Annotated in this window: 86 protein-coding genes and 1 tRNA gene (1 of these 87 cut by a window edge); 52 read left to right on the forward strand and 35 right to left on the reverse strand. The window is 71.9% G+C overall.

Translation table 11 applies throughout. The annotated features are described in order from the left end of the window. On the forward strand, nucleotides 1-440 hold the 3' end of the coding sequence (locus IE258_RS22780; protein WP_189746277.1) for an NAD(P)/FAD-dependent oxidoreductase. Its footprint begins 985 nt before the window's first position; the window shows 440 of its 1,425 coding nt (coding positions 986-1,425); its start codon lies off the left edge, out of view; it ends in the stop codon at nucleotides 438-440. 271 nt (nucleotides 441-711) lie between these two features. Then, entirely contained in the window at nucleotides 712-2,028 is a 1,317-nt protein-coding gene (locus IE258_RS22785) for an SAM-dependent methyltransferase (RefSeq protein WP_189746279.1), read from the forward strand. Between the two features lie 71 nt (nucleotides 2,029-2,099). On the opposite strand, the gene IE258_RS22790 is transcribed toward IE258_RS22785, so the two are convergent. Together IE258_RS22790 and IE258_RS22795 are read right to left on the reverse strand one after the other, a co-directional pair. Continuing rightward, the gene (locus IE258_RS22790; RefSeq protein WP_189746281.1) at nucleotides 2,100-4,631 is read right to left on the reverse strand and encodes an ABC transporter permease; all 2,532 of its coding nucleotides are present in this window, start codon (nucleotides 4,629-4,631) and stop codon (nucleotides 2,100-2,102) included. Nucleotides 4,632-4,725: 94 nt separating this feature from the next. Continuing rightward, on the reverse strand, nucleotides 4,726-5,496 hold the full coding sequence (locus IE258_RS22795; RefSeq protein ID WP_127892937.1) for an ABC transporter ATP-binding protein: 771 nt from the start codon (nucleotides 5,494-5,496) through the stop codon (nucleotides 4,726-4,728). 475 nt (nucleotides 5,497-5,971) lie between these two features. Here IE258_RS22795 and IE258_RS22800 point away from each other — a divergent pair. After that, nucleotides 5,972-6,058 (forward strand) — tRNA-Leu (locus IE258_RS22800). A 250-nt stretch (nucleotides 6,059-6,308) separates the two neighbouring features. On the opposite strand, the gene IE258_RS22805 is transcribed toward IE258_RS22800, so the two are convergent. The 4 genes from IE258_RS22805 to crcB form a co-directional block, all read right to left on the reverse strand. Further along, complete coding sequence (locus IE258_RS22805; protein ID WP_189746283.1) at nucleotides 6,309-7,076, reverse strand: hypothetical protein; 768 nt, start codon at nucleotides 7,074-7,076, stop codon at nucleotides 6,309-6,311. Nucleotides 7,077-7,259: 183 nt separating this feature from the next. Beyond that, on the reverse strand, nucleotides 7,260-9,224 hold the full coding sequence (locus IE258_RS41740; RefSeq protein ID WP_268256336.1) for an FUSC family protein: 1,965 nt from the start codon (nucleotides 9,222-9,224) through the stop codon (nucleotides 7,260-7,262). Then, nucleotides 9,221-9,595 (reverse strand): fluoride efflux transporter FluC, encoded by a 375-nt coding sequence (locus tag IE258_RS22815; protein ID WP_189746424.1) that lies wholly within the window; start codon nucleotides 9,593-9,595, stop codon nucleotides 9,221-9,223. The genes IE258_RS41740 and IE258_RS22815 overlap by 4 nt, the downstream gene beginning before the upstream one ends. After that, nucleotides 9,592-10,083, reverse strand: coding sequence for a fluoride efflux transporter CrcB (crcB, locus tag IE258_RS22820; protein ID WP_189746287.1), 492 nt, complete (start codon nucleotides 10,081-10,083; stop codon nucleotides 9,592-9,594). Before crcB ends, IE258_RS22815 begins: the two co-directional genes overlap by 4 nt. 126 nt (nucleotides 10,084-10,209) lie before the next feature. Between crcB and IE258_RS22825 the strand changes: the two genes are divergently transcribed. The 11 genes from IE258_RS22825 to IE258_RS22875 all read left to right on the forward strand — a co-directional run bounded on the left by IE258_RS22825 (nucleotide 10,210) and on the right by IE258_RS22875 (nucleotide 20,845). Continuing rightward, on the forward strand, nucleotides 10,210-11,199 hold the full coding sequence (locus IE258_RS22825) for an urea transporter (RefSeq protein WP_229892352.1): 990 nt from the start codon (nucleotides 10,210-10,212) through the stop codon (nucleotides 11,197-11,199). Between the two features lie 57 nt (nucleotides 11,200-11,256). Then, nucleotides 11,257-11,562, forward strand: coding sequence for an urease subunit gamma (locus tag IE258_RS22830; RefSeq protein WP_153179504.1), 306 nt, complete (start codon nucleotides 11,257-11,259; stop codon nucleotides 11,560-11,562). 2 nt (nucleotides 11,563-11,564) lie between these two features. Next, the gene (locus IE258_RS22835; protein WP_189746292.1) at nucleotides 11,565-12,440 is read left to right on the forward strand and encodes a sirohydrochlorin chelatase; all 876 of its coding nucleotides are present in this window, start codon (nucleotides 11,565-11,567) and stop codon (nucleotides 12,438-12,440) included. Further along, on the forward strand, nucleotides 12,437-12,859 hold the full coding sequence (locus IE258_RS22840) for an urease subunit beta (RefSeq protein ID WP_189746294.1): 423 nt from the start codon (nucleotides 12,437-12,439) through the stop codon (nucleotides 12,857-12,859). The genes IE258_RS22835 and IE258_RS22840 overlap by 4 nt, the downstream gene beginning before the upstream one ends. A gap of 1 nt (nucleotide 12,860) precedes the next feature. Further along, on the forward strand, nucleotides 12,861-14,585 hold the full coding sequence (gene ureC / locus IE258_RS22845; RefSeq protein ID WP_189746296.1) for an urease subunit alpha: 1,725 nt from the start codon (nucleotides 12,861-12,863) through the stop codon (nucleotides 14,583-14,585). A gap of 5 nt (nucleotides 14,586-14,590) precedes the next feature. Next, nucleotides 14,591-15,379 (forward strand): urease accessory protein UreF, encoded by a 789-nt coding sequence (locus IE258_RS22850; RefSeq protein WP_189746299.1) that lies wholly within the window; start codon nucleotides 14,591-14,593, stop codon nucleotides 15,377-15,379. Nucleotides 15,380-15,445: 66 nt separating this feature from the next. Next, a complete protein-coding gene (ureG, locus tag IE258_RS22855; RefSeq protein ID WP_189746301.1) occupies nucleotides 15,446-16,066 on the forward strand; it encodes an urease accessory protein UreG in 621 nt (206 codons plus the stop codon). Nucleotide 16,067: 1 nt separating this feature from the next. Continuing rightward, nucleotides 16,068-17,009, forward strand: a complete 942-nt coding sequence (locus IE258_RS22860; protein WP_189746303.1) for an urease accessory protein UreD — start codon at nucleotides 16,068-16,070, stop codon at nucleotides 17,007-17,009. Between the two features lie 31 nt (nucleotides 17,010-17,040). Continuing rightward, nucleotides 17,041-18,390: an ammonium transporter gene (locus IE258_RS22865; RefSeq protein ID WP_189746305.1), complete on the forward strand. Its 1,350-nt coding sequence runs from the start codon at nucleotides 17,041-17,043 to the stop codon at nucleotides 18,388-18,390. Between the two features lie 185 nt (nucleotides 18,391-18,575). Further along, a complete protein-coding gene (locus IE258_RS22870) occupies nucleotides 18,576-19,754 on the forward strand; it encodes a 4-hydroxybenzoate 3-monooxygenase (RefSeq protein WP_189746307.1) in 1,179 nt (392 codons plus the stop codon). A gap of 167 nt (nucleotides 19,755-19,921) precedes the next feature. Then, the gene (locus IE258_RS22875; RefSeq protein ID WP_189746309.1) at nucleotides 19,922-20,845 is read left to right on the forward strand and encodes a Bax inhibitor-1/YccA family protein; all 924 of its coding nucleotides are present in this window, start codon (nucleotides 19,922-19,924) and stop codon (nucleotides 20,843-20,845) included. A 73-nt stretch (nucleotides 20,846-20,918) separates the two neighbouring features. Here IE258_RS22875 and IE258_RS22880 read toward each other — a convergent pair whose 3' ends face one another. Beyond that, nucleotides 20,919-21,149, reverse strand: a complete 231-nt coding sequence (locus IE258_RS22880) for a DUF4287 domain-containing protein (protein ID WP_052842169.1) — start codon at nucleotides 21,147-21,149, stop codon at nucleotides 20,919-20,921. Between the two features lie 103 nt (nucleotides 21,150-21,252). Here IE258_RS22880 and IE258_RS22885 point away from each other — a divergent pair, with 103 nt between their 5' ends. After that, entirely contained in the window at nucleotides 21,253-21,564 is a 312-nt protein-coding gene (locus tag IE258_RS22885) for a hypothetical protein (protein ID WP_229892354.1), read from the forward strand. A 50-nt stretch (nucleotides 21,565-21,614) separates the two neighbouring features. Here the strand turns inward: IE258_RS22885 and IE258_RS22890 are convergent, their stop codons facing one another. From IE258_RS22890 to IE258_RS22900, 3 genes are all read right to left on the reverse strand, one after another. Further along, the gene (locus IE258_RS22890) at nucleotides 21,615-22,424 is read right to left on the reverse strand and encodes a hypothetical protein (RefSeq protein WP_189746311.1); all 810 of its coding nucleotides are present in this window, start codon (nucleotides 22,422-22,424) and stop codon (nucleotides 21,615-21,617) included. A gap of 305 nt (nucleotides 22,425-22,729) precedes the next feature. Then, nucleotides 22,730-23,950 (reverse strand): acetyl-CoA C-acetyltransferase, encoded by a 1,221-nt coding sequence (locus IE258_RS22895; protein WP_189746313.1) that lies wholly within the window; start codon nucleotides 23,948-23,950, stop codon nucleotides 22,730-22,732. Nucleotides 23,951-24,162: 212 nt separating this feature from the next. Continuing rightward, nucleotides 24,163-25,194, reverse strand: coding sequence for an SGNH/GDSL hydrolase family protein (locus IE258_RS22900; RefSeq protein ID WP_189746315.1), 1,032 nt, complete (start codon nucleotides 25,192-25,194; stop codon nucleotides 24,163-24,165). Nucleotides 25,195-25,359: 165 nt separating this feature from the next. On the opposite strand from IE258_RS22900, the gene IE258_RS22905 reads away from it, so the two are divergent. Further along, complete coding sequence (locus IE258_RS22905) at nucleotides 25,360-26,745, forward strand: cystathionine beta-synthase (protein WP_189746317.1); 1,386 nt, start codon at nucleotides 25,360-25,362, stop codon at nucleotides 26,743-26,745. A 352-nt stretch (nucleotides 26,746-27,097) separates the two neighbouring features. Here the strand turns inward: IE258_RS22905 and IE258_RS22910 are convergent, their stop codons facing one another. The 3 genes from IE258_RS22910 to IE258_RS41320 form a co-directional block, all read right to left on the reverse strand. Next, entirely contained in the window at nucleotides 27,098-27,523 is a 426-nt protein-coding gene (locus IE258_RS22910) for a hypothetical protein (protein WP_189746426.1), read from the reverse strand. A gap of 107 nt (nucleotides 27,524-27,630) precedes the next feature. Continuing rightward, nucleotides 27,631-28,089: a protein-tyrosine phosphatase family protein gene (locus IE258_RS22915; protein ID WP_102930541.1), complete on the reverse strand. Its 459-nt coding sequence runs from the start codon at nucleotides 28,087-28,089 to the stop codon at nucleotides 27,631-27,633. After that, complete coding sequence (locus tag IE258_RS41320) at nucleotides 28,086-28,505, reverse strand: Rieske (2Fe-2S) protein (protein WP_229892355.1); 420 nt, start codon at nucleotides 28,503-28,505, stop codon at nucleotides 28,086-28,088. The genes IE258_RS22915 and IE258_RS41320 overlap by 4 nt, the downstream gene beginning before the upstream one ends. An 84-nt stretch (nucleotides 28,506-28,589) precedes the next feature. On the opposite strand from IE258_RS41320, the gene IE258_RS22925 reads away from it, so the two are divergent. The 7 genes from IE258_RS22925 (at nucleotide 28,590) to IE258_RS22955 (ending at nucleotide 36,194) form a co-directional block, all read left to right on the forward strand. Beyond that, nucleotides 28,590-29,468 carry a MurR/RpiR family transcriptional regulator gene (locus IE258_RS22925; protein WP_189746319.1) on the forward strand — a complete coding sequence of 293 codons (879 nt, stop codon included), beginning with the start codon at nucleotides 28,590-28,592 and terminating at the stop codon, nucleotides 29,466-29,468. Nucleotides 29,469-29,594: 126 nt separating this feature from the next. Further along, entirely contained in the window at nucleotides 29,595-30,182 is a 588-nt protein-coding gene (locus IE258_RS22930) for a hypothetical protein (protein ID WP_189746321.1), read from the forward strand. 160 nt (nucleotides 30,183-30,342) lie between these two features. Continuing rightward, on the forward strand, nucleotides 30,343-32,025 hold the full coding sequence (hutU, locus tag IE258_RS22935; RefSeq protein WP_189746323.1) for a urocanate hydratase: 1,683 nt from the start codon (nucleotides 30,343-30,345) through the stop codon (nucleotides 32,023-32,025). Then, nucleotides 32,022-33,239, forward strand: a complete 1,218-nt coding sequence (locus tag IE258_RS22940; RefSeq protein ID WP_189746325.1) for an allantoate amidohydrolase — start codon at nucleotides 32,022-32,024, stop codon at nucleotides 33,237-33,239. Before hutU ends, IE258_RS22940 begins: the two co-directional genes overlap by 4 nt. Continuing rightward, nucleotides 33,236-34,585: a formimidoylglutamate deiminase gene (locus IE258_RS22945; RefSeq protein ID WP_189746327.1), complete on the forward strand. Its 1,350-nt coding sequence runs from the start codon at nucleotides 33,236-33,238 to the stop codon at nucleotides 34,583-34,585. Before IE258_RS22940 ends, IE258_RS22945 begins: the two co-directional genes overlap by 4 nt. A gap of 62 nt (nucleotides 34,586-34,647) precedes the next feature. Continuing rightward, the gene (gene hutI, locus IE258_RS22950; protein WP_189746329.1) at nucleotides 34,648-35,823 is read left to right on the forward strand and encodes an imidazolonepropionase; all 1,176 of its coding nucleotides are present in this window, start codon (nucleotides 34,648-34,650) and stop codon (nucleotides 35,821-35,823) included. A 38-nt stretch (nucleotides 35,824-35,861) separates the two neighbouring features. After that, the gene (locus IE258_RS22955) at nucleotides 35,862-36,194 is read left to right on the forward strand and encodes a hypothetical protein (RefSeq protein ID WP_189746331.1); all 333 of its coding nucleotides are present in this window, start codon (nucleotides 35,862-35,864) and stop codon (nucleotides 36,192-36,194) included. A gap of 85 nt (nucleotides 36,195-36,279) precedes the next feature. Here IE258_RS22955 and IE258_RS22960 read toward each other — a convergent pair whose 3' ends face one another. Continuing rightward, nucleotides 36,280-37,206, reverse strand: a complete 927-nt coding sequence (locus IE258_RS22960) for an RNA polymerase sigma factor SigF (RefSeq protein ID WP_189746333.1) — start codon at nucleotides 37,204-37,206, stop codon at nucleotides 36,280-36,282. A gap of 240 nt (nucleotides 37,207-37,446) precedes the next feature. Here IE258_RS22960 and IE258_RS22965 point away from each other — a divergent pair, with 240 nt between their 5' ends. Continuing rightward, entirely contained in the window at nucleotides 37,447-37,824 is a 378-nt protein-coding gene (locus IE258_RS22965; RefSeq protein ID WP_059302090.1) for an STAS domain-containing protein, read from the forward strand. A 196-nt stretch (nucleotides 37,825-38,020) separates the two neighbouring features. After that, nucleotides 38,021-38,536, forward strand: coding sequence for an ATP-binding protein (locus IE258_RS22970; RefSeq protein WP_189746335.1), 516 nt, complete (start codon nucleotides 38,021-38,023; stop codon nucleotides 38,534-38,536). Between the two features lie 631 nt (nucleotides 38,537-39,167). Here the strand turns inward: IE258_RS22970 and IE258_RS22975 are convergent. Further along, a complete protein-coding gene (locus IE258_RS22975) occupies nucleotides 39,168-40,664 on the reverse strand; it encodes an MFS transporter (protein ID WP_189746337.1) in 1,497 nt (498 codons plus the stop codon). Nucleotides 40,665-41,160: 496 nt separating this feature from the next. Here IE258_RS22975 and IE258_RS22980 point away from each other — a divergent pair, with 496 nt between their 5' ends. Together IE258_RS22980 and draK are read left to right on the forward strand one after the other, a co-directional pair. Beyond that, nucleotides 41,161-41,838: a response regulator transcription factor gene (locus IE258_RS22980; protein WP_030191398.1), complete on the forward strand. Its 678-nt coding sequence runs from the start codon at nucleotides 41,161-41,163 to the stop codon at nucleotides 41,836-41,838. Between the two features lie 35 nt (nucleotides 41,839-41,873). Next, nucleotides 41,874-43,148 (forward strand): two-component system sensor histidine kinase DraK, encoded by a 1,275-nt coding sequence (gene draK / locus IE258_RS22985; protein ID WP_159326970.1) that lies wholly within the window; start codon nucleotides 41,874-41,876, stop codon nucleotides 43,146-43,148. A 22-nt stretch (nucleotides 43,149-43,170) separates the two neighbouring features. On the opposite strand, the gene IE258_RS22990 is transcribed toward draK, so the two are convergent. Continuing rightward, nucleotides 43,171-43,743: a GtrA family protein gene (locus IE258_RS22990; protein ID WP_189746340.1), complete on the reverse strand. Its 573-nt coding sequence runs from the start codon at nucleotides 43,741-43,743 to the stop codon at nucleotides 43,171-43,173. A gap of 164 nt (nucleotides 43,744-43,907) precedes the next feature. Between IE258_RS22990 and IE258_RS22995 the strand changes: the two genes are divergently transcribed. Genes IE258_RS22995 through IE258_RS23005 form a run of 3 tightly spaced genes read left to right on the forward strand, consistent with a single transcriptional unit; the run spans nucleotide 43,908 to nucleotide 46,788 of the window. Further along, nucleotides 43,908-45,047: a 5-(carboxyamino)imidazole ribonucleotide synthase gene (locus IE258_RS22995; protein WP_189746342.1), complete on the forward strand. Its 1,140-nt coding sequence runs from the start codon at nucleotides 43,908-43,910 to the stop codon at nucleotides 45,045-45,047. Beyond that, nucleotides 45,044-45,595 carry a 5-(carboxyamino)imidazole ribonucleotide mutase gene (gene purE, locus IE258_RS23000; RefSeq protein WP_161381555.1) on the forward strand — a complete coding sequence of 184 codons (552 nt, stop codon included), beginning with the start codon at nucleotides 45,044-45,046 and terminating at the stop codon, nucleotides 45,593-45,595. Before IE258_RS22995 ends, purE begins: the two co-directional genes overlap by 4 nt. A gap of 14 nt (nucleotides 45,596-45,609) precedes the next feature. Next, the gene (locus IE258_RS23005; protein WP_189746343.1) at nucleotides 45,610-46,788 is read left to right on the forward strand and encodes a dipeptidase; all 1,179 of its coding nucleotides are present in this window, start codon (nucleotides 45,610-45,612) and stop codon (nucleotides 46,786-46,788) included. A 4-nt stretch (nucleotides 46,789-46,792) separates the two neighbouring features. On the opposite strand, the gene IE258_RS23010 is transcribed toward IE258_RS23005, so the two are convergent. Beyond that, nucleotides 46,793-47,884: an alkene reductase gene (locus IE258_RS23010; protein ID WP_189746345.1), complete on the reverse strand. Its 1,092-nt coding sequence runs from the start codon at nucleotides 47,882-47,884 to the stop codon at nucleotides 46,793-46,795. 62 nt (nucleotides 47,885-47,946) lie between these two features. Between IE258_RS23010 and IE258_RS23015 the strand changes: the two genes are divergently transcribed. After that, the gene (locus tag IE258_RS23015) at nucleotides 47,947-48,303 is read left to right on the forward strand and encodes a MerR family transcriptional regulator (RefSeq protein ID WP_159326965.1); all 357 of its coding nucleotides are present in this window, start codon (nucleotides 47,947-47,949) and stop codon (nucleotides 48,301-48,303) included. 92 nt (nucleotides 48,304-48,395) lie between these two features. Next, nucleotides 48,396-49,526, forward strand: a complete 1,131-nt coding sequence (locus IE258_RS23020) for a dipeptidase (protein WP_189746347.1) — start codon at nucleotides 48,396-48,398, stop codon at nucleotides 49,524-49,526. 12 nt (nucleotides 49,527-49,538) lie between these two features. Here IE258_RS23020 and IE258_RS23025 read toward each other — a convergent pair whose 3' ends face one another. Both IE258_RS23025 and IE258_RS23030 read right to left on the reverse strand, forming a co-directional pair. Next, nucleotides 49,539-49,931: a VOC family protein gene (locus IE258_RS23025; protein ID WP_189746350.1), complete on the reverse strand. Its 393-nt coding sequence runs from the start codon at nucleotides 49,929-49,931 to the stop codon at nucleotides 49,539-49,541. A gap of 30 nt (nucleotides 49,932-49,961) precedes the next feature. Beyond that, complete coding sequence (locus tag IE258_RS23030) at nucleotides 49,962-50,321, reverse strand: VOC family protein (RefSeq protein WP_189746352.1); 360 nt, start codon at nucleotides 50,319-50,321, stop codon at nucleotides 49,962-49,964. Between the two features lie 111 nt (nucleotides 50,322-50,432). Between IE258_RS23030 and IE258_RS23035 the strand changes: the two genes are divergently transcribed. Then, nucleotides 50,433-50,939 (forward strand): CGNR zinc finger domain-containing protein, encoded by a 507-nt coding sequence (locus tag IE258_RS23035; protein ID WP_189746354.1) that lies wholly within the window; start codon nucleotides 50,433-50,435, stop codon nucleotides 50,937-50,939. A 105-nt stretch (nucleotides 50,940-51,044) separates the two neighbouring features. On the opposite strand, the gene IE258_RS23040 is transcribed toward IE258_RS23035, so the two are convergent. Continuing rightward, nucleotides 51,045-52,388 carry a UDP-glucose dehydrogenase family protein gene (locus IE258_RS23040; RefSeq protein WP_127896623.1) on the reverse strand — a complete coding sequence of 448 codons (1,344 nt, stop codon included), beginning with the start codon at nucleotides 52,386-52,388 and terminating at the stop codon, nucleotides 51,045-51,047. Between the two features lie 181 nt (nucleotides 52,389-52,569). Here IE258_RS23040 and IE258_RS23045 point away from each other — a divergent pair, with 181 nt between their 5' ends. After that, nucleotides 52,570-53,727 (forward strand): acyl-CoA dehydrogenase, encoded by a 1,158-nt coding sequence (locus tag IE258_RS23045; protein WP_189746356.1) that lies wholly within the window; start codon nucleotides 52,570-52,572, stop codon nucleotides 53,725-53,727. A gap of 295 nt (nucleotides 53,728-54,022) precedes the next feature. Here the strand turns inward: IE258_RS23045 and IE258_RS23050 are convergent, their stop codons facing one another. Next, entirely contained in the window at nucleotides 54,023-54,232 is a 210-nt protein-coding gene (locus tag IE258_RS23050; protein WP_229892357.1) for a tyrosine-type recombinase/integrase, read from the reverse strand. A gap of 221 nt (nucleotides 54,233-54,453) precedes the next feature. Between IE258_RS23050 and IE258_RS23055 the strand changes: the two genes are divergently transcribed. After that, the gene (locus tag IE258_RS23055; protein ID WP_189746359.1) at nucleotides 54,454-55,494 is read left to right on the forward strand and encodes a vWA domain-containing protein; all 1,041 of its coding nucleotides are present in this window, start codon (nucleotides 54,454-54,456) and stop codon (nucleotides 55,492-55,494) included. A gap of 45 nt (nucleotides 55,495-55,539) precedes the next feature. Here the strand turns inward: IE258_RS23055 and IE258_RS23060 are convergent, their stop codons facing one another. Continuing rightward, complete coding sequence (locus tag IE258_RS23060; RefSeq protein ID WP_127894822.1) at nucleotides 55,540-56,097, reverse strand: acyl-CoA thioesterase; 558 nt, start codon at nucleotides 56,095-56,097, stop codon at nucleotides 55,540-55,542. Between the two features lie 120 nt (nucleotides 56,098-56,217). Between IE258_RS23060 and IE258_RS23065 the strand changes: the two genes are divergently transcribed. Next, the gene (locus IE258_RS23065) at nucleotides 56,218-57,492 is read left to right on the forward strand and encodes an LCP family protein (protein WP_189746361.1); all 1,275 of its coding nucleotides are present in this window, start codon (nucleotides 56,218-56,220) and stop codon (nucleotides 57,490-57,492) included. 18 nt (nucleotides 57,493-57,510) lie between these two features. Here the strand turns inward: IE258_RS23065 and IE258_RS23070 are convergent, their stop codons facing one another. Further along, entirely contained in the window at nucleotides 57,511-59,022 is a 1,512-nt protein-coding gene (locus IE258_RS23070; protein WP_444545803.1) for an LCP family protein, read from the reverse strand. A 151-nt stretch (nucleotides 59,023-59,173) separates the two neighbouring features. Between IE258_RS23070 and IE258_RS23075 the strand changes: the two genes are divergently transcribed. After that, nucleotides 59,174-60,229, forward strand: a complete 1,056-nt coding sequence (locus IE258_RS23075; RefSeq protein ID WP_159326957.1) for a glycosyltransferase family 2 protein — start codon at nucleotides 59,174-59,176, stop codon at nucleotides 60,227-60,229. A gap of 24 nt (nucleotides 60,230-60,253) precedes the next feature. On the opposite strand, the gene IE258_RS23080 is transcribed toward IE258_RS23075, so the two are convergent. The 6 genes from IE258_RS23080 to IE258_RS23105 all read right to left on the reverse strand — a co-directional run bounded on the left by IE258_RS23080 (nucleotide 60,254) and on the right by IE258_RS23105 (nucleotide 70,273). After that, entirely contained in the window at nucleotides 60,254-61,942 is a 1,689-nt protein-coding gene (locus IE258_RS23080) for an LCP family protein (RefSeq protein ID WP_189746365.1), read from the reverse strand. A gap of 77 nt (nucleotides 61,943-62,019) precedes the next feature. Continuing rightward, the gene (locus IE258_RS23085) at nucleotides 62,020-63,726 is read right to left on the reverse strand and encodes an LCP family protein (RefSeq protein WP_189746367.1); all 1,707 of its coding nucleotides are present in this window, start codon (nucleotides 63,724-63,726) and stop codon (nucleotides 62,020-62,022) included. A gap of 206 nt (nucleotides 63,727-63,932) precedes the next feature. Further along, entirely contained in the window at nucleotides 63,933-65,657 is a 1,725-nt protein-coding gene (locus IE258_RS23090) for an LCP family protein (protein ID WP_229892364.1), read from the reverse strand. A gap of 167 nt (nucleotides 65,658-65,824) precedes the next feature. Next, a complete protein-coding gene (locus tag IE258_RS23095) occupies nucleotides 65,825-67,525 on the reverse strand; it encodes an LCP family protein (RefSeq protein ID WP_189746369.1) in 1,701 nt (566 codons plus the stop codon). A 266-nt stretch (nucleotides 67,526-67,791) separates the two neighbouring features. After that, on the reverse strand, nucleotides 67,792-68,982 hold the full coding sequence (locus IE258_RS23100) for an LCP family protein (protein ID WP_189746371.1): 1,191 nt from the start codon (nucleotides 68,980-68,982) through the stop codon (nucleotides 67,792-67,794). Between the two features lie 526 nt (nucleotides 68,983-69,508). Then, nucleotides 69,509-70,273, reverse strand: coding sequence for a TIGR03089 family protein (locus IE258_RS23105; RefSeq protein ID WP_189746373.1), 765 nt, complete (start codon nucleotides 70,271-70,273; stop codon nucleotides 69,509-69,511). 139 nt (nucleotides 70,274-70,412) lie between these two features. On the opposite strand from IE258_RS23105, the gene IE258_RS23110 reads away from it, so the two are divergent. Then, on the forward strand, nucleotides 70,413-71,663 hold the full coding sequence (locus IE258_RS23110) for a peptidoglycan recognition protein family protein (RefSeq protein WP_189746375.1): 1,251 nt from the start codon (nucleotides 70,413-70,415) through the stop codon (nucleotides 71,661-71,663). A 103-nt stretch (nucleotides 71,664-71,766) separates the two neighbouring features. Beyond that, on the forward strand, nucleotides 71,767-72,852 hold the full coding sequence (manB, locus tag IE258_RS23115; RefSeq protein ID WP_189746377.1) for a mannose-1-phosphate guanylyltransferase: 1,086 nt from the start codon (nucleotides 71,767-71,769) through the stop codon (nucleotides 72,850-72,852). Nucleotides 72,853-72,992: 140 nt separating this feature from the next. Here the strand turns inward: manB and IE258_RS23120 are convergent, their stop codons facing one another. The 4 genes from IE258_RS23120 to IE258_RS23135 all read right to left on the reverse strand — a co-directional run bounded on the left by IE258_RS23120 (nucleotide 72,993) and on the right by IE258_RS23135 (nucleotide 76,943). After that, nucleotides 72,993-73,973 (reverse strand): DNA-3-methyladenine glycosylase family protein, encoded by a 981-nt coding sequence (locus IE258_RS23120; RefSeq protein ID WP_189746378.1) that lies wholly within the window; start codon nucleotides 73,971-73,973, stop codon nucleotides 72,993-72,995. Between the two features lie 110 nt (nucleotides 73,974-74,083). Next, nucleotides 74,084-75,415 (reverse strand): coenzyme F420-0:L-glutamate ligase, encoded by a 1,332-nt coding sequence (locus IE258_RS23125; protein WP_189746380.1) that lies wholly within the window; start codon nucleotides 75,413-75,415, stop codon nucleotides 74,084-74,086. Beyond that, nucleotides 75,412-76,371, reverse strand: a complete 960-nt coding sequence (cofD, locus tag IE258_RS23130) for a 2-phospho-L-lactate transferase (protein ID WP_189746382.1) — start codon at nucleotides 76,369-76,371, stop codon at nucleotides 75,412-75,414. Before cofD ends, IE258_RS23125 begins: the two co-directional genes overlap by 4 nt. Nucleotides 76,372-76,415: 44 nt before the next feature. After that, complete coding sequence (locus IE258_RS23135) at nucleotides 76,416-76,943, reverse strand: cysteine dioxygenase (protein ID WP_189746383.1); 528 nt, start codon at nucleotides 76,941-76,943, stop codon at nucleotides 76,416-76,418. Nucleotides 76,944-77,631: 688 nt separating this feature from the next. On the opposite strand from IE258_RS23135, the gene IE258_RS23140 reads away from it, so the two are divergent. The 3 genes from IE258_RS23140 to IE258_RS23150 all read left to right on the forward strand — a co-directional run bounded on the left by IE258_RS23140 (nucleotide 77,632) and on the right by IE258_RS23150 (nucleotide 83,441). Beyond that, complete coding sequence (locus IE258_RS23140; protein WP_003975777.1) at nucleotides 77,632-77,895, forward strand: WhiB family transcriptional regulator; 264 nt, start codon at nucleotides 77,632-77,634, stop codon at nucleotides 77,893-77,895. Nucleotides 77,896-78,120: 225 nt separating this feature from the next. Beyond that, the gene (locus tag IE258_RS23145; protein ID WP_189746384.1) at nucleotides 78,121-81,936 is read left to right on the forward strand and encodes a glycosyltransferase family 2 protein; all 3,816 of its coding nucleotides are present in this window, start codon (nucleotides 78,121-78,123) and stop codon (nucleotides 81,934-81,936) included. Next, nucleotides 81,933-83,441 carry a DUF5719 family protein gene (locus IE258_RS23150; protein ID WP_189746385.1) on the forward strand — a complete coding sequence of 503 codons (1,509 nt, stop codon included), beginning with the start codon at nucleotides 81,933-81,935 and terminating at the stop codon, nucleotides 83,439-83,441. The genes IE258_RS23145 and IE258_RS23150 overlap by 4 nt, the downstream gene beginning before the upstream one ends. A 47-nt stretch (nucleotides 83,442-83,488) precedes the next feature. Here the strand turns inward: IE258_RS23150 and IE258_RS23155 are convergent, their stop codons facing one another. Further along, entirely contained in the window at nucleotides 83,489-83,941 is a 453-nt protein-coding gene (locus IE258_RS23155; protein WP_161377492.1) for a metallopeptidase family protein, read from the reverse strand. 294 nt (nucleotides 83,942-84,235) lie between these two features. On the opposite strand from IE258_RS23155, the gene IE258_RS23160 reads away from it, so the two are divergent. The 9 genes from IE258_RS23160 to IE258_RS23200 all read left to right on the forward strand — a co-directional run bounded on the left by IE258_RS23160 (nucleotide 84,236) and on the right by IE258_RS23200 (nucleotide 94,328). Continuing rightward, nucleotides 84,236-84,655 carry a DUF3499 domain-containing protein gene (locus IE258_RS23160; protein ID WP_052843574.1) on the forward strand — a complete coding sequence of 140 codons (420 nt, stop codon included), beginning with the start codon at nucleotides 84,236-84,238 and terminating at the stop codon, nucleotides 84,653-84,655. A 149-nt stretch (nucleotides 84,656-84,804) separates the two neighbouring features. Further along, nucleotides 84,805-86,421 carry an L-lactate permease gene (locus IE258_RS23165; protein WP_189746430.1) on the forward strand — a complete coding sequence of 539 codons (1,617 nt, stop codon included), beginning with the start codon at nucleotides 84,805-84,807 and terminating at the stop codon, nucleotides 86,419-86,421. Nucleotides 86,422-86,501: 80 nt separating this feature from the next. Next, nucleotides 86,502-87,866: a phosphomannomutase/phosphoglucomutase gene (locus tag IE258_RS23170; protein WP_189746386.1), complete on the forward strand. Its 1,365-nt coding sequence runs from the start codon at nucleotides 86,502-86,504 to the stop codon at nucleotides 87,864-87,866. Nucleotides 87,867-88,171: 305 nt separating this feature from the next. Further along, a complete protein-coding gene (locus tag IE258_RS23175) occupies nucleotides 88,172-88,342 on the forward strand; it encodes a Trm112 family protein (RefSeq protein ID WP_007450268.1) in 171 nt (56 codons plus the stop codon). 87 nt (nucleotides 88,343-88,429) lie between these two features. Next, nucleotides 88,430-89,557 (forward strand): SIS domain-containing protein, encoded by a 1,128-nt coding sequence (locus tag IE258_RS23180; protein ID WP_159326943.1) that lies wholly within the window; start codon nucleotides 88,430-88,432, stop codon nucleotides 89,555-89,557. A gap of 50 nt (nucleotides 89,558-89,607) precedes the next feature. Continuing rightward, nucleotides 89,608-90,759 carry a mannose-6-phosphate isomerase, class I gene (gene manA / locus IE258_RS23185; RefSeq protein WP_189746387.1) on the forward strand — a complete coding sequence of 384 codons (1,152 nt, stop codon included), beginning with the start codon at nucleotides 89,608-89,610 and terminating at the stop codon, nucleotides 90,757-90,759. 125 nt (nucleotides 90,760-90,884) lie between these two features. After that, a complete protein-coding gene (locus IE258_RS23190; RefSeq protein WP_189746388.1) occupies nucleotides 90,885-91,865 on the forward strand; it encodes a cation diffusion facilitator family transporter in 981 nt (326 codons plus the stop codon). Nucleotides 91,866-92,145: 280 nt separating this feature from the next. Then, nucleotides 92,146-93,603: an adenosylhomocysteinase gene (gene ahcY, locus IE258_RS23195; protein ID WP_189746389.1), complete on the forward strand. Its 1,458-nt coding sequence runs from the start codon at nucleotides 92,146-92,148 to the stop codon at nucleotides 93,601-93,603. 110 nt (nucleotides 93,604-93,713) lie between these two features. Then, nucleotides 93,714-94,328, forward strand: coding sequence for a hypothetical protein (locus IE258_RS23200; protein ID WP_189746390.1), 615 nt, complete (start codon nucleotides 93,714-93,716; stop codon nucleotides 94,326-94,328). A 20-nt stretch (nucleotides 94,329-94,348) separates the two neighbouring features. On the opposite strand, the gene IE258_RS23205 is transcribed toward IE258_RS23200, so the two are convergent. Continuing rightward, entirely contained in the window at nucleotides 94,349-95,290 is a 942-nt protein-coding gene (locus IE258_RS23205; protein WP_189746391.1) for an RDD family protein, read from the reverse strand. Nucleotides 95,291-95,416: 126 nt separating this feature from the next. On the opposite strand from IE258_RS23205, the gene IE258_RS23210 reads away from it, so the two are divergent. Further along, entirely contained in the window at nucleotides 95,417-96,424 is a 1,008-nt protein-coding gene (locus tag IE258_RS23210) for a stage II sporulation protein M (protein WP_127896858.1), read from the forward strand. Nucleotides 96,425-96,747 lie beyond the last annotated feature (323 nt).

Consider the following 96,747-nt stretch of genomic DNA (forward strand, 5'->3'; position numbering starts at 1 on the left):
ACGCCCAGCACGCGCTGCGCCAGGCCAAGGTCCTCGGCGACAACGTGATCTCCGGCATGCGGGGCTTCCCGCAGAAGGAGTACAGCCACGCCAACAAGGGCGCGGTGGCGGGCCTCGGCCTGCACAAGGGCGTCGCGATGATCGTCATGGGCAAGATGAAGATCAAGCTCAAGGGCCGTCTCGCCTGGTACATGCACCGCGGCTACCACGGCATGGCGATGCCGACCTTCAACCGCAAGATCCGCGTCTTCGCGGACTGGACGCTCGGCATGTTCCTCAAGCGCGAGGTCGTCTCCCTCGGCGCGATGGAGACCCCGCGCGAGGAGTTCTACGAGGCCGCCAAGCCGGCCCCGAAGCCCGCCGCGGCGAAGGCCGCCGACCAGGGTGGCCAGAAGGAGAAGGCCGCGAAGCAGGAGAAGACCGAGGCCAAGGCTTCCTGACGCCCGGTCGTCCCCAGCCGTAGCAGTTCCAGCAGTACCTGTAGTTCCAGCAGTACCTGCAGTACCCAGCAGTCCCCGAAGGGGCCGTCCGCCATCCGTGGTGCGGGCGGCCCCTTCGCGTTGCGTGCGTGCTGCGCCGTTGGGGCGACAGTTCCGTTGGTGTGTACAGCTATTTTGCCGAGTCGTAACGCGCGCCGGGGACTGTACCGCGGGCTCCCAGGTGTTTACGTGGTGTTGGACATTCCGGGATCGCTCGTCACGGAGGTACGCCATGGCTGACGCCGCGCTGCGGCTGCAGAACCTCTTCGAACAGTTGCTGGGAGCACCACTCCCGGTGCGCATCCGCGCCTGGGACGGTTCGCAGGCGGGTCCGCCGGGCGCGCCGACCCTCGTCGTCCGCAACCGCAGGGCCCTGCGCCGTCTGCTGTTCAAACCGGGTGAACTGGGCCTGGCCCGCGCCTGGGTGGCCGGCGACATCGACGTCGACGGGGACCTCTACACCGCCCTCGGCCTGATGGCCGGTCTCATCTGGGAGCGCGGCGAGGACGCCCGCGGTCTGGTCGAGGCGCTGCGCGACCCGGAGGTCCGGGCCGCCGTACGCGGTCTGGTGAAGCTCGCCGGGCCGCCGCTGCCGCCCGCCCCGCCGCCCGAGGAGGTCCGCCGGGCCCGCGGCCACCTGCACACCAAGCGCAGCGACAAGCGGGCCATCAGCCACCACTACGACGTCGGCAACGACTTCTACGAACTCGTCCTCGGCCCCTCCATGGTGTACTCCTGCGCCTACTGGCCCGCCCCGCCGGCCGAGGGCGGCACGCTGGAGGACGCCCAGCGCGACAAGCTCGAACTCGTCAGCCGCAAGCTCGACCTGAGCCCCGGTCAGCGCCTCCTCGACGTCGGCTGCGGCTGGGGCTCCATGGCGATCCACGCGGCCCGCGAGCACGGTGTGAGCGTCGTCGGCGTGACCCTCTCCCAGGAGCAGGCCGCCTACGCCCGCAAGCGCGTCGCCGACGAGGGCCTCACCGACCGGGTGGAGATCCGCGTCCAGGACTACCGGGACGTCGCGGACGGGCCGTACGACGCCATCTCCTCCATCGGCATGGCCGAACACGTCGGCGCCGAGCGCTACCTGGAGTACGCCACCGACCTGCACCGGCTCCTCAAGCCCGGCGGCCGGCTGCTGAACCACCAGATCGCCCGCCGCCCCCAGCGGGACGAGTCCGCCTACAGCGTCGACGAGTTCATCGACGCCTACGTCTTCCCCGACGGCGAACTGGCCCCCGTCGGCACCACCGTCACCCAGCTGGAACGCGCCGGGTTCGAGGTGCGCGACGTGGAGTCGATCCGCGAGCACTACGCGCTCACGCTGCGCCGCTGGGTCGCCAACCTGGAGTCCGACTGGGCGACGGCCACCCGCCTCGTCAGCCCCGGCCGGGCCCGCGTCTGGCAGCTGTACATGGCCGCCTCCGCGCTGTCCTTCGAGCGCAACCGGATCGGCGTCAACCAGGTCCTCGCCGTGAGGACGCCCGACTCGGGTGCCTCCGGGATGCCGTTGCGGGCCCGCGTGTGGGGAGCGCCCGACCGGGCCTGACCCGCACGGACCCGAAGGGCCGGGCCCCCGTGCGGGGAGCCCGGCCCTCGGTGCGTCGCGTCGGGGCGAGGTCACTCGGCCTTGATCGCGTTCAGCATGTTCAGGCGGGCGGCGTTGCGGGCCGGCCACATCGCGGCCAGGACGCCCACCAGAGCGGCCAGCACCACGAAGATCCCGATCCGGTCCCAGGGCAGGACCAGCGCGTACCCGGGGATCTCCTCGGCGACGGTCTCGCCGATCGCCCAGCCGAGGAACGTGCCGAGACCGATGCCGACCACCGCGCCGAACACCGAGATGACGACGGCCTCCAGCCGCACCATCCGCTTCACCCGGCGCCGGTCCAGACCGATCGCGCGCAGCATGCCGATCTCCTGCTGCCGTTCGAAGACGGACATCGCGAGGGTGTTGACGACGCCGAGCACCGCGATGATCAGGGCCATCGCCAGCAGGCCGTACATGACGTTCAGCAGGGTGTTGATGGCGCCGCCGAACTCGTCGCGGATGTCCTGCCGGTCCATCACGGTGATCGCGGGGTTGTCGCCGAGCGCGTCGACGAGGACCTTCTCGTTCGCCGCGGACTGGCCGCCGTCGACCTTCACGAAGATCTGCCGGATGGACGGCTTCGCCTCGTGCCGGTCCACGACCTTGCGGTCGACGAGGACGGGGGAGAGGAACTCGCTGTCCTTGTAGACGGCACCGACCGTCAGCGTGGCCTTCTCGTCGTCGTCGAAGGTGACGGGGACGGTGTCGCCGGGCTTCCAGCCCCTGTTCTCGGCGGTCTTCTCGGCGACCGCGATCCGGCCCTGGGCCAGGGAGCCCGCGTCGCCGTTGACGACGTCGACGGTCAGGACCTTCTCGATGTCTCCGGGGGTGACCGCCGAGGCGGACACGTAGTCGCCGTCGACCTGGAAGTAGGCGTCCTGCTGCGGCGACACCGCGGACACGCCGTCGGCCTTCTCCAGCGCGGTCAGCGCGGAACGGTCGAGGTCGCCCCCGTTGGCCATCGAGACCATGTAGTCGGCCTTGATGTTGTCCGTGGTCATCTTGTCGATGGCCGTGCCGACCGTGACACCGAGCACCGACAGGCCGGTCACCAGCGTCAGTCCGATCGCCAGTGCCGAGGCGGTGGCGCCGGTGCGGCGCGGGTTGCGGACCGCGTTCTGGCCGGCCAGCTTGCCGGCCACCCCGAAGGGCCCGACGAGCAGCGGACGCACGAGTGCGATCACGGGCCGGGACAGCAGCGGGATCAGGACGATCACGCCGATCAGGGCGAAGAACGCGCCCGCGCCGATGTACATCCGGCCGTCGTCGCCGCCGGCCGAGGCGCCCGCCACGATGCCGGCCGCACCGAGGGCGGTGATGGCCGCACCGATGGAGTTGCGCACCACCAGCGACTTGGTGGTGGCCACCGCGTGGACGCTGTTCATGGCCGCCACCGGCGGGATCTTCGCGGCCCGGCGGCCGGGCAGCCAGGCGGCGAACACCGTGATCAGCACGCCCACCGCGAACGCCGCGACCACCGGCGTGGCGGACAGGACCAGCGGACCGTCCGGCATCTTCATGTCGGCCGCGGCCATGCCGGAGCGCAGTCCGACGGCCAGACCGACGCCGAGGGCGAAGCCGACGGCCGAGGCCACCAGACCCACCAGCGCGGCCTCGGCCAGCACCGAGCGGGTGATCTGCCTGCGGGACGCGCCGACGGCGCGCATCAGGGCGATCTCCTTGGTGCGCTGGGCGACCAGCATCGTGAACGTGTTGGAGATCAGGAAGATGCCGACGAACAGCGCGATGCCGGCGAAGCCGAGCAGGACCTGCTTGAGGTTGCCCAGGCCCTGTTCGATCTGGTCGGCCTGCTCGTCGGCGAGTGCCCGGCCGGTCTGGGCCTCGGCGGTGTCCGGCAGCAGCGGCTCGACCGCGGCCAGGATTTCGGCGTCGTCGGCGCCGGGGGCCGCGGTGACGGTGGCGTCCTCGAAGTAGCCCTGTGCGAGGTACTGCTTCTGGGCGACGGCGGTGTCGAAGAGGACGAGGCTGCCGCCGGCGTTGACGGCGCCGTCCTCGGTGGTGAACACACCGCTGAGGGTGTACTCCCGCACCGGCCCGTTGGTCGCGACGCGCACCCGGTCGCCGACCTCGTACTCGCCCTTGGCGGCGGACTCCTCGTCCAGCGCGATCTGGCCGTCCTTCACCGGGCCCGAGCCGTCGGTGAAGGTGTAGGCGGCGTCCTTGCCGTCCTTGCCGGGGGCGAAGTTGGAGCCCTTGTTGGACCAGCCGACGCCGATGAGCTTCCCGTCGGGGTCGGCGACGCCGGCGAAGCCCTCCACGCGGCCGTACACCCCGGCGACGCCGTCCACGGCGGAGATCTTGTCGAGGACCTCGCCGGACAGGCCGGGCTCCTCCTTGGGGTTGTCCGGGTCGGCGTGCGAGGTGACGGCGACGGCGACGTCGTCGTAGCTCTTCGCCGACTGGTTGCGGAAGGCGTTGGAGAGGGTGTCGGCGAAGACCAGGGTGCCCGACACGAACGCCACGCCGAGCATCACGGCGAGCACGGTCATCAACAGCCTGGCCTTGTGCGCGAAGACGTTGCGCAAGGCGGTACGGAACATGGGGGTCTTCTCTGTCCAGACGTACGGGCGTACGGGGTACGGGGTGGGGGCGGCCGGGGGGCGGCCGGGGTCGGACGGGAGCGGACGCGGAACGTCAGCTGGTGCGGCCCTTGGCGTCGAACCGCTTCATGCGGTCGAGCACCGAGTCGGCCGTCGGCCCGTACACCTCGTCGACGATGCGTCCGTCCGCGAGGAAGACCACCCGGTCCGCGTAGGCGGCGGCCACCGGGTCGTGGGTCACCATCACCACGGTCTGGCCCAGCTCCCGCACCGAGTTGCGCAGGAAGCCCAGCACCTCGGCGCCGGAGCGGGAGTCGAGGTTGCCGGTCGGCTCGTCACCGAAGATGATCTCCGGCCGGGAGGCCAGCGCCCGCGCCACGGCGACCCGCTGCTGCTGCCCGCCGGAGAGCTGGGCGGGCCGGTGCCCGAGCCGCCCGGACAGCCCGACCATCTGGATCACGGAGTCCACCCACTGCTTGTCGGGCTTGCGGCCCGCGATGTCCATCGGAAGGGTGATGTTCTCCAGCGCCGTCAGCGTCGGCAGCAGGTTGAACGCCTGGAAGATGAAGCCGATCTTGTCCCGGCGCAACTTGGTGAGCTGCTTGTCCTTGAGCGAGCCCAGCTCGGTCTCGCCGATGCGCACCGAGCCGGACGAGAAGGTGTCCAGGCCCGCGACGCAGTGCATCAACGTGGACTTGCCGGAGCCGGAGGGGCCCATGATCGCGGTGAGCTCGGCCTGCCGGAAGTCGATGGAGACCCGGTCCAGGGCGACCACCTGGGTCTCGCCCTGGCCGTAGATCTTGGAAAGCTCCGTGGCGCGCGCGGCCACGAGGGTGGACCGGTCGGCGATGGGTGCGGTGGTCACGGGAAGGGCGCTCCTGTCGGTACGGCATGTGCGGTGGGCACGGTGCGCGTGCGGTCGGCACGGTGTGTGCTCGGGGACGTCATCCATCGTCCAGGCCGTACGGCGCCGTGTAGTCAGCCGCTGTTCCGGTTCAGGGGGCGACTTCGGTCGGACGGGACGGGCCGGTGTCATACCTGCGGATGACGGCCGACCCCGACGGAACCGACGACGCTCCCGGCGAGCAGGAGGTGGCGCGGGGTGGTGCGGTGGTGGCGCGAGAACGGGGCGGGCGCCCTCGTCGTGACGGTGAAATCCCGTCATTCCGCATACGGCGCGCAGCGTCGCACGCAAGGCTGTTGGCATGTGCTGATGGCCTGACCCGGTATCTGATGGACCCTCAGCCATCAATAAAATAAGACAACATCGATCGTCCCGCCCGAGGTCCGGGAGGGGCGTCCCGATAGGCTCAAGGCGCGCGAAGCGGAGCCCATGGCCTGCCCGGATGGTGGAATGCAGACACGGCGAGCTTAAACCTCGCTGCCCCTTCGAGGGCGTGCCGGTTCAAGTCCGGCTCCGGGCACCATCACTGTCACGCTGCGTGACCATCGGCGAGGTTCCACGGGGTGAGCCATCGCTCCTGACCGTGACTGGTTGCGACTCCGTGGTCCGTGTCTCCATGTCCGGATGAACATCGACGGCCCCGGGGAGCCCGATGGGCGACCGAGCCCCTGGGTCCGGCAGAGGGCCGACGGCGATGCCGAGGAGTGCGTGCGGGTCCTCGCGGAGGAGGACCGTCATGACCGGGTGCGGGGAGATCCGGGGCGGTTCCGCGATCAGTTGTGCTCTTCGTCGATGGTGACGGCGACACCGTCCTCGACCTGGACGGCGACGGCGACGCTGCCCTTCTTGGCCGCGGCTTCGAGGTCTTCCTCGGTGCAGGGCGTGACGGTCTGCGCGTCACCGCAGATCCAGCCGGCACCGTTGATGACGGTGTCGGTGGCGGTGAAGAAGGCACGCTCGGCACCGTCGCGGCTGAGGGAGTACTTGCCCGGGGCCATGTACCCGAGCGTGCCCGAGAAGAGCCCTGACCTCTCGCCCTCTCCCATGCCGTTGCCGCTGTCGGTGTGGTCCTCGATGATGCTGACGGCCACTCCGTCCTTGACGTCCACCGTCGCTCCGAACCCCTGCTTGGCCGCGGCCTCGAGCTCTTCCTCGGTGCACGGCGTGGCGGCCTGGCCGTCCGCGTCACCGCAGATCCTGCCCGCGCCCTCGATGTCGGTGTCCTCGGCGGTGAAGAACGCCTGCTCCGCGCCGTTGGCGTCCGTGACTGTGTACTTGCCGGGGGCGAGGTAGGCGACCGTGCCGGCCCACTTGCCCGACACCATCCCGCTCTTCGAGCCCTTCGAGACCGACTGGGCCTTGCCGCCGGTACCGGTAGCACCGTCGTCGGACTTCCCCTTGGCGGCCGAGTCCGAGGCCGTGGCCCCGGTCGACTTGCCGTCGTCCTCGCTGGCCTCTCCCTGACAGGCGGTCAGCAGCATCGTCGTGGCCACCAGCGCTGCGGCGGCGAGGACGGACTTGCGGCGGTGAGTGCGAAGCATGGTGGGTCTCCCCCTGGTGTGATGGTGATGGCCGGATTGGTCGTTCCGGCCGGCTCTCTGCCTTGCCGATCACCATCCTGAACGACGCGGTGACCTGCGGGAAGCGCGGTTACCGTGCCATGACACTCCTGTCGTGATCGCAGGACGAGCAGTTACGGGACGCGTGCCGCCCCCGGCCGGCGTTCACCCCCTCGTCGCCGGCGGTCCCCCTCGTGGGGGGTCGGGGAGTACCAGTGCGCCCTCCAGCGCGACCAGCCTGCGGCCCAGCTCGGGAGCGTGAGCCGGAGCCGGAGCCGACGGCAGGGGCGCGGGAAGGGCCTCGCGGAGTTCGGGTGAGCCGGGCAGGCCCGCGGCCGCCGCGCGGGCGAGGGCGTCCAGGTGACGTCCGACGCGGGCCGCGTCGTCGGGAGCGGGGGGCACCTGGGCGCCGAGCACGGTCCAGGTCAGCAGGCGTCGCACCGCCAGTACGGCCGGCCACAGCCGGTCCGCCGTACCGGTGGGGCGGACCTCCTCCGTCGGCACGGCCGCGTGCATGTCCCACAGTTCCGCCATCCGCAGCCAGGCCGCTCCCTCGCGGGCGGGCAGGACCGCCCCTGTCCGCAGGCGCTCCCGCACGGCCGTACCCGTCGCCGTCACGGCGTTCGACACCGCCGCGCGCACCCGGCGTCCGGGCACACCGGTCAACAGCAGTGTGGCGGCCAGACCGAGCACGAGACCGAGGGTCAGGTCGAGGAGTCGGAAGGCGGCCAGTCGGCCCAGGCCGACCGGGACGGCGGTGGCCACCAGCAGCAGGGCCACCGGGGTGTTCAGCATGGTGCGTACGAAGAGGGCGCTGCGCGGTACGCCCCGCGAGACCGCGTGGGCGACGGTGACCACGGCGACGGTCACCCAGGTGCCCGGTTCGTAGAAGTGGAAGACCAGAGCCGTGACCCCCACCCCGGTGAGGGTTGCGGTGAACCGGGCCCGGGCCCGCCGGGCGGGCTGCTGACCCGGGCCGCCCTCCAGCGCCGCGGCCGCTCCCACGGCCACCCACGCCGGGTGCAGGAGGGGGAGTGTGGCGCCCAGCGCGGTGCCGACCGCCACCGCGAGCCCGATCCGGAGGGCGACCGGGAGGTCGGGTGAGGAGCGGGACAGCAGGCCGCGCAGTTCCGACAGCATGCTTTTGCGGGGTGGCATCGGCACGGGCCACAGGTCGCGGGCCTCCGCCACTGCTTCCGGCGGGGATTGCGGACCGCCGGGAAGGGGCCCGGGGTCGCGGCCCGCCGCGATCTTCGTGGCGGCGGCCCGCAGCCACGCGACCCGGTCGGGCGACACCGGGGGCCCACCCCGTCCCGTCGCGTCCTGCGCCGTGTCGAGCAGCACCTCGAGCCGGATCATGAGGGTGTAGAGCGTCATCCGCCGGGGCGCCGGCTCGTGCGCGCCTCCTTCGCCGTGTCCACTGCGAGCGTTGTCGAGGGCGACCCAGGCACCGTGCACGGCCACGTAGGCGTTCCGGCCGGCGACGGGAGAAGCGCCCCGGGCGGCCGTCGCGGTGCCACCGGTCCCGGGTCCGGAGCGCCCCGCCGCGGCGGAGTCGACCCGCGTCCGCGTGAATTCCGCGACCGAACGGAAGGCGGCCGCCACCGCCCGTTCCTCCGGTGCGTACGGCCGCGACAGCCACCCCGACATGGCGGACGCCCAGGACAGTGCCGCCCCGACGGCGAGGCACCCGACGCGCACCGCCGTGTCCGAGGGCCCCGCAGGCGGGAGGAAGGCCGCGAGTGCGGCGACCAGGATGACGAAGTAGCTGCCCGGCCCGCTCATGCGCAGGGTGCGCACGAGCAGGGTGGCCACGACGGCGACGGTCGAGAGCACCCCCACCATGACCCACACGTCTCCGGCGGCCGCGGAACCGGCGACGAAGGCCAGCAGGAAGAACGCCGAAAGGATCACGAGCAGGGGGCCCCGCCGGGGATAGGGCTCGCGGGCGCCGTACGCGTCCACATACCAGCCCATCGCGGCGAAGATCCCGTTGTGGATGCCGGCGACCGCCGTGACCACGCCGAAGGAGAGCCCGAAGACCACCAACGACCGTGCCGCGCGCGCCCGGTCGAAGGGAGTCGGTGCCGAGCGCCACCTGTGGGCCGTCCGGGTGACGGCCGTGCTCACCACAGGGCCTGGGCGACCGCCATGCCGGCGAACGACAGCCCGAGACCGAGGGCGACCGTCACGAACACGTAGCCCGCGGCCCCGGCGATCCGCCGGGCGCTCGCCATGGAGTGGACCTCGTTGGAGAACGTCGACCAGGTGGACAGGGCGCCGCAGAAGCCCGTGGACAGCAGCGCCTGACCCGTCCGGCCGAGCGCGTCCTCGGTGCCCGCCTGGACCAGGAAGCCCAGGAGCAGGGCGGCGGCCATGTTGGCGAGGAACGTGCCCCAGTGGAAGGGGCCCCGCAGGTGTTCCTTCGCCGCCGTACCGATCAGATAGCGGGCCGGTGCGCCGATCGCGCCGCCCGTCAGGACCAGCAGCCACTCCATCAGGACCCGCCTCCCTCGCCGGCCCCCGCGGGCCGGCGGCGCGCCAGGGCCAGTCGAGCCACGACCACGCCCAGGACCACCGCCGTCAGGCAGCCCGCCACCGTCACCAGCAGGTTGGCCACGGCGTAGCCCGGCTGGTCGTTCTCGAACAGCCGACGGGTGTCGTCGGTGTAGGAGGAGAACGTGGTGAAGCCGCCGAGTACGCCGGTGCCGAGCATCGGATTGAGCAGGCGCGGGGCGCCGGTGAAGCGCTCCTTGAGCGCGACGATGAGCACACCCATCAGGAAGCACCCGACCACGTTGATCAGCAGGGTCGTCACGGGGAACGCGGCCCCGCCGGTGCGCCACAGCAGGGAGGCGTCGCTTCCGTTGCGCCACAGGCGGGAGGCCCCGTAGCGCAGGAGGGCACCGGCCGCTCCGCCGACCGCCACCACGGCGACCACGGTCCACTGTGAGCCGCTCGCGGTGTCCGGATGAGGGTGAAGGTGCATATCGCCAAAAAGTGCATATCGTCACACTAGCTGGCCCCCGATCACGCGGCCTCGTGTCAACGGGCGGCAGCTCACGAGCAGTCGACGGCCTGTCAGATGCCTTCACCACACCGCCGGGGAGTCAGCGTGGCCTCGCAGTCGATCGAGCACGGTGCGGGGTCGCCGACGCCGCAGTCGTCGGCGCACACGTGGAGAGGCACCGCTCTCGGAGCCCTGCGTGGCGTGGGCCAGGTGGACTTCCAGGCGAGCCTGTGGTGTTCGCTCGTCATCCTCGTCGCCCTCTGGGTGGCGGGCTGGGAGATCGGCCTGTTCGCCACCATCGGAGCGGTCGTCGCCACGCTGACGGCGCGGCTGCTGGCGGTCTCGCACGACTCGGTGACCCAGGGGCTGATGACCTATTGCGGGGTGCTGGGCGGCATCGCCATGGTGGTCTACCTCGGGAACCACCCCTCGACCTATGTGATGGCCGTGTGCGCGGCCGTGATGTGCACCCTGGTGACCGCCACGCTCGGGACCCTGCTCACGCCGTTCGGACTCAGGGCCTTCACCGGGCCGTTCTGCCTGGTCTCCCTGGTGATGGTGCTGGGCGCCCCCTCCTTCGAGCGTGTCTGGCACGGGACCCCCGAGTCCGCCGTCACCCCGGCCACCCCCAAGAGCCCTTACGTCAGCTGGACGGACGTGTGGCAGGGCTTCTTCTCCAACTTCTCGCAGATCTTCTTCGTCGAGACCTGGTACGTCGGCCTGATCATGCTGGCCGGCCTCTTCCTGGCCGGGTGGAGGGTGGGGCTGTTCGCCGTACTGGGCAGCGTCGTGGGGATCCTCACCGCGTGGGCGCTGGGCGCTCCGGCCGCACTGATCGGCGAGGGGATCTACGGCTACAACGCGGTCCTGACGAGCCTCGCGTTCGGCGTCGTCCTGCTGCGCGCCACCGCCTGGAACTTCGTCTACACCGTGGTGGCCGCCGCCGCCACCACCGCCCTGACGGCATCCCTGTCGGTGCTGTTCGAGAAGTTCGGCAGCCACACCTTCACCTGGCCGTTCAACATCGCCACCTGGGCGCTGCTGGCGGCGGTGCCCTTCCTGTCCCGCATCACCCTGCTGGCCGACGACTCCTGAGGTCCGGCCCGACGACGACCGTGTCACGCTCCCCGCGTCACCGAGGAAGGCAGTCCCATGAATCTGGCCCCCCGAGAAATCGACAAGCTGCTGGTGTACGTCGTGGCGAACCTGGCGCGCCAACGTCGGGAACGCGGCCTCAAGCTCAACTACAGCGAATCGGTGGCGCTCATCACCGAGGCCATCCTCGAAGCCGCGCGGGACGGCAAGACCGTCGCCGACTGCATGGAACTGGGCCGGCAGGTGGTCCGCGAGCAGCAGACCATGCCGGGCGTGCGGGAGATGCTGCCGCTGCTCCAGGTCGAGGCCACCTTCGACGACGGCAACAAGCTCGTCTCCTGCCACGACCCGGTCGGCGGCTGACCGTGCGCCGCGGCACGGTGGTCGCGGTCTGCGGCCATGAGAGCGACGGCGGACAGGCCCTGCGGGACCTCGTGGACCCCCGCGTCTCCTGCGTGTCCGGCGGTCGTGAACTGCTCCGGCGTGTCCGCGCGTCGCGCTCCCGCGGCGAGGACGTCTGCGTGGTGCCGATGACGCTGGGCCGCGACCCGGAGCTGGTCGCCGACGCCGCCCGCACGCTGCTGGGCCTGACCCCGCAGGAGCGTGCCGGGACGGTGCTGGCGGAGCCGTTCGGGACCACCGGGCACCTGGTCGGCTGGCTCCGGGCGGCGGCCTCGCGGCTACCGGAGGACCGGGCGCTCCTGGTCACCGCGCCGTCCGGCGACCCCTTCGTCGACGCGGACCTCTTCCGGACCGCACGTCTGGTGCGGCAGTACGGCCGCCACCGCATCGTCGAGGTCGCCCTCACCGGTGGCGACCCGGACCCGGCCGAGGGCGTCCGGCGGTGCCGTCTCCTGGGCGCCGAGCGCGTCGTGCTGCTCCCGGCCGCCTGGACGGTCCCGCCTGTGCCGGACCCCGGGTACTGCGAGCCGGGCGGGCCCCTCCTGACGGCGCCCGCGACGGCCGGCGTGCTCGACGCGCGCGTCGGCGACGCCTGGCACCGGCACGACAGGCACGGCGACGACGGCCTGCCCCGGGGCCTCACGGCGGCCCACGACCACGGCCATTCCCACAGCCACGGTCCGGGCGGCCACGACCACGACCACGGTGGTCACAGCCACAGCCACAGCCACAGCCACAGCCAAAGCCACAGCCATGGTCACAGCCACGGCGCGGCCACCCCCGCCCACGCCACCTCCCCCGTCTCCTCCGTTCTCCCGTCCAGCAGGAGCCTTCGATGAAACTCCCTCCGCGTTACCAGTACGCCGACGAGCCGATCGAGATCAACGCCGGCCGGCGGACCCTCAAGGTCACGGTCAGCAACACCGGCGACCGCGCCGTCCAGGTCGGTTCGGACTACCACTTCTTCGAGGCGAACTCCGCTCTCGAGTTCGACCGCGAGGCCACCCTCGGCATGCACCTCAACATCGCCGCCGGCACCTCCGTCCGCTTCGAGCCCGGCGGCAAGCGCGAGGTCGAGCTGTGTACCTACGCCGGCACCGGCCGCCTCACCGGTTTCAGCGGCCTGCTCAACGGCAGCGTCAAGTCGCACCCCGCGCGGGTGGAGGCCGTGAGCCGGGCACTGGAGCGCGGTTTCCGGAGCACCGGCGCCCCGGACAAGGGCGGCGCCAAGAAGGCCAAGAAGAAGGGATCCAACTGAGATGCCGACCCTGACCCGCAAGCAGTACGCCGACCTGTTCGGCCCCACGGTGGGCGACCGGATCCGGCTGGCCGACACCAACCTCGTCATCGAGGTCGAGAAGGACGTCCGTGAGGGCTCCTACGGCGACGAGGTGGTCTACGGCGGCGGCAAGACCATGCGGGACGGCATGGCCGCGGACCCCCAGGCCACCGCGGCACAGGGCGCCCTGGACCTCGTCATCACCAACGCCGTGGTCCTGGACGCGGTGATCGGCGTCGTCAAGTGCGACATCGGCGTCAAGGACGGGTTCATCGCGGGTATCGGCAAGGCCGGCAACCCGCAGACCCAGGACGCCGTCGACCCCCGGCTCGTCATCGGCCCGGGTACCGAGGTCATCGCCGGCGAGCACCTGATCGCCACCGCGGGGGCGATGGACTCGCATGTCCACCTGATCGCTCCCCAGCAGTGCGAGCAGGCGCTCAGCAACGGCATCACCACCCTCTTCGGCGGCGGCACCGGGCCGACGGACGGGACCAACGGCACGACCTGCACGCCCGGCCCCTACAACCTCGGCCGCCTTCTGGAGTCCGCCGAGGACCTGCCGGTCAACCTCGGCATCATGGGCAAGGGCAACGGCAGTCTCCCCGCGGCGCTGGACGAGCAGATCGAGGCGGGCGCCGCCGCGCTCAAGGTGCACGAGGACTGGGGTTCCACCCCCGCCGTCATCGACAACGCGCTGGCGGTCGCCGACCGGCACGACGTCCAGGTGGCCATCCACACGGACACGCTCAACGAGGGCGGCTTCTTCGAGGACACCCGGTCCGCGATCGACGGCCGCACGATCCACACCTTCCACAGCGAGGGGGCGGGCGGCGGCCACGCCCCCGACATCCTGCGGGTCACCGGCGAACCCAACGTCCTTCCCTCGTCGACCAACCCGACGCTGCCGTACACCAAGAACTCCGTGGACGAGTTGCTGGACATGGTGATGGTCTGCCACCACCTCAGCCACGACATCCCCGAGGACGTCGCCTTCGCCGACAGCCGGGTGCGGGCGGAGACCATCGCGGCCGAGACGGTCCTGCACGACCAGGGCGTCATCAGCATGATCTCGTCCGACTCGCAGGCCATGGGCCGGATCGGCGAGTCCGTCACCCGCGCGTTCCAGATCGCCCACGTCTGCAAGGAGGCATTCGGCCCGCTGCCGGAGGACTCCGCGCGCAACGACAACAACCGCGTCCTGCGCTACCTGGCCAAGGTCACCGTCAACCCGGCCGTCGCCAGCGGCATCTCGGACTACGTGGGGACGCTGGAGGCGGGCAAGCTCGCGGACATCGTGCTGTGGCCCATGCACTCCTTCGGCGCCAAGCCCAAGATGGTCATCAAGGGCGGCATCGTCTCCTGGGCGCAGATGGGCGACCCGAACGCCTCCCTGCCCACTCCCCAGCCCGTCTACTACCGGCCCATGTTCGGCCAGTACGGGCGCGCCCTGCAGTCGACGCACGTCACCTTCATGTCGCAGGCCGGCATCGCGGCCGGGGTGCCGGAGAAGCTCGGCCTCCAGAAGAAGGTGCTGCCGGTGCGCAAGACCCGCATGATCGGCAAGCACAACATGGTCCGCAACGACGTGGTGCCCGACATCCAGGTGGACCCGGAGACGTACAAGGTCACGGTCAACGGCAAGGTCGCGACCATCGACCCGGCCCAGAAGCTGCCGCTCAACCAGCTCTTCTTCCTCGCCTGAGCACCATGTACCGCGACGAGAAGACCGCGACGGCCGAGGTGGCCGAGGTGGCCGAGGTGGCCGAGGACGACGGTCCGCACGCGGCGGACGCGGAGACGGCCCCGGTGTCCGACCTGGGCCACCTCCTCGTCAGCCTGCAGCTGACCGACTCGGCGTTCCCGAGCGGGTTCTACACCCTGTCCCACGGCCTTGAGGGCTTCGCACAGCAGGGGGCGGTCGACCACGGCTCCTTGTCCCCGTTGCTGCACGACGTCCTCAGGCACGGCGTCGGCCCGGCCGACGCCACCGCGCTCGCCCTGGCCCACCGTGCCGCCGCGGCCGGCGACTGGGAGGCGGTGGCCGTGACGGACCGCCGCCTGTACGCCACGAAGCTCGGCCAGGAGACGCGCCAGGCGGCGACGCGGACCGGACGCCAGTTGCTGGACCTCGCGGCCGAGGTCTTCGGCGCCCCCGGCGTCGCCCACTACCACCGCGTGGTGACGGAGCGCAGGGCACCGGGCACCCAGGCCGTCGCCGCGGGCGTCGTGTACGCGGCGACCGGGGTGCCCGTGCGGCAGGCCGTCGCCGCCGACCTCTTCGCGTTCTGCGCCAGCTTCGCCGGTGCGGCGCTGAGACTGCGGCTGACCGACCACCGGCTGGCCCAGGGCCTGCTGCGACAGGCCGCACCGGTGATCGAGGAGACCACTCGCGAAGCCCTGGAGCGAGGGCTCGACGACCTCGGGGCGACCACGTTCGCGGTGGACGTCATGTCGGCCCGTCACGAGCGGGCCCCGGCCCGGCTGTTCGCGAGCTGAGCACGCAACCGACCCACCCGCCGGCCGCGACGCCCGGCGGGCCAGACCCAGGAGAAGAGGAAGAACGTGCCGGACAACGTGCTGCGCGTGGGAATCGGCGGACCCGTCGGATCGGGCAAGACCGCCCTCATCGAGGCCCTCGTGCCGATCCTGATCGAACGGGGCCACCGGCCCGCCGTGATCGCCAACGACATCTACACCCAGGAGGACGCCCAGCACATCCGCCGCACGCTCGACGGGGTGCTGGAGGGCGACCGCGTGGTGGGCGTGGAGACGGGCGCCTGCCCGCACACCGCCGTGCGCGACGACCCGACGATGAACCTGGCGGCGGGCGCCGAGATGCTGGAACGCTTCCCCGACACCGACGTCCTGTTCTTCGAGAGCGGCGGCGACAACCTGACCCTCACTTTCAGCCCGGCCCTGGTCGACGTGTTCGTCTTCGTCCTGGACACCGCCGAGGGCGAGAAGATGCCGCGCAAGCGGGGACCGGGCATCACCGACTCCGACCTGCTCGTCATCAACAAGATCGACATCGCCCAGTACGTGCGGACCGACCTCGGCGTCATGGAGTCCGACGCCCACACGGTGCGCGGTGCGGGGCCGGTGGTGCTCACCGACTGCCTCACCGGGAAGGGCGTCGACGAGGTCCTCGCCTTCCTCGAGTCCCGGCGCGAGGTCCTGATCTGACATGCGGGCCGTCCGCGACCGGCTCGCGCCGGAGTACTACGAGCCCAGCCGTCTCCCCCCGGAGCTGTCGGCGATCTCCGCCGTGCCCGAGACCCTGGGGCCGGGCTCGCCCGCCAAGGTCGGCATCCTCGACCTCGGCTTCGCCCGCCGTGGCGAGCGCACCGAGCTGGTGGAGCGGTACCAGAAGACGCCGCTGGAGATCATGCGCCCGCTCTACGTCGATCCGGCGCTGCCCGGCATGGCGTTCACCTATGTGATGGCCACGGGCGGCGGCATCGCCCAGGCGGACCGCTACCGCCAGGACCTGCGGTGCGGTCCAAGGACCCAGGCGCTGTTCACGACCCAGGCGGCCACGAAGGTCTACCGGATGGAGCAGGACTACGCCACGCAGCTGGTCCGGCTGAGTGCCGCCGAGGGCGCGTACGTCGAGTACCTGCCCGATCCGCTCATCCCCTTCGCGGGCGCGCGTTTCCACCAGAACGTCGTGCTCACCGTCGACCCGGACGCCACGGTCGTCTACGGAGAGACCGTCACCGCGGGACGGATCGCGCGCGGTGAGCGGCACGCCTACACCGTCCTCGGCAGCGACCTGGAGATCAGCAGGCCCGATGGCACCCTGCTGGCGGTGGACACGCTGCGGCTCGCCCCGGGGCGGTGCGGCGGGGTGGAAGGGCCAGGCGTGTTCGGCGGACACGACCACGTCGCCTCCCTGTTCGTGGTGAGCGGTCGGCGCCCCGCCGCGGAGATCGCCGACGCCCTGCACGCGTCCCTGGAGGGGTGTGAGGTCCTGCACGGGGCGAGTGTGCTTCCGGACGACTGCGGGGCCTGGGTACGCATCCTCGGCCACGAGGAGCCCCGGGTCACCGAGGCCGTCCGGGCAGCGTGGGACGCCGTACGCCGGCTGCTCACCGGCCATCCCGCTCCCGATCTGCGCAAACCGTAGCCCGCCCCGCCCCGCCCCCAGGAGACCCGCCGTGATCACCGCGCTCGCCCCCATGCCGCCCGCCTACGACTCCGGCGACACCGCCTGGATGCTGGCCGCGGCTGCCATGGTGCTGCTGATGACCCCCGCTCTCGCGTTCTTCTACGGCGGCATGGTCCGTACCAAGCACATCCTGGTCATGCTCAAGATGAGCTTCGCCTCGCTCTGTTTCGTCACCATCCTCTGGTTCATGGTGGGTTACTCGCTCGCCTTCGGCCCGGACGTCGGCGGCGTCGGCCTCATCGGCAACCTCGACCACGCCTTCCTGCGCGGCATCGAGCCGAACACCCTGACCGGGTCCATCCCGACCTATGTGTACGCCACCTTCCAGATGGGCTTCGCCATCGTCACGGTGGCGCTGATCAGCGGGTCGATCGCCGGCCGGGCCTCGATGCGCGGCTGGCTGGTCTTCTCGGCGCTGTGGCTGCTGATCGTGTACGTGCCGATCGCGCACTGGGTCTTCGACACGGACAACGGCTGGATCACCAAGCACCTGGGCGCGCTCGACTTCGCCGGGGGCCTGCCGGTGGAGCTGAACTCGGGCATCGCCGGGCTGGCCGCCGCGCTGGTCATCAGGGGACCGGCGGACTTCCGGCGGAAGGAGCCGACACCCAACAACATCCCCCTGGTCATGATCGGTGTCGCGCTGCTCTGGTTCGGCTGGCTGGCCTTCAACGCGGGGTCGGCCGTCCGCGACACCGGCACGGCCGCCACGGCCTTCATCAACACCCAGCTCGGCGCGGCCGGCGCGATGGTCACCTGGCCGCTGGTGGAGTACTGGCGCACCCGGAAGGTCACCATGATGGGCGTCGGCTCGGCGGCCGTGGCCGGCATGGTGGCCATCACCCCCGCCTGCGGGGAGATCGACCCCGTCGGCGCGCTGATCACCGGACTCGTCGCGGGGTTCGTCTGCGCGTTCGCCGTCACCCTGAAGTACCGGCTGGACGTCGACGACACCTTGGACGTGGTCGGCGTGCACGGCGCGGGCGGCCACGTCGGACTGCTCATGGTCGGCTTCTTCGCCACCTCCACGGTCAGCGGCAAGGAAGGTGTCTTCTACGGCGGCGGCGGCTCCCTGCTCTGGAAGCAGATCGTCGCGATCCTCGCCGTGGCCGCCTTCTCCTTCGTCCTGACCTGGCTCATCGCCAAGGTGGTGGATGTCGTCGTCGGCTTCGCCGACAAGGAGTCGTACGCCGCCGTACCAGGGCAGGACGAGGAGCGCGCCTACGACTTCCGCACCGCCGAGCGGCTGGACGCCCTCGAGGGCGTCGGCCGTGGCGGTCCCGACCGGGAGACGCTGGCCGAGGTCCGGCGACTGCTGCGGGAAAACCGGGAGGGCTGAGGCGGGCTCCCGGGGGAGGGAGCCGGGCGACGGGAGGGAGGGCTTCGTGAGGATGTCCGGTTCGCCCGTTGACAGTGGTGCGCGGTGAGGCCGAAACTCGGCGCAGACAAGGGTGAAGAAAATTTCACCATGCGAACATCTGCGTGTTCGAGCAAGGCAACGACGCCGATCGAAGGGAACGACCGATGCGCACCACCGTCGGCATCATCGGGGCAGGCCCCGCCGGGCTCCTGCTCGCCCGGCTGCTGCACAACGCCGGGATCGACTCGGTCGTCCTGGAGAGCCGCGACCGCGCCTACGTCGAGCGCAGGCAGCGCGCCGGGATCCTGGAGCAGGGCACGGTGGACGTCCTGCGCGAGGCCGGGGCCGGCGAGCGGATGGACCGCGAGGGGCTGCGCCACGACGGCATCGAGCTGCGGTTCGCCCGGCGCCGCCACCGCGTCGACTTCCCCGCGCTCACCGGCGGCAGGTCCGTCATGGTCTACGCGCAGACCGAGGTCTGCAAGGACCTCATCGCCCTCCAGCTCAAGGAGGGCGGCCCGCTGCTGTTCGAGACCGAGGCGCTGGCGGTGGAGGGAGTGGAGACGGACCGGCCGCGCGTCCGCTTCCGCCGCGGCGGCGCGGAGGGCGCCGAGGACGTGCTGGAGTGCGACTACGTCGTCGGCTGCGACGGCTTCTGGGGCGTGGCCCGGGCGGCCGTCCCGGACGGGCGCACCTTCGAACGGACGTACCCCTTCGGCTGGCTCGGCATCCTCGCCGACGTCGCCCCCTCGCACGACGAGCTGGTCTACGCCCGCCACGACCGCGGCTTCGCCCTGCTGTCCATGCGCTCCCCGTCCGTCTCCCGCCTCTACCTCCAGGTCCCCGCCGACACGGACGCCGACAGCTGGAGCGACGAGCGGATCTGGGACGAGCTGGAGCGCCGCTTCGAGACGGACGACGACTGGAGCCTGCGGCGCGGCCCCATCACCCAGAAGTCGGTCACCCCGATGCGGTCCTACGTCCACGAGCCCATGCGGCACGGCCGGCTCTTCCTGGCCGGGGACGCCGCGCACATCGTGCCGCCGACCGGTGCCAAGGGGCTCAACCTCGCCGTCGGGGACGTCGTCACCTTCGCCCGCGCGCTGACCCACCGCACGGCCACCGGCTCCGACGACCTCCTCGACGCCTACTCCGCGACCTGTCTGCGCCGCGTCTGGCAGGCCGAGCGCTTCTCGTACGACATGACGACGCTGCTGCACACCGCCCCGGGCGCCACGCCCTTCGAGGACCGGCTCCAGCTGGCCCGCCTCGACCGGATCACGTCCTCCCGCGCCGCCGAGACCGACCTCGCCGAGGCCTACACCGGGTTCCCGATCGGGTGAGCGGCGCCCGCACGCGGGGCGGCCCCGGCCGTGAGGGGAATCACTGATCGGCGTAGCGTGTTGAGCCGCAAGTCGAGGGAAAGATCCTCCCCAAGCAGTAGGGTCATTCCTTTGCCGTTCTATTACTCTTGAGCCAAGGCTGCGCCGTGTGGCCATGGAGGAGTGAAATGAGGAGCAGAAACCCGGTCTTCTCGCGACGGGGGTTCAGCCGCGACAACGGCTACGCGGGCTTCAACGCCGCGCCGCAGGCCGGGGGACCCGCCGTCGCCACGCAGGCCAACCCGTACGCGCAGGGCACCCAGGGCAACCCGTACGCCCAGCAGCCCGCCGGCAACCCGTACGCGCAGAACCCGTACGCCCAGCCGGACCAGCAGTTCGGCGCGCCGCCGCAGGCGCCCGCCACCACCGGCCGGATGACGATGGACGACGTCGTCATCCGTACCGGCAGCACGCTCGGCGTGCTCGTGGTGACGGCCGCGCTCGCGTGGGCGCTGCTGCCAGTGGACGACGCCAACATCAGCCGCTCGTACGGCATCGGTATCGGTGCCGCGCTGATCGGCATGGTCCTGGCGCTCGTGCAGTCCTTCAAGCGCAAGCCCACCCCGGCGCTGATCCTGTCCTACGCGGCGTTCGAGGGTGTCTTCCTCGGCGTCGTCTCCAGCGTCGTCGACAACCGCATCGCGGACGGCGCGGCCATGCAGGCCGTGATCGGCACGATGGCGGTCTTCGCCGGTGTGCTGATCGCCTACAAGGCGGGCTGGATCCGCGTCAACCGACGCTTCTACGGCTTCGTGATGGCGGCCGCGCTCGGCTTCGTCTTCCTGATGATGGTGAACCTGCTGTTCGCCGTCTTCGGCGGCGGTGACGGCCTCGGCTTCCGCAGCGGTGCGCTCGGTGTCGTCTTCGGCATCGTCGGCATCATCCTCGGTGCCTGCTTCCTCGCCCTCGACTTCAAGCAGGTCGAGGACGGGCTGGCCTACGGCGCCCCGCGCGAGGAGGCATGGTTCGCCGCCTTCGGCCTCACGCTGACGCTGGTCTGGATCTACCTGGAGTTCCTGCGCCTGATCGCGATCTTGAACAGCAACGACTAGTAGCACCCAGCAGAGGAAGGGCCCCGGGCTTCGTGCCCGGGGCCCTTCGTCGTCGTGGGGTCGGCGCGCCCGCTCACAGCAGGTTGCGCGCGGCCCTTCTCAGGTCGTACTCGTGGACGATCGCCTTCGCGTGGCCGTACGCGAGGTTGTGTTCGTGGCGGAGCCAGCTGACCTTCTCCTCGAAGCGGAAGAGGGCGGGGCCGTCCTCGACGGCGCGCAGCCAGTCGGAGATCTCACGGCCGGTGCACTGGGGGATACGGGCGAGCAGGTTGCGATGGGTCTCCTCGGAGAAGACTTGGGACATCGGCGCCTCCGGGCGAAAGGGGATGTAAGCCGGTCCTTCAGGTCACCGTGCCTGAGCGTTCGCCCGTTGGCAACAGTCCCGGACGGCCGCGTACGCTCGCGCCGTGGTTGATACGACGCCTTTGACCCGTGCCGTGGACGACTTCGCCGACCGGCTGCGGGCCGCCCCGCAGAGCAGGCTGCAACGCGGCGCCGCCGCCGAGGCGCTGGAGCTGGCCAGGGAGTTGGCCCGGCGGGCCCAGCTCGTGGAGGAGCCCGGGGCCGAGCCGCGGCAGATGCCGGACGCGGGCATGTTCGCCGCCGCCGACCAGATCGCCGTCGCCGCACACGACTTGGCCCTCGTACTGGAGGACGAGGGCCAGGTGGAAGAAGCGGCGGCGCTGGTGGAGGAGGCCCGCAAACGGGCCGGGGTCTGACGCGACGGGCGTGACTGACGCGACCGGCGTGTCTGACGTGACCGGTGTGACTACAGGGACGCGATGACGCGGTCCGCCAGGATGTAGACGTTCTCCTCGCCGCAGGCGAAGGTCAGCGTGTAGGCGCCGGAGATGCCGGAGCCGCCGAGGAGGTACGGCGTCTGGCCGTCGCCCAGCGCGGCGGCCAGGCGCTCCGCGGTCTCGCGGTGCCCCGGGGTCATGCACAGGGTGGTGCCGTCGGCGAAGACGTACACGTCGAGGGTGCCCAGCGGACCCGGCCGGACGTCCGCCAGCGCGACGCTCGACCCGGCCAGCTCCTCCAGGGTCGCCACCGTGCGATCGTGGTCGTTGACGGCCGGGGACGGGTTCGGCACGAAGTCCGGGTGCGACGGGTGCCGGCGGCGGGCGGCGGCCAGCTCGGCGGACTCCCCGGCACCGGTGTGGCCCGCGTCCTGCGCGGACGGTTCGTCGGTGTCCGCGAGCGGCTCGGTCACGGGTTCCAGGCCCACCAGGTCCGCCTGGCGGGGCAGGAAGAGCTCACTGTCGGAGAGACCGAGCAGCAGGGGTGCGTCGGAGGCGTCCCGGGTCTCCTGGGCGGCCCAGAAGGCCCGCGCCTCGGCGAGTTCCCGCTCGCGCTCCTCGGCGAGCGCCTCCGCGACGGCGGCGCGTATCTCCTCGGCATCGGCGGTGGTGCGGGCAGCGGGCACCCGGCCCCGCGTGGCGGTGGCCCGGCTCTCGGCCAGCTCGGTGCGCAAGGCGGTCACCTGCCGGCGCAGCACCAGGATGCTGCGCAGGACGGCGACGCCCACGGCGCCGGTGGCGGCCGTGGTGAGCAGCAGGGCGATCGGCATGGCGCTCACTGACGTACTCCCGGTTCAAAGTCGACCCCCGACTTCCTACATCAGCTTGAAGGGAGGACTAACCGTCTGTCAGTGCGTAACGTCACGAAACGGACAGGACTTTGGGCCCGGACGGTGCGGGTGGGACTGGTCTGACCTGCGTAAATCCAGGGGGCGAGAGAGGTAGGTCACATCCTGGGGGAGTTTGGGTCACAAAACGGCCCAGAACCCTGCGGTGAACAGGGTCCCGGGCCGTCTCGTCACGCTGGGTCCGCCGGGCGCTACTGACGGTCCCTCAGTGCCCTCGGTGGCGGCCGTGGCGGGGGTCAGCTCAGGCGCTCGATGACCATCGCCATGCCCTGGCCGCCGCCGACGCACATGGTCTCCAGGCCGAACTGTTTGTCGTGCGTCTGGAGGGAGTTGATCAGCGTGCCGGTGATGCGGGCGCCGGTCATGCCGAAGGGGTGGCCGACGGCGATGGCGCCACCGTTGACGTTCAGCTTCTCCAGCGGGATGCCGAGCTCGCGGTAGGAGGGGATGACCTGCGCGGCGAACGCCTCGTTGATCTCGACCAGGTCGATGTCGCCGACGGTCAGCCCGGCACGGGACAGTGCCTGCTTGCTGGCCTCGACCGGGCCGAGGCCCATGATCTCGGGGGAGAGGCCGGAGACGCCGGTGGAGACGATGCGGGCGAGCGGGGTCAGGCCCAGCTCGCGGGCCTTGGTGTCGCTCATGATCACCAGGGCGGCGGCGCCGTCGTTGAGCGGGCAGCAGTTGCCGGCGGTGACCAGGCCGTCGGGGCGGAAGACGGGCTTGAGGCCCGCCACGCCCTCCAGGGTGACACCGGCGCGGGGGCCGTCGTCCTTCGAGACGACCGTGCCGTCGGGCAGCGTGACCGGGGTGATCTCGCGCTCCCAGAAGCCGTTCTTGATGGCTTCCTCGGCGAGGTTCTGCGACCGGACGCCGAACTCGTCCATGTCCTGGCGGGTGATGCCCTTGGCGCGGGCGAGGTTCTCGGCGGTCTGGCCCATCGCGATGTACGGGTCGGGGACGAGACCGTCCTCGCGCGGGTCGTGCCAGGTGGTGCCCTCCTGCTGGGCGACCTCGGCGGTACGGGCCTCGGCCTCGGCGAACAGCGGGTTCCGGGTGTCCGGCAGGCTGTCGGAGTTGCCCTTGGCGAACCGGGAGACCATCTCGACGCCGGCCGAGATGAAGACGTCGCCCTCGCCGGCCTTGATGGCGTGCAGGGCCATCCGGGAGGTCTGCAGGGACGAGGAGCAGTACCGGGTGATCGTGCAGCCCGGCAGGTGGTCCATGCCCATCTCGACGGCGACGATCCGGCCGAGGTTGTTGCCCTGCTCGCCGCCGGGCAGGCCGCAGCCGAGCATCAGGTCGTCGATGTCCCTCGGGTCCAGCTCGGGGACCTTGGCGAGGGCCGCCTGGATGATCGTGGCGGCCAGGTCGTCGGGGCGCAGCTCCTTCAGGGAGCCCTTGAAGGCCCGGCCGATGGGGGAACGGGCGGCAGAGACGATCACGGCTTCGGGCATCACGGCTCCAGTGGCGAGACGGTACGGGGCGGGCGGGGCTGGTTGGGAAGTTACCCGGCCGTATGGCCCGGGTCACGCCTGCGGAGGTGTGACATGGACCGCAACTGTCTAAGCGCTTGCTTGGCGCCCCCCGCCCCCTAGCTGTGGGCAGTCGTGCCGCAGGGCGGCACGGGTGGGCGCAGCGGCATCCGGCAAGCGCCGGTCAGGCGCCTCTACCCGGCCTGCCCCGACGGCGAGGGCGTGGGCTCCGCCTCCGCCACCCGGCGCCGCCGGCGGCGCTTCAGCAGCGCCCAGGGCCCCCGAGGCCCCGTAGGCATAGCGGCAGCGACCTCCGTGCCCGCCTCGGACGCCGCCTCCGCCGCCGCCCGCGCCACCGGCAGGAAGCCCTCGCGGCGCAGCGCGTCCGGGTGCTCCTCCTCGGCCGGCCACAGGCCCAGCGCGGCGCACACCGACGGCAGTACCGCCATCGCGGCGGTGGCGTACCCCTCGGCGGACGGGTGGTAGTTGTCCGGGCCGAACAGCTCCCGCGGGTTCTGCGCGAACTCCGGGCCCAGCAGATCGCCCAGCGACACCGTGCGCCCGCCCTGCTCGACGACGCCGATGGTCTGCGCCGCCGCGAGCTGCCGCGAGGCCCGCCGGGCCAGCCAGCGCAGCGGTTGCCGCACCCGCTCGATCGTTCCCAGGTCCGGACAGGTGCCGACCACGACCTCCGCGCCGGCCGTGCGCAGCCGCCGTACCGCTCCCGACAGGTGCCGCACCGAGCGGGTCGCCGGCATCCGGTGGGTGACGTCATTGGCGCCGACCATGATCACGCAGATGTCCGGCACCCGGTCCGGATCCGCGAGCACCAGCGCCACCTGCCGGTCCAGGTCGTCCGAGCACGCTCCCGGCTGCGCGACCGACCCCAGCCGCACCGGGCGCTCCGCCACCGCCGCGAGCCCGGACGCCAGCAGCGCGCCCGGCGTCTGCCCGGCCCGGTGGACGCCCTGCCCGGCGGCCGTGGAGTCGCCCAGCATCATCAGCCGCAGCGGTGGGTCGGCGGCCGTGGGCAGGGTGCCGCCGTACAGCCCCTGCGCGTTCGGCACCCGGGTCGGCGTGCCCACGCCCACCCGGCGTCTGGCCAGCTGCACCTCCGCCACCACCAGACCGACCGCCGCCGCCCCCGCCAGCCCGATGCCGCCGCCGCCGTACGCCGCGCCGGCCGCGATCCGCCGGGCCACCCTCGCCCTCGACATGCTCGTCATGCGTCGCCGCCACCTCCTCAACCCGTACACCCACTCCTTGCCCCGTACAGACGGTCGCCCAATCTCAACGCAGGGTGAACGACCGCCACGAGGTGTCCGCGGCCCGCAGGCCATAGGCTGGCGGAACCGATATCGACCCTTCTTTTGCGGCATCCGGAGACCACGGTGCAATTCCACGACTCGATGATCAGCCTCGTCGGCAACACCCCGCTGGTGCGGCTCAACAGCGTGACCAAGGGGATCAGGGCCACCGTCCTGGCCAAGGTGGAGTACTTCAACCCGGGCGGCTCGGTGAAGGACCGCATCGCCCTGCGCATGATCGAGGCGGCGGAGAAGAGCGGAGAGCTGCAGCCGGGCGGCACCATCGTCGAGCCGACCAGCGGCAACACCGGCGTCGGCCTCGCCATCGTGGCCCAGCAGAAGGGCTACAAGTGCATCTTCGTCTGCCCCGACAAGGTGTCCACCGACAAGATCAACGTGCTGCGCGCGTACGGCGCCGAGGTGGTCGTCTGCCCGACCGCGGTCGACCCCGAGCACCCCGACTCGTACTACAACGTCTCCGACCGGCTGGTCCGCGAGACGCCGGGCGCCTGGAAGCCGGACCAGTACTCCAACCCCAACAACCCGCTCTCGCACTACCACTCCACGGGCCCCGAGCTGTGGGAGCAGACCGAGGGGAGGATCACCCACTTCGTGGCCGGGGTCGGCACCGGCGGCACCATCTCCGGCACCGGCCGGTACCTGAAGGACGCCAGTGACGGCGCGGTCAAGGTGATCGGCGCCGACCCCGAGGGCTCGGTGTACTCCGGCGGCTCCGGGCGCCCCTACCTGGTCGAGGGCGTCGGCGAGGACTTCTGGCCGACGGCGTACGACCGCGAGGTCGCCGACGAGATCGTCGCCGTCTCCGACAAGGACTCCTTCCAGATGACCCGCCGCCTCGCCAAGGAGGAGGGCCTGCTGGTCGGCGGCTCCTGCGGCATGGCGGTCGTCGCGGCCCTTGAGGTGGCGGCGCGGCTCGGCGAGGACGACGTGGTGGTCGTGCTGCTGCCGGACAGCGGGCGCGGCTACCTCAGCAAGATCTTCAACGACGAGTGGATGGCCGACTACGGCTTCCTGGAGGACGCCGGGCCCAGCGCCCGCGTCGCCGAGGTCCTGAACCACAAGGAGGGCGGCCACATCCCGTCCCTCGTCCACATGCACCCGGACGAGACCGTCGGCCAGGCCATCGACGTGCTGCGCGAGTACGGCGTCTCGCAGATGCCCATCGTCAAGCCCGGCGCCGGCCACCCGGACGTGATGGCCGCCGAGGTCGTCGGCTCGGTCGTGGAACGCGAGCTGCTGGACGCGCTGTTCGCCAAGCGCGCCTCGCTGGAGGACCCGCTGGAGAAGCACATGTCCGCCCCGCTGCCCCAGGTCGGCTCCGGGGAGCCCGTCGCGGACCTGATGTCGGTGCTCGGCGGCGCCGACGCGGCGATCGTCCTCGTCGAGGGCAAGCCGACCGGTGTGGTGAGCCGGCAGGACCTGCTGTCCTTCCTCGCCCAGGGCAAGTAGGGCAAGTAGGGCAAGTGGGGCAGGCGGGAGCCGCGTCCCGGTTGGTGATCTTCGTGGACTTCGCGGAAGTGGTACGCGCGCGTCATGTGCGCGCAGCAGTCGCTTAACACGGGACCGGCAGAGTACTGGGTGTCGGCAGGGAAGGGAGCGGCTCCCCGGACCCGCCGACGCCGAACGGCGTCACGGACCTTCCGGAGCGGCTCCCGGACCTCCAAGGACGCCACGGACGCGCCGCCCCGGCCGCGAGGCCCGGCATCGCGCGCGTCCCCCGCGGGGACCGCCGTCGTCCCGCCCCCCAGCGATGGGGGTGCGGCGGTCCCCGCGCAGTCTTCCCCGGTCCTCCGGGCTCTTCTCAGTCCTCCCAGGCGTCGTCCCGGTCGGCGCGGCGGCGCCGCCCGAACAGGCCCGGGTTGGTGCGGGCGACCTGGACAACGTTGACCCCGACGATGCCCGCCCAGGCGACCAGCATCCCGGGCAGGTTCGCCACGCCGCCGCCGATCGCCGACAGCGGGATGGCGAGCACCAGCGAGACGATGCCGAAGCCGAAGCGCTCGCCGAAGGAGTCCGTGGGCCTCGGCGACCGGCTGTCCCGGGCGGCCGTCATCTGCTGCTCGGCGAACTGCCGGCGCACCCGGCGCTCCACCGCTCCGTCGATGCGCTGGTCGACCTTCTCCAGGAACGAGTCGACCAGCGCGGACTCGTACTCCTCGCCGAGCTCCCTGCGGGTCTGCAGGGTGGCGTCGAGTTCCTTCTTGAGGTCGGCGTCGCGTGCGTCCATTCCCGTCATGCCAGTCAAGGTAGGCGGCCGGGGAGGCGGCGGCACTGGGGACAGCCCCCGTATCCGGTGGGGGTCCTCCCGTGGGGGTCCGGGAGGGCGGGGCGAGGTCACACCGCCCCGGTTCCCCCGGTGCTCGCGCCGTGGACCTGGCGGACGAAGCGCCGCTGCCAGGGCACCTCGACGGCACGGGGGTGGTAGTTGCGCCGCACCCACTTCACCGCCTCCTTGGGGTCCATGCCCTCGAAGACGCAGATCGCCGACAGCGCGGTACCGGTCCGGCCGATGCCGCCCCCGCAGCAGACCTCCACGCGCTCGCCCGGCGCGCGCTCGTAGGCGTCGCGGAGCTTGCGCATCGCGTCCATCGGGTCGGCGGGGAGCCAGAAGTCCCGCCAGGGCACCCAGACCGACTCCCACGGCGGGCTGGGCGGCTCGTGGTCCGTCAGGTGCACGGTGAACGTCGGCGTCTGTCCCTCCGGCAGGTCGTAACGGAGGCCGCGTCCCCTGAGCCTGCGGCCCGAGGGCAGCTCGACCAGCTTGGGGGTGTCAGCGTTCCATAACTCGGTCATCCTGAATCCTGTTCCGATCGGTCGCGTAGCAATGAGTTGCCGGCCATTGTCATCATCACCAGCGGAATCTGGGGAAGCACTTGTTGGGCGACGAGCACCAGCACGGCCGCTGACAGCTCCAGGCCCAGGGCTCTCGCGACGGCCGTCGCCGCCACGAGGCCGAGCCCCCGGGTGCCGACCCGGGCCGCGCCCACCTCGACGGGCAGTTCGACGAGCGGCACGGTCGCCGGGGCGTGCAGCACCTCGCCGGTACGGGCGTCGAACTCGATCCGCACCAGCAGGGGGAACCGGATCCGGGACTCGGTGAACATCGCGTTCCAGCCGAGTGCCCTGGTCACCTGGGAGGCCACGTTGGCCAGTACCGCCACGGCCGGCCAGCGAGGGTCGGCCGCGGCCATGCTGTACTCGCGGGCCACCCTCGGCATCGTGCCCTCCGGCGCCTCGCTGTATAACGGTATGCAGCGACCGGGTGACGTGAATAGACCTAGGGGGAGCAGGCCATGAGCGGGACCAGTGGGGCCGGTGCGCGTGGTGGGACGGACGGGGCCGACAGCCCGGCCGGGCGCCTCCAGGCGCTCTTCGAGGGGCACCGGCTGACGCCGACCCAGCGGCGCATCGCGCACAGCATGGTGCGCCGCGCGTCCGACGTGCCCTTCCTGTCGAGCGTGGAGCTGGCCGAGCTGGCGGGGGTCAGCCAGCCGTCCGTGACCCGCTTCGCCGTCGCGCTCGGTTTCGACGGCTACCCGGCGCTGCGGCGCCATCTGCGCGAGGTCGCCCCCGCGGAACCGGTCGCGGACACCGGCGCCTTCAACGAGTACCAGCAGGCCGTGGCCGCCGAGATCGAGAACCTGCGGCACCTCGCGGAGGTGCTGGCCGATCCGGGGCCGGTGCGGGAGGCGGGCCGTCTGCTCGCCGGGAGCCGGCCGCTGCCGGTGCTCGGGCTGCGGGCCGCCGCCGCTCAGGCGCACGGCTTCGCCTACTTCGCCGCCAAGGTCCATCCGGACGTCCGGCTCCTCGGCGAGGGCGGCACGATGCTCCACGACCGCATCGACGCCGCCGTGCGGGCCGGGGCGCGCACGCTGCTCTGCTTCGCCCTGCCCCGGCACCCGCGCGAGGTCGTCGAGGCGCTGGCCCACGCCAAGGAGGCCGGGCTCACGGTGGTGACCGTCGCCGACTCCGCCTTCGCGCCGGTCGCCAAGGTGTCCGACCTGCTGCTGCCCGCCGCCGTCGGCACCGGCCTCGCCTTCGACACCGCCTGCGCGCCGATGCTGCTCGGCCGGGTGTTGCTGGAGGCGATGTGCGACGACCTGCCGGACGCGCAGGCCCGGCTGGAGGAGTTCGATGCCAAGGCCGCGGCGCGGGGACTCTTCGTGGACTGACCCCGCGCGAGTGACCCGGACGGCGGACGGGTTCTCAGATTCGTCTCAGCTTGCCCCGTTACAGTGCGGCGCCTGACACACCCTTCAGACGCATCGCACAGGCAGGAACGGGACAGGAGGCAGGACGTGGCGCGCGGAGGACAGGTGGGGCTGGTTCGGGTCGCCGTCGTCGTACGGGCGGGCGCCGCACCACTGTGGTGGCTGGGCGTCTTCGCGGCGGGCATCGGCGTGCTGGTGCCGGGGCTCACCGGACGCCGGATCGGGGTGCTGGCCGGTGCCGCGCTCTTCATCGTCGCCACGGCCGTCGTGGCGTGGATGCGCCGACGGCGTTACACCGCCCTGGCCGGTTCGGCCGCCCGTGCGGGCAAGCACGACGTGCTCCAGGACCGCGGGGTCACCGTGCGCAACTGGCGCCGGGGCCACCGCTGGTGGCTGCTCCTCGCCTTCCTCGCCGCCCTCGGCAGCGCCTTCGCCGTGCCCGCCGCGGGCGGGCTGCTGCTGGCCGGCTGCGGCGCCGGGCTGTGGCTCAAGTCCGCCTGGATCGGCCGCCGCGAACAGGCTGAGGACGCCCTGCTGTGGGTCCGCGTGGACTGGCTCGCCGACAACACCGGCCGCCCCGCGGGCAAGGCGGTCAAGGCATACCGCAGCACGGGCATCGCGGCGGGCGACGCGGCCCCGGGTGGAGCGCGGCGGAAGACGCCGGCGGCGGTCTGAGCGACGTCCGGCAGTCCGAGTGCGGGGCCCTCGACCGAGGGCCCCGCACTCGTGTGCGCGCGGCACGGACGCGACCCTGTTGACTAGCTCTATTCAGGAGGCGAGGATATGAATATCCGTAGCAACAATCCGCCGGGAGCAAGCCACCAGGAGGCAGACCATGTCCGGACCTCGTCCTGTCCGAGCGCCACGCGGTACCGAGCCGAGCGCCCTGGGCTGGCAGCAGGAGGCCGCCCTGCGGATGCTGCAGAACAACCTCGACCCGGAGGTCGCCGAGCACCCCGACAAGCTCGTCGTCTACGGCGGCACGGGCAAGGCGGCCCGTGACTGGCGCTCCTTCGACGCCATGGTCCGCACCCTGAAGACCCTCAAGCAGGACGAGACGATGCTCGTCCAGTCCGGCCGCCCGGTCGGCGTCATGCAGACCCACGAGTGGGCCCCGCGCGTCCTCATCGCCAACTCCAACCTCGTCGGCGACTGGGCCAACTGGGAGGAGTTCCGCCGCCTGGAGGCCCTCGGCCTGACCATGTACGGGCAGATGACCGCCGGCTCCTGGATCTACATCGGCACCCAGGGCATCCTCCAGGGCACCTACGAGACCTTCGCCGCCGTCGCCGCCAAGAAGTTCGGCGGCACGCTGGCGGGGACCATCACCCTCACCGCCGGCCTCGGCGGCATGGGCGGCGCCCAGCCCCTCGCGGTCACCATGAACGACGGCGTCGTCATCTGCGTCGACTGCGACCCGCGCGCCATCGACCGCCGCATCGAGCACCGCTACCTCGACGTCAAGGCCGACTCCCTCGACCACGCCCTCCAGCTGGCCACCGAGGCACGGGACCGGCGCAAGCCGCTGTCCATCGGCGTCCTCGGCAACGCCGCCGAGCTGGTCCCGCAGCTGCTCGCCATGGGCGCCCCGATCGACATCGTCACCGACCAGACCTCGGCCCACGACCCGCTGGCCTACCTGCCCACCGGCATCGCCTTCGAGGACATGGCCGACGCCGCCGCCAAGGACCCGGCCGGCTTCACCACCCGGGCCCGTGAGTCCATGGCCCGGCACGTCGAGGCCATGGTGGGCTTCCAGGACGCCGGTGCCGAGGTCTTCGACTACGGCAACTCCATCCGCGGCGAGGCCCAGCTCGCCGGATACGACCGGGCGTTCGCCTTCCCCGGCTTCGTCCCGGCGTACATCCGCCCGCTGTTCTGCGAGGGCAAGGGCCCCTTCCGCTGGGCCGCCCTGTCCGGCGACCCCGCCGACATCGCCAAGACCGACAAGGCGATCCTCGACCTCTTCCCGGAGAACGAGTCGCTGGCCCGCTGGATCAAGATGGCGGGGGAGCGGGTCCACTTCCAGGGCCTGCCCGCCCGGATCTGCTGGCTCGGCTACGGCGAGCGCGACAAGGCCGGGGAGCGGTTCAACGACATGGTCGCGAGCGGCGAGCTGGCCGCCCCGATCGTCATCGGCCGCGACCACCTCGACTGCGGCTCCGTCGCCTCCCCCTACCGCGAGACCGAGGCCATGCTCGACGGCTCCGACGCCATCGCCGACTGGCCGCTGCTCAACGCCATGGTCAACGTGGCCTCCGGCGCCTCCTGGGTCTCCCTCCACCACGGCGGCGGCGTCGGCATGGGCCGCTCCATCCACGCCGGGCAGGTCACCGTCGCCGACGGCACCCCGCTCGCCGGCGAGAAGATCCGCCGGGTGCTCACCAACGACCCCGGCATGGGCGTCATCCGGCACGTCGACGCCAGGTACGACATCGCCGAGTCCGTCGCCGCGGAGCGGGACGTGCGGGTGCCCATGCGCGAGGGGGACGCGACGCGCGAGGGTGACGGCGCGTGAGTTTCCACAGCATGTGGGCGGAGCTGCTGCCGGTCGGCCGCAGCTCCGCCTCCGGCGGCTACCGCCGCTACGCCTGGACCGGCGCCGACACCGACTGCCGGGCCTGGTTCCGGGAGCAGGCCGAGACACGCGGACTCGCCCACGAGACCGACCGCAACGGCAACCAGTGGGCCTGGCTCGGCGACCCGGCCGCCGGGAACGCCGTCGTCACCGGGTCCCACCTGGACTCCGTGCCCGACGGCGGCGCCTTCGACGGCCCCCTGGGCGTCGTCTCCGCCTTCGCCGCCCTGGACGAACTGCGCGCGCGGGGAGCGCGGCCCACCAGGCCCCTGGGCATCGTCAACTTCGGCGACGAGGAGGGCGCCCGCTTCGGCCTCGCCTGCGTCGGCTCCCGGCTCACCGCCGGGGCGCTCACCGTCGAGCAGGCCCACCGCCTCACCGACGGCGACGGCGTCACCCTTCCGCGGGCCATGGAGCTGGCCGGGTACGACCCGGACACCCTCGGCCCCGACCCCGAGCGGCTCGCCCGCATCGGCGCCTTCGTCGAACTCCACGTCGAGCAGGGCCGCGCCCTCGACCTGTCCGGCGACCGGATCGGCATCGCCTCCGCCATCTGGCCGCACGGACGCTGGCGGTTCGACTTCCGCGGCGAGGCCAACCACGCCGGCACCACCCGCCTCGCCGACCGGCACGACCCGATGCTGTCGTACGCCGAGACCGTACTCGCCGCCCGCCGCGAGGCCGAACTCGCCGGTGCCGTCGCCACCTTCGGCAAGATCGGCGTCGAACCCAACGGCGTCAACGCCATCCCCTCCCTGGTGCGCGGCTGGCTCGACTCGCGCGCCGCCGACCAGGAGAGCCTGGACACCGTGGTCACCGGCATCCAGAAGGCCGCCCGCGAGTACGCCGCCGCACACGGCGTGGACCTCGACGTCGTGCGCGAGTCCTTCACGCCCGTCGTCGAGTTCGACCACGCCCTGCGCGACGAACTCGCCCGCATCCTGGGCACCCGTACGGAACTGAAGGCCCCCGTCCTCGGCACCGGCGCCGGACACGACGCCGGAATCCTCTCCGACCGCATCCCGACCGCCATGCTGTTCGTACGCAACCCCACCGGCGTCTCGCACTCCCCGGCCGAGTACGCCGCCGAGGACGACTGCGTGGCCGGGGTGACCGCACTCGCCGACGTACTGGAAGGGCTGGCCTGCACGTGACCTCCTCCGAGCGCACCCGGACGTACTGGCTGGAGCACGCCTGGCTCGGCACCCACGTCGAGCCGGGCGTCGCCGTGGACGTGCAAGCCGGCCGCATCACCGCCGTCCACCAGGGCGTCCACACCCCGCCGCCCGGCGCCGAGATCCTGCGCGGACTGGCCCTGCCGGGACTGGCGAACGCGCACTCGCACGCCTTCCACCGCGCCCTGCGCGGCACCGTCCAGGTCGGCTCCGGCACCTTCTGGACCTGGCGCGAGGTCATGTACTCCGTCGCCGACCGGCTGACCCCGGACACCTACCACGCCCTCGCCCGCGCCGTGTACGCCGAGATGGCGCTGGCCGGCATCACCACCGTCGGCGAGTTCCACTACGTGCACCACGCGCCCGGGGGCACCCCCTACGCCGACCCCAACGCGATGGGCGAGGCGCTGATCGAGGCCGCCGCCGAAGCCGGTGTCCGCATCACCCTCCTCGACACCTGCTACCTGTCCTCCGGCTTCGGCGAACCCCCCAACACCCACCAGCAACGCTTCTCCGACGGCACGGCGGAGTCCTGGGCCGAACGCTGTTCAGTTCTCAAGGAACGGGATCACGCGCGGATCGGGGCCGCGATCCACTCCGTACGGGCCGTGCCCGCGGACCAGTTGGCGACCGTGGCGCAGTGGGCCGAGGAACGGCGGGCCCCGCTGCATGTGCACCTGTCCGAGCAGACCGCCGAGAACGACGCCTGCCGCCAGGCCCACGGCCGCACCCCGACCCGCCTCCTCGCCGACCACGGCGTGCTCGGCCCCCGCACCACCGGCGTCCACAACACCCACCTCACCGACGAGGACATCGCCCTGCTCGGTGGCAGCCGCACCGGCACCTGCATGTGCCCCACCACGGAACGGGATCTGGCCGACGGCATCGGCCCGGCGGCCGCGCTGCAGCGGGCGGGCTCGCCGCTCTCCCTCGGCTCGGACAGCCACGCCGTCGTCGACCTGCTGGAAGAGGCGCGCGCCATGGAACTGAACGAGCGCCTGCGCACCCGCGCCCGCGGCCACTGGACCGCCGCGGCCCTGCTGCGCGCCGCCACCGCCGAAGGGCACGCCGCCCTCGGCTGGGACGACACCGGCCGCATCGAGGCCGGCGCCCGCGCCGACCTCGCGACCATCGCGCTGGACTCGGTCAGAACAGCGGGGCCGCTGCCCAGGCTCGGCGCCGAGACGGCCGTATTCGCCGCGACGGCAGCGGACGTGCGGCACACGGTCGTGGGCGGACGGCACGTCGTACGCGACGGGTCGCACGCCCTCGTACCGGATGTGCCGCAGGCGCTCGCGCGGGCCGTCGAAGCCCTGCGCGCCTGACCACCGGCGCCCGCCCGAGGCCCGGCCCACGCCCCAGCCCCCACGAGGACACCAGGGACCCCATGAGCAGCAGCACCGTCATCACCAACATCGCCGCACTCGTCACCAACGACCCCTCCCTCGGCGACCACTCCCCGCTCGGTCTGGTCCGGGACGCGGCCGTCGTCATCGAAGGCGAACGGGTCGCGTGGACCGGTGAATCAAGCAAAGCACCCGCCACTGACAATCGGGCCGACGCCGAGGGCCGGGCGATCCTCCCCGGCTTCGTGGACTCCCACTCCCACCTGCTCTTCGCGGGTGACCGCACCGAGGAGTTCAACGCCCGCATGTCCGGCCGCCCCTACAGCGCGGGCGGCATCCGCACCACCGTCGCCGCCACCCGGGCCGCGAGCGACGCGGAACTGGAGGCGTCCCTCACCCGATACCTCGCCGAGGCCCTGCGCCAGGGCACGACCACCTTCGAGACCAAGTCCGGCTACGGCCTGACCACCGCCGACGAGTCCCGCGCCCTGCGCGTCGCCGCTCGTCACACCGACGAGGTCACCTTCCTCGGCGCCCACATCGTCGCCCCCGAACTCGCCGACGACCCGGCCGCCTACGTCGACCTGGTCACCGGCGAGATGCTCGACGCCTGCGCCCCGCACGCCCGCTGGATCGACGTGTTCTGCGAGAAGGGCGCCTTCGACGGCGACCAGGCCCGCGCCATCCTCACCGCGGGCCGGGCCAAGGGCCTGCATCCCCGCATCCACGCCAACCAGCTCTCCCACGGCCCCGGCGTCCAGCTCGCCGTCGAACTCGACGCAGCCAGCGCCGACCACTGCACCCACCTCACCGACGCCGACGTGGAGGCCCTCGCGGGCAGCCGTACGGTCGCGACCCTGCTGCCCGGCGCCGAGTTCTCCACCCGCGCCGAGTGGCCGGACGCCCGGCGCCTGATCGACGCCGGTGCCACGGTCGCCCTCTCCACCGACTGCAACCCCGGCTCGTCCTTCACGTCCTCCGTGCCCTTCTGCATCGCGCTCGCGGTACGGGACATGGGGATGACGCCGGACGAGGCGGTCTGGTCGGCCACCGCGGGCGGCGCCGCGGCCCTGCGCCGCGAGGACGTCGGCCGCCTCGTGCCGGGCGCGTACGCCGACCTGACGCTGCTCGACGCCCCGAGCCACGTCCACCTGGCCTACCGGCCCGGCGTTCCGCTGGTCGCGGGGGTGTGGCGGCGGGGCGTGCGTAAGGTGTGAGCGCACGAGCGTCGGTGGGAGCGGGGGGGACGGGGCGGATGGCGAGGCACTGGCGGGCCTGGGGAGCGCCGTTCCTGGTGAACCTGCTGCTCGGCGTTCCGGCGGTGGTGCCGATCTGGCTCGTCTGGTACCTGCTGGTGAACTGGCCGCTGGCCGAACTCGGCTGGACCATGCGCAACCCGACGGAGAACGACGGGATGGCGCTCTGGCTGGTGATCGTCGTCCCGGTTGTCGCGCTGTTCGGGCTGGTCTGGTGGCTGGCCAATGAACCCCTGCGGCGCAGGACCGCCCTCGCCCCGCGTTCGTTCTGGCTGCTGTGCGTCCTGGTGCCGTTCCTGCCGACGGCCGCCCTGGTCGCCAACTCCGGATGAAGGGGCCACGGCAGCCCGAAGGGGGGCGGCCCGGCTTCGGACCACCCCCCTTGAGGGCAAGCGACACCCGGTCAGGGCCTGAGGACTACTCCTCGACCGTGAGCCCCTTGCGCAGCCGTACGAGGGTCCGCGACAGCAGACGCGAGACGTGCATCTGGGAGATCCCCAGCTCCTCGCCGATCTCCGACTGGGTCATGCCGGCGACGAAACGCAGGGAGAGGATCTTCCGGTCCCGGGCGGGCAGCTCGGCGATCAGCGGCTTCAGCGACTCGACGTACTCGATGCCCTCGAGCCCGTGGTCCTCGTAGCCGATGCGGTCGGCGAGCGCGCCCTCCGCGTCGTCCTCCTCCGGCTGGGCGTCCAGCGAGGAGGCGGTGTAGGCGTTGGACGCCGCCATGCCCTCGACGACCTCGTCCTTGGACAGGCCGAGGTGCTCGGCCAGCTCGCTCACCGTGGGGGCCCGGTCGAGGCGCTGGGCCAGCTCGTCGCCGGCCTTCGCCAGGTCGAGCCGCAGCTCCTGGAGGCGGCGCGGGACGCGCACGGACCACGAGGTGTCACGGAAGAAGCGCTTGATCTCGCCGATGATGGTCGGCATCGCGAACGTGGGGAACTCCACACCGCGCGACAGCTCGAAGCGGTCGATCGCCTTGATCAGGCCGATGGTGCCGACCTGGATGATGTCCTCCATCGGCTCGCTGCGCGAGCGGAAGCGGGAGGCGGCGAACTTGACCAGCGCGAGGTTCAGCTCGACGAGCGTGTTGCGTACGTACGCGTACTCATGGGTGCCTTCCTCCAGCGACTCCAGCCGCTCGAAGAGGGTCTTGGACAGTGCCCTGGCGTCCGCCGGAGCTACCTCGTCGTACGCGGGGATGTCCGGAAGCCCGGCGAGTGCGTCGTCGTGGTCGACGACGGCGTCGTGCTGCTCGATGGGATCCAGATGTTCCGGAGGGAGTGTCGACGTCGCTTGGTGGGTACGCGATCCGTCGAGCCGGGGTGACATGATGTCCTCCATCGTTCTCGGCATACGGCTGCCGAAGCCAAATACGTGCACTGCGGTGTGCGGCGCCTCCAAAGCCGGCCGTGTCGGTTTACGTGTCTTACTAGCCCTACCGGGTTTACCGAGCTGACCGCAAGTGTGTTCTGTGCGGGTATGTCCGTTTGTGTGCGGTTGTTCGGGTGTCGGAGTGCGGTGGGAAGGCGTAGTGTTCGAGGGCGTCAGCAAGCAGTCACGACCTCGGGAGAGAGAAACGGCATGGACCGCGGGACGGTCGGCAGTGCCCAGTCGGGCCGGCTTCTGGTCGAGGTACGGGAAGAGGGCCCCAGTGCCGTCGTGACACCGGCGGGTGAGCTGGATCACCACACCGCCGATCTGTTGCGCGAGCCGCTGGAGGACTGTCTCGCCAAGGGATTCAACCGGCTCGTCGTGGACTGCTCGCGGCTGGAGTTCTGCGACTCCACGGGGCTCAACGTCCTGCTCGGAGCGAGGTTGAAGGCGGAGGCCGCGGGGGGCGGAGTGCATTTGGTGGCCATGCAGCCGGTGGTGGCGCGGGTGTTCGAGATCACGGGGGCCGAAGCGGTTTTCACCCTTCATGACACGCTTGCGGCCGCCCTGGCCGACGCGTCCGACTGAGCCCTCCTTGTCCGGCCGGCGGAAGGGCGCGCGTGCTTCCCGGGGCGGGTGTTTTCACCCCGCGTCGGGTTTCGTGCGCGATACAGGGGTGTTCGTACGGCCCGGTCGGGCAGGAGAGACCCTGAACCGGCTGTGTACGACTTTGCTGTGTACGACTTTGAAATGTGAACTGGTGAATCGGTGAGGTGAAGCGCTGATGAGCACCACCCGGCCCTACTCGCCGGGCGACCGCGGTCCGGAGCCCGGCGGCGCTTCCGGGGCGCCGCCGTCCGCGCCCGCCGCCGTGCCCGGGGAGAGTGGCGGGCGGCAGGCCCGCAGGCTGAGCTTCGAGGACGCGAGCGGGGTCGTCCCGCTGGCCCGTGACTTCACCCGCGAGGCGCTGTACGCCTGGGGCTGGCTGCCGTCCGCCACCGCGGACCAGCGGGCCGCCGCCGAGGACGTCCTGCTCGTGGTCTCCGAGCTGGTGACCAACGCGTGTCTCCATGCGGAGGGCCCGGACGAGCTGTGGATCACCTGCGAGAAGAAGGTGATCCGGCTGGAGGTCTCCGACCGCGGCACGGGGCAGCCGGCGCCGCGGACCCCGCACCGCGCGGGGCGTCCCGGCGGCCACGGGATGTTCATCGTGCAGCGGCTGTGCCTGGACTGGGGCGTCGTACGGACGCCGGGGGTCGCGGGCAAGCGGGTCTGGGCGGAGCTGGGCGCCCCGGCGTAGGCCTGCGGCGCTTGCGCCGGGTTCTTTCCCACCCACCCACCCACCCGTCTCGGTAGGCCAAGCAGCCGCCGCCCTGGGGCTCCGCCCCAGACCCCGCCGGGGGCTCCGCCCCCTGCGCCCCGGCCAGGGGCTGCGCCACCCGCACGCGGCGGGGACCGCGTCCCTTGCGCCCCGCCCTGGGGCTCCGCCCCAGACGTCGACGGGGGCTTCGCCCCCTGCACCCCGCCCAGAAGTCCTGTCTGGGGCCTCCCCCGTGCCCCCCTTGCTGGGCTGCGCACGGCAGGCGGCGGGGCCTGATCTCCTGCACGTCCGCCTTGGGGCTCCGCCTGGGACCCCGGCGGGGGCTGCGTCTTCAGTGGCGCTTCCTGGGCTGTGCCCCGCGCGCGGCGAGGGTCTCGCTCTCCGGGCCCTCCCCGGTGTGTGTCGGTCCCGGGGCGGGCGCAATGGCGACTTCGGTCCGGGTCTGCAAGGGCGCCACGGCTGTTGCGTGGGTTTCCGTCGCGCGAGGCGGGGGCGTCGTTGTTCTTCTCGTTGGGCCGAGGCCCGGTTCCTGGTGCCGCGAAGACAGGAGGGCCGCCTCATCCGGATCGGACGAGGCGGCCCTCCTGTACGGGGCAGGTGCCCGCAGGGCTCAGCGGACGTCGCCCATGAGTTCCCTGACGCGCTTGCGGTACATCCAGATCGCGATGCCCGCGACCACCGCGAGGGTCGCCTCCGCGGCGACGATGCCCGTCTTGTTGAGGTCGACGCCGGCGATGGAGAGCAGGCCGGTCGTCGCGTCACCGGCGGTGACGGCCAGGAACCAGACGCCCATCATCTGCGAGGCGTACTTCACCGGCGCCATCTTCGTCGTCACCGACAGGCCGACCGGGGAGAGCATCAGCTCACCGCAGGTCTGGACGAAGTAGATCGCCACCAGCCACATCGCCGCCGCCTTGTGGCCGCCCTCCGCGATGCCCAGCGGGGCCAGGAAGAGGAAGAAGGACGCGCCGACCAGGACCAGACCGCCGCAGAACTTGACGACCGTGCTCGGCTCCTTGCCGCGGCGGTTCAGCGCCAGCCACAGCGTGGCGAAGACCGGGGCCAGGGCCATGATGATGACCGGGTTGACCGACTGGTACCAGGAGACCGGGAAGTCCCAGCCGAAGACGCTGTTGTTCGCCGAGGAGTCGGCGAACAGCGACAGGGTCGAGCCGCCCTGGTCGTAGATCATCCAGAACACGGCGGCGGCGACGAAGAACCAGATGTACGCCGACATCTTGGACTGCTCGGCGCGGTCCAGGGACTTGTCGCGCTTGATGTTGGTCAGCACCAGCACCGGGATGATCACGCCGAGCAGGGTCAGCGGGACCAGGATCCAGTTCAGGGTGTAGTGGCCGGAGAAGCCGACGATCGCGTAGAAGACGACGGCCAGCGCGGCCCAGAACGCGGCCTTGCGCAGCGTCGAGGTCTTCTCCTCGACGGACAGCGGCTTCGGGACCACGCTGGAGTGCGGGGCCAGGTGGCGGCTGCCGATGAGGAACTGGAGCACGCCCAGGCCCATGCCGACCGCGGCGAGCGCGAAGCCCAGGTGCCAGTTGACGTTCTCGCCGATGGTGCCGATGGTCAGCGGCGCGGCGAAGGCACCGAGGTTGATGCCCATGTAGAAGACGGTGAAGCCACCGTCGCGGCGCGGGTCGTCGGGGCCGTCGTAGAGCTGGCCGACCATCGTGGAGATGTTGGCCTTCAGCAGACCCGAGCCGATGGCGACCAGACCGAGGCCCGCGTAGAACGTGCCGGAGGACGGCAGCGCCAGCGTGAGGTGGCCGAGCATGATCACGCCGCCGGCGATGGCGACGGTCTTGCGCGGGCCCCAGACGCGGTCGCCGAACCAGCCGCCCGGCATCGTGAGCAGGTACACCAGCGAGAGGTACACCGAGTAGATCGCGGTCGCGGTGCCGGCGCCGAGGCCGAGGCCACCCGGGGCGACGAGGTACAGCGGGAGCAGAGCCCTCATGCCGTAGTAGGAGAACCTCTCCCACATCTCGGTCATGAAGAGTGTGGCCAGTCCGCGGGGGTGGCCGAAGAAGGTCTTCTCGGAGCCGGGGGTGCCCGGGGTGACCGAGTCCTTCGTCAGGCTGGACGCCATGGTCGATCCTTGCTGGTCGGGACGCGCTCATGAGGCGATGCGCGCCCGGTGGGGGGCGGCCGGCACCGGCGGCCTTCCCCGCCCGTCCCACGCCTGAGGGATTCCGCTCCGGATTGCGAAGCGGTGGGCGGCGGCCACCGGGATCCACGCCTCCGCACGCGTCAGTGCACGCGACGAGGCCCGGCCACAGGTCATTCCTTTCAAGGCCGGCCGTGGGGGCCGGCCCGCACACAAAAGAGACCTTCAGCGTCGAACAGTCGCCAAAGGTCCGCTGGGTGCTACAGGCGCTGATTCACCATACGGCAGGACACCGCCCGGTATGGAAGGACTTGAGACGCGGATCACAGGTGATTGTGGAACCGTGAACGATCTTTCGAAGGTTCTACCCAGGATGGCACCCCACAGCCGCAGGTTCGGACGCGGGGGTGGTGGGGCGGAGCGGGCCCTCGGGGCGATCTTGCCCCGGGCGTTGCTCCGAGCGGTCTACCATCAGCCCATGACCCGTGTACTGCTCGCCGAGGACGACGCGTCCATCTCGGAGCCGCTGGCCCGCGCACTGCGCAGGGAAGGGTACGAGGTCGAGGTGCGTGAGGACGGACCCACCGCCCTGGACGCCGGGCTGCAGGGCGGCATCGACCTGGTCGTGCTGGACCTGGGCCTGCCGGGGATGGACGGTCTCGAGGTCGCCCGCCGGCTGCGGTCCGAGGGCCACGCCGTGCCGATCCTGATCCTCACCGCCCGCGCCGACGAGGTGGACACCGTGGTCGGCCTGGACGCGGGCGCCGACGACTACGTCACCAAACCCTTCCGCCTCGCCGAGCTGCTCGCCCGGGTCCGGGCCCTGCTGCGGCGCGGCGCCGTCGAGCCCCCGCAGCCGCCCGCCACCCACGGCGTGCGCATCGACGTCGAGTCGCACCGGGCCTGGATGGGCGAGGAGGAGCTCCAGCTCACCGCGAAGGAGTTCGACCTGCTGCGGGTCCTGGTGCGCGACGCCGGCCGGGTCGTCACCCGTGACCAGCTGATGCGCGAGGTCTGGGACACCACGTGGTGGTCGTCGACCAAGACCCTCGACATGCACATCTCCTGGCTGCGCAAGAAGCTGGGGGACGACGCGGCCAACCCCCGCTACATCGCCACCGTGCGCGGGGTGGGCTTCCGTTTCGAGAAGAACTGAGCGAGCCCCGAGGGGGGCCTCGCGGGTAAGAGGACATGCGCCGTCGACTGATCCAGTCCACGCTCGCCGTGGTGCTCGTCGTGATCGCCGTCTTCGGCGTCTCCCTCGTCATCGTCGAGACCCGGACCATCAGCAGCACCGCCCAGGAGCGGGTCGACCTGGAGGCGGTGCGGCTGGCCAGCATCGTCGACAGCCGGCTGATCGGCACCGGCTCCGTCGACGAGCGGTTCCTGCGCGAGCAGATCCGCGACGCCCGCTACGCCGTGATCCGCATCCCCGGCGAACCGGTCATCGAGGTCGGCAGCAAGCCGTCCGGAGAGGTGCTCCAGGGCAAGGCCACCGGTGAGGAGGGCGAGACGGTCCTCGTCGAGGAGCCCAGCTCCTCGGTCACCCGGGAGGTCGGGCGGACCCTGCTGATCATCGGCCTGGTGGCGCTGCTCGCGGTGATCGCCGCCGTACTGCTGGCGATCCGGCAGGCCAACCGCCTCGCCTCCCCGCTCACCGACCTCGCGGAGACCGCCGAGCGCCTCGGCTCCGGCGACCCGCGCCCGCGGCACAAGCGGTACGGCGTCCCCGAACTGGACCGGGTCGCGGACGTGCTGGACTCCTCCGCGGAGCGCATCGCCCGGATGCTGACCGCCGAGCGCCGGCTGGCCGCCGACGCCTCCCACCAGCTGCGTACGCCACTGACCGCGCTGTCGATGCGGCTGGAGGAGATCACCCTCACCGACGAGCCGGAGACGGTGAAGGAGGAGGCGACGATCGCGCTGTCGCAGGTGGAGCGGCTGACCGACGTCGTGGACCGGCTGCTCACCAACTCCCGCGACCCGCGCAGCGGCTCCGCCGTCACCTTCGAGCTGGACGACGTCATCCAGCAGCAGATCGCCGAGTGGCGCCCCGCCTACCGCGGTGAGGGCCGGGCCATCGTCAGCTCCGGCAAGCGCCATCTGACGGCCGTGGGCACCCCGGGCGCCGTGGCCCAGGTGCTGGCCGCGCTGATCGAGAACTCCCTGATGCACGGCGGCGGCACGGTGGCCCTGCGGACCCGGGTGACCGGCAACCAGGCCGTGGTCGAGGTCACCGACGAGGGTCCCGGCGTCCCGGGCGACCTGGGGGCGCGGATTTTCGAGCGCGCGATCAGCGGACGCAACTCCACCGGCATCGGCCTCGCCGTCGCCCGCGACCTGGCCGAGGCGGACGGCGGCCGACTGGAGCTGCTCCAGGGGCGTCCACCGGTCTTCGGGCTGTTCCTGTCCCGTACGCCGCCCCCGAAGAAGTCCTCGGGGGACGGCGGCCAGACCGTGCGCTGAGCGCCCGGGTGAGGGGAGCCGGTCAGCGGCGGCCGGCGGGGGCGCCGTCCGGGTGGGGGACCGCGGTCGGGTGCTCGTGCTCCAGGAAGGTCTCCGCCCGCGTCAGCGGCTCACGGGCGGGCAGCGCCCGGAAGACCCAGCTGCGGTACGACCAGAAGCGGAACAGGGTGCCGATGCCGATGCCGAGGAACTTGAAGATGTTGCTCTGCAGCGGGCTGTCCCAGCCGAACCCGTAGGTCGCGGTGTAGAGCACGCCGTTCTCGATCACCAGACCGACCGCGCTGAACAGCAGGAACAGCGACATCTCGCGGGTCTGACCGCTCTTGTCCCGGTCGCGGTAGGTGAAGTAGCGGAAGCCCACGTAGTTGAAGGCGATCGCGACGATCGTGGCGATGATGCTGGCCCGCACCACCTGGAGGTCGGTCGTGTGCCGTACGAAGTTGAAGACGAGGAGGTTGACCAGGACCCCCGCGCCGCCCACGGCGCCGAACTTCACGACCTCCCGCAAGAGCCGGCCGATCCGCTCCCGCATCCCGGCGCGGGACGCCTCAGGCGCTGAGGGAGCCGTGTGAGCACCCGAGGAACCATGTCCCATGGTCGTGCAGGCCCCCGTCCAGGGTTGGCGTCAATCCGTTCATGCTAACCACCCGGACGCGCGATCTTCCTGCGGACGGACCCGCGGGAGCCGGAACGGGCGTCCGTACCGGCCGGAAACGGCCGGTAAACGAGTGGGCTCCGCGCGGCCGATACGCTAGGGGCGTGACGTTCCCCGTAGTCGGCATGGTCGGCGGTGGCCAGCTCGCTCGTATGACACACGAGGCGGGCATCCCGTTGGGCATCAGGTTCAAGCTTCTCAGTGACACTCCCCAGGACTCCGCGGCGCAGGTCGTGAACGAAGTCGTCGTCGGCGACTACCGCGATCTGGACACGTTGCGCGAGTTCGCGCGCGGCTGTGACGTGATCACCTTCGATCACGAACACGTGCCGACCGAGCACCTCAAGGCCCTGGAGGCGGACGGCATCCCCGTCCGCCCCGGTCCCGAGGCGCTCGTGCACGCCCAGGACAAGGGCGTGATGCGCGCGAAACTCGACGCGATCGGCGTGCCCTGCCCGCGCCACCGGATCGTGCGCGATCCGGCCGACGTGGCCGCCTTCGCGGGCGAGGGGGACGGTTTCCCCGTCGTCCTCAAGACGGTCCGCGGCGGGTACGACGGCAAGGGCGTGTGGGTCGTGGACTCCGTCGAGGAGGCCGCCGAGCCGTTCCGCGCCGGAGTGCCCGTGCTGGCGGAGGAGAAGGTCGACTTCGTCCGCGAGCTGGCCGCCAACGTGGTCCGCTCCCCGCACGGCCAGGCGGTGGCCTACCCCGTGGTCGAGTCCCAGCAGGTGAAGGGCGTCTGCGACACGGTGATCGCCCCGGCACCCGACCTCGACGAGGCGCTGGCCCTGCGTGCCGAGGAGATGGCGCTCGGCATCGCCAAGGAGCTGGGCGTCGTCGGCCACCTCGCCGTCGAGCTGTTCCAGACCCGCGACGGCCGCGTCCTCGTCAACGAGCTGGCGATGCGCCCGCACAACTCCGGCCACTGGACGATGGACGGCGCGATCACCTCGCAGTTCGCCAACCACGTCCGCGCCGTCCTCGACCTCCCGCTCGGCGACCCGCGCCCGCGCGCCAGGTGGACGGTCATGGTCAACGTCCTCGGCGGCGACTACCCGGACATGTACTCCGCGTACCTGCACTGCATGGCCCGCGACCCGCAGCTCAAGATCCACATGTACGGCAAGGACGTGAAGCCCGGCCGCAAGGTCGGCCACGTCAACACCTACGGCGACGACCTGGACGACGTGCTGGAGCGCGCCCGTCACGCTGCCGGCTACCTGAGAGGGACGATCACCGAATGAGCCAGGCCAGCCCGGCCAGTCCGGCCAGTCCAGTCGTCGGCATCGTCATGGGGTCGGACAGCGACTGGCCCGTCATGGAGGCCGCCGCCAAGGCCCTCGACGAGTTCGAGATCCCCTACGAGGTCGACGTCGTCTCCGCGCACCGCATGCCGCACGAGATGATCGCGTACGGCGAGCAGGCCGCCGGACGCGGGCTGAAGGCGATCGTCGCCGGGGCCGGGGGCGCCGCCCACCTGCCGGGCATGCTCGCCTCCGTCACCCCGCTGCCGGTCATCGGCGTCCCGGTGCCGCTGAAGTACCTGGACGGCATGGACAGCCTGCTGTCCATCGTGCAGATGCCGGCCGGTGTCCCCGTCGCCACGGTCTCCGTGGGCGGCGCCCGCAACGCCGGTCTGCTGGCCGCCCGCATCCTCGCCGCCCACGACGAGGAGCTGCTCGGCCGGATGCGCGACTTCCAGCAGGAGCTGAACGACCAGGCCACCGAGAAGGGCAAGCGACTGCGCAACAAGGTCGCGGGCTCGGCGGCCGGCTTCGGATTCGGAAAGTGACGGAGGGAACGCGGATGACCTCGCTGGACCGGGCCCGGGAACTGCTGCGCGAGTTCCCGGTCGTCGACGGGCACAACGACCTGCCCTGGGCGCTGCGCGAACAGGTCCGCTACGACCTCGACGCCCGCGACATCGCCACCGACCAGTCCGCCCACCTGCACACCGACCTGGCCCGGCTGCGCTCCGGCGGCGTCGGCGCGCAGTACTGGTCGGTGTACGTCCGCTCCGACCTGCCGGGAGCGGTGACGGCGACGCTGGAGCAGATCGACTGCGTACGGCGGCTGATCGACCGCCACCCCGGGGAGCTGCGGGCCGCGCTGACCGCCGCCGACATGGAGGCCGCACGGGCCGAAGGCCGGATCGCCTCCCTCATGGGCGCCGAGGGCGGCCACTCCATCGACAACTCGCTGGCCACGCTCCGCGCCCTGTACGCGCTCGGCGTGCGCTACATGACCCTCACCCACAACGACAACGTGGCGTGGGCGGACTCGGCGACCGACGAGCCCCGCGTCGGCGGCCTGTCGGCCTTCGGCCGCGAGGTCGTGCGGGAGATGAACCGCGAGGGCATGCTGGTCGACCTCTCGCACGTCGCGGCGACGACGATGCGGGCGGCGCTGGACACCTCCACCGCGCCGGTGATCTTCTCGCACTCGTCCTCCCGCGCGGTCTGCGACCACCCGCGCAACATCCCGGACGACGTCCTGGAGCGGCTGCCCGCCAACGGCGGCATGGCGATGGTGACGTTCGTGCCGAAGTTCGTGCTCCAGGCGGCCGTCGACTGGACCGCCGAGGCCGACGCCAACATGCGCGCGCACGGCTTCCACCATCTCGACTCCAGCCCCGAGGCGATGAAGGTGCACGCCGCCTTCGAGGAGCGCGTCCCGCGTCCCGTCGCCACCGTGTCGACCGTCGCCGACCACCTCGACCACATGCGCGAGGTCGCCGGCGTCGACCACCTCGGCATCGGCGGCGACTACGACGGCACGCCCTTCACCCCGGACGGCCTCGGCGACGTCTCCGGCTACCCGAACCTGATCGCCGAACTGCTGGAGCGCGGCTGGTCCCAGGCCGACCTGGCCAAGTTGACCTGGAAGAACGCGGTCCGCGTGCTGGACGCCGCCGAGGACGTGGCCCGGGGGCTTCAGGCGACGCGGGGGCCGTCCAACGCGTCGCTGGAGGAGCTCGACGGCTGAGCCGTCACGTCTGTGACGCGAGGGCGGGGTAATCGGTGTATCCGGTCGCCCCGCCCACGTACATGAAGTACCGGTCCCGCACCGGGTTCAGCGGGGCGCCCAGCCGCAGCCGTGCCACCAGGTCCGGGTTGGCGAGGAAGGGCCGGCCCAGGGCGATCAGGTCGGCGCCCGCGGCCAGCAGCCGCTCGGAGGCGCGGCGCACGGCGTCCGTGGTGAGGTCGTCGCCCAGTACCGGGTTGCCGATCAGCACGCCCGGCCACCCCGCGCGCAGCTTCCCGAACACCGGGGCGTCCGGGTCGGCGTACACCAGGTGCAGATACGCGAGCCCGAGTCCGCGGAGCCGCTGGACCAGGGCCGGGTAGATCTCCTCGGTCTCGCCCTCGGCGATGCCGTTGACGGTGCTGCCGGGGGAGACCCGCAGCCCCACCCGTTCGGCGCCGATCTCGGCGGCCACCGCCTCCACCACCTCGGTGGTGAACCGGACGCGCGCGGCGACGGAGCCGCCGTAGCCGTCGGTGCGCAGGTTGGTGTTGGCGGACAGGAACTGGTGCAGCAGGTGCCCGTTGGCGGAGTGCACCTCCACCCCTTCGAACCCGGCGTCGAGGGCGTTGCGGGCGGCCCGCGCGAAGTCGGCGACGGTGGTCCGGATGTCCTCGGATGTCATCTCCCTGGGGACGACGGCCGACCGGTGCCCGTCGGGCGTGAAGATCGTCTCGGGCAGTGGGACCGGCGAGGGCGCGACGGGCGTCAGCCCGCTCGTCGCCGGATGCCCCACCCGGCCGCCGTGCTGGAGCTGGAGGAACATCCGCCCGCCGGCCTCCCGCACGGCGTCGGTGACCCGCCGCCAGCCCGCCACGTGCCGGGCGCTGTGCACGGCGGTGATGTTCGGGTACGTCTGCCCGACCGCGTTCGGCGTCGCGGCCTCGGCGACGATGAGTCCCGCGGAGGCGCGTTGGGCGTAGTACGCGGCCATGAGCGGGGTCGGGGTGCCGTCGGCCTCGGCGCGGTTGCGTGTCAGCGGGGCCATCACCAGGCGGTTGGGCAGGGTGAGCGGGCCGAGCGGGGCGGACGCGAAGAGCTCTGTTGTGTTCGACATGTCCGTACGCTAAAACTTGACACCGGTGTCAGAATCAAGTCCGGAACCGGGAGGCACGGCGGATGCGGATCGGGGAACTGGCCCGGCGTACGGGCGTCAGCGAGCGCTCGCTGCGCTACTACGAGAAGCAGGGGTTGCTCGCGGCCGAGCGTACGCCCGGTGGGCACCGCGAGTACGCGGAGGCGGCCGTCGACCGGGTCATCCGCATCCAGGAGCTGTACGCGGCCGGCCTGTGCAGCAGCAAGATCGCGCAGTTGCTGCCGTGCATGCGCGACGGCGACGGCGGCCCCTCGGCCGTGGCGACGCCGCGGCTGCTCGCCGACCTCACCGCCGAACGTGCCCGCATCGACCGGACGATCACCGATCTGCTCCGTTCCCGGGACACCCTCGACGAGGTGATCGACGCCGCCAGGGGCTGAGCCGCGTACCCCCGAACGCTCCATCCACCAGGAAGCCCTTTCCGCCCCGTGCGACGGTGGCCGTACCTCACGACGACCGTACGGAGCCCGTCATGGCAGACCTCCAGGACGACCTGCACACCGGTACCGAGGCCGGTGGGCTCGACGACCTGCCCGGGCCGCTCGCCGCGGAGGCGTTTCCGCCGGAGCCCTACGCACCCGTGTCCGACCCCGACGACGAGCCGCTGACCCGGGCGCTCGCCGTGCTGGCCGCCCACCCCGTCGCCGACGGCTGCAGCGGCCTGCCCTGGGCGCTCAAGCACCTGCCCTGGTACGACCTGGAGCTGGGCGAGAGCGCGGTCGACACCGACGTGCCGCGGCTGCGCGAGGGGCACGTGGGTGCGCTGCTGTGGTCGCTGCACCTGCCCGAGTCCCTCGACGGGGACCGGGCGGTCGGCGCCACGCTGGAGCAGCTCGACCTGGTCAAGACCGTCGTGCGGGCCCACCCGGAAGGGCTGCGCCTGGCCTACGACGCGGGGCAGGCCATCGACGCCCGCAACTGCGGCCGGGTCGCCGTGCTGCCCGGCCCCGCCGGCGCCGCCGCCCTCGGCGACTGCCTCGGCATCCTGCGCTCCCTGCACGCCCTCGGCCTGCGCGCCCTGACACTGTCCGGGGTGAGCTGGGCGAGCGAGGCGGGGCTGACCCGCTTCGGCGAGGAGGTCGTCCGGGAGATGAACCGCCTCGGTGTCGTCGCCGACCTCTCCGGCGCCTCCGCGGAGACCATCCGCCGTACCTTCGCGGTGTCCAAGGCACCGGCGCTGTGCACCCGGTCCGCCGCCCGCGCGCTGCGCCCGCACCCCGCGAACCTCCCCGACGACCTGCTGGTGGAGCTGGGCGCGGCCGGCGGTCTGTGCATGGTGCCGCTGACCGCCGAGCAGACCGGCCCGACCGTCCGGGACGTCGCCGACCACCTCGACCACGTCCGCACGGTGGCCGGCCCGCAGAGCGTCGGCCTGTCCGGCACCTACGACACCGGCACCGCCCACCCGCTGGAGCTGGGCGACCCCTCCTGCTACCCGCGGCTCATCGCCGAACTGCTCAGGCGCGGCTGGGACGAGTCGGACGTGGCCCTGCTGACCTGGGGCAACGTCCAGCGGGTCCTGCGCGCCGCGGCCTTCACCGCCAAGGCGGCCCAACTGCGCCGCGAGCCGTCCACGGCGACCATCGCCGACCTGGACGGATAGCCCGCGCGAGCGTCACGTGTGCTCGATCCGGCACAGGCAGAACGGATGCCCCGCCGGATCGGCGTACACCATGAAGTCCTTCTCCTCCCGGCCCTCCAGGTCCAGCGGCCGGGCGCCCAGCGCGAGCACCCGCTCGTGCGCGGCGTCCATGTCCGCCCAGGTCGCCCCGCCGTCGAAGTCGAGGTGGAACTGCTGGGCGTTGCGGTCGGAGCGAGGCCACTCGGGCGGGGTGAGGCCGGGTGCCCGCTGGAAGGACAGCCGGGGCCCGCCGGGCACCTGGAGGACCACCCAGTCCGGGTCCGCCTCGTCGGGTGTGCCGCCGCCGACCGCCGCGTAGAAGCGGGCCAGCTCGCGGGGCTCGGGACAGTCGACGACGACGGAACGCAAACGTGCCGCGGGTGCCATGGAGGTCCTCCGAGTGCTCGTGGGCCGGGCTCAGCAGGCGCAGAGGCAGAACGGGTGCCCGGCCGGATCGGCGTAAACCCGGAAGGTACGGCTGCGGTCCTCCGCGTCCAGCGGACGCGCGCCCAGCTCCAGCACCGCCTTCTCGGCCGCGTCCAGGTCCTTCACGTCGAGGTCGAGGTGGAACTGCTGCGAGTCGTCGGGCGCGGGCCACTTCGGCGGCACGAACCCGGGGGCGGCCTGGAACGCCAGAGCCCGTCCGTCCGGCAGCTTCAGATCGACCCAGTCGCCCTCGCCCTCGACGGTGCCGCCGAGCACATCGGCGTAGAAGCGGGCCAGTGCACGGGGGTCGGGACAGTCCAGGACGACGACGCCCAGTTCGGCGACAGCCATGACTTCCTCCTCGAAGTACGCAGTCTTCGGCCACCGGCACGGTTACCGGCACTATGCGGGTAACCGGTAACGGTTACTGCATGCTGCCGTATTGGGGGTAACGTCGCAAGCATGAGTGAGAGATCGCCCGCGCCGGGCGGCCTGGAACTGGTCGAGGCCCTGGTGAACACGCTGGACCTCGAGACGGGCGCCGACTCGCTGGACACGGGGGAGGGCCGGGCGCGGCTCGGAGTGACGGAGGAGGACGTACCGGCCGCCCGGGAGCTGCGCGAGTCGCTGCGCGTGGCCCTGCTCGCCCACGCCGGTCACCCGCCGCACCGTCCGGTGACCCCGCTGGGCGAGTTGCTGGCCGCCGCCCCGCTGGTCGTCACCGTCGACCCGGCCGACGGCTCCGCCGCCCTCACACCGGCCGGGGAGGGCTCCCTGACCGCCCGTGTCGCCGCCGCGGTGGCCCAGGCGCTGGTGGCGGGCACCTGGAGCCGCTTCAAGGCGTGCGAGGCCGCCGACTGCCACTGGGCGTACTACGACCGCAGCCCGGCCGGGCGCGGCCGCTGGTGCTCCATGCAGGTGTGCGGGGCCCGCGCCAAGATGCGCCGGTACCGGGCCAAGGAGTCGTAAACACCGCACGCTTCACCGGTCGGCCGGCGGCGCCGTGCGGCACAATGCGCAGGACGCCGGTTCGGCCGACTGAGCCTCGGCCGAACCGGCGTCCTCGGTGCCTCGTCAGGCGGTGGGGCGGCCCATCGCCCGGTAGGTCCAGCCGGCCTTGCGCCAGAGCGTCGGGTCCAGGGCGTTGCGCCCGTCCAGGATCACCCGGGCCGCCGCCGCTTCGCCCAGCGCCTCCGGGTCCAGCTCGCGGAACTCCCGCCACTCGGTCAGGTGCAGGACCACGTCCGCGCCCCGCACCGCCTCCAGCGCCGAGTCGGCGTAGCCGAGGGTCGGGAAGAGCCGCCGGGCGTTCTCCATGCCCTTGGGGTCGTACACCGTGACCTGGGCGCCCTGGAGGTGCACCTGCCCGGCGACGTTCAGCGCGGGGGAGTCCCGCACGTCGTCCGAGTCGGGCTTGAAGGTGGCGCCGAGCACCGCGATCCGCTTGCCGAGGAAGGGGCCGCCGCCCAGCGCCTGCCGGGTCAGCTCCACCATCTGGCCGCGCTGGCGCATGTTGATGGAGTCGATCTCGCGCAGGAAGGTCAGCGCCTGGTCGGCGCCGAGCTCACCGGCGCGCGCCATGAAGGCGCGGATGTCCTTCGGCAGACAGCCGCCGCCGAAGCCGATCCCGGCCCGCAGGAACTTCTTCCCGATCCGGTCGTCGTACCCGATCGCCTCCGCCAGCTTGGCGACGTCGCCGCCGGCCGCCTCGCAGACCTCCGCCATCGCGTTGATGAAGGAGATCTTGGTGGCGAGGAAGGAGTTCGCGGCGGTCTTCACCAGCTCGGCCGTCGGGAAGTCCGTGACGACGAACGGCGAGCCCTCCGCGATCGGCGTCGCGTACACCTCGCGCAGCAGCCGCTCGGCCCGCTCGCTGCGCACGCCGACCACGAGCCGGTCGGGGTGCAGGGTGTCCTCGACGGCGAAGCCCTCGCGCAGGAACTCCGGGTTCCAGGCCAGCTCGGCGTCGTCGCCGGCCGGCGCGTGCTCGGCCAGGTAGGCCGCCAGCCGGTCGGCGGAGCCCACCGGAACGGTCGACTTGCCGACGACCAGCGCGGGGCCGGTCAGATGCGGCGCCAGCGAGGCCAGAGCGGAGTCGACGTACGACATGTCGCAGGCGTACTCGCCGTGCTTCTGCGGGGTGTTCACGCACAGGAAGTGCACGTCGCCGAAGGCCGCGGCCTCGGCGAAGTCGGTGGTGAAGCGCAGCCGCCCGCTGGCGCCCTCGATACCGGCGACGTGCTTGCGCAGCAGCTCCTGGAGACCCGGCTCGTACATCGGGACCTCGCCCCGCTGGAGCGTCTCGATCTTCTCGGGCACCACGTCCAGACCCAGCACCTCGAAACCCAGCTCGGCCATGGCCGCCGCGTGGGTGGCGCCGAGATAGCCGGTACCGATCACGGTGATCTTCAGGGCCATGGGTGCTCCAGGGGTGTACGGCACGGTTGCGCGCCCGAGCATATCCGGGACGCCGGAAACGCCCTTCGGTCGGCTGTCGTCAAGCTCACCTATCCACCGGCCCGGCCGGGGCTCTAAAATTTGGGTTACTTAACGGTAGTTAGCGTGCCCAGCATCACAGCGTTTTGGAGCGTGAGACACCTTGGCCGGATCGGCTGACTTCGACCTGTACCGCCCGTCCGAGGAGCACGACATGCTCCGGGACGCCGTCCGCTCGCTGGCCGAGGCGAAGATCGCGCCGTACGCCGCCGCGGTGGACGAGGAGGCCCGCTTCCCGCAGGAGGCCCTGGACGCCCTCACCGCGAACGACCTGCACGCGGTGCACGTCCCCGAGGAGTACGGCGGCGCGGGCGCCGACGCGCTCGCCACGGTGATCGTCATCGAGGAGGTCGCCCGCGCCTGCGCCAGCTCCTCCCTCATCCCGGCGGTCAACAAGCTCGGTTCGCTGCCGGTGATCCTCTCCGGCTCCGAGGAGCTGAAGAAGAAGTACATGACCCCGCTCGCCAAGGGCGACGGCATGTTCTCCTACTGCCTCTCCGAGCCCGACGCGGGCTCGGACGCGGCCGGCATGAAGACCAAGGCCGTCCGCGACGGCGACTTCTGGGTGCTCAACGGCGTCAAGCGCTGGATCACCAACGCCGGCGTCAGCGAGTACTACACGGTGATGGCCGTCACCGACCCGAGCAAGCGCTCCAAGGGCATCTCCGCCTTCGTCGTCGAGAAGTCCGACGCGGGCGTCTCCTTCGGCGCCCCGGAGAAGAAGCTCGGCATCAAGGGCTCGCCGACCCGCGAGGTCTACCTCGACAACGTCCGCATCCCCGCCGACCGCATGATCGGCGCGGAGGGCACCGGCTTCGCCACCGCGATGAAGACGCTGGACCACACCCGCATCACCATCGCCGCCCAGGCCCTCGGCATCGCCCAGGGCGCCCTCGACTACGCCAAGGGCTACGTCAAGGAGCGCAAGCAGTTCGGCAAGCCGATCGCCGACTTCCAGGGCATCCAGTTCATGCTGGCCGACATGGCCATGAAGATCGAGGCCGCCCGCCAGCTGACCTACGCCGCCGCCGCCAAGTCCGAGCGCGGCGACAGCGACCTCACCTTCCAGGGCGCCGCGGCCAAGTGCTTCGCCTCCGACGTGGCCATGGAGGTCACCACGGATGCCGTCCAGCTGCTCGGCGGCTACGGCTACACCCGTGACTACCCGGTGGAGCGCATGATGCGTGACGCCAAGATCACGCAGATTTATGAGGGCACGAACCAAGTTCAGCGGATCGTGATGGCGAGGAACCTGCCCTAGCAGGGTTTTTGCAGGTCAGAAGCTGTTTCGAAGGTCCGGAGGGACACCCTCGGCTTTCTGCCCGTTGCGGCCCGATCAAGGCCGTTCCTAGGCGTCATGTTGGGGGAATCCTGGGCAGATGCCGGGCTGAAAACAGCCACTGACCTGTACGAACAACGCAGCCCCCGGCGTGCTGCCGGGGGCTGTTGTCGTACGTGGATCAGGCGACCTCTGTCGCCTCCGTGGGGTCGTCCGCGCTGGGCGTCAGCATGGTTGCGATGGCTGCACGGCCACGCTGCTCGGCCCCTTCGAAGATCTAGTGGTAGTGCTCCCTGAGCACGTCAGTACTGCTGTGGCCCATCCAGTCGGCCACGTCGTTCTCGGGGACTCCGGCGTACAGCAGTCGCGACCCGTAGTAGTGCCGGAGCGAGTGAGCCTTGCAGTACTTCACCTGTCCCTTGCCCAGAGCCTCCATCCAGATCTTCGGGTAGAAGTACGACGCGTAGAGGTAGCCAGTCCTCGTCACGTTGGGGGGTGTCCGTGCAGGTCAGCGCCGTATGACCTGTAAAGCACGCACATCTACGAGGGGCACCAACCAGGTCCAGCGCATCGTCATGGCGCGCAACCTGCCCTGACGGCCGCGGCTCGCTCGTCTGATCGATTGTCAGTGGTGGATGAGACGGTGGATCCATCGCGTCGGGAAGCTGCCGGAGCGGCAATCGGCAATCGGCAAGAGGGGGATCCGCCATGTCCAAGAGCCAGAACTACATCAACCACGTCGCTCTCGTCCTGGACGCCAGTTCGTCCATGCGGCGTCTGAGCCACAAGGTGGTCGAGGTCGCCGACCAGCAGATCGCCTACCTGGCCCGCCGCTCGCAGGAGCTGGACCAGGAGACCCGCGTCACGGTGTACGTCTTCGCCGACCAGGTGGAGTGCGTCATCTACGACAAGGACGTGCTGCGGATGCCGTCGCTGAAGCAGATGTACCGGGTCGGCGGCATGACGGCGCTGCTGGCGGCCACGCTCAAGTCGCAGCGGGAGCTGGCGCAGACCGCCCAGCTCTACGGCGACCACAGCTTCCTGACGTTCGTCCTCACGGACGGCCAGGAGAACGTGAGCCACCGCTGCCCGGACGCCCCCGCCCGGGACCCGCGCGCACTGGTCGAGGCCGTGTCCACGATGATCGAGACCCAGGCGGACAACTGGACGCTGGCCGTCCTCGTCCCGGACCAGATGGGCAAGCGCGAGGCCATGCAGTACGGCTTCCCCAAGGACAACATCGCCATCTGGGACGCCACGAGCACCCAGGGCCTGGAAGAGGCCGGCCAGGTCATCCAGGAGGCCACCGAGAAGTTCATGGTGGGCCGCACCAAGGGCATCCGCGGGTCGCGGGCCGTCTTCTCCACCGGCGCGGACGCGGTCAACAAGGAGACCATCAAGGCGGCCGGCCTCACCCCGGTGGAGGCGTCGAAGTACGCGCTGATCGACGTGACCCGTGACGTGGCGATCCGGGACTGGGTCGTCGAGCGCGGGCACACGTACCGCACGGGCGGTGCGTTCTACCAGCTGAGCAAGTCGGAGAAGGTCCAGCCGAAGAAGCAGATATCGGTGCTGGAGAAGAAGACGGACCGGGTGTACACGGGGCCCGAAGCCCGCGCCCTGCTCGGCCTGCCGGACGTGGAGGTCCGCATCAAGCCCGACCACAACGACGACTTCACGATCTTCGTGCAGAGCACGAGCGTGAACCGGAAGCTCGTGGCGAACACGCGGCTCCTGCTCATGCTCTGAGGCTCGGCCGTCCCCGATGGCCGTGACGTCCGCGGCGGCAGGGGGTCAGTCCTCGTACCCCTCCGCCACCCGTCGCTCGCGCAGTTCCATGATCGCGCGTCGGCGGGCCAGCCGGTGGGTGCGGCGGATCTGGGCCTCCTGGTAGCGCCGCTTGTCCTTCTCGGTCTCCGGGAGCACCGGCGGCACCGTGCGGGGCTTGCCGTCGGCGTCCACGGCGGCGAAGACCAGGTAGGCCGAGCCGACCTGGGTGGCGGGCGTGGACTCGTTCCAGCGCTCGGCCAGGACCCGGACGCCCACCTCCATGGAGCTGCGGCCGGTCCAGTTGACCTGTGCCTTCACATGGACGAGGTCGCCGACGCGGACCGGCTCGAGGAACGCCATCTCGTCCATGGACGCGGTGACGGCGGGTCCGCCGGAGTGCCGTCCGGCCACGGCGCCCGCCGCGTCGTCGACGAGCTTCATGATCACACCGCCGTGCACCGTGCCCAGAAGGTTGGTGTCGCTGTGCGTCATGATGTGGCTGAGGGTGGTGCGGGAGGCCGAGGTCGGCTTGCCCGGGATCTCCGGGGGCGCGGCCGAGGCCTGTTCTGCCTGGTCTGTCATGGCCTCCACCTTATGCCGGGGGCACACGGGCGTGATTTTGTGTCGGGTTCGCAACAGCACTGCCCTGATTTTCCGACATACCTTGTAACGCCCACCGGGCGGCCCTGCACACTGGTGCGCATGAATGATTGGCCCGAGGGATGGTCCGGTGACAACCGCGGCAGCGGATACGGACGCGGCAGCGCGAGCGCACGGCCCGAGAGCGCCCGCGTGATGCGCCAGGTCCGCCGCGGCACGCCGCCGCCCGGCCCGGGCCCGTCGGCCCCGCCGTACGGCGCCGGGGTGCCCCAGCAGCCGTCGTACACCGACGGCCAGGGGCACGGCGGCGACGGGTACGACAGCGGGTACAACACCGGCCAGGTCTACGGCGGTGGCGGCGGCCAGGGCCCCGGCCGACAGGTCCGGGACCGGCCCGCGCCGAACTGGCGCCGCCGGATCAAGTGGACCGCGATCACGGTGGTGACCGTGCTGGTCGTCACCACCGTCGGGACCTACTTCTGGGCCGACTCCAAGCTCAACCGCGAGGTCGACCTGTCCAAGGTCATCGAGCGGCCCGGGGCCGGCGAGGGCACCAACTACCTGATCGTCGGCTCCGACAGCCGCGAGGGCATGACCGACGAGCAGAAGAAGGACCTCCACACCGGCTCCGCCGAGGGCAAGCGCACCGACTCGATGATGATCCTGCACACCGGGGACAACGGGGCGACGCTGATCTCGCTGCCCCGCGACTCGGACGTGGAGATCCCGAGCTTCGTCGGCTCCGAGTCCGGCAAGAAGTACCCGGGCACCGGCCGCCACACCAAGCTGAACGCCGCCTACGCCGAGGACGGCCCCGAGCTGCTGGTGCGCACCATCGAGCACAACACCGGACTGCGCCTGGACCATTACGTGGAGATCGGCTTCGCCGGCTTCGCGAACATCGTGGACGCGGTCGGCGGCGTCGAGATGGACATCCCGCAGGACATCAAGGACAAGAAGTCCGGCGCCGACTTCAAGAAGGGCAAGCAGACCCTGAACGGCGAGGAGGCCCTCGCCTTCGTCCGCACCCGGTACGCGCTGGCCGGCTCCGACCTGGACCGCACCAAGAACCAGCAGAAGTTCCTGTCGGCGCTGGCGAGCCAGGTGGCCACCCCGTCGACGGTCCTCAACCCGTTCAAGCTGTACCCGACCATGGGCGCCGGCCTGGACTCCCTCATCGTCGACAAGGACATGGGCCTGTTCGACCTGGCGAGCATGTTCTGGGCGATGAAGAACGTCAGCGGCGGCGAGGGCACCTCGATGAACATGCCGATCTCGGGCAGCGTCGGCGGCAACCTCAAGTGGGACGACGCCAAGGTGAAGAAGCTCGTCGAGGAGCTGAAGAACGACGAGAAGGTCACCGTCTCCGGCAACTGAGCCGGAGACCGGCGGACCTCACTCGTCGCCGCAGACCACCTCGTCGCCCCGCACCACCGCGCCCGACTCCTGCGGCGGGTCGGCCGGCCGCACCTTCGCCACCTTCTCGAAGTCGGCGCCCGCGATCACCTTCAGCGTGGCGCCCTGCCCCTTGACCGGCTTCAGCTCGCTGCCGGGCAGCGCGGCGGACAGCGACTTCGCCGACTGGTCCCAGCGGGGGTCGTAGGCGACGACGGTCCGCTCGACCGCCCGGTCCCCGGCGTTGCGCGGTGCCCTGGTGGTGCGGAACCCGGTCGCGGCCAGCGCGTCGTCCACCCGCTTGCCGAGCCCGGAGGTGCGGGTGCCGTTCTCCACCTGGACGCGGATCTGCTTCGGGTCCACCGGGACCCGCACCGGCGCCGGACCCTTCGGCTTCGGTTTCGGCGCGGCCAGCGGCTCGTCCTCGCGCAGGGCGTCGAAGAGCCGCTCGGACTTCGCCGGGTCCCACTTCAGGGTCGAACCGACGCCCTTGACCGCGTAGCCCATCTGCCCGATCGGCACGGTGGTGAACTCGGAGGACGACGGCGAGAAGTTCCGCATCGCCCGCCCGAGCGTCAGCAGCTCGTCGGTGCCGAAGCCCTGGTCGGCCCGGACCGAGCCGAGCACGGCCCGGGTGACGTCCCGGAACCTCAGCGGGTTCAGCAGGATGCCCGAGGAGGTGGCCCGGTCGATCAGCGCGGCCAGGAAACGCTGCTGGCGCTTCATCCGGCTCAGGTCCGAGGCGCCGTCGAGGTGCCGGGCCCGCACGTACTGCAGTGCCTGCCCGCCCTTCAGGGTGTGGGTGCCGGCCGGCAGGTCGAGTCCGGTGTAGCTGTCCTTGAGCGGCTGGACCGTGCAGATTTTCACACCGCCGAGGATGTCCACGGTCTTCATGAAGCTGGTGAAGTCGACCTCCAGATAGTGGTCGATCTTCACCCGGGTCATGTTCTCCACGGTGCGGATCGTCAGCTGCGGGCCGCCCTCGGCGTAGGCCGCGTTCAGCTTGAGCGGGTGCCCCTTGTGGTGCTCGCCGGTGGTGCGGTCGGTGTGGCCGGGCGTCTCGGCGTACGAGTCGCGCGGCAGGCTGACCACGCTCGCGCGCTCCCGGTCCTCCGAGATGTGCACGATCATGATCGTGTCGGTGCAGTGGCAGGGGGCACCGCCCAGCCGGTACTTGCGCCGCTCCTCCTCGGTGATCTCGTCCCGGCCGTCGGTGCCGACCATCAGGACGTTCATGCCGTCGCCCGCCCGCGGCCGGTTCTTCATGTCCTTGAACGCGTCGACCCGTGAGATGTCCGAGTCGAGGCCGGTGAGCACGGCGTGCCCGATCCCGGCGGAGCCGAGCACCACCACCGAAAGCGCGGTCACCGCCCGCACGGCCCAGCGCGGCTTCCTCCGCCGTACGGGGGGCCTCGGCGGGCGCCGGGACGGCCGGGGGCCGCCGCGCTGCGGCGGGGGTCCGCCCCGGCCGGTCGAGGCCGGGACCCGGGACGAGCGGGGCGGCGTGGGCAAGGGGACACCTCCGCGGGGACGGGCCCTGGGCGTGGAGCGTGAGGCCGTACGTGGGATTCGTGAGCACCGTAGGCCCATACGATCTGCTGCCCGGCCCCGTGACCCCCGCGGCGCGCACCCGTGTCCCCCGTTCGCGGTAACGTGAGCACCGATGAACGCCAAGTCCGACGTGCGGCTGCCCGCCGTTTCCGTGATCATGCCCGTCCTCAACGAGGAGCGGCACCTGCGCGGCGCCGTCCGCGCCATCCTCGCCCAGGAGTACGCCGGCGAGATGGAGGTCGTGATCGCCGTCGGTCCCTCCACGGACCGTACGGAAGAGATCGCCGCCGAACTCGTCCGCGAGGACCCCCGGGTCCACACCGTGCCGAACCCCACCGGCCGTACGCCCGCAGCGCTGAACGCCGCGATCAAGGCGTCCCGCCACCCGGTCGTCGTCCGCGTCGACGGCCACGGCATGCTGTCGCCGAACTACATCTCCACGGCCGTACGGCTCCTGGAGGAGACCGGTGCGCAGAACGTCGGCGGCATCATGCACGCCGAGGGCGAGAACGCCTGGGAGGACGCCGTCGCCGCCGCGATGACGTCGAAGATCGGCGTGGGCAACGCCGCGTTCCACACCGGCGGACAGGCGGCGCCCGCCGAGACCGTCTACCTCGGCGTGTTCCGCCGCGAGGCGCTGGAGCGGCAGGGCGGCTACAACGAGGAGTTCATCCGCGCCCAGGACTGGGAGCTGAACTTCCGCATCCGCGAGGCCGGCGGCCTGATCTGGTTCTCACCCGAGCTGCGGGTGTCCTACCGCCCCCGGCCGAGCATGCGGGCGCTGGCCAAGCAGTACAAGGACTACGGCCGCTGGCGGCACGTCGTCGCGCGCTACCACTCCGGCTCCATCAACCTGCGCTACCTTGCCCCGCCGACCGCCGTGTGCGCCATCGCGGCCGGTGTCGTGGTGGGCGCCGCGCTGACCCCCTGGGGCTTCGTCGTGCCCGGCGCCTACCTCGCGGCGATCGTGGCCGGCTCGCTGCCCGCCGGGAAGGGGCTCGGGCTGAAGGCGCGGGCGCAGATACCGGTGGCCCTGGCGACCATGCACATGTCGTGGGGCTGGGGCTTCCTGACCAGCCCGAAGTCGCTGGCCAGGAAGGTCATCGCCTCACGGCGCCCGGCGGTCCGGCCGGACGCGGGGGCCACGGACGCCGCCGGGACGCGCTGACGTCCGTCAGGCCCGGGGCCGGCCTCAGGACCAGGTGAACGCAGGGCTCACGTGCATGCAGGCGCTGTCGTCCGCGCCGTTGAGGGCCTCGGCCGACTCCGGGGTCCGGTCGTCGCTCTCGGGCGCCCTGTACGCCGTGCCCTCGCGCCAGTCGGCGCCCACGACGAGCGTGACGCCGGAGACGTCCGTCGACCGCTTCACCGAACTCGCCGGGATCCCCAGGGACTTGGCGACGCGCCGGGCGTCGCCCTCCAGGTCGGCGCTCGGGTAGCGGATCACCGTACGGTCCTCGCTCGGCAGCACCGACGGGTCCGCGACCGCCTTCGCGAAGCCCCGCTCCACCAAGAGCCCGGTGACCGTGTTCGCGCGTCCGGGGGCCGTGCCCAGCTCGTCGGTGCGGGTGCCGTTGCGGACCTGCACCGCGATCTCGTCGTCGGGTGCGGCCGGGTCGGCCGGGGGCTCCGGCTCCGCGTCGGGCTTCTTCTTCGCGTCCCTGCCGTCCAGCGCGATGTCCTCGCGCACCAGCCGGAACAGCTGTTCCGCGTCCTCGGTCGGTTCGACGCGCGCGCCCACGTACCGGTTGGGCATCGTGGTCATGGTGATGCGCTCGGGCTTCACCCGGCGCAGCTCGTTGCTGAGGTCGTACAGCTTCTTGACGGAGTCCAGGCCCGGGTCGACGGTGAGTGCCTCGGTGGCCTCCTCGGCGAGCCTGCGCAGCCTGTTCGGGCTGCTGAGGGTCGCGTTCTCGCGCAGCACCCGGACCATCGAGTTCAGGTACATGTGCTGGGCCTTGGCCCGTGCCAGGTCGCTGCCGTCCTCGAAGCCGTAGCGGGTGCGCAGCCACTGCAGGGCCTGCTCGCCCTTGACCGGGTGCGTGCCCTTGGCCAGTTTCAGACCGGAGCCGTGGCCCGAGTTGTCGCGCGAGTGGATGTTGGCGTCCACGCAGACCGGGACGCCGCCGACGGCGTCCGCCATCGAGACGACGCCCGCGAAGTCGACCATCACGAAGTGGTCGATGTGGATGCCGGTCAGCTCCTGCCAGGTGGCCACCGTGCAGCCGGGACCGCCGTGGCCGAGGCTCTGGTTGGTCATCACCCGGCCCTCGCTCGCCGGGTAGACCTCACCGTCGTCCGGGTCGGTGCACTTGGGTATCTCCAGCAGGGTGTCGCGCGGCATGCTGACCACCGACATGTTGCTGCGGTCGGCGGACAGGTGCACCAGCATCTGCACGTCCGCCAGCGGCGTGGAGCCGAACGTCTCGCGGGCGCCGCCCAGTTGCTGGTTCTCCTCGCTGTCCCGGGCGTCCGAGCCGATGACGAGGATGTTCAGCGGGGTCTGACCGGCCGCGTTCGGCGTCGGCGCGGCGACCTTGCTGTCGCCCAGGTTCAGGGCGTCCTGCCTGATGTTGTCGTTGAGGTGCTCGTAGTAGAGGTATCCCGCCCCGGCCGTGCCGGCCAGGACCACGGCGAGCACCACCGCGGTCCAGCGCAGGACGCGCCGCCGACGCCGCGGGCGGGGGCCCTCGGCCTCGCCCGCGGGCCTGCCTTCGCCGTCTTCGGTGCCGTCTTCGCTGCTGTCTTCGGTCGTGCTCTCGGTGCTGCCTTCGGTGTCGCCGACACCGTTGTCGCCGTCCCCCCGGACGGCCTCCGCACGCTCCAAGGCGTCTGTCGCGCCCTCTTGCGTGTCCTCCCCCTGCACACTGCTCCGCGTCACTTCCGCGTCCCTCCCCGCCCCCGGGCCACCACGTGGGCCCGTCGCCGTCCTGTGAGACGTACGACAGGCCCCTCAGGTCAACTGGCGCACAGCTTCTGGTCGGCCGTGGACTCGGTGTCCAGGTCCGGCTTCTTGACGGAGCCGTCGAGTTTGACGCCGGCGCCCTTGAAGTCCTTGCCGAGGGTGAGGGTCATGGTGGGCAGCCCCTGGGCGTTGGTGACGCTCTCGCCGGGCTTCATGGCGGCGCCGGACAGGCCGAGGATCTCGGCGAGGGCGCGGGCCTGGTCGGCCTGGTCGGGGGCGTACTCCAGGGTGGTCTTGGCGACCTCGGCGGGGGCGTTGCCCGCGTTCTCCGACTTGGAGACCCCGGCCTGGGTCTGCAGGTACGCCAGTTCCTGCTGGGCGCTGCCGGCGGGGGCGCCGCCGTTCATGACGCGGACCCGGACCTCGCCGGGCTCGGACTTCTCGCCCTTGAGCCGGGCGGCGACGGCGGCCTTCTCCTTCTTTTTCTTCTGCTCGACCTCGGTGAAGGAGATGTCGTTCTTGATCATGTCGAAGACCTGGGGGCCCTTCGCCTCGTTCACGACCACCGTCGCCTTGACCTTCTCGGCCGGGTTGTCGAGCACCGGCACCGTGGTGAAGGTGATGTTCTTCGTCGGCACCTTCTTCAGCTCCAGGGCGATGTCCTTGAGCGTGCCCACCTTGCCGATGGCCTTGTCCACGGTCAGGGCCTTGGTCGCGGCCTCGGCGAGCTTCACCAGCTTGGTGGGGCTGGTGAGGGTGTCGCTGGAGGACATCTTGCGCATGAGCGAGCCCAGGAACTGCTGCTGCACCTTGATGCGGTCCAGATCGCCCTCGTTGCCGAAGGCGTGCCGGGTGCGGACGAAGGCCAGGGCCTGCTCGCCCTCGACCGTGGACTCGCCCGCGGGCAACTGGAGATGGGACTTCGGGTCGTCCACGGCCTTCTCCACGCACACGTCGACGCCGTCGACCGCCGTGGTCAGCGTCTTGACCGCGTTGAAGTCGGCCATCATGAAGTGGTCCGGCTTGATGCCGGTCGTCTCCGCCACCGTGCGCATCGTGCAGCCCGCGTCCCGGCCGAAGTCGCCGAGGCTCTGGTTGAAGCGGACGCCCGAGGTACCGGGGATGACCTTCTTCGTGCCGTCCTCCAGCGTCGTCTCGCAGTCGGGGATGTCGACGATCAGGTCGCGGGGGATGCTGAGCGCCGTGGCGTTGGAGCGGTCCTCGGCGACGTGCAGCAGGATGTTGGTGTCCGCGTGTCCGGCGCTGCCCTTGTCGCCGTAGCCCTCGTTGCCCTCACCGGTGCGCTTGTCGGTGCCGATGATGAGGATGTTGAAGGCCTCGTCCTTCTTGAAGCTGCTGCTTCCGGCGGTGCCCACGTCCGTCGTCGAGACGTTCCCCTCGAGGTGCTTGAGGTAGACGTAGCCGCCCACACCTGCCACGAGGACGACGAAGGCCATACTGCCGCCGGTCCACAGCAGGGCCCTCTTGCCCCGGGACTTCTTCTTCTCCGGCCGCCGTCCGCGCCGACCGGGCACCGGTGCCTCGGGCTCCGCACGCCGCCGCCGCTGGGGCGGCACCTCACGGCCCGGAGCGGTTGTACGGCGCCCCGACGCACGGGGCCCCGACGCACGGGGCCCGGGGACGGACGACTCCGGTGCGGAGGGGGACAGCCGCAGTTCGTACTCACCGGTCCGCGGATTCAGCACCCACTGGTCTGCGGGGTCGACGTCGTCTGCCCGCCCACGTCCTTGCGCGTCCACGGTCTCCCAATCCTCCGTCGGGGGCCACGCGGCACCTTCGCCTGAAGGCGCACGGTAAAGAGTCAACAAGTGCACGACGCCAGGGCGGACCTCGCGGCAGTGGGCACTGGCGCGCTCACACTATCCGCCCGGTTCGGCGTCGAACGAAACCGGTGTCACGATCGTCACCCCTACAACAGGGCATTCCCTCCTATTTTCGTGAACTCCTACCATCGATACGGCTTGTAGACGTCCATGCACTTGCCGGTGTCCGAGCCGTTGAGGGCGTCGCTCGTCTCCGGCAGGTCCCCGGCCTCGGGTGTCTTCTGTTTCGGATAGGACGTGCCGTCGCGCCAGTCAGCTCCCACGACGAGAGTGATCCCGGACACGTCCGCGGACTTGCGCACCGCGTTCGCCGGGATCCCCATCGCCCCGGCGACGCGGCGAGCGTCGCCCGCCAGCTCGTCGCTCGGGTACCGGACCACGGTGCGCTCCTCGGAGAGCGCCGCCGAGGTGTCCTTCGTCGCCTTGGCGAAGCCCTTGTCCACCAGCGAACCGGCGATCTCACCGGCCCGGCCGGTGACCGGGCCGAGGGTGGCCGAGCGGGTGGCGTTCTGGACCAGGACGCCGATCTCGGAGTCGGCGGCGGGCTCGTCGGAGGGCTGCCCGGTGTCGCCCGGCGCGGCGGCGTCGTCTCCGGCGGCGTCCTTGCCGTCGCCGGTGCCCTTCTTCTCCTTCGTGCCCTTGTCGTCGAAGGAGACGTCGTCGCGGAGCATCGCCCACATCTTGTCGGCGTCGGTGGCCGGCAGCAGGTGGTTCTTGTCCTCGGGGTCCTCGACGGTGGGGATCGTCGTCATGGTGATGCGGTCCGTGGGCACCGTCTTGAGCTGCATGCCCAGGTCGTACAGCTTCTTCACGGTGCCGATCTCCTCAGAGACCGTCAGCGACTTCGTGGCGGCCTCGGCCAGGTCCATCAGCCTGCCCGCGTCCGTGAAGACGTTCTGGCTCTTCAGCGTGCGGATCATCGAGTTCATGTACATGTGCTGGGCGCGGGCCCGCAGCGGGTCACTGCCCCAGGCGTGCCGGGTGCGCAGCCACTTGAGCGCGTCCTCGCCCTTGACCTTGTGCGCGCCCTTCGTCATCTTCAGGCCCGAGCCGCCGGGCACGCCGGGCAGCGGGCGGTCCCACACGTTCTGGTTCACGCACACCTCGACCCCGCCGATGGCGTCCGCCATCGAGACCACGCCCGCGAAGTCGATCGTCATCCAGTGGTCGATGTAGACCCCGGTCAGGTTCTCCCAGGTGGCCAGGGTGCAGCCGGCGCCGCCGCGGGCCAGCGAGGTGTTGATGATGGCGTTGGTCGCCGGGAACTTCTCGCCGGTGTCGGAGTCCTTGCAGGCCGGGATGTCGACCCGGGTGTCCCGGGGGATGCTCACCACCGAGGCGCTCTTGCGGTCGGCGGACAGGTGGATCAGCATCTGCACGTCGGCCAGCGGCGGGTTGTCCCGGTGGTTCTTGCCGCCGCCCAGCGCCACGTTGGCGTCGGAGGCGCGGCTGTCGGAGCCGAGCAGCAGGATGTTCATCGGCGTCTGTCCGGCCGCGTTCGGCTCGGCCTTGTGCGCCTTGGAGTCGCCGCTGCTGCGCTCGCCCTTGTCGATGTTGCCGTTCAGGTGCTGGTAGTAGAGGTATCCGGCGCCGGCCGTGCCGAGGATCAGCACCGCGAGGGTCGTCGCGGACCAGCGCAGCGCCCGGTGCCGCCGTCCGCCGGTGCGCCGTCGCCCGGAGCGCCTGCCGTTGCCGCCGCCGTTGCCGCCGCCGTGGCCTCCCGGTCCGCCCCGTCCGGCCGTGCCCGCGCCGCCCTCGTGCCGGCCGCCGCGCGCGGCTCGCCTGCCGCGGGTGTGCCGGACCGGGTCGGGTCGCGTTTCCTCCCCGCGCACACTGCTCTGCGTCATGCCTCTCCCACCCTCGGACCCGCGAACGTGCTCCCGCACGCGACCTGTTCGCACAGTTGGACGTACGAAGCCGTGCGTTGGCTGTACGACGCCCGCTGGTTTGTTCGCGGTTGGACCGGTCGAACGATGGACTGTCGTACTGTCAGACGGGCTCCGGGCCCCTCAGGTCACTTCGCGCACTCGACCTTGTCCGCCGTGGACTTCTGGAGGTCCTCCGGCGCCTTCGCGGAAGTGGCGTCGAGTTTGACGCCGGCGCCCTTGAAGTCCTTGCCGAGGGTGAGGGTCATGGCGGGCAGCCCCTGGGCGTTGGTGACGCTCTCGCCCGGCTTCATGGCGGCGCCGGACAGACCGAGGATCTCGGCGAGTGCGCGGGCCTGGTCGGCCTGGTCGGGGGCGTACTCCAGGGTGGTCTTGGCGATGTCCGCGGGGGCGTTGCCCGCGTTCTCCGACTTGGTGACGCCCGCCTCGTTCTGGAGGTAGGTCAGCTCCCGCCCCGCGCTGCCGGACGAGGCGCCGCCGTTGAGGACGCGGACGCGGATCTCGGAGGGCTCGGACTTCTCGCCCTCCAGGCGGGCGGCGACCGCGGCGTCCTCCTTATCCTTCTTCTCCTTCTCCTTCTTCTTGACCTCGGTGAAGGAGACGTCGTTCTTGACCATGTCGAAGACCTGCTGGGCCGCCCCGTCCTTGAGGACTACGGTCACCGGCGTCTTCTCGGCCGGGTTGTCCTTCACCGGGACCGTGGCGAAGGTCAGGTTCTTGGTGTCGAGCTTGCCCAGCTCGAGACCGAGGTCCTTCAGCTTGCCGATGCTCTTCAGCTTGGCGTCGACGGTCAGCGCCTCGGTACCCGCCTCGGCCAGCTTCACCATCTTCGTCGGGCTGGTGAGCGTGTCGTTGGACTTCAGCTTGCGCATCAGCGAGCCGAGGAACTGCTGCTGGATCTCGATACGGCTCAGGTCGCCGCCGAAGCCGACGGAGTGCCGGGTGCGGACGAACGCGAGGGCCTGCTCACCCTCGACGGTGTGCTTGCCCGCCGACAGGTTCAGGTGCGAGTCCGGGTCGTCGATGTCCTTCGCCAGACAGACCTCGACGCCGCCCACCGCCGAGGTGAGGGTCTTGACCGCGTTGAAGTCGGCCACCATGAAGTTGTCGGGCGTGACGCCGGTCAGCTCGGTGACGGTCCGCATGGTGCAACTGGGCGTACGGCCGCTCTGGCCGAGGCTGGTGTTGAAGCGGACGCCGGAGGAGCCGGGGATGACCTTCGTGCTCCCGTCCTCCTGCGTGGTCGGGCAGTCGGGGACGTCGACGATCAGGTCGCGGGGGATGCTGAGGGCGGTGGCGTTGGAGCGGTCCTTGGAGACGTGCAGCAGGATCGTGGTGTCGGCGTGGCCGGCGCTGCCCTTGTCGCCGTAGCCGTCGTTCCCGGATCCGGTGCGCTTGTCGGTGCCGATCAGCAGGATGTTGATGGCCTGGTCCTTCTGGAACCCACCGGTGCTCGCGCCGTCGTCGGGGAGGGACTCGATGTTGTCGTTGAGGTGCTGGAGGTAGAGGTATCCGGCGGCGCCGACGGCGAGGACGACGAACGCCATCGTGCCGGTGGTCCACAGCAGGACCTTCTTGCCCCTCGACTTCTTCTTCGCCGGCCGCCGGCGACCGCGCCGTCCCGGCGGCGGCTCCTCGGGCGCGGCGCGGCGCCTGCGGGGTGCGGGGACCTCGGGGGCCGGTGCCGGCGAGCCCCGGCGGGGGGCCGGAATGGGTGACTGCGGTGCGGAAGGGGGCAGTCGCAGTTCGTAGTCGCCGGTTTCCGGATTGAGTACCCACTGGTCTGCGGGATCGATGTCCTCCGCCCGCCCACGGCCTTGCGCGTCCACGATTGTCCGAATCCTCCGTCGGGGCCACGCGGCGCCCTCCCCTCCGGGCGCCCGGTCTCGCTCACGTCAGTTCAGTGCGTGGCCAGGGCAGAACTCCGCGGCCGGGCACACCGGATCGCTCACACTAACCGCCCCGTTCCGCGCACGGCGACGGCAGTGACGCATTCCACGAACCTTACAACTGGGCAATTCGGCGCATTTCTCGGACAATTCTCCGTGCGTGTACGCCCGCCTTGCGTGCGGGTGGTTCCTTCTTGGAATGCGCTTTACTCGCAGATGTCCTCGTCGGCGGTGTTCCCGCTGAACGTCGGCGCCGGAGAATCGGCGTCACCGGGTTCGCCGGAATTCTCCGTACCGCCCGTCGAGTCCTGCCGGGAGGCCATGACCGCCACCGGCTCGTCCGTCCGCAGGCGGGTGAACAGCTTCTCGGCGTCGGGCTGCACGAGCTGGTCGCGATTGGCGTCGCCCGTGTACGACTCCCGGGGCACGGTCAGGAATTGGACGCGTTCGGTGGGAATCCCGCGCAGGCCGCGCACAAGGTCGTACAAACCGCGCAGACTCGCCAGATCCGGGTCCGTGGTGAGCGACGACGTGGCGGCGTCCAGAACGGGGTACAGCTTCACCGGATTCAGCAGTACGTCATTGCTCTGCACCTTGCTCACGAGCGCGCCCAGAAAGCGTTGCTGCCGGTCCATCCGGTCGGTGTCGCTGCCGTCGCCGAGCGACTTCCGCGCCCGGACGTAGCCGAGCGCCTGCTCCCCGTCGAGCGTCACCCGGCCCGCGGGCAGTTTCAGCTTGGCGTCCTTGTCGTCGACCGGCTTGCGCAGGCACACCTCGACGCCGTCGAGCGCGTCGACCATCTCCTTGAAGCCCTCGAAGTCCACGACCACGTGGTGGTCGATCCGGATGCCGGTCAGCTTCTCCACCGTGCGGATCGAGCACGCCGAACCACCCGCCGCGAAGGCGTAGTTGAACTGCTGGAGCGCCGGTTCGGTGAGTGAGCCGTCCGGCCGGTGGCAGCCGGGGACGCGCACCATCAGATCACGGGGGAGGGAGACCGCGGTGACGCTGTCCCGGCCCGCGGACAGGTGCAGCAGGATCGTGGTGTCCGACCGCTCGGTGCCGGAGTCCCGCCCGTAGCGCGCGTTGCCCTCCCCGGAGCGCGAGTCCGACCCGATCAGCAGGATGTTCTGCGCGCCGCGCACCAGCGAGGTGGGCCGCTCCTTCTCGTACCGGGCGAGTTCGGCCGCGGCCGCCTCGTCCGCCGTGATGTTGCCGCTCAGCTTGGCGTACACCGCCCACCCGACGCCCACCGCGCCCCCGGCCAGCGCGACGACCACGATCCCGGCGATCCCCAGCCGCCGCCTGCGCCGCCGCCGCTTCAGCCCGGCCCCGCTCGCGGACGCCCCGTGCCCCAGGTCCCCGCGGGAGGCCGCACTACCCGCGTCATCACCCACGCCCGCCTCCGTCCACACCCGCCCGCTGGTACGACCATGCCCCGGCAAGCGCTGGAGGGCAGCACCCAGCTAGGCCAAACGGGGCCCCAGCCTGCGGCCCCCCGTCAGCGCGCCGGGCCGCGCCACCGCCGACGCCGGGCACGCACCGCGCCCCCAGCCTGCGGGCAGTCGTGCCTCCCCCAGTGCCTGAACGGCCTGGGAGGTACCCCCAGGCGGCACGGGTGGGCGCAGGCGGCACCCCGTCAGCGCCGGGCCGCGCTCCCCACCCCGCACCGACACCGGTGCCGGGCACGGGCACGCAGCAGCTGCGGGCATGCGTGCCGCCTGGGGCGGCACGGGTGGGCGCAGGCGGCACCCCGCCAGCGCCGGGCCGCGCTCCCCACCCCGCGCCGACACCGGTGCCGGGCACGGGCAGGCCCGGGTCACCGACTCACCGGCGTCACCGCGACGCCGGGCAAGGGCCGGCCCCGGTCACCGACTGACCGGCGTCACCGCGACGCCGGTCCACCCACCACCCGGCAAAGACTCACCGCGCCGTCACCGAAACCCGCTCCGCCTCGATCCGCTGATCCACCACACCCGCCCCCGCCAGCTCCAGATGCCGGCACAGCACCACCGACCCCCCACTCGCCAGCGGCCCGTACAACCCCGCGCTCAACCCCTCCCACGTGTCGTACGGCAACCCCGACAGAATCCGCGCCCCCGGCCCCGTGAGCCCCAGCCCCGACGCCTCCGCCCGAGCCCGCTCCACGACCTCCGCCCCGCTGAACTCCCGCCCGGCCACGATCAGCGCAGGCGCCTCCGGATCCACCGGCGCGTACGGCACGAACCGGTCCCCCTGTCCCGGCACCTCCACCGCGTAGTCGGCGAAGCCCTCCGGCGGCGCCGGCGCGAACCGCCCCCCGAGCGGCCGCAGCGCCAGCGCGATCCGCGCGCCCGAGCACGCCCGCGCCGCCTCCAGCGACTCCGGCTCCGGCCCGCTCACGACCACGTCCGCAGCCCCCGCGTCGCCCGCCACGTCGGCGACCACGCCCACGGACGCGCACGCCAGCAGCCACACCGCCGTCTGCCAGTGCGCCGGCAGCAGCAGTGCCACCCGGTCGCCGGGTTCGACGGACAGTTCGTCCTGGAGCAGGTTCGCGGTCTTGGCCACCCAATTGGCGAAGGTGGCCACGGACAGTTCGACGCGTTCGCCCGTGGCGTCGTCGTAGAAGGTCACCAGGGGGCGTCCCGGGTCCGCGGCGAGCGCGGAACTCAGCAGGTCGGCAGGGGTGCGGTCGGTCGCGTTCACCCGCGCAAGCGTACGCGGGCCGGGCAACGGCCATCGAGCGCACGGTGTGCCGCACCGCCACCGGATCGGACGAAGCAACCCTACGACCCGTCAGATCCCAAATAGACATATTCACATATCTATGTCCAGTATCAGGGGCATGCGTGGATTCCTAGCTTCCTCGACCGGTGTCACGTGCGCGGCGGCCCTGGCTCTCCCGCTCGCCCCGCCCGCGGCAGCCGCCACCTCCTCCGCCCCACCCGCGACGAGTCCGACCGCACGGCCCGAGGCGCACGCCCCCGGCGGCACCCAGTCGCTGCGGCTCACCCCCCTCGCCCGCGACCGCGCACCCGGCGCGGCCGAACAGGGCCTGCGCCGCCAGGACGTACGGCAGTTCTCGCTCGTCGGCGTCGTCTGGGACAGTCCCGCCACCGAACTCCACGGCCACGTCCAGGTCCGCACCCGTGCCACCGCCACCGGCACCTGGTCCGGCTGGCAGGAGTTGGAGACCCACAACGCCGACCACGCCGCCGACCCCGGCACCCCGGAGAGCGCATCGGGCCGGGTCCGCGGCGCCACCGCACCGCTGTGGGTGGGCGAGTCCGACGGCGTCGAGGTGCGGGTACGGGCGGTCGACGCGCCCGGTACCGCGCGGTCCGCCCCGGCCGCCGCGCCGCTCCCCACCGGTCTGCGCCTCGAACTCGTCGACCCCGGCGAGGCCGCGCCACCGCCGACGAACCGCGCGCGGAGCGAGGCGGAACCCTCCGTACTCCCCGCCCGCGCGGCGAGGCAGCGGGCCGAGCCGCATGTCGGCTCCCGTCCGGCCATCACCACGCGCCGCGGCTGGGGCGCCGACGAGAAGCTGCGCAAGAAGGGGTTCGTGTACACGAAGAAGGTCAAGACGGCCTTCGTGCACCACTCGGCCACCGGCAACAACTACCGCTGCTCGCAGGCGCCGTCGGTCATCCGCAGTATCTACCGCTACCACGTCAACAGCACGGGCTGGCGCGACCTCGGCTACAACTTCCTCGTCGACAAGTGCGGAAACATCTACGAGGGCCGGGCCGGAGGCGTCTCGAAGCCGGTGCTGGGCGCGCACACCCTGGGGTTCAACGCCAACAGCATGGGGATCGCCGTGCTGGGCACGTACAGCTCGAAGAAGCCGTCGTCGGCCGCGCTGAAGGCGATCGCCCGGCTCACCGCGTGGAAGGTCGGGCTCTACGGCATGAATCCGCGCGGGAAGACATACCTCAAGTCCGGAGGTGGGAACCTCTACCGAAAGGGCAGAAAAGTACGACTGAACGTCATCTCCGGTCATCGCGACGGCTTCGCCACCAACTGCCCCGGCAAGCAGCTCTACGCCAAGCTCGACACGGCCCGCTCGAAGGCGGCGGCGTACCAGGGGCGCTGAGGCGGGCCACTGCGAGGTCATCGAAGGCACCACGGCACGGTCTGCATACACTGGCCCGCCGAAAGACAGTTCGGCCGGTCCCGGCAGGAAGCAGAGACGACAGGTGACAGAAGCGATCCTCCTGGTCGGCGGCAAGGGCACGCGGCTGCGCCCGCTCACGGTGAACACGCCCAAGCCCATGGTCCGGGCCGCCGGAGTGCCGTTCCTCACGCACCAGCTGGCCCGGGCCAAGGCGGCCGGCGTCGAGCACATCGTGCTGGCGACGAGCTATCTGGCCGAGGTCTTCGAGCCGTACTTCGGCGACGGCTCGGCGCTTGGCCTGCACCTCGAGTATGTCACGGAGGAGGAGCCGCTCGGCACGGGCGGCGCCATCCGCAACGTGGCGTCCCGGCTGCACTCGGGGCCCGACGAGCCGGTGCTGATCTTCAACGGCGACATCCTCACCGGCCTGGACATCGGCGCCCTGGTCCGCACCCACGAGACGACCGGCGCGGACGTCTCCCTGCACCTGACGCAGGTGACCGACCCGAGGGCGTACGGCCTGGTCCCCACGGACGACACGGGCCGGGTGCTCGCCTTCCTGGAGAAGCCACAGACCTCCGAGGAGATCGTCACCGACCAGATCAACGCGGGGGCGTACGTCTTCCGCCGCTCCGTCATCGACACCATCCCGGCGGGACGCCCGGTCTCGGTGGAGCGCGAGACCTTCCCGGAGCTGCTCGCCGCGGGCGTGCACCTCCAGGGCATGGTCGACTCCACGTACTGGCTCGACCTGGGCACCCCGGCGGCCTTCGTCCGGGGCTCGGCCGACCTGGTCCTGGGCCGCGCCCCGTCCCCGGCCGTACCGGGCCGCTGCGGCGACCGCCTCGTCCTGCCCACGGCACGGGTCGCCCCCGACGCCAAGCTGTCCGGCGGCACCGTGGTCGGCGAGGGCGCCTTCGTGGCGGAGGGGGTACGCGTCTTCGGCAGCACGATCCTGCCGGGTGCCGTCATCGAGCCGGGTGCCGTCGTCACCGACTCGCTCATCGGCGCCCGCGCCCGCGTCGGCACCCGCTCGGTCCTCACCGACACGGTCATCGGCGACGGCGCGGTCGTCGGCGCCGACAACGAACTCCGCTCCGGCGCCCGAATCTGGTGCGACGCCCACATCCCCCCAGCATCCCTCCGCTTCTCCCCAGACGCCGCATAGCCCCCCAACTGCGGGCAGCCGTGCCGCTGGGGCGGCACGGGTGGGCGCAGGCGGCACCCCGTCAGCGCCGGGCCGCGCACCCCACCCCGCGCCCACCTCCACGCCGGGCAAGCCGCATGCACTGGGCCGGCGGACCAACGTCAGAGCCGCTCAATCCCCCGCGGAGCCATCCGCGGCGCCCGCCTCCCCGGCACCCGCCCACTCAACAACACCAACCGAGCCGCCCGATGCCGCTGCCCCGCATACGGCTCCAGCAACCGCAGCATCTCCGCGTCGTCCGCATACCGGTCCCCGCCCAGCGCGAACCCCACGATCCCCGGCAGATGCAGATCGCCCACCGTCACCGCGTCCGGCGCCCCATGACTGCGCTGCACGGTCTCCGCGGACGTCCACGGCCCGATCCCGGAGACGAGCTCCAGCCGTTCCCGCGCCGCCGCCGGCTCCATCCCCGCCGCCTCCTCAAGCCGCGCCGCGACCCGCACGGCCCGCAGGATCGTCGACGCCCGCTTGTCGTCCACCCCGGCCAGATGCCACTCCCAGGAGGGGATCAGCGCCCACGTCCGCGCCGCCGGCATCACGCACATCCGCCCGGGCGCGGGCCCCGGCGCCGGTTCGCCGAACCTCCGTACCAGCAGCCGCCACGCCTGGTACGCCTCCAGCGTCGTGACCTTCTGCTCCAGGACCGAGGGGATCAGCGACTCCAGCACCAGCCCGGTCCGCGCCAGCCGCAGCCCCGGGCGCCGATGGGCGGTCACCGCCAGCAGCCGGTGCCGCGGCACGAACGCCGACGGGTCGTCCTCGGCGCCCAGCATCCGCGGCAACTGCTCCAGCAGCCAATCGGCCCCCGGCCCCCACGCCTCGCCGTGTACCTCGCCACCGCGTGCGGCGACCCGCAGCGTGCCCGGCCCGGCGGGCGTCCGGCTGGCCCGCCACACCGACCCGTCGGGCATCGTCCGGAACGTCGGATCGCCCGGCCCGCGCCGCAGCGGCCCGAGCACCAGCCCCAGGTCCAGCGGCCCGTCCGGCACCCACGCCCGTACCCGGCCCGGCGCGAGCGCCTGCCGGGGCATCCCGTCGCGCACGGCGGCGCGCGGGGACCGGGGAGCGAAACGTCCAGCCACGAGTGAGGTCCTTGGGCGAAGTGGGAAAGGAAGTGGGGAAGAGGTGGGGAAAGCGAGGTGGGAGCTGGGAGCGGGAAAGGGAGAGCGAAGCCCCTACGAGGGTAGAGGGCTCACCGCACCTCGATGAACGCCTCCGCGTCCCGCTCCGGCCGCGCCTTCGGCTCCTCGGCGGGATGGCCGACCGCCACCGCCCCCATCGGGTCCCAGTCGCCCGGCAGCCCCAGCACCTCCCGCACGACGTCCCGGCAGAACATCGTCGAGGACACCCACGCGGAACCCAGCCGCTCCCCGGCGAGCGCGACGAGCAGGTTCTGCACGCCCGCGCCGGTGGCGACCACGAACATCTCCCGCTCGGCCGCGTCCCGCCGCGCGTCCCCGTAGGTGTGCGAGCCGTCCATGACCAGGCAGGGGACGACCAGGTAGGGGGCGTTGCGCAGGACGTCGCCGCGCCGGACGCGCTTGGCGACGGACTCCTCGCTCTTGCCGTCGCGCCGCAGGTCCGCGATCCAGGCGTCCCGCATCGCGTCGAGGAGCCGGGTGCGGGCGTCCTCGGACTCCAGGAGCACGAACCGCCACGGCGTCGTGTGGTGCGGCGCGGGCGCGGTCACCGCCGCGGCCACCGCCCGGCGTACGGCGCCGGGGTCGACCGGCTCGTCCGTGAAGGCCCGTACCGTACGCCGCTGGGTGACCGCCTGCCGGACCGCCTCCGAGGTGCCGAGGCGGAACATGTCGTCGCGCGCGCCGCGCACCATCGCCCGGGCGCCCTCGCCGTCGTCCTCGGCGACCACCCGCGGCAGCCCGCGCACGACGGCGACGGGCAGGCCGGCGGCCTTGCCCTTGACCAGGTCGCCCGCCGCGGCCAGCTCGTCCGCGGTGGCGACGACGGTGGCGCCGAGCGGATTGCCGTGCGCGTCCGTGCCACCGCGCAGGTCGTCGAGGACGCGGATGCCCGCGGCGCCGATCGCCACGTCGGTGAGCCCGGCCCGCCAGGGGCGCCCGAACGTGTCCGTGACGACCACGCCGACGTCCACGCCCAGCGTGTCGCGGAGTCCCTCGCGGATGCCGCGCGCGGAGGCGTCGGGGTCCTCGGGGAGCAGCAGCACCGTACCGGGGGGAGTGTTGGAGGCGTCGACACCGGCCGCCGCCATGACCAGGCCCTGACGGTTCTCCACGATGCGCAGCGGGCCGCGCCGGGCCACCACCCGCACGGTCTCGGCGTCGATCGCGACCTCCCGGTCCTCGGCCTGGACGACCCGGCCCTCGGCCTTGGAGACGATCTTGGACGTGACGAGCAGCACGTCCCCGTCGGCCAGCCCGGGCTCGGCCGCCGCGATCAGCTTGGCCAGGTCGTCGCCGGGGCGCACCTCGGGCAGACCGGGCAGGGCCCAGACCCGGTAGCCGTCCAGGCGTCCGGAAGCGTCGTCGTGCGTCCCGTCGCTCACGCCTCCCGCACCTCCTCGGCCAGCGTCAGCGCCTCCCGGGCCATCTGCGCCGTCGCGTCGAGGTCGGTCATCATCAGCGGTACGGCGCGGCAGAGGATCCCGGCGGCCTTCACGCGCGTGACGGAGTCGGCGTCGACCGTGTCGACCAGCCAGCCGTCGAGCAGGCCCGAGCCGTAGTGCTCGGCGACCGCGGCGGCCGTGGACTCCACGCCGACCGCGGCGAGCACCTTGTCGGCCATCCCGCGTACGGGCGCGTCCCCGACGATGGGGGACAGGCCCACCACCGGCACCCCGGCGTCGGCGATCGCCTCGCGGATGCCGGGCACGGCGAGGATGGTGCCGACGGAGACGACCGGATTGGAGGGCGGGAAGAGGACGACGTCAGCCTCGGCGATGGCCTCCAGGACGCCGGGGGCGGGCTTGGACTGCTCGGCGCCGACCGGCACGACCGCCTCGGCGGGCACGGAGGCGCGCAGCCGCACCCAGTACTCCTGGAAGTGGACCGCCTTGCGCTCCCCGTCCAGCTCGACCGCGACGTGCGTCTCCACGCGGTCGTCGGTCATCGGGATCAGCCGCACGCCGGGCTTCCAGCGGTCGCAGAGCGCCTCGGTCACCGCGCTGAGCGGAAAGCCCGCGGTGATCATCTGCGTCCGCACGATGTGCGTGGCGAAGTCGCGGTCGCCGAGGCCGAACCACTCGGGGCCGACGCCGTAGGCCGCCAGCTCCTCCTTGAGGTGGAAGGTCTCGTCGGCCCGACCCCAGCCCTGCTCCTCGTTGATGCCGCCGCCGAGCGTGTACATCACCGTGTCGAGGTCCGGGCAGACCTTCAGCCCGAAGAGGTGGATGTCGTCCCCGGTGTTGCCGATGACCGTGATGTCCGCGTCCGGCGCGGCCTGCTTCAGACCACGCAGGAACCGGGCACCACCGATGCCGCCTGCCAGAACCACAATGCGCATGGCCCCAGTCTTGCAGGCGGGTACGACAGTGCGTCAGCCAGTCGTCACCGTGCCGGTGCGGAGCCGGCGTCGGCGGCGGTGTCCTCGGCCGAGGCGGCGGCCGAGCACTGCGGGGAGTGCATGGGCATCTCGGTCAGGCCCGGGTAGTAGACGTGCAGGCTGACCGCAGGCTCCAGCGCGTCGTTGACCACCTCGTGCACGTACCCCGGCGCGAACACCCGCTGCCTGCCGGCGTCCAACGCGTGCGTGCCGCGCCCCGTGTGCTCGGTGAGGGTGCCCTCCAGGACCGTCCACACGCCGGAGGAGGGGCCGTGGTCGTGGCGCCCGCTGCCCTGCCCCGGCAGCCAGGACAGCAGCCAGACCTCGTACCCGGGCCCGGTGCGCAGCCGGTGGTACCAGCGGGTCGTCGCGTCGTACCGGACGAGGTGCTCCCACGCGGAGCGGTCGGCGGCCAGGGAACGGAGGAGACCGGCGAACTCGGCGACGGTGGCCGGGTGCTCGCGCGGAGCCTGGAGAAGGTGGAGGACTTCGAGGATGTCGCCGGCGATCTGGAGATCGCTGTCGCTGTTCATGGGTGCGGTGGTCCCTCGGCGGATGAGTGCGGCGGAGCGGGGCGAATGACGAAGGAACGCCCTGGTGGGGCGGGAGTGGAGCAGTCGAGTCGCGTGGACTCGGGGACAGCCGGAGCGCGGTTGGCTCAACAGCTGGAACAGCGGCAACAGCTACAGCGAGCGCGGGCAGCACCGTGGGACCCGGCGGTGCGGGTCGAGGTGGGCGCCAAGTTCGCGAGCATGCCCCCAAGGACAGCGGTTCACACCAGCACTGTCAACTCGATGCCCGTTATGTGGGACATGTTTCACCTCATCCGGTTGATCGCGCTGGCGAAAGGTTTGCTCAGGCGGCTCCCGGGACACATGGCGCACAAGCCGGGCGCACAACCCCCGTTGCGATCCCGTGATCCGAATGTGATCAGGTTCGCTTCGGCGCGTGTATCGGAACGGGATCGAACGCCGGGGCGTCCTTCCTGGTGCAGGTGTGAATCGGGACGGGTGTCCTGGCGGGCCTCTTTGGTATGTCAAGGTTTATGGCGATTTGAACACTTACTGCATGGCCTTGGTTCCGCAGAGTGAATAAGAGGCCCAATAGCAGATCTCGGCTTGACTCGCCCGGAGCAGCACACTTGTAATTTCACTCGTGTCGTTCAGCCGGAATCGGTAACGGCTAGATCACGGGGACGCGAAAGACAGACGAGGGGCGCACATGACCGAGCTGGTGCAGCAACTGCTGGTCGACGACGCGGACGAGGAACTCGGCTGGCAGGAGCGCGCACTGTGCGCCCAGACCGACCCCGAGTCCTTCTTCCCCGAGAAGGGCGGCTCCACCCGCGAGGCCAAGAAGGTCTGCCTCGCCTGCGAGGTCCGCTCCGAATGCCTCGAGTACGCCCTCGCCAACGACGAGCGCTTCGGCATCTGGGGCGGCCTGTCCGAGCGGGAGCGCCGCCGGCTGAAGAAGGCGGCGGTCTGACGACGGCTCGAAGGCCGCGGCCTGACGACGGCCCGACGTCCGCGGTCTGACGCGGCGACAGAAACGGCCCGAACAGCGGGAACGGCCCGTCGCCGGTGGGTTGTCCACAGGCGGCGGGCCGCCCCTGTGTCCAGCCGATAGTGTGGGCGCTCGTCCGAGACGCCCCGCCGTTCCCAACAGGCACGGGCGTCCACCGCAGTCCACCGAACCGGGGCCCGTACCTCGATGTCCGTGCAGAGTCACACGGCAGCCCAGCACGATCCCGCTGCCACACCTGAGTTCCCGCGTCACGTGGTGACCGCGGTCCTCGTCGCCCACGACGGAGCCCGCTGGCTGCCCGACGCGCTCGCCGGGCTGCTCGGCCAGGAGCGCCCCGTCCAGTACGCCGTGGCCGCCGACACCGGCAGCGCCGACGACTCCTCCCGGCTGGTCGCCGACGCCCTCGGCGACGACCGCGTGCTCCACCTCGCCCGGCGCACCGGCTTCGGCCAGGCCGTCGAGGAGGCCGCCCGCACCGCCCCGGTCCTCACCCCCGAGGACCTGCCGTATCTGAGGAGGCCCAGCGGCTGGGACCCCGTCACCCGCTCCTGGCGCGACGACGCCTACGACATGCCGGAGCTGCCCCACGGCGAACCGGTCCAGTGGCTGTGGCTGCTGCACGACGACTGCGCGCCCGAACCCGAGGCCCTCGCCCAGCTGCTGCGCGTCGTGGACACCGAGTACGAACTCGGCCGCGACGACGTCGCCGTCGTGGGTCCCAAACTCCGCGGCTGGTACGACCGCAGGCAGCTGCTGGAGGTCGGCGTCTCCATCGCCAACTCCGGCCGCCGCTGGACCGGCCTGGACCGCCGCGAGCAGGACCAGGGCCAGCACGACCACGTCAGGACCGTGCTGTCGGTGTCCACCGCCGGCATGCTGATCCGGCGCGACGTCTTCGAGCGGCTCGGCGGTTTCGACCGCAGGCTGCCCCTGATGCGCGACGACGTCGACCTGTGCTGGCGCGCGCACGCCGCCGGACTGCGGGTCCTCGTCGCCCCCGAGGCGGTGGTCCGGCACGCCGAGGCGGCCTCGCGCGAACGCCGCGCCGTGGACTGCGCGGGCCGCACCACCGCCTCACCGCACAAGGTGGACAAGGCCGGCGCCGTCCACACCCTCCTCGTCAACGTCCGCACCGCCGCCCTGCCCTGGGTGCTGCTGCGCGTCGTCCTCGGCACGCTGCTGCGGACCGTCGCCTACCTCGTCGGCAAGGTCCCCGGCCAGGCCCTCGACGAGATCCGGGGCCTGCTGGGCGTCCTGCTGCGACCCGAGCGGATCATCGCGGGCCGTCGCGAACGCGGCCGCCCGCAGGTCGAGAAGGACGAACTGCGGCCCCTGTTCCCGCCCCCGGGCGCGACCGTCCGGGCCACCGTCGAGCAGGTCGCGGGCGACCTCTTCGGCAGCTCCGACGCCGAGGCCGCCGCGGGCGCCGGACGGCACGGCGGGGGCATCGAGTCCGGACCGGGCGGCGACGACGCCGACTTCCTGGAGATCGAGCAGTTCGCCCGCCTCAAGCGCATCGCCCGCAAGCCAGGACCGGTGCTCTTCCTGGTGCTGCTGCTCGTCTCGCTGGCCGCCTGCCGCGCGCTCCTCGGCGGCGGCGCCCTGGCGGGCGGCGCGCTGCTGCCCGCCCCGGCCGGCGCGGGCGAGCTGTGGTCGCGGTACGCGGACGCCTGGCACACCGTCGGCACCGGTGGCACCGCCTCCGCGCCGCCCTACCTCGCGATCGTCGCCACGCTCGCCTCCGTACTGCTCGGCTCCACCGGACTCGCCGTCACCCTGCTGCTGGTCTGCTCCGTGCCCCTGGCGGGCGCCACCGCGTACTTCGCCTCCCGCCCACTGGTCCCGTCCAGGCTGCTGCGCGCCTGGGCCGCCGTCGCCTACGCCTTCCTGCCCGCCGCCACCGGCGCGCTCGCCGGCGGCCGCATCGGCACCGCCGTCCTCGCCGTACTGCTGCCGCTCGTCGCGCGCGCGGGCGTCGCGGCGTCCGGCCTGGCGGGCTCCTCCGGCGCCCGCGGCAGCTGGCGCGCCACCTGGGCCTACGCCCTGCTGCTGACGATCACCACCGCCTTCACGCCCGTCGTGTGGCCCGTCGCGCTCGTCCTCGGCGTCGGCGTCCTTGCCCTGCGGCGCGGCGAGATCACGGCGTACGGGCTGCGCTTCCTCGCCCAGCTCGGCACTCCGCTGCTGCTGCTCGCCCCTTGGTCGCTGTCGCTGCTGCCGTTCGGCTTCTTCGACCAGGCCGGACTCGAGTACGGCTCCTCGGCCGCCTCCGCCCTCGACCTGCTCGGCGCCAGCCCCGGCGGCCCCGGCACGGTGGGCGGGCTGTTCCTCGTCGGTGTCGTGCTGGCCGCGCTGGCCGCCCTGCTGCGCTCCGAGCGGCAGGCGGCCGTCCGGACGGCCTGGGCCGTCGCCCTGGTGGCTTTGGTCTTCGCGGTCCTGTCCAACCGCTCCGCCTGGGCCGGACCCGCCACCCTCGTCTACGGCATCGCCCTGCTGTCCGCCGCGACGCTCGGCGCCGACGGGGCCCGCTTCCGGGTGGCCGAGCAGAGCTTCGGCTGGCGCCAGCCGGTCGCCGCCCTGATCGCCCTCGCCTCGGCCCTCGGCCCGCTGATCGCCGCCGCGGGCTGGGTGTTCGGCGGCGCCGACGGCCCCGTGGAGCGGCGCGACCCCGTCCAGGTGCCCGCGTTCGTCGCCGAGGAGAGCCACACCCGCGACCAGGCCCGCACCCTCGTGCTCGACAGCGACTCCGCCGCGCACGTGGGCTACATGCTGGTCCGCGGCTCCGGCGCCCGCCTCGGCGACGGCGAACTGGCCTCCGGGGACGGCGGGAACAGCACCCTCGACAAGGTCGTCGCCAACCTCGTGGCCGGCTCCGGCGCCGACCAGGCCGACCAGCTCGGCGGGTTCGCCGTGCGCTACGTACTCGTGCACAAGGGCGCGCCCCGCGAGGTCACCCGGGTCCTGGACGCCACGCCCGGACTGAGCAGGCTCAGCCAGCAGGACGGCAGCGGACTGTGGCGGGTGGACCAGGAAGTCGCGCGCGCGACCGTCGTGTCCGGCGACAAGTCCGGTGCCGGGACGTCCGGTGGCGGCGAGCCCGAGCCCGTGGCGGCCGGACCCGTGGAGATCCACACCGACATCGAGGCGGGCGCCGAGGGCCGTGTGCTGCGCCTCGCCGACACCGCCGCCGAAGGCTGGACGGCCACCCTGGACGGCAAGCCGCTGACCCGCACCACGGTCGACGGCTGGGCCCAGGGCTTCCAACTCCCCGCCTCCGGCGGTCGGCTGGACGTCACCTACGACGCCCCGTTCACCCACACGGCCTGGCTGTGGGCCCAGGGTCTCCTCGGCGTCGTCCTGGTCGTCCTCGCCCTGCCCGGCAGGCGCCGCGACGTCGACGACGACCTGCCCGACGAACCGCTCGTCCCCGCCCAGCCCGTCGAGGGCGAAGGACGCCGGGCGCGGCGGCTGCGGGCCCAGGCCGAGGCCGAGGCGGAGGCCGCCGCCGGGGCGGGCGCACCGGCGGAGCCGGGCCCCGAGGCCGCGGAAGACGCCGTAGAGGTGCCCGCTCCGCCCACGGCACCACCCGTGCCGGTCCCGCAGCAGCCGGCGTACGGAGAATGGGACGCGGCGGGGTCCACCGGCGCCGGGTACGGCTCCTACGACGGCGGCTACGGCGGCGATCAGTACCAGGACGCCCAGCAGTACCAGGATGCCCAGCAGTACGACCCGGGTGCGTACGGACAGCAGCCGTACCAGGCGGCGGACCCGTACCAGCCGGACGCCTACCAGGGCGGTCACGGCGGCCAGGGCGTGCAGTACGGGGCCGGCCAGTACGACCCGTACGCCTACGGCGACCCGGCGCAGGCTCAGGAGGGCGGCTACGACCCCGCCTTCGGCCAGGCGTACGGCCAGGGTGGATACGACACGCCGTACGACCCTTCCCAGCCCCAGCAGCCCCACGGCACGGGCAGTGAGCGTCCCGACGGGAGCCAGCAGTGAAGCGCACGACCCTGTCCCTGATCGCCTGTGCGACGGCGCTCGCCGCGGTCACCGGCTTCGCGGCGGTGTCCGCCCCCGACGGCTCCGGCACGGACACCGCGGCGCCGGCCGCCCGGCTGCCCGTGGAGCGCACCAGCCTGCTGTGCCCCGCGCCCAGCACCTCCGACCTCGCCGAGACCGCGTACACGTCCTTCACCCCCGTCACGAAGGGCGCGGACGAGAAGGGCGACGCGGAACTCGCGACGGCGGAGACGGCCGAAGACGGCGGCGAGGGCGAGAAGGACGAGAAGGGCGACAAGGACGAGAAGAAGGAGAAGCCGGTCGTCCAGCCCAAGGCGCCCGGCACGCCCGTCGCCGGGAAGACCACCGGCGCCGACGCACCCGCGCTGATCGGCACCGCCGAGGGCGGCACCGCGCCGGGCTGGACGGTCCAGCAGACCACCGAGGTGGCCGCGGGGACGGGCCGGGGCCTGCAGGGCGTCAACTGCACCGCGCCGGACACGGAGTTCTGGTTCCCGGGAGCCAGCACGGCGACCGGCCGCACCGACTACGTGCACCTGACCAACCCCGACGACTCGGCGGCCGTCGTCGACATCGAGCTGTACGGCAAGGACGGTGCCCTGAAGTCCACGGTGGGGGAGGGGGTCACGGTGCCGCCGCACACCAGTGAGTCCCTCCTGCTGTCCACGCTCAGCGAGGTGAAGGAGACCGACCTGACCGTGCACGTCGGTGTGCGCAGCGGACGGCTCGGCGCCGCGGTGCAGGCCCTGGACGACAAGACCGGCGGCGACTGGCTGACCGCGGCCGCGGACCCGGCGAGCGAGCTGGTGCTGCCGGGCATCCCGAAGGACGCCACCGCCGTACGCCTGGTGCTGTTCACGCCCGGCGGCACCGACGCCGACCTGAAGGTGCGCCTCGCCTCGCCGTCCGGTCTGATCACGCCAGCCGGACACGAGACGGTGCATGTGAAGGCCGGTATGACGACCGGTGTCGACCTGGGCGAGGTCACGCGCGGCGAGGCGGGTTCGCTGGTGCTGACGCCGACGGACGGAGCCGTGCCGGTCGTGGCCGCGGTCCGGGTCGTACGGGGCAAGGGCGACGAGCAGGAGTCGGCGTTCGTCCCGGCCTCCGACCCGGTCGGGGCCCGCGCGACGGTCGCGGACAACCGCGCCAAGAGCACGACCCTGGCCCTCTCCGCGCCCGGCGAGGCCGCGCAGGTCAAGGTCACCGCGTCGGCGGGCACCGAGGGCGGCACGCCGGCGACCAAGACGTACACGATCAAGGCCGGCACGACCCAGAACGTCGACGCGCCGGTCCCCGCCGGACTCAAGGGCTCCTACGCGCTGACCGTCGAGACCGTCTCGGGCGGCCCGGTGCACGCGTCCCGCACCCTGACGGGTTCGGACGACGACGTGGCGGCCTTCACCGTCCAGACCCTCCCCGACGACCGGGGCATGGTCTCGGTGCCGAACGCGGACGAGGACCTGTCGGTGCTGCAGAAGTAGCGCACAGCCGGCACGGAAGGAGCGGCGGCGGGCCCGGCCCCCGCCGCTCAGTCCTCCCCGTACCGGGGATCCACCGTCTCCGGGGTCAGCCCCAGCAGCTCCGCGACCTGCTCGACGACGACCTCGTGCACCAGCAGCGCGCGCTCGTCCCGCCCCTTGGTCCGGATCTCCACCGGCCGCCGGTACACCACGACGCGCCCCCGCCGCCCGTCCCGCGAGGGCACCGTGCCGCCGAGCGGGACCGCCTCGTCGTTCCACGCCTCCCCGGCCGCGGGCGGGCGCGGCACGTCGAGGACGAGGAAGTCGATGTCGGCGAGCTGTGGCCACCGCCGCTCCAGGCGCTCCACGGAGTCCTGCACCAGGTCCGCGAACACCTCGCCACGGCTCGCGGCGAGCGGCACCTGAGGGGGCGCGACCGGACCGCGCATGCCCCGACCGTGGCGATCACGACGGCGGGGTCCTGGGCGGCCGGCATCACGGGGCGTCACGGGGTTGTCCATCACTGGTGAAGGGTAGTCCCCGCCGAGGCGGCGTGCCCGACCGCGGGCGCTCCGCGGGCGGCGTGGCGGGGACCCGCTCCACTTGTCGCTGGATGACCATTCCAGCCAAGGTTGAGCTCGATTTCGTATCTCTCCGCGACCGTGCAACTCAAGGCAAATGTCGTTGTTTGTATCGGGTCGTGACCGCCTCCCACGCGGTGCGGGTCCCTCCGGACCGGCGTCCGCGCAGGTCAAAGGGGCCTGTTCCGCAGGGTCCTTAGGTCTTTTCACGCCACGACACGGGGGTGTGACCTGGTGGAGAGTCGTCGCGGCCCGCTCAAGAGTGCGGTACCGTCCAACATCGTGAGCCCTGTACGTCGCTGTTCGCGCACCGCCTGCGGCCGTCCCGCCGTCGCGACGCTGACGTACGTCTACGCCGACTCGACCGCGGTCCTCGGCCCGCTCGCCACCTACGCCGAACCCCACTGCTACGACCTGTGCGCCGAGCACTCCGAGCGCCTCACCGCCCCCCGCGGCTGGGAGGTCGTCCGCCTGCTCGACGGATCCGCCCCGGCCCGCCCCAGCGGCGACGACCTGGAGGCGCTCGCCAACGCGGTGCGCGAGGCGGCCCGGCCCCAGGAGCGGGCGGCCGAGGCCGGGGGAGCACGGACGGCCGACCCCATGGAGGTCGCGCGCCGCGGCCACCTGCGCGTGCTGCGCTCGCCGGACAACTGAGCCCCGTCCGACGCGTTCCCGCCCGTCACATGTCGTGTCCTCGGTCACATCCGTTGCTGCACACCCATTGACGCCCCGTTGTCGCGGACACGACCATTCCGGAAGCCGCGAGAAATCGCTTTCGCATGGCGGAATCCGGGGAGGCGTGCGTGTACGTGCAGGAGCTGGAACCCGTCGCCGGTTCGCTCGGCCTGTCGGCCCTGGTGGCGGCCCTGCCACTGGTGATCGTCCTCGTCCTGCTGGGCGGCGTCCGCATGAAGGCGCACCTGGCGGGCCTCATCGGCCTCCTCGCCGCCGTACTGGTCGCATGGCTCGCCTACGGCATGCCGCTCGACCAGACGGCCTCCAGCGCCGTCCAGGGGGCGGTTTTCGGCCTCTTCCCCATCCTGTGGATCGTCGTGAACGCCCTGTGGGTCTACCGGATGACCGTCCGCACCCGGCACTTCGACATCCTGCGCCGCTCCTTCGGCCGGCTGTCCGACGACCCCCGCATCCAGGCCCTCGTCGTCGCCTTCTGCTTCGGCGCCCTCCTGGAGGCCCTCGCCGGGTTCGGGGCGCCCGTCGCGATCTGCTCGGTCATGCTCGTCGCCCTCGGCTTCGACCCCGTACGCGCCGCCGTGGTCTCGCTGGTCGCCAACACCGCGCCGGTCGCCTTCGGCGCGATGGGCACCCCGGTGGTGACGCTGGCCCAGGTCACCGGGCTGCCCCTGGACGACGTCGCCTCCGTCGTGGGCCGCCAGACGCCCCTGCTGGCCCTCGTCGTCCCGGTGCTCCTCGTCGCCCTGGTGGACGGGCGGCGCGGACTGCGCGAGACCTGGATCCCCGCGCTGGCCTGCGGAGTCGCCTTCGCCGTCGCCCAGTTCGTCGCCTCCAACTACGTCTCCGCCCAGCTCGCCGACATCGCCGCCGCCCTGGTCGGCGCCGGCGCGCTGGTCGCCGTACCGCACTCCCGCAGGCCCGCCGCCGAGCCCGTACGGGCGTCCGTACTGACCGGCGTACGCAGCGAGGAACTCGACGAGGACGACTCCGCCCGGGAGGTGGTGCGTGCCTACGCGCCGTACGCGCTGATCGTCGCCGTCTTCTCGGTGGCGCAGATCCCGGCGGTCAAGGACTGGCTGGCGAAGGCCACGCAGTCCTACGACTGGCCGTTCCTCGACGTGCTCGACCCCGAGGGCAAGCCCGTCGGCGGCAACGTCTTCTCCTGGCCGATCGTCTCCACCGGCGGCACCCTCGTGCTGTTCGCCGGACTGGCCACCGCCGTCGTCCTCGGCGTGCACGCGCGCGTGGCGGTCAAGGAGTGGCTCGCGACCGTGCACGAACTGCGCTTCGCGATCCTCACCGTCACCTCGGTCCTCGCCCTCGCCTACGTCATGAACCTCTCCGGGCAGGCCGCCACCATCGGCCACTTCGTCGCCGCGGCCGGTGCCGGACTCGCCTTCCTCTCCCCGGTGCTCGGCTGGTTCGGCGTCGCCGTCTCCGGCTCCGACACCTCGGCCAACGCCCTCTTCGGCGCCCTCCAGGTGACCGCCGGGCGGGAGTCCGGCCTCTCGCCCGAACTGCTCGCCGCCGCCAACAGCTCCGGCGGCGTCCTCGGCAAGATGATCTCCCCGCAGAACCTCACCATCGCCTGCGCCGCCGTCGGACTCGCGGGGCGCGAGGGCGACCTGCTGCGCAAGGTACTGCCGTGGAGCCTCGGCCTGTTGCTGGTCATGTGCCTGATCGTGGTCGGGCAGTCCACAGTGGTCCTCGGCTGGATGCTGCCCTGACCTCCGGGAACCTTCCGGGCGGCCCGCCGGTCCCTACGGGTAGTTTGTGGGCTCCGACAGGACTTTCAGGAAGGTTGGCCGTGGCTGCTGATCTGTCGCAGATCGTGAAGGCGTACGACGTGCGCGGTGTCGTCCCGGACCAGTGGGACGAGTCGCTGGCCGAGCTGTTCGGCGCGGCCTTCGTCGAGCTGACCGGCGCGGGCGCCGTCGTGATCGGTCACGACATGCGGCCCTCCTCCCCGGGCCTGTCCGGTGCCTTCGCGCGCGGCGCGGCGGCCCGCGGCGCCGACGTGACCGAGATCGGCCTGTGCTCCACCGACCAGCTGTACTACGCCTCCGGCGCGCTCGACCTGCCGGGCGCCATGTTCACGGCCTCGCACAACCCCGCGCGGTACAACGGCATCAAGCTGTGCCGCGCGGGCGCCGCCCCGGTCGGCCAGGACACCGGCCTCGCCGAGATCCGCGCCCTGGTGGAACGCTGGAGCGAGGTCGGCGCCCCGGAGCCGTCCACCCGCCCCGGCACGGTGACCCGGCGCGACACCCTCGCCGACTACGCGACCCACCTGCGCTCCCTCGTCGACCTCACCACCATCCGCCCTCTCAAGGTCGTCGTCGACGCGGGCAACGGCATGGGCGGCCACACCGTCCCCACGGTCTTCGCCGGCCTGCCCCTCGACCTGGTGCCGATGTACTTCGAACTGGACGGCACCTTCCCCAACCACGAGGCCAACCCGCTCGACCCGGCCAACCTCGTAGACCTCCAGCGGCGCGTCCGCGAGGAGGGCGCCGACCTCGGCCTCGCCTTCGACGGCGACGCCGACCGCTGCTTCGTCGTCGCCCAGGACGGCGAGCCGGTCTCCCCGTCCGCCGTCACCGCCCTCGTGGCCGCCCGCGAACTGGCCCGCAACGGCGGCAAGGGCACGGTCATCCACAACCTGATCACCTCCTGGTCCGTCCCGGAGGTCGTACGGGAGAACGGCGGCACCCCGGCACGCACGCGCGTGGGCCACTCCTTCATCAAGGCCGAGATGGCCAGGACCGGCGCCATCTTCGGCGGCGAGCACTCCGCGCACTACTACTTCCGCGACTTCTGGAACGCCGACACCGGCATGCTGGCCGCCCTCCACGTCCTCGCCGCCCTCGGCGAGCAGGACGGCCCGCTGTCCGCCCTGGTCGCCGCCTACGACCGCTACACCGGCTCCGGCGAGATCAACTCCACCGTCGACGACCAGCAGGCCCGCCTCGCCGCGATCCGGGCCGCGTACGAGGGCCGCGACGACGTCACCGTCGACGACCTGGACGGCCTCACCGTCACTTCGGCCGACTGGTGGTTCAACGTCCGCCCCTCCAACACCGAGCCCCTGCTCCGCCTCAACGCGGAGGCCCGCGACGAGGCAACGATGACGAAGGTGCGCGACGAGGCCCTGGCGATCATCCGGGCCTAGCCGCGGGCAGTCGCGCCGCCTACGTCGCCGCCGCCGGCAGCCGTCCCCCCCGCTGTCGGCGGGCAGCCGTGCCGCCCCCCGGCCGCTGCGGGCAGTCGTGCCGTCCCCCCCGCCGCCGCTGCGGGCAGTCGTGCCGCTGGGGCGGCACGGGTGGGCGCAGCGGCACGCCCGCAAGCGCCGGGCCGCGCGACCGTCTCCCCAGCACCAACACCGGGTTCAAGGTGGGCCACCCGCACGGGCCCCGCCCCGGCGGTACCCTGACCAGCACATCCACACACGCCCCACCGCCCCCGAAGGGAACCCCCATGCCGCTCGAAGCCGGCCTCCTGGAGATCCTCGCCTGCCCGGCCTGCCACGCCCCCCTCAAGGAGCAGGACGCGGAGCTGATCTGCACCGGCCAGGACTGCGGCCTGGCGTACCCGGTGCGCGACGGCATCCCCGTCCTCCTCGTCGACGAGGCCCGCCGCCCCGAGTAGCCGCCGCCCAGGCCACCGGCAACCCGGCGACGACCCCGCGCACCCGCGCATTCGAACGAACGCCCCGGCGATCGGAGACCTGCCGCCATGCTCGACGAATCGCTCCTCGACGCCCCGGAGCGCCTCACCGAGGCCGACCGCCGCGGCCTGCTCCGCGGCGCCGCCGAGGCCGGTGCCCGCGTCCGCACCGCCGCCCGGCACGCCGCCGAGGCCGGCGTCGGCAACCTCAAGCCGGACGGCCGCCCCCGCGCCGTACTGATCGCGGGCCCCGGCGCCGCCGCCACCCACGCCGCCGACCTCCTCGGCACCCTGGCAGGCGCCGGCAGCCCCGTGACCCGCCTCGCCCCCACCGGCGTCGCCCCCGCCGCGGGCGCCCTGCGCTGGGAACTGCCCGGCTGGGCCGGCTCCGTGGACCTCCTGCTGATCGCCACCCCCGACGGCGCCGAGCCGGGCCTGTCCCTCCTCGCCGAACAGGCGTACCGCCGGGGCTGCACGGTCGTCGCCGTCGCCCCCGCGGGCTCCCCGCTCAACGATGCGGTGAGCGCCTCCCGGGGCCTGTTCATCCCGATGGCGACCGCCCCCTACGACCACGACGAGCCCCTCGCCGGTGCCGCCCCCGGCGTCCTGTGGGCGCTCCTCACTCCGCTCCTCGCGCTGCTGGACCGCACCGGCCTGCTGGAGGCCCCGCCCGAGGCCGTCGGCAAGGTCGCCGACCGGCTCGACCGCGTCGCGGAACGCTGCGGGCCCGCCATCGTGACCTACAGCAACCCCGCCAAGACCCTGGCCTCCGAGCTGGCCGACTCCCTCCCCGTCGTCTGGACCGAGGGCACCTCCGCCGGACCCGCTGGGCGTCGCTTCGCCGCCGCCCTCGCCGAGCTGTCCGGCACCCCCGCCGTCGTCGCCGACCTGCCCGAGGCGCTCGCCGCACACAGCGCCCTGCTCGCCGGGCGACTCGCCGCAGGCGCCGACCCCGACGACTTCTTCCGCGACCGCGTCGAGGAGCCGGCCGCCCTGCACGCGCGCGTGGTACTCCTCCGGGACCGCCCCATCGGCGGCCTCACCGCCGCCCCCAACGCCCGTGACCTGGCCCTCGGCCACGACACGCCGATCAGCGAACTGGAACCGGAAGCGGGCGGCGAACTGGAGACCCTCGCCGAACTGATCGCCATCACGGATTTCGCCGCCGTTTACCTGGCGCTCGCCTCGGGAGCCTGACCCCGGCGCACCATCGCCCACGCACACGCACGCACCGGCAGAGAGAGCTCATGGACCGCCTCGACAACACCGTCCGCCCCTACGCCTGGGGTTCCACCACCGCGATCCCGACCCTGCTCGGGACCGAGCCGACCGGCGAACCGCAGGCGGAGATGTGGATGGGCGCCCACCCCGGCGCCCCCTCCCGCACCGGTCGGGGCACCCTCGCCGAGGTCGTCGACGCGAACCCCGAGAAAGAACTGGGCGCCGCCTCCGTGGCCAGGTTCGGCCCCCGGCTGCCCTTCCTCCTCAAGCTCCTCGCGGCCGGCGCCCCGCTCTCCCTCCAGGTCCACCCCGACCTCGCCCAGGCCAGGGCCGGTTACGAGGACGAGGAGCGCCGGGGCGTCCCTCTGGACGCCCCGCACCGCAACTACAAGGACGCCAACCACAAGCCCGAACTGATCTGCGCCCTCACCGAGTTCGACGGCCTGTGCGGCTTCCGCGCCCCGGCCGACACGGCCGACCTGCTCGACGGCCTCGGCATCGCCTCCCTCAAGCCGTACGTCGACCTGCTGCGCGCCCACCCCGAGGACGCCGCCCTGCGCGAGGTCCTCACCGCGATCCTCACCGCCGACCCCGAGGAGATGTCGCGGACGGTCACCGAGACCGCGGTCGCCTGTGACCGCCTCGGCGGTGCCTACCGGCCGTACGCCGACATCGCCCACCACTACCCGGGCGACCCCGGCGTCCTCGCCGCGATGCTGCTCAACCACGTCCGGCTCCAGCCCGGCGAGGCCCTGTACCTCGGCGCCGGCATCCCGCACGCCTACCTGAACGGCCTGGGCGTCGAGATCATGGCCAACTCCGACAACGTCCTGCGCTGCGGGCTCACCCCAAAGCACGTCGACGTCCCCGAACTCCTGCGCATCGTCCGCTTCGAGGCGGGCGACCCCGGCATCCTGCGCCCGGAGGCGTCCCCCGACGGCGAAGAGGTCTACGACACCCCGATCGACGAGTTCCGCCTGTCCCGCCACGTCCTGCCCGAGGGCTCCGGCGCCCACGACCTGACCCTGCCCACCCCGCAGATCCTGCTCTGCACGGCGGGTACCGTACGGGCCGGCGAGCACGAACTCGCCCCCGGCCGCTCCGTCTTCGTCCCCGCGCACGAAAAGGCCGAAGTGTCCGGAAGCGGCACGCTCTTCCGGGCCACCGTGCGCGTCTGACGCGGGGCTGAGGGGCGCACGACGGGGCATCCGGCACCTCGGGGCCCGCGCGGGCTGCAACAATGGCGCACCGCAAAGGCAGGGCAAAGCCGGCCACAGTTGAAGTCGAAGGGACAACGCGACACATGAGCGCGTCAGGCGGTACCAGGGCGATCGTGGCGGCACTGCTCGCCAACCTCTCGATCGCGGTGGCGAAATTCGTGGCGTTCCTCTTCAGCGGATCGTCGTCGATGCTCGCCGAGTCCGTGCACTCCCTCGCCGACTCCGGCAACCAGGGGCTGCTCCTCCTGGGCGGCAAGCGGGCGCAGCGCGTGGCCACCCCGCAACACCCCTTCGGCTTCGGCCGCGAGCGCTACATCTACGCCTTCCTCGTCTCCATCGTGCTCTTCTCGGTCGGCGGCATGTTCGCCCTCTACGAGGGCTACGAGAAGATCAAGCACCCGCACGAACTGGAGCACTGGTACTGGCCGGTGGGCGTCCTGGTCTTCGCGATCATCGCCGAGGGCTTCTCCTTCCGGACCGCCATCAAGGAGTCCAACCCGCTGCGCGGGAACAAGTCCTGGAAGGAGTTCGTCCGCCACGCCAAGGCGCCGGAGCTGCCGGTCGTCCTGCTGGAGGACCTCGGCGCCCTGGTCGGTCTGATCCTCGCCCTCGGCGGCGTCGGCCTCGCCCTGCTCACCGGCGACGGCGTCTGGGACGGCATCGGCACCCTCTGCATCGGCATCCTGCTCATCCTGATCGCGCTGGTCCTCGCCGCCGAGACCAAGTCCCTGCTGCTCGGCGAGGCCGCCGGCACCGAGGTGGTCCAGCAGATCGAGGCCGCGGTCGTCGCCGGCGACACTGTCACCGGCATCATCCACATGCGCACCCTCCACCTCGGCCCCGAGGAACTGCTCGTCGCCGCCAAGATCGCCGTCCGCCACGACGGCACGGCCACCGAGATCGCCTCCGCGATCGACGCCGCCGAGTCCCGTATCCGCGAGGCGGTCCCGATCGCCCGCGTCATCTACCTGGAACCGGACATCTACAGCGAGGCCGAGGCCACCAAGGGCCCCGACCCCGAGGCGACCCCCGGCGGCCCGACCGCCCCGCCCGCAGCCCACTGACCGCCGCCCGGCGCCCGTCATCACCCTGCGTGAACGTCCGGAAGTGTTCGGAGGCGGACTGGGGACGGCGGGCGCCCGCGGTGTAGCTTGGGACGGAGCCAGACGTCGCTGCTGATGGCGGTCGGGCGGTCCACGACGGACCGGCCGAGGGAGAGAGGGCCTCCGACGGACTGCGCTGCGCGTACGCGGGCATGCCTGTGTCCTCTTCTGGGCACCCCTGTGTCCGCCGCCGCGCAGGTCAGCCGTACCCACCTCGACCCAACCCGAGGAGCAGCCCGTAATGACGACTGTCGACAACCGACAGGACTTCAAGGTCGCCGACCTCTCCCTGGCCGCGTTCGGCCGCAAGGAGATCACCCTCGCCGAGCACGAGATGCCGGGCCTGATGGCGATCCGCAAGGAGTACGCCGAGGCCCAGCCGCTCGCCGGCGCCCGCGTCACCGGCTCCCTGCACATGACGGTGCAGACCGCCGTGCTCATCGAGACCCTGGTCGCCCTCGGCGCCGAGGTCCGCTGGGCCTCCTGCAACATCTTCTCCACCCAGGACCACGCGGCCGCCGCCATCGCCGTCGGCCCGAACGGCACCCCGGACAACCCGCAGGGCGTCCCGGTCTTCGCCTGGAAGGGCGAGACTCTGGAGGAGTACTGGTGGTGCACGGAGCAGGCGCTGACCTGGCCGAACACCCCCACCGGCGGCCCGAACATGATCCTGGACGACGGCGGTGACGCCACCCTCCTCGTCCACAAGGGCGTCGAGTACGAGAAGGACGGCAAGGTCCCCTCGATCGACACCGCCGAGTCCGACGAGCACCGCGTCATCCTCGAGCTCCTCACCCGCACGGTCAGCGAGACCCCGCAGAAGTGGACCCAGCTGGCGTCCGAGATCCGCGGTGTTACCGAGGAGACCACGACCGGTGTCCACCGCCTGTACGAGATGCACCGGGACGGCACTCTGCTGTTCCCGGCGATCAACGTCAACGACGCGGTGACGAAGTCGAAGTTCGACAACAAGTACGGCTGCCGGCACTCCCTGGTCGACGGCATCAACCGCGCCACGGACGTCCTGATCGGCGGCAAGACCGCCGTGGTCTGCGGTTACGGCGATGTCGGCAAGGGCTGTGCGGAGTCCCTGCGCGGCCAGGGCGCCCGGGTGATCATCACGGAGATCGACCCGATCTGCGCGCTGCAGGCGGCGATGGACGGCTACCAGGTCACGACGCTGGACGAGGTCGTCGACAAGGCCGACATCTTCGTCACCACGACCGGCAACAAGGACATCATCATGGCCTCGGACATGGCCAGGATGAAGCACCAGGCCATCGTCGGCAACATCGGTCACTTCGACAACGAGATCGACATGGCCGGCCTCGCCAGGACCCCCGGCATCGTCAAGGACGAGGTCAAGCCGCAGGTCCACACCTGGACCTACCCCGACGGCAAGGTGCTGATCGTCCTGTCCGAGGGCCGTCTGCTGAACCTGGGCAACGCCACCGGTCACCCGTCGTTCGTGATGTCCAACTCGTTCGCGGACCAGACCCTGGCCCAGATCGAGCTGTTCACCAAGCCCGACGAGTACCCGACCGACGTCTACGTGCTGCCCAAGCACCTGGACGAGAAGGTCGCCCGGCTCCACCTGGACTCCCTCGGCGTCAAGCTGACCACGCTCCGCCAGGAGCAGGCCGACTACATCGGCGTCAAGGTCGAGGGCCCCTACAAGGCGGACCACTACCGCTACTGAGTCACCGGTTCCTCCGAGGCAGGCCCCCGCACCCCCGTGCCGGGGGCCTGCCCCATTGGCGCCACGTCCGCATCAGCGGCCGGACCAGCCCGTCACCACCCAGGACTCCCATGCCCCGCGGCCGTTATTCGCTCCACGATCCGCACGACCACACCCCCCTCGCAGAAGAACACTTCCAATGCGCCCCCGGCCCCTCCGGCTGGCGCTACGTCTCCCGGCTGACCACGCCCACCAGCGCCGACCACGGGTCCGTCGACCTCGCCCTCGACGACCTCGGCCGCCCCATCCGCCTCGAACTCCGCGCCGCCGACTGGCAGGTGCGCGGCGCCGCCATCGACGGCGTCACCTGGGTCCGTACCGACCCCACCGGAATCCACGCCACCGAAGGCAATGCGCGCGCCCACGCCTTCACCGGCACGTCCCCGGCCTTCCTCGTCGCCGTGACCCGCCTCCTGCGCCTCACCCCCTCCGAATCAGCCACCCGCGTACGCCTCGTCGCCCTCACCGACCCGGTCCTCGCCCCCCGCACCGTGGACCAGTCCTGGGCCTTGCTGAACAGAGAAGCACACGCCACTGACAGCGGCCCCCTCACCGTGGACGAATACCAGGTCACAGCCCTGGACACGGGCGAGCAGCACTCCGTGCACATCGCCGGCGACGTCGTACTCGCGGCCCCCGGGATCGAGCTGGAGGACCTGGAGACACCACCCTCCGTGTTCCCGTGAGAGGCGTCGGACGGACGCCCCTACGCCGGCGGCACGAACCCGGTCCCGGGGCGGCCCTCCGGCGCCGCGTCCCGCGGCACCTCTGGGCGGTCACCCGGTGACGGCGGGGGAGGCGGCGCCGTCGGCGGGACGAACGGCGCAGAGGGCTGGGCGGCCGCCGCAGGAGCCCCCGGCGCCCCCGGCACCGACCCGGCGGCTCCGTCAGCCGCCGCGGTGCCGCCGAACGCCCGCCATGCCTCCCGGGCCTGCCGCTCCTGCAGCACCGCCGCCAGATACGCCGGCGGCGGAACCTCCCGCGGCACCGGAGCACCCGTGCGGGCCGCCACGTCGCCGGCGAGCCGTTCGGCCATGGCCCAGCCGACGCGCGGATCCAGTTGCCCCGTCCGCGCCAGGTACTGGCGGACGGCGAGCCACAGATCGTCGGGCACCGCGGACAGGTCGAGCCCCGAGAACCGCCCCGCCAGCCAGGGCGGAGGCGGCGGTATGAAACCCGCCGACGAGAACGGCACCCGCTCCCGCACGACCAGCGTGCCCGCGAACACATCACCGAGTCGGCGCCCCCGCGCCGACACCAGCGAGGCGATACAGGCGATCACCCCGAACGTCATGAGGATTTCGATCACCCCGATCAAGCCCCGCACCAGCGCGTGCCGGAACCGGATCGGCCCGCCGTCGTCCCGCACCACCCGCAGCCCGCACGCCATCTTCCCGAGCGACCGCCCATGGCTCAGCGTCTCCACGGCGATCGGCCCGCCCACCAGGACGAGGACGAAGGTCGCGATCGTCAGCGCGGTCTGCGCCGCCCCGTCCAGCGACGAGGTGGACGCCACCAGCGCAATGGTGACCGCCACGTAGACGGCCACGGCCACCACCAGGTCGAGCAGGACGGCCAGCGCCCTGCTGGGCAGCCGCGCGGGACGCAGCTCCAGCGTCACCGCCTCGCCCGTCACCAGCTCACTCACGCCCGCCGCCCTTCCCCTGAATGCCCCCGTCCCCGCCAGTCTGCCAAGCTGAGGGCGCACTGCGCCGCAGTACGACAAGCTGATCCACGACGAGCCGCCGACGATAGCCGAGGAGCAGGCACCCCGATGGACCTCGACGTCTTCGTCTCCGCCCACCGCGCGGAGTGGGACCGCCTCGACGCCCTCCTCCGGCGCCGGCGTCGGCTGACCGGTTCCGAGACCGATGAACTCGTCGCCCTCTACCAGCGCACGGCCACCCACCTGTCCCTGATCCAGTCCAGCGCACCCGACCCGCAGCTGACCGGACGGCTCAGCCAACTGGTGGCACGCGCGCGCAGTGCCGTGACAGGCACCCGACGCGCCTCCTGGCGCGACGTCACACGCTTCCTGACCCAGCAGTTCCCGGCGGCCGTCTACCGGGCCCGCCACTGGTGGGTCCCCACCGCCCTCCTGTCGACCGCCGTCGCCGCCCTCCTGGGCTGGTGGATCGGCACCCACCCGGAGGTGCAGTCCACCATCGCCGCACCGAGCGAACTGCGCGAGCTGACCCGCCCCGGTGGTCAGTACGAGACGTACTACTCGAGCAATCCGGCGGCCTCGTTCGCCGCACAGGTCTGGACGAACAACGCCTGGGCCGCCGCGCTCTGCCTCATCCTGGGCGTCTTCCTGGGGCTGCCCGTCATCTGGATCCTCTTCCAGAACATGCTCAACCTCGGTGTGGGCTTCGGCCTGATGTCGTCGGCCGGCCGCCTCGACACCTTCCTCGGCCTGGTCCTGCCCCACGGCCTGCTCGAACTGACGGCGGTGTTCGTCGCCGCGGGCACCGGACTGCGCCTGGGCTGGACCGTCATCGACCCGGGACCCCGTACCCGCCGCGTCGCTCTCGCCGAAGAGGGCAGGGCCGCCCTCGGCATGGCGATCGGCCTGGCCCTCGTCCTCTTCGTGTCCGGCGCCATCGAAGGCTTCGTCACCCCGTCCGGCCTGCCCACGTGGGCGCGGATCACCATCGGCGTCGTCGCCGAGCTGGCCTTCCTCGCCTACGTCTATGTCCTGGGCGGCCGTGCCGCTCGCGCCGGCGACACGGGCGACGTCGAGGCAGCCGAACGCAGCGCCACCGTGCCAACGGCCGCCTGATGTGCATCCACCCCTGGTGAGCTGCTAGTGTCCTCTTCGTTCCCGCCCGAGCCGTTGACACGGAGCGAGCGGGGAGGTAGATTCGAACAGTTGCCTGGAGACGGGTTCACCCCAGAGGGCAACAGTGAACATCTATCAGCTTCTCCGAATCACTGAATTCGACGAAGCACTCTCCCGATGAATCGGAAACGAACAGCCGGTAAGACCGGCTCGGAACTTCTGATAAAGTCGGAACCGCCGGAAAGGGAAACGCGAAAGCGGGAACCTGGAAAGCACCGAGGAAATCGGATCGAAAAGGATCTGATAGAGTCGGAAACGCAAGA

It is taken from the genome of Streptomyces tendae (assembly GCF_014650435.1).
Classification (GTDB): Bacteria; Actinomycetota; Actinomycetes; order Streptomycetales; family Streptomycetaceae; genus Streptomyces; species Streptomyces tendae.

What these genes read in the sequence shown, in the direction of transcription:
- cofD (WP_189746382.1), bottom strand. Translation starts at nt 76,371, where the DNA reads ATGCGCATTGTGGTTCTGGCAGGCGGCATCGGTGGTGCCCGGTTCCTG.
- IE258_RS23190 (WP_189746388.1), top strand. Translation starts at nt 90,885, where the DNA reads ATGAGCGCGTCAGGCGGTACCAGGGCGATCGTGGCGGCACTGCTCGCC.
- IE258_RS22870 (WP_189746307.1), top strand. Translation starts at nt 18,576, where the DNA reads ATGCGCACCACCGTCGGCATCATCGGGGCAGGCCCCGCCGGGCTCCTG.
- IE258_RS23175 (WP_007450268.1), top strand. Translation starts at nt 88,172, where the DNA reads ATGCCGCTCGAAGCCGGCCTCCTGGAGATCCTCGCCTGCCCGGCCTGC.
- IE258_RS23110 (WP_189746375.1), top strand. Translation starts at nt 70,413, where the DNA reads ATGCGTGGATTCCTAGCTTCCTCGACCGGTGTCACGTGCGCGGCGGCC.
- IE258_RS22895 (WP_189746313.1), bottom strand. Translation starts at nt 23,950, where the DNA reads ATGCCCGAAGCCGTGATCGTCTCTGCCGCCCGTTCCCCCATCGGCCGG.
- IE258_RS23025 (WP_189746350.1), bottom strand. Translation starts at nt 49,931, where the DNA reads ATGGCACCCGCGGCACGTTTGCGTTCCGTCGTCGTCGACTGTCCCGAG.
- ahcY (WP_189746389.1), top strand. Translation starts at nt 92,146, where the DNA reads ATGACGACTGTCGACAACCGACAGGACTTCAAGGTCGCCGACCTCTCC.
- hutI (WP_189746329.1), top strand. Translation starts at nt 34,648, where the DNA reads ATGAGCAGCAGCACCGTCATCACCAACATCGCCGCACTCGTCACCAAC.
- IE258_RS22900 (WP_189746315.1), bottom strand. Translation starts at nt 25,194, where the DNA reads ATGACGAGCATGTCGAGGGCGAGGGTGGCCCGGCGGATCGCGGCCGGC.
- IE258_RS23055 (WP_189746359.1), top strand. Translation starts at nt 54,454, where the DNA reads ATGTCCAAGAGCCAGAACTACATCAACCACGTCGCTCTCGTCCTGGAC.
- IE258_RS22805 (WP_189746283.1), bottom strand. Translation starts at nt 7,076, where the DNA reads ATGCTTCGCACTCACCGCCGCAAGTCCGTCCTCGCCGCCGCAGCGCTG.
- IE258_RS23135 (WP_189746383.1), bottom strand. Translation starts at nt 76,943, where the DNA reads ATGAACAGCGACAGCGATCTCCAGATCGCCGGCGACATCCTCGAAGTC.
- IE258_RS23065 (WP_189746361.1), top strand. Translation starts at nt 56,218, where the DNA reads ATGAATGATTGGCCCGAGGGATGGTCCGGTGACAACCGCGGCAGCGGA.
- IE258_RS23015 (WP_159326965.1), top strand. Translation starts at nt 47,947, where the DNA reads ATGCGGATCGGGGAACTGGCCCGGCGTACGGGCGTCAGCGAGCGCTCG.
- hutU (WP_189746323.1), top strand. Translation starts at nt 30,343, where the DNA reads ATGTCCGGACCTCGTCCTGTCCGAGCGCCACGCGGTACCGAGCCGAGC.
- IE258_RS22975 (WP_189746337.1), bottom strand. Translation starts at nt 40,664, where the DNA reads ATGGCGTCCAGCCTGACGAAGGACTCGGTCACCCCGGGCACCCCCGGC.
- IE258_RS23140 (WP_003975777.1), top strand. Translation starts at nt 77,632, where the DNA reads ATGACCGAGCTGGTGCAGCAACTGCTGGTCGACGACGCGGACGAGGAA.
- IE258_RS22990 (WP_189746340.1), bottom strand. Translation starts at nt 43,743, where the DNA reads ATGGGACATGGTTCCTCGGGTGCTCACACGGCTCCCTCAGCGCCTGAG.
- IE258_RS22785 (WP_189746279.1), top strand. Translation starts at nt 712, where the DNA reads ATGGCTGACGCCGCGCTGCGGCTGCAGAACCTCTTCGAACAGTTGCTG.
- IE258_RS23030 (WP_189746352.1), bottom strand. Translation starts at nt 50,321, where the DNA reads ATGGCTGTCGCCGAACTGGGCGTCGTCGTCCTGGACTGTCCCGACCCC.
- IE258_RS22965 (WP_059302090.1), top strand. Translation starts at nt 37,447, where the DNA reads ATGGACCGCGGGACGGTCGGCAGTGCCCAGTCGGGCCGGCTTCTGGTC.
- IE258_RS22910 (WP_189746426.1), bottom strand. Translation starts at nt 27,523, where the DNA reads ATGGACGCACGCGACGCCGACCTCAAGAAGGAACTCGACGCCACCCTG.
- IE258_RS23155 (WP_161377492.1), bottom strand. Translation starts at nt 83,941, where the DNA reads ATGGACAACCCCGTGACGCCCCGTGATGCCGGCCGCCCAGGACCCCGC.
- IE258_RS22790 (WP_189746281.1), bottom strand. Translation starts at nt 4,631, where the DNA reads ATGTTCCGTACCGCCTTGCGCAACGTCTTCGCGCACAAGGCCAGGCTG.
- IE258_RS23090 (WP_229892364.1), bottom strand. Translation starts at nt 65,657, where the DNA reads ATGACGCAGAGCAGTGTGCGCGGGGAGGAAACGCGACCCGACCCGGTC.
- IE258_RS23145 (WP_189746384.1), top strand. Translation starts at nt 78,121, where the DNA reads ATGTCCGTGCAGAGTCACACGGCAGCCCAGCACGATCCCGCTGCCACA.
- IE258_RS23075 (WP_159326957.1), top strand. Translation starts at nt 59,174, where the DNA reads ATGAACGCCAAGTCCGACGTGCGGCTGCCCGCCGTTTCCGTGATCATG.
- IE258_RS22860 (WP_189746303.1), top strand. Translation starts at nt 16,068, where the DNA reads ATGCGGGCCGTCCGCGACCGGCTCGCGCCGGAGTACTACGAGCCCAGC.
- crcB (WP_189746287.1), bottom strand. Translation starts at nt 10,083, where the DNA reads ATGCACCTTCACCCTCATCCGGACACCGCGAGCGGCTCACAGTGGACC.
- IE258_RS23005 (WP_189746343.1), top strand. Translation starts at nt 45,610, where the DNA reads ATGACCTCGCTGGACCGGGCCCGGGAACTGCTGCGCGAGTTCCCGGTC.
- IE258_RS23040 (WP_127896623.1), bottom strand. Translation starts at nt 52,388, where the DNA reads ATGGCCCTGAAGATCACCGTGATCGGTACCGGCTATCTCGGCGCCACC.
- IE258_RS22850 (WP_189746299.1), top strand. Translation starts at nt 14,591, where the DNA reads ATGTACCGCGACGAGAAGACCGCGACGGCCGAGGTGGCCGAGGTGGCC.
- manA (WP_189746387.1), top strand. Translation starts at nt 89,608, where the DNA reads ATGGACCGCCTCGACAACACCGTCCGCCCCTACGCCTGGGGTTCCACC.
- IE258_RS22875 (WP_189746309.1), top strand. Translation starts at nt 19,922, where the DNA reads ATGAGGAGCAGAAACCCGGTCTTCTCGCGACGGGGGTTCAGCCGCGAC.
- IE258_RS22880 (WP_052842169.1), bottom strand. Translation starts at nt 21,149, where the DNA reads ATGTCCCAAGTCTTCTCCGAGGAGACCCATCGCAACCTGCTCGCCCGT.
- ureC (WP_189746296.1), top strand. Translation starts at nt 12,861, where the DNA reads ATGCCGACCCTGACCCGCAAGCAGTACGCCGACCTGTTCGGCCCCACG.
- IE258_RS23180 (WP_159326943.1), top strand. Translation starts at nt 88,430, where the DNA reads ATGCTCGACGAATCGCTCCTCGACGCCCCGGAGCGCCTCACCGAGGCC.
- IE258_RS22970 (WP_189746335.1), top strand. Translation starts at nt 38,021, where the DNA reads ATGAGCACCACCCGGCCCTACTCGCCGGGCGACCGCGGTCCGGAGCCC.
- IE258_RS23010 (WP_189746345.1), bottom strand. Translation starts at nt 47,884, where the DNA reads ATGTCGAACACAACAGAGCTCTTCGCGTCCGCCCCGCTCGGCCCGCTC.
- IE258_RS22960 (WP_189746333.1), bottom strand. Translation starts at nt 37,206, where the DNA reads ATGGAGGACATCATGTCACCCCGGCTCGACGGATCGCGTACCCACCAA.
- draK (WP_159326970.1), top strand. Translation starts at nt 41,874, where the DNA reads ATGCGCCGTCGACTGATCCAGTCCACGCTCGCCGTGGTGCTCGTCGTG.
- IE258_RS22980 (WP_030191398.1), top strand. Translation starts at nt 41,161, where the DNA reads ATGACCCGTGTACTGCTCGCCGAGGACGACGCGTCCATCTCGGAGCCG.
- IE258_RS22925 (WP_189746319.1), top strand. Translation starts at nt 28,590, where the DNA reads ATGAGCGGGACCAGTGGGGCCGGTGCGCGTGGTGGGACGGACGGGGCC.
- IE258_RS23020 (WP_189746347.1), top strand. Translation starts at nt 48,396, where the DNA reads ATGGCAGACCTCCAGGACGACCTGCACACCGGTACCGAGGCCGGTGGG.
- IE258_RS22915 (WP_102930541.1), bottom strand. Translation starts at nt 28,089, where the DNA reads ATGACCGAGTTATGGAACGCTGACACCCCCAAGCTGGTCGAGCTGCCC.
- IE258_RS22840 (WP_189746294.1), top strand. Translation starts at nt 12,437, where the DNA reads ATGAAACTCCCTCCGCGTTACCAGTACGCCGACGAGCCGATCGAGATC.
- IE258_RS23060 (WP_127894822.1), bottom strand. Translation starts at nt 56,097, where the DNA reads ATGACAGACCAGGCAGAACAGGCCTCGGCCGCGCCCCCGGAGATCCCG.
- IE258_RS23210 (WP_127896858.1), top strand. Translation starts at nt 95,417, where the DNA reads ATGGACCTCGACGTCTTCGTCTCCGCCCACCGCGCGGAGTGGGACCGC.
- purE (WP_161381555.1), top strand. Translation starts at nt 45,044, where the DNA reads ATGAGCCAGGCCAGCCCGGCCAGTCCGGCCAGTCCAGTCGTCGGCATC.
- IE258_RS22955 (WP_189746331.1), top strand. Translation starts at nt 35,862, where the DNA reads ATGGCGAGGCACTGGCGGGCCTGGGGAGCGCCGTTCCTGGTGAACCTG.
- IE258_RS22830 (WP_153179504.1), top strand. Translation starts at nt 11,257, where the DNA reads ATGAATCTGGCCCCCCGAGAAATCGACAAGCTGCTGGTGTACGTCGTG.
- IE258_RS23200 (WP_189746390.1), top strand. Translation starts at nt 93,714, where the DNA reads ATGCCCCGCGGCCGTTATTCGCTCCACGATCCGCACGACCACACCCCC.
- IE258_RS23035 (WP_189746354.1), top strand. Translation starts at nt 50,433, where the DNA reads ATGAGTGAGAGATCGCCCGCGCCGGGCGGCCTGGAACTGGTCGAGGCC.